An 83,735-nucleotide genomic window follows, 5' to 3' on the forward strand; every position below is an offset into this window, starting at 1 on the left:
AACTGGCGTTACCGCCGGGCAGTGCCAAGTTTAAATTCGCTGGTGGTCATGCCGGCCATAATGGTCTGCGCGATATCACCAGCAAACTGGGCAATAATCCGAATTTCTATCGTTTGCGCTTAGGCATCGGCCACCCGGGCCACAAAGATCAGGTCACTGGCTTTGTACTGGGTAAGGCATCTGCCAGCGAACAAAAACTGATCGACCAGAGCATAGAGGAAGCTGTCGCCTGCTTTGCTATACTGGCACGCGACGGTCTGGTAAAAGCCCAGAGCCGTTTACACAGCTTTCAGGCCAGCTAAGCTGGCCCCACCGCAGATTAAAGGATACATTCATGGGTTTTAAATGTGGCATCGTAGGTTTACCTAACGTTGGTAAATCAACTTTATTCAACGCCTTAACTAAGGCTGGTATCGAAGCAGCTAACTTCCCGTTCTGTACCATTGAGCCAAACACCGGCGTGGTCCCGGTACCGGATCTGCGGTTGGATAAACTGGCGCAAATCGTTAACCCACAGCGCGTGATCCCCACCACCATGGAATTCGTTGATATCGCCGGCCTGGTGAAAGGCGCGTCTAAAGGCGAAGGTTTAGGCAATAAATTTCTGGCCAATATCCGCGAAACCGATGCTATCGGCCATGTGGTACGCTGCTTTGACGATGAAAATATTATCCACGTTGCCGGCAAAATTGACCCGGCTGACGATATCGATACCATTAATATGGAACTGGTGCTGTCGGATATGGACAGTGCCGAACGAGCCATTTTACGGGTACAGAAAAAAGCCAAAGGCGGCGATAAAGACGCCAAAGCCGAACTGGCAGTGCTGGAAAAAGTAAAAGCTCACCTGGAAAACGGTTTAACGCTGCGTCAGCTGGAGCTGGATAAAGAAGAAAAGGCACTGATTGCCTATATGAACTTCTTAACCATTAAGCCAACCATGTATATCGCCAACGTACTGGAAGATGGTTTTGACAATAACCCGCATCTGGATGTAGTGCGCGGCATCGCTGCCAAAGAAGGCGCCATCGTAGTACCGGTTTGCGCCGCTATCGAATCAGAAATCGCCGAGCTGGACGATGAAGAAAAAGCCGAGTTTATGGCCGATATGGGTCTGGAAGAGCCAGGCCTGAACCGCGTGATCCGCGGTGGTTACTCACTGTTAAACCTGCATACCTACTTTACGGCCGGTGTGAAAGAAGTACGGGCCTGGACTGTTGCTGTCGGTGCCACAGCACCTCAAGCTGCAGGCGTGATTCACACTGACTTTGAAAAAGGCTTTATCCGTGCAGAAGTGGTGTCTTACGATGACTTCGTGCAGTACAACGGTGAAGCCGGTGCCAAAGAAGCTGGGAAATGGCGTCTGGAAGGTAAAGATTACATCGTTAAAGATGGCGATGTGATGCATTTCCGCTTTAACGTCTAAGCGCTTTTTCGTTACCAAAGTACAGATTAAGAGCCGGGTTTACCCGGCTTTTTGCTATCTTTTGCTAGGCTTTTCACGCTATTCCAGCCCTACTGCATAGAAATTCGGCAAACAAGCAGGCAGAACCGGAATATGCGAAAAAAACGGTTGACGCTATTTCTTCAGATCAGCATAATACGCGCCACTTGCTTAGGACAAGTTTACGTGGCTACATAGCTCAGCTGGTTAGAGCACAGCACTCATAATGCTGGGGTCGCAGGTTCGATTCCCGCTGTAGCCACCACTTTACTTTTCTCATGCATGCGGAAGTGGCGAAATTGGTAGACGCACTGGATTTAGGTTCCAGCGCCGCGAGGCGTAAGAGTTCGAGTCTCTTCTTCCGCACCATCCTAAACAAGTAGCTGTAGTTTCTGCAGGGGCGTAGCCAAGCGGTAAGGCAGCGGGTTTTGATCCCGCCATGCGTTGGTTCGAATCCAGCCGCCCCTGCCATTAACTCAGAATTCCCAGTAGGGGCGTAGCCAAGCGGTAAGGCAGCGGGTTTTGATCCCGCCATGCGTTGGTTCGAATCCAGCCGCCCCTGCCATTATTTAGAGAACCCGACCATGTGTCGGGTTTTCGCTTTTTGGTGTTTAAGCAACTCTCGTTTGGTTTCGATCTATCCTGACGCCTCACCGATATTTGTTAAGCCCTTAGCTGCGGTAGAATTTTCGTAACAGCAGCAGGGATGCTGCGGAGGCTGACAGGGCACAGGGATGATGAGATGGACACCTCAAGTGAAATCGGCGTCACAATGCGCCATTATTGATGTGTTAACCGTCAATAAGTTTACATGAGGTGTCCAACATGAAAGTTACACTAATTGGAATCGATTTAGCAAAAAGTATTTTTCAGCTCTGTGGCGTCAATCAGGCAGGTAAAGCCGTTTTTAATCGTACTATTAAACGTAAGGATTTGCTGGCATTGTTAGCTGATTACCCAGATGCAACCATTGCAATGGAAGCCTGCTCTGGTTCAAATTACTGGGGGCGCACTTTAGAAGCGCTTGGCTTTAAGGTGTTACTTATCCCGCCTATTCATGTAAAGCCTTTTGTCAAAGGCAACAAAAATGACCGTAATGATGCTTTCGCGATTACTGAAGCGGCAAGGCGCCCCAATATGCACTTCGTCAGACCCCGTAGTCTTGAGCAAACCGATATGATGATAGTGCATAAACTCCGGAAACGTCGGGTGGATGCTCGCACGGCTTTGATAAATCAACTGCGCGGCTTGTTAAATGAATATGGCATTATCTTCGCAACCGGCAGAACGTCGTTAAAAAATGCGTTGTCTGATTTATTGGAAGATGCAGAAAATGGCCTTACTAGCGCAGCACGAGCACTTATCGGTGATATCCAACAAGAATGGGCATCACTAGATGCGGTTATTGACCGGTTAGATAAACATATTAAAACTCAGGCCCAAACCAACCCCAATGCCAAGAGATTGATGACCATTCGTGGTGTAGGTGAAAAGACGGCTACGACAGCTCTCGCATTTGCGGGTGATGGTAAAGCTTACAAAAATGGTCGGCACTTTTCGGCTAATCTTGGATTAGTCCCTAAAGAGCATTCCAGCGGAGGGAAGCAAAAACTGGCAGGCATAACCAAACGTGGTAATGCCTATTTACGCAATATGCTGATTCAAGGAGCCTGGAGCGTTCTGCGTAATGCCGACAACAATAACGATAGGCTATCTAGCTGGGCGAGAAAAGTGACTGAACGTCGCGGTAAGCACAAAGCAGTTGTTGCTATAGCCAACAAGCTCGCTCGAATTATCTGGTCCGTGCTTTATCACCAGCAAGAGTATCAACCAGGCTAAAACAAACGAGTTCACACCACCAGGCAAGTAATAAAAATGAATTAACAGGTTAATCCGGCCTTTGAAAACGCTGATGATCACGCAGGAGTCTAAACTCCGTAGGGACGATAAGCAGCAGAGGCGCGGTTCTCATTTGGGCCAGAAGAGTTAAAGATATCTTCAATAAAAAGGCCGGATATACGTAGGTAGCTTAATCCGTTAATACATTAAAATTTCATGCCAAACGGTGGACTTTTTTGAGGTGTACATATATGTGATCCTTGAAGCCGGTGGAGAAAATTACTACCCAGCTGAGGGCGCTGCAATGGTCTGGACGCTTCAGAGTCGGGATATGTGCATCCGGCGGCAAGCACACCGTACAACTTTGACGGGACACGCTGTGAATACATCCCTGTACGCTTGCATTTTTCATCCCTGAAAAATACATTCCCTTACAAAGTGCACGGAATGCTTACCACCTCGTTCACTATCGTGTTACCAAGAGTTCTTTCAGACAGTATTCATTACATTCACCGAGCTTCGGTCGGAAATCGTGAATGCAGAAGCCCCTGCCGAACGAGGCGGTAAATGCATAGTACACTTTGACCGGGGACGTCTTTCGCATGGATGCGAAAGAGGAGCCCCCAGGGATGGGTTCACGGCGTGCCCCGGCAAAGTTGTACGGCGCGTTTAGCCGCCGGATGCTCCGCTCCAGACTTTGTAGCTCTGAGAGCGCAGCTATATAGATTAAGATAACTAAATGATTCAGAACACCGAATTCCCCACGGCATACTTAGTTAACAACTGCTTCGCCATCCCTGCCTTGGCCGCTAACCTAAGCCCCTGCTGTCGCAACAACGACAGCGGCGCCGACTCCCGGCTAAAGGTCTGATAAATCACATCCATCGCCCCCATCATCAGCGTATTCTGCATACGCCGCTGCCGCTGATACTGCTGTAAACTATCCGCATCCGTGAGGGACTTGCCAGCGCTTAAATTCGCCGCCAGCTGTTCAACCAATAACATCGCATCAGCAAAGCCCAAGTTCACCCCCTGCCCGGCCAGCGGATTAATGGTATGCGCCGCATCGCCGGCTAATACCACCCGGCCCTTAACGTATTGCTGTGCCTGCATCCGCGCCAGCGGAAACCAGGCTGAGCTTTTTAGCTTAATCGCACCCAGCTCTGGCGGAAACGCCGCAATAAAGGCCTGCTCTAAAGCTTTGGCGCTTAACGCCGCCAATTGCTTCACTTTGGCAGCTTCGTCATACCAGACTAAGGACGCCTGCGCGCCAGGTAAGGGTAAAAAGGCGCGCGGGCCGCTGGGATAAAACTGCTGCCAGGTAATATCCTGCTGTGGATAAGGTGTATCGACATAGGCCACCAGACAAGCTTGCTGATATTGCCAGCCGGCAGTACCGATACGAGCCAGCTGCCGCACTTTAGACTGCGCCCCATCAGCACCAATTAATAACTGGCACTGCAGCTCACGACCATCGCTCAGCGTTAGCTCCACGCCCTGCTCGTCTTGCTGTAGCGCAGTAATTTCACAGTCAGTCAGTACCGTGATTGGCTCAGCAAATTGCTGCCACAGCGCCAACTGTACCAGATTGTTTTCGACAATATGGCCAAGGTGACGCTCGCCAATCTCACTGGCAGCAAAGCGCAGCTGCGCACTGCCCTCGCCTGCCTGTAAATATTGATACGGACACAGCCGCATTTGCTGCAGGTTTTGCCAGGCGCCGAGAGCTGTCAGCCAACGTTCGGAGCGCAGATTTAACGACGACACCCGCAAATCAATCGCACTTTGCGCTTCGAACGGCGCTGGCGCCTGGCGCTCCAGCACGGTAATCGACAAGCCTAAGCGACTGAGTGCAACCGCCAGGGCGGCACCGACCATACCGCCGCCGCTGATCACCACATCGCTGGTTATTAGGTTTTGCATCTTTTTGTCCTGCTTTTACCGCACCGCGGCAAGTAATTCCGGTAAAATTTTGCTAAGGTTAACAACAATTTTGTAGCGTGCAAAACAGCCAGATCAAATAAGCCGAAAAAAGATTGACGGCTGACTGAAAATGCGGCATTTTGCGCGCCCTGTTGCCCGGCTACGCCGCGGCAGCAAAGCGATAGCCGACATGCTGGCAAAGCTGATGTCGGCTATATACGCCGGTACCCTGTAGACCGGACTTATCACTGCTGACTTGGAGAGATCTGATGCGTAATGTAACGGTTGCTGCTACCCAGATGATTGGTGGCTGGAATGTCGAAGAAAATATCGCCCGCGCGGAAAAGCTGGTGCGCCAGGCGGCGGCTCAGGGCGCACAAATCATTCTGTTACAGGAACTGTTCGAACGTAACTATTTCTGCCAAAAGCAAAAACCTGAGTATTTAGGTTTTGCCGTGCCGGTAGAAGACAACCCGGCGGTAAAACACTTTGCCAAGATTGCCAAAGAGCTGGCAGTGGTGCTGCCGATCAGCATTTATGAGCGTGCCGGCAACTGCCTGTATAACACTGTGGTGATGCTGGATGCCGATGGCAGCAATATGGGCATTTACCGCAAGAGCCATATTCCGGATGGCCCGGGTTACAGCGAAAAATACTACTTCACCCCGGGCGATACCGGTTTTAAAGTCTGGAATACCCGTTATGCCAAAGTGGGCGTCGGTATTTGCTGGGATCAGTGGTTCCCGGAGTGTGCCCGTAGCATGGCACTGCTGGGCGCTGAGCTGATTTTCTACCCCACTGCCATTGGCAGTGAGCCGCATGATGCCACTATTAATTCCCGTGACCACTGGCAGCGCACGCAGCAGGGTCATGCGGCGGCAAACTTAACGCCGGTGATCGTATCTAACCGCATTGGTACTGAAACCGAGGGCGATTTCTCCATTACCTTCTATGGCAGCTCCTTTATTGCTGACCACAGCGGTGCCAAGGTACAGGAAGCGAACGAAACAGACGAAGCCGTACTGGTCCATACCTTTGATTTAGATGAAGTGGCCGCCATTCGTCGCGCCTGGGGCGTGTTCCGTGACCGTCGCATCGATATCTACGATACGCTGCTGACCAAAGACGGCAAAATCAACCCGGAGAACAGCAAGTGAGCCAAACGCTAACCTCTACCCCGAAACAAGACGGTTTTAGCATGCCGCCCGAGTGGGCGCCGCATAAGCAAACCTGGATGATTTGGCCGGAGCGCACTGACAGCTGGCGTTTAGGTGCCAAACCGGCACAAGCGGCCTTTGTTACCGTCATTAAAGCCATTGCCGGCTTTGAACCGGTATCGGTTGGCGTATCGGCGGCACAATATGCTAATGCCTACGCCCAGCTAAGCCAGGCCAATACCAAGTTCCCAATCCGTGTTGTCGAAATTTCCAATAATGACGCCTGGTGCCGTGATACCGGCCCGACCTTTGTTACCAATGGTAAAGGAGAAGTCCGTGGCGTGGACTGGACCTTTAACGCCTGGGGTGGCCTGAATGGCGGCCTGTATTTCCCCTGGGATCGCGATGATCAGGTTGCCAGTAAAATTCTTGGCATTGAGCAGCTGCCGCGCTACCGCACCGAGGGCTTTGTGCTGGAAGGTGGCGCTATTCATGTCGATGGTGAAGGCACCCTGCTGACCACAGCCGAATGCTTGCTCAATGCCAACCGCAACCCGCATTTAAGCCGCGAACAGATTGAAGCCATGCTGCGCGAGCATCTGGCGATTGAAAAAGTGCTGTGGCTGGAAGACGGCATCTTTAATGATGAAACTGACGGTCATGTCGATAATATGGCCTGCTTTGTCAAACCCGGTGAAGTGTTGTTAGCCTGGACTGACGATAAGAACGATCCGCAGTATGCCCGCAGCAAGGCGGCGCTGGACTATTTAGAAACCAGCACCGATGCGAAAGGCCGCAAAATTAAGGTGCATAAGCTGCCGGTACCGGCGCCGATTATCGCCAAAGCCGAAGAATATGCGTCTGTCGATCAGTCAATGGCCGCCATCCCTCGCGAAGCCAATGCCCGTCTGGCCGGCTCTTACATTAATTTCTATTTATGTAATGGCGGCTTAATTCTGCCCACCTTTGATGATCCGAACGATCAGGTCGCGGCAGAGATCCTGCAGCAGCTGTTCCCGGCGCATCAGGTAGTGACGGTACCAGGCCGGGAAATCCTGCTTGGCGGCGGTAATATTCACTGTATCACCCAGCAGCAACCTGCTGGCTAATCGCGAGCGTAACGACCATGGCCAAAGCCTGCGCCTTACATATTCTGGTAAAAAGCCGCGAACAAGCGGAAAAGCTGAAAAAGCAGCTGGAGCAAGGCGCCGACTTTGGCAAACTGGCAAAACAACACTCATTGTGTCCGTCCGGTAAAAAAGGCGGTGACCTCGGTGAGTTTCGTAAAGGCCAGATGGTCAAGCCTTTTGACGATGCGGTCTTTAAAGGGCCGCTGTTAAGTGTGCAAGGGCCGGTTAAAACCCAGTTTGGCTTTCATCTAATCAAAACCCTCTATCGCAGTTAGCTCGCTATTTGCCGATTGCAATACTCTCTGCTAAGCTGAATCAGTCTGAAAAAAGTCTTTTAAAGGACTGCCAATGCAAACTGAGACCATCACCTACCTGAAAGAACATGCCAATACGCTGGAGCTACAGGAAGAGCTACTGATCACCAAAAACGGTAAGCCGGCTTTTGTGGTGCAATCCTATCAGGATTATCAATTCCAGCAGGATACCCTCGCCTTACTGAAATTATTAAAACTTTCCGAAAAGTCATTACAAGATAAGGCATTAACGCTGGAGCACGCCTTTGACTAGTGGCTACACGCTGGTCGCCTCGCCACTGTTTCGTTTATCGCGCCAAAGGTTGCAGGCATTTTTAACTGAAAAGTATTCCGCAGAACTGGCGAATCAAACGCTGGCAGGCATTAAAGAGCAAATCGCCACGACTTTACCCACACAGCCACTGATTGCGCCAATTAGCGAACGCTTGTTCAAGCTGGGCTTAACCGAGTACCGGCAATGGCAGTTGGATAAACATAATCTGCTATTTTATCGGGTAGATGCTAAGCAGCAACAGCTTGAGCTGCTACTGCTAATGGATAGCCGGCAAAATGTGCAAAAGCTTCTCTATGAATTAACCTTATTACTGTAAAGCTTGTTGTTGGCAATGGATGATCTGGTGGCAGATATTTTAAGTCTGATTGAATAAGCAGTAGCGGCCGCACCCGCTGCCGCCGCTGTTGTGAAACTGTTGTGTCGCGGTGTTGTTGTTAGGCCTTACCCAGTGCTTTAGCTCTGAGTTTGGCTTTAAGTTTGCCGGCAGATTGCTTTTTCGCCGGACCATCATGCCGAGCACCTGGCCGCTGTCCGGGTTTACGCGCCAGCTGTTCTTCTGGTGGCTGAAAACTGGGGTCGTGCTCATAACCCGGTACGATCTGGGTTGGCAGCACCTGCTGGGTTAGTTTTTCAATATCCTGCAAAGCGCCGAGTTCATCCGGCCCCACCAGCGTGACCGCTACGCCACTTAAACCAGCGCGCCCGGTGCGGCCAATCCGATGGACATAATCCTCGGCAACCTGTGGCAGATCGTAGTTCACCACATAGGGTAACTCACTGATATCCAAACCACGGGCAGCGATATCGGTCGCCACTAAAATCCGTACCTTACCCTGTTTGAATTCATCCAGTGCACGTTGCCTTGCCCCCTGCGCCTTATCGCCATGGATCGCAGCTGTGGTCAGGCCGTCTTTTTGCAGTTGTTTCGCCAGCCGGTCGGCACCGTGTTTGGTGCGGACAAAGATCAGCACCTGCGGCCAGTTTTGCATGCCAATCATATGCGAAATCAGTTCGCGCTTGCGATGACGATCGACCAGATAAACTTGTTGGGTGACGCGGTCTGCAGTTGCGTTAGCGGTGGCCACCTCTATTAATACCGGCTTATTTAACAGCTCATCGGCCAGAATTTTAATCTCTTTGGAATAGGTCGCCGAAAACAGCAGGGTCTGCCGCTGTGCCGGCAACTTGGCCATAATGCGTTTAATATCAACAATAAACCCCATATCCAGCATGCGGTCTGCTTCATCCAGCACCAGCACTTCCAGCTGACTTAAATCAATGGTCTGTTGATGTAGATGATCAATTAAACGCCCCGGCGTGGCGACCAGAATATCCAGCCCTTGCTCCGCCTCGTCATATTGCGGCCGGATTGACACCCCGCCATAAAATACGGCACACCGCACTGACAAATAGCGGCTATAGGTTTGCACACTTTCAAATACCTGTTGCGCCAGCTCGCGGGTGGGCGTTAATACCAATACTCTAACTTGGGCTGGTTGTAAGACTTTCGGCGCATTGAGCAGTTGTTGCAGTAATGGTAAGGTGAAAGCCGCCGTTTTGCCGGTACCGGTTTGGGCGCCAGCCAGCACATCTTTGCCACTCAGGATCGGCGGGATAGCTTGCTGCTGCACTGGCGTAGCAGCCTGATAGCCCTGCTCAGCTAAAACACGTAGAATAGGCTCTGCCAGAGCCAGGGTTTGAAATTGCATGCGATGTTCCGAACTAGTTTTTCGTCAAGCTGTGTCAGCCGGCTATTATAGCAGGGCGACGGCGCCGGAGATATGATGCCGTGTCCGACTGGTATCTTTATCTGATCCGTACCGCACAAGGGCAACTCTATACCGGCATTAGTACCGATCCGGTGCGGCGCCTGCGCCAACATCGGGGCGAATTAGCCGGTGGCGCTAAGTCGCTGCGCGGTAAGGGCCCGCTGACCCTGGTTTATCAACAGCCTCACCCCTGTCGCGCCAGCGCCAGTAAAGCTGAGTATCAGGTTAAGCAACTCAGTAAAGCCGCTAAGGAACAGTTAATTTCGCGCTCTGCCCCTTTAACCAACAGCGAGTAGAAGATGGAAAATTTTTACCTGGTATTGGCCTATTTGCTTATTGGCATGCTGTTACGCCGTTTACCCGCCATGCCGGACAACAGTGGTTTAGTGCTGAATATCTATGTGCTCTATGTGGCATTACCGGCGCTGATCCTGAAAAATATCAAGTTGCTGGAGTTCTCCTTTGCCCTGTTGATCCCGGCTGTCACCCCCTGGTTGCTGCTGTTGGTGGTGGTGGCCACAGTATTGCTACTCAGCCGGTTATTTGGCTGGTCCCGCGAAGTCACCGGGGCTTTGCTGGTGATCCTGCCGCTGGGCAATACCTCTTTTCTTGGCTTTCCGATGACCGAAGCGCTGTTTGGTCAAACCGCCATGCCTTATGCCGTGGTGTATGACCAGATTGGTTCCTTTATTGCGCTGGCAACCTATGTCACTATCGTGGCGGCGATCTATAGCCCAACAATGACTAAGCCAACCCCCAAGGCGATTTTGCTGAAGATTATTGGTTTTCCGTCTTTTATTGCGTTGATCGTTGGCTTGCTGATCCGGGATTTTAGTCTGCCGCCACTGGCAGTATCACTGGTGGATAATCTGGCTGCGACCCTGGTGCCGGTGGTGATGATTGCGGTTGGCTTTCAGCTCAGTTTCCGCTTTAGTAAAGCTGAAGTGTCACCTTTGATTAGCGCACTCTGCATCAAACTGGCTTTGATGCCAATCAGTGCCTGGCTAATTTGGCGAGCTTTGGGGCAGGAAGGTTTGGCGGTACAAATCAGTATCTTTCAGGCGGCGATGCCGCCAATGATTTCGGCTGGCGCTATCGCCATTATGGCAGGTCTGGCGCCACGCTTAGTCAGTGGCGTCATTGGTTTTGGTATTCTGGCTGGCTTAGTGACCCTGCCGGTGGTGTATTGGTTGCTTAGTTAGCGTACGGCCGCTAACGGCTGCTTATCAGGCGTCCAGCGGCTTTTGCTGTTCCAGCTTTTTGATATGTTCGGTCAGGCCAAGCGCCTTTTCTACATCCAACATAATGGCAATGCCGGTATCCAGCTTTTCGTCCAGGCCGCCGACGCGTACCAGTTCGCCGCTATGCGTTATCGGGCGTTTAATCGCTTTCCAGCCGGGTATCCAGTTGTACTGTGGTAATGCGGTTACCGACAATTTCATCCACAGTTAATTTTATCGCGCCGATAATCACCTCAGCTCCAGCCACAACCTCAGTGCTCAGTTTTTCCCGGCAATACTCATCCAATGTTAGCTCAGCATCCTGCCCGGTAAAATCCAGGTTATAACACCAAGCCAGATCACTAAACCGACTCGCCCCTTTTAACCTTAGCGTAGTGGGTAATTCAGGGTTAATAAAACCTGGCTCAGAAAAAATTTGCTCCAGCATCGGTTTATAATCTTTTTTCAGCACCACAAACAGATGATCACCAGCCTCTAGCACCGTTGAACCTCGCGGCGGAATAATTTGCTCCTGCCGGGTAATCATGGCAACCACCACCCCCTCAGGTAAGGCCATCCGGGACAAGCGGCGATTGATCGCTCTCGATCCTGCTGCCAGGGTGTACTCGACAATTTCGGCGTCAACATCCCCTAAGGCGGTAATTTCCAGTGTTGCCGCTGGCTTGGCTGTTACCGGTTCAATCAAATCCAACTTTTTAGCAACCCAAGCCAGAGTGGAGCCTTGTAAGGTTGCGGAAATTAACACCACAAAAAACACCGCGTTGAAAATAAGTTCCGCACCCGGCAAGCCATACATTAGTGGAAAAATCGCCAGGATAATCGGTACTGAGCCACGCAGCCCAACCCAGGACACCAGAGTCATCTGCCGTAGTGAAAAGCCAAACCATTTCAGCACCGGCAATACCGCCAATGGTCGGGCCACGAAGATTAATACAGCGGCGATCAGTAACCCTTGCCACCAAACTTCCAGCAGTGAGCTGGGGTTAATCAGTAACCCTAACATCACGAACATCATAATCTGGCTTAGCCAGGCCAAACCATCATGGAACAGAAAGGTCGTTTTCTGAAACGCAAATTTGTTATTTCCAATCATCACACCACAGATAAAGATGGCCAGGAAGCCACTGCCACCGAGATTAGCCGCCAGACCAAAGGATAGTAAACCGGCAGCCGCTACCAACACCGGATATAAGCCGGTTGCCTGCAGTTGGATCCGGTGCAGCAGTTGCAGCGTCAGATAACCAATCAATAAGCCGACTAAGGCGCCGCCACCCATCTGTAAAAAGAACAGCTGCAATACGCCAACACCGGGTTTTAAGCCATTTACCAGCACTTCCAGCAATGTGACTGTTAGGAAAATTGCCATCGGGTCGTTCGAGGCACTCTCAATTTCCAGAGTCGACTTCAAGCGTTCGTTCAGATTAATACCGGCATTACGTAACAGTGAGAATACCGCTGCGGCATCAGTTGAACCGACGATAGCGCCGATCAGCAAACCTTCCATTAAGCTGATTGACAGAATATAACTGGCCGCGACGCCGGTGAGCAGCGCTGTCACCATAACCCCCAAGGTTGCCAGAATCGACGCGGGTTTCCACACCTTTTTCACCGCACTGAGGGGAGTTTGTAAACCACCGTCGAACAGAATAAAAGCCAGTGCTATGGTACCGACCGCATGCGCGAACTGCGGGTTGTTAAAGGCTAAACGACCAAACCCTTCCTCTCCGGCTAACATCCCGACTAATAAAAACAGCACCAGCATCGGTAAACCCAACCGGGCTGACAGCTTACTGGACAGAATACCCAGTAGAATCAGCACAGAGGCAACGAGAATAAGCTGGTCAATCAAAAACATAGTCGGTCCTTTTACGGTAAAGCCTGATAAATAAGGGTTAATATGGAGCCATAACGTCCGGTTTCAAAGCTATCTCCGCTAAAACGGTAGCTGTCACCCTCGGCAACGATTGGGCTGTGCTTTTTATTGGTAAGTAGTACCACCAATAATTGCTGTTCCGGATCGATCACTGTCGCAGTGCCGGTCCAACCGGTATGACCATAGGCACTGTCACTGGCATAGGCACCAAAGTGCCAGTTTAAGTCGCCCTGCACTGCGGTGCGCCAGCCCAGTCCAAAGCGATGGTCATAGGGTGACGGCGCCACAAACTGTGCCAGGGTTGCCGGTGTAAAAAACTGCTGCCAGCCATAACCACCACCTTGTAAACTTAACGCCATCAACACGGCCAGCTCTTCAGCGGTGCTAAACAAACCGGCATGGCCTGCCACGCCCTGAAACGAATAAAAGGCTTTTTCGTCATGCACCTCGCCGACAATCACGCCGCTACGATTGGCCGGAAAACTAACCCGGCCGCCACGGCTGTTACCATCGAGCTCTGTTGCGGCAATCTGCTCGCGGCTAAAGCCATGTTGCAGCGGATTAAACAGGGTGTGGGATAACCCCAGCGGTAAATAAAACTGCTGACGCAGATACTGATCCAGTGACAGGCCACTGAGTCGCTCAATTAGCATCCCCAGCAGCATATAGTCGACATCACTGTAGACTACGGCCGTGCCACGCTCAGTCGCAAACGGGACCTGAGTCAGAATAAGCTGCTCGGTATCGGCTTTATTTAACGAATAGAACTGCGGGCCATGCCGGTTATCCGGGCGGAAAAAATGCACCTCGGGCGCATAGCCGGCAGTGTGGTACAGCAGGTCACTGACCGTGCGCTGCTCGCGGCCATCGCCCTGATACTCAGGCAGATAGTGCTGTACCGGCTTAGTCACATCCAGCTTACCCTCACTGACTAAGCGCATCAGCGCATAGTTAGTGGCATACATTTTACTGTTAGAGGCGATATCAAACAGCGTATCGGTTTGCATCAGCCGCGGCTGGCTCAGCAGGGTTCCGTCCGCCTGGTAACGCTCGGCATAGCCATAGGCACTGTGTTTAATAATGACGCCGTCTTTTACCACCACTAGCACGGCACCGGGAAAGCCTTGCCTGATCTCCTGCTCTATTAACTGGTCAACGGCACTAAAGGCGGTGGCATAAGAGGTCAGATCGCTGCGTAATGTCGGATAAGGGATGCTAATTTGTACCTGTGCATTGGCCGGCTTGATACTGACCAACTCCAGCCGGTTCTCGCCATTACGGGTTAGCTTCGAAATATCAATCCGTTGCTGTTGCGCTGTGGCTGTAAGCGTCAGCAGCTGTTGATTCAGCCTCAGTTGTAACTCCTGTGTCTGTTGCAGATCGATCAATAACTCGCCCTGACCGGCATAAGCCAGAAAACGCCGTTTATTATTTACCGCAACACGCTCACTGCGCTGCTCCGGCCAATGCAACACCAACTGGCCACGCTGCTCGGCCAGTACCAGTTGCTCAGCTGCGCTAACAGTGCGACTGGGAGCTTGCTGCGACAAACTACAAGCCACCAGACTAAGCAACAGGCAACCGCTAAATAATAAACGTCCTAACATACAGTTCCACCGCTTCTTTTTTCGGACCTCGCCCAGTGCTGCCGCCAAAAATGACACAGCCGGCGTTAAACAACCGGCTGTGTTGAAAAGACTACGTTTGGCAGCAGGCATTCGCTGCCAGGCCGGTCATTACTGCAAGGTGACTTTGGCAAACTTACGTTTACCGACCTGATAAATTTGGCTGCTGCCTTTCGCGACATCCAGTTTGCTATCTTCAATCTTTTGCTCACCGTTTAATTTCACCGCGCCTTGCTTAATCATCCGGATTGCTTCTGAAGTGCTGTCAACCAAACCCGCTTCTTTTAGTAAGTTAGCAATCGGCATTGCCTGTCCCTCACAGCTTAGCAGCACTTCCGGAATATCATCTGGTAAAGCATTTTTGCTAAAACGCTGAGTAAAATCCTGATGCGCCGCTTCAGCAGCTGTCTCATCATGGAAACGGGCAATAATCTCTTTTGCCAGTAAAATCTTCACATCGCGCGGGTTGGCACCGGCTAACACATCCTGCTTTAACTGCTGGATTTCCGCTAACGGCCGGAAGCTTAACAAATCGTAGTAGCGCCACATCAGATCGTCAGAAATCGACATGATTTTGCCAAACATCTCGCTCGGTGCATCAGTAATGCCGACATAGTTGCCCAGCGACTTGGACATCTTCTGCACGCCGTCCAGACCTTCCAGCAACGGCACCATCATCACGGTTTGCGGCCGCATACCTTCTTCTTTTTGCAGCTCACGGCCCATTAGCAGGTTAAAGCGCTGATCGGTACCGCCCATCTCGACATCGGCTTCTAATGCTACGGAGTCCCAGCCCTGTACCAGCGGATAGAGGAACTCGTGGATCGAGATCGACTGGTTGTTAGCAAAGCGCTTTTTAAAATCGTCGCGCTCCAGCATCCGCGCGACCGTCTGACGCGACGCCAGCTTAATCATGCCAGCTGCACCCAACTCGCCCATCCATTGCGAGTTAAAGGCTACCCGGGTTTTCGCCGGATCAAGAATTTTAAACACTTGTTCTTTGTAGGTTTCGGCGTTTGCCAGCACATCCTCGCGGCTTAGCGGCTTGCGGGTCACGTTTTTACCGCTTGGATCACCAATCATGCCGGTAAAGTCACCGATCAGGAAAATCACCTCATGGCCCAGCTGCTGGAAAGTCCGCAATTTATTAATCAGTACCGTATGGCCTAAATGCAAATCAGGAGCGGTGGGATCAAAGCCGGCCTTGATCTTTAGCGGCTTACCTTCTTTTAATTTGGCAATTAGCTCTTCTTCCAGCAGAATTTCTTCGCAACCGCGTTTCAGCTCTGCTAATGCCTGTGCCCAATCGGCCATTTTATACTCCTGCAATCTTGCTTTTTCGCTCATAGAACAGCCATTCTAGCTGATGTTCCGCCATGACGAAACGCAGAAAAGTCTGGTATCACCGAAAAAAAGGGTTTATGCTCGGTTTTTGTGCATTTTCAACTCGATGGTATTTCCCGATGCAACAACTGGTCTCGCAATTACCTTCCCGCCACCGTCTGTTGATTCTGTTGGTTTCCGTGCTGCTAGCCATTTTACTACTGATGCCGTCCGAACACGCCTCGGCATCGCGCAATACTGAGCGCCCGGCAGATGAGATTGCTACCGGATTAGACCTTGCCGCCATCGATAATCTTGTCAGTGACGAATTACGTGACGCTGTTGCCGCAGAACTGTCAAACACCGCAACGGATAGCGACCTAACCAATACAACAGCCGATATGCCAGAACCCACATCACAACAACCAGGCGCTGAACCGGGGTTAAACTGGGTAACCGTCTCTGTGCAATCCGGCGATATTTTATCGGGTCTGTTCCGCAAGGCCGGAGTAAGCCAGCAAACCATGCAACAGATCCTGGATCTGGGCCGGCCAACCCGCACCCTAACCCGGTTATTTCCTGGCGAGCAAATTGAGTTTGGTCTGGATCAGCAAGGCGAGCTGCAGCAATTACGCTATGCCATTAACCGCCTGGAAACCTTGGAAGTCTCACGTCAGAGCGATGGCGGTTTTAGTGCCGCTACCAGTAAAAAAACGGTTGAGTTGCAGCAACAATTCGCCGCCGGTGAAATCCGCAGTAGTTTCTGGCATGCCGGTCTGGCTGCCGGCTTAACGGAGAGCCAGATCATGCAACTGGCCGGTGTCTTTGGCTGGGATATCGATTTTGCGCTGGATTTACGCGCCGGTGATAGCTTCGCCGTATTATTTAATGCCGAATATCTGGAAGGCGAGCCATTGGGTAACGGTACTATTCTGGCGGCAGAATTTACCAATCAGGGCGAGGTATATCAAGCCATCCTGCACTCTGACGGCAACTACTATAAACCGAATGGTCAGAGCATGCGTCAGGCTTTTTTGCGCGCCCCGGTAAGTTTTCAGTACGTCAGTTCTAATTTTAATCCAAGGCGCCTGCACCCGGTATTAGGTACAGTGCGGGCCCATAATGGCACTGACTATGTGGCACCTGTTGGTACCCCTATTATGGCAGCCGGTGATGGTCGGGTAACACATTCCGCTTTTAATAATCTGAATGGTCATTATGTCTTTATTCAGCATGCGAATAATGTCACTACCAAGTACCTGCATTTATCCCGCCGCGACGTTAAAGTCGGGCAAAGGGTAAAGCAAGGCCAAACTATAGGCCGGTTGGGAGCTACGGGCCGGGTTACCGGTGCCCATTTGCATTATGAATTTATCGTGGCTGGCGTACATCGTAATCCACGTACCGTGAAACTGCCGCAGGCAACACCACTAACCGGCCAGCAAAAACAGCAGTTTAGTGTCACTGCCAGCACCCTACTCAGAGAATTACAGCAACAACAGCAGCAGTATCTGGCGGCCCGCCAAAACCCAACTGATTCTGAACAGGCGGCGCCCTGAGCTAAGTGAGTTTATTCTGAGCTAACCCCTGCAAAAACGCCCACCTAAGTGGGCGTTTTTGCTAAGCTTAGAATTTCTCTAACCAACCAGAGCCAGCAAAATCCCTGCTGCGACTGCCGAGCCTATGACCCCTGCGACATTTGGCCCCATCGCATGCATCAACAGGAAGTTATGTGGGTCAGCTTCCAGGCCCAATTTATTCGATACCCTGGCCGCCATCGGCACCGCCGACACACCGGCCGAACCGATTAGTGGGTTAATCGGTTGCTTCGAAACCTTATTCATCAGCTTAGCCATTAACACACCGGCGGCAGTACCAATGGCAAAGGCGACCATGCCCAACAGCAGAATTCCTAAGGTTTGGGTGGTGAGAAACTTATCCGCACTCAACCGCGAACCCACTGCTAAGCCGAGGAAAATAGTGACGATATTAATCAGCTCGTTCTGGGCCGTTTTACTCAGGCGGTCAACAACCCCGCACTCTTTCATCAGATTACCTAAACAGAACATTCCGATCAGTGGTGCTGCTGTTGGTAACAGTAAGATGGTTAGCAGCAGTAGCAATAACGGAAACACAATTTTCTCACGCTTACTGACCACCCTAAGCTGTGTCATCTGAATTTTGCGTTCTGCTTCGGTAGTCAGGGCCCGCATAATCGGCGGTTGGATCAAGGGCACCAAAGCCATATAGGAGTATGCCGCCACGGCTATCGCACCGAGCAGATCCGGCGCTAACCGCGATGCCAGGAAAATGGCAGTCGGACCATCAGCACCACCGATAATCGCAATGGCAGACGCCTCTTTGAGCGTAAAACTTAAGCCTGGCACCCAATTCAACGCGATAGCGCCAAATAAGGTCGCAAAGATCCCGAACTGGGCAGCCGCACCCAAGAACATGGTCCTTGGGTTGGCGATTAGCGCGCCAAAATCGGTCATCGCGCCCACGCCAAGGAAGATCAGTAATGGAAAAAGTCCGGAGGTAATCCCCATTTCATAAAACAAATACAGAATACCACCCGGCTCCCCCATCCCTGCTAGTGGGATATTAGTCAGGATGGCGCCAAAACCAATCGGCACCAGTAGCAAGGGTTCAAAACCTCTGGCAATCGCCAGATACAGCAAAACGACCCCAACCAACATCATCACGATCTGACCAGGCGTGAAGTTGACTAGACCGGTCGAGGCAATCAGCGTTTGTAATGCTTCCATTTCTAATCCTTAACGACGACCGGGTTTATTCAAAGCTGATTAACACGTCGCCATTGGCAACGGCATCGCCGGCGGCAACGTGAATTTTTGCCACAACACCATCGGCCACGGCACGCACCTCGGTTTCCATCTTCATCGCTTCCATAATGATCACCACGTCACCGCGCTTAACACTGGCACCGGCCTTAGTGACGACTTTCCAGATATTGCCGGCCAGCGGTGAATTTAACGTGGTGCTACCGGTAACAGAGGCACTGCCCGGGATATTTTCTGACACCACAGGCTTAACGCTGCTGAGCTCACCACTGGGTGCGACTTCAACTTCATAAACCTTCCCATCAACCCGTACGCTATAACTGGCAGGGCCAGCAGTGTTTATCGGCTTAGACTGACTGGATGACGTTGTTTTTACCGGTTCATCGACCAAATCTGGCGCCGGCTCGAAGGCGGCAGGGTTATTGCGGTTTTTCAGGAATTTTAAACCAACTTGCGGGAACAGCGCATAGGTCAGCACATCATCGACCAGCTCTGACGCTAAATCGATGTTTTCAGTTTTCGCCAGCTCGGATAATTCTGTAGTGAGCTTTTCAAGTTCAGGCGTCAGCACATCGGCTGGCCGACAGGTAAGCGCTTTGCCGCCGGCCAGCACTTTTTGTTGCAGCTCAGTATTAACCGGTGCAGGTGTAGCACCATACTCGCCTTTTAACACGCCTGCGGTTTCTTTGGTGATACTCTTATAGCGTTCACCGGTTAACACATTAAGTACCGCCTGAGTGCCGACAATTTGTGAAGTTGGCGTCACCAGTGGGATATAGCCCAGATCTTCACGCACACGGGGAATTTCTTTTAATACCTCGTCCAGTTTTTCCAGTGCGCCCTGCTCTTTTAGCTGGCTTTCCATATTGGTCAGCATACCACCGGGCACCTGTGCTAACAAAATACGGGCATCAATACCTTTTAACGAACCTTCAAACTTGGCGTACTTCTTCCGGACGTCGCGGAAATAGGCAGCAATTTCTGCCAGCAATTCCATATTCAGGCCGGTATCACGTTCGGTGTTTTCGGTAATAGCTACCAAGGTTTCGGTTGCACTATGGCCATAGGTCATACTCATCGAGGAAATGGCAGTATCTAACATATCGATACCGGCATCCACCGCTTTCTGATAAGTCGCAGTACTCAAACCGGTGGTGGCATGGCATTGCATCGCCAATGGGATCTTCACCGACTCCTTAATGCGGGTAACCAGCTCTTCGCAATCATAAGGCTTCAGCAAGCCGGCCATATCTTTAATACAAATTGAGTCGCAGCCCATATCTTCCAGCTGTCGTGCCATATCCACCCAGCTATCTATGGTATGTACCGGGCTAACGGTGTAAGAAATCGTGCCCTGGGCATGCGCCCCCACTTTAATCGCGGCCTGAACTGCCGTTTGCAGGTTGCGGATATCGTTCATTGCATCGAAAATCCGGAACACATCGACGCCGTTTTCATGCGCGCGCTCAACAAATCGGGTCACCACATCATCGGCGTAGTGGCGGTAACCGAGTAAATTCTGACCACGCAGCAACATTTGCTGCTTGGTATTTGGCATCGCTTTCTTTAATTCCCGGATCCGATGCCAGGGGTCTTCGCCCAGATAACGGATACAGGCGTCAAAGGTCGCACCACCCCAGGATTCGACCGACCAGTAACCTACCTGGTCTAATTTACTGGCGATCGGTAACATGTCCTCTAACCGCAGTCGGGTCGCCAGTAATGATTGATGCGCATCACGCAGCACCAGTTCGGTTAATAACAAAGGCTTAGACATGCCAGTATCCTCTTTATCGATTATTGTTTTTGGCGGTATTGATGCACAGCTGCTCCGATGGCAGCGACAACCGCAGGCGAGACAGTTTGACTGGAGGCAGTTTCCAGTTTGGTAGATTTTTCGGCTTGCTTAACCGGAAAGTAACGCTGCACGGTGTGACTCATCAGTCTTAACAGCACTACCAGCAAGAACAGGAACGTAAACACTGCGACCATGCCAATAAACATCAGCGCCGCTGCTTCTAAAAGGAGATCTGCAACCATCAGTAAACCCTGTGTTAATTGCAATTTATTATTAACAGTATGGCCCAGATTTCGGCCTGCGAACAATAAATTAGCCTTATAGCTACTATTGGTATTTCTATACGATCATGCCACAACAATCAAGAGTCAAGACGTTTATATTTCCAGACATCTAAACGCTTAATGGCTATTCAGCACCGTTATCAGGGCAAAAAAATGCCGGCTTAGCCGGCAGAAAGTCTTGTTGTAATATCGGCAAGTAACTGCTGCCAGGCGCGACTCAGGGCTGACACCATGGCCGGATAACCGTCAGCCTCTAACGCTACCTGATAGCTAAACGGCTGGTTAATTTCCGTCTGTTGTTGTGCTAATCGATAGCGGCCACTTAGGATCGCCTGACCGGAGGGATCGGCATGAAAACGGTCAATCTCAAGCCATAACTGTCGCTGCGCCTGAGCCTGCACACTGCGTAATGGCTGAGCCGGCAGCGCCTGCAGCAAATGCTGTTGTAACTGCCGTTGCAACTGCTGCTCCAGGGCATCAGCCCATAAATGCTGCCGGGTAATGACATACTCGACCTCGGACTGCTGCATCACCAGCCCTGTGCCATTCAGATAGGCGGCAACCCGGATCGGTGCGACATAGAGTGCCGGCAAGCTGGCGGTATCCGCTGTAGGTGTCGCTGGCACAGCTAACTGATAATAGTAGACTGCGGTTGGCTTGCTGCTACAGGCAACCAACGTCAGTAAACTTAAACTGATGATAAGGGCTTTCATGGCTTGGCTTTCCTTGGTTGGGGGTCGGCTTGTTCACTGGCATTAATCAGTAACGCATTGCTTTGCTGATTTAGCATTTTCAGCACCGGTTGCAGTTCGCGCAGCGTTTGCTCCAGCACCTGCAGATTGCTACCGGCCCGTTCGTACGCCACTGACCCCGGGCTCACGCCTGCCAGAGCCCGCTGCAGTTCAGTCAGGCTTTGCTGTAAATTCGTCGGTAACTGCTGTAGCTCAGGCTGAGCCAAAAAGGCCTGCAAGCTCGCCAGTAACTGTTCGCTGCTGCCAAGCAATTGCTCGGTAGCCGCCAGTGTTTGTTGACCTTGCGTTAAGAACTCTTCCAACTGCAAATTATTGATTTTATCCAGTGCCAACAACACCTTTTGCTCGATATTGCTTAAACCGCTGCGCGCCGAAGGTAAACTGGGGTACCCCGCTTGCTGACTTAATGCCAGTTGCTCCTGATACTGCTGTTGTTGTTTCAGATCGGCCAGTAATTCACTATTAATATCCAAATCGACATAGAGCGCGCCGGTAAGCAGATTGCCGGTTTTTAACATTGCATGTAAACCCCGGCTGACCGCCTGCTCTAACTCTACTCCCAACTGCTGTAAGGTCAGATTTTCATACAAGCGCCCGGCCTCGATCCGGATCAGTACCGGCACGCCTTGATTCAACGACACTTCAAAGGGTTTTTCCATCGCAAAAAAGAACGGCACGCTGGCAACCGTGCCGACCCGCACTCCCCGATATTCAACCGGGGCACCAGCTTTCAAACCACGGACCGACTCATCGAAAAACACGATATACTCAACAAACTGGTTATACATCCCTTCCTGAATACTTTGCCGATCCGGGAACAGCTGGAACTCGCTACCGTTAGCGGCCGGATTACCCGCCGGCCAACCATCCATTAAATCAAAGCTCACACCACCACTGAGTAAGGTAGCGGCGGAGCCGACATCTACCGATAACCCCTCGGCTGATAAGTCGAATGAGACGCCACTGCTAATCCAAAACCGGATGTTTTCCGTGACCAGTGCATCATAGGGCTGACGGATATATAGCTGATAGCGGGTGCGCCGCTCCGCCAATTCAAACTGACTGCTTTCAACAGTACCGACTTCATAACCGCGATACAGCACCGGATCACCTACCGCCAGCGTGCTTGGGTCACTGGTTTGCAGGGTTACCCGGATCCCAGGCGCATCGGCTGGTGCAACCGGCGGCGTATTTAACAGCGGATGCGTTAGTACCACACGGGGAGAATCGCCGGGCTGTAATTCAATATAGGCACCCGACAACAAGGTATTCAGACCAGTAACCCCACCGCGACCGATTTGCGGCTTCACTACCCAAAACTGCGAACCTTCGTTTAGCAGCGGCGTAACATTAGGTTTCATCCGCGCTTTAATCATAACTTGCTTCAAATCGGTACTGAGCTCAACAGAAACCACCTGACCAACATCGACACTGCGATTTTTAATCTGCGTTTTGCCCGCGACAATCCCCTCAGCATCTTCGGCAATCAGTAACAACATTGCCCCCTGTTGCTGCTGATGGTTATATAGCATCCACAAGCCAATCAATACCGCGGCGATGGGTACCACCCAAATCGGTGACCACTGCCGGATCGGTTTTACTTTTGCAGTATTTTGCGTTTCGGTCACACCTGCTCTCCTGTTTGCGATGGCTGGTCCCACAGCAATCGCGGATCAAAACTGATGGCTGCCAGCATGGTAATAATGACCACTGCAGCAAATACTAAGGCGCCAACGCCCGGATAAACACTCATTAACAGGCCAAAACGCACCAGTGCCGCCAGGATCGCCACGACCAGCACATCGACCATCGACCAACGGCCAACCCAATCTACCAGCAGGTAAATTTTGGTGGTCAGCTTGCTACGCACCTCTACCGGCGCCATCACCAGATAACAAAGCCAGAACATAATCAGAATTTTCGCAATAGGTACCACCACGCTCGCCAGTAGAATAACCAGCGCCACCGGATACTCACCATCCTGCCACATTAAAATAAAGCCACTGATAATAGTGGAATCCGTAACATTGCCAAAGGAGACGGTGCGCATAATCGGCAGCAAATTGGCTGGAATATACAGAATGGCCGCTGTCACTAATAACGCCAGTGTTCTTTGCAGGCTGGCTGGTATCCGCGGATAGACTTTGGTTTGACAGCGCGGGCAATGCGCCTGCGCCAGTGGTACTATCGCTGTGCAACAAGGGCAAAGTTTTAACTGTTGCGACAAACCGGTTTTACCGGCTGCAGCCGTTACCGGCACAGCAGGCGCCACGGCTAACCGCGACCACATTTCGTGGCGGTCAATCACCTGAAAGGTGCGCAGGTGCAATAAACAGAAGATGCAAAATGCCCAGAAACTTAACCCCAGTGAAATATCGGCATTAGCGACCAGTTTGACAAAGCTAATCAGCAACCCCATCAAAAAGATATCGACCATACTCCAGGGCTTGAGCATAAAGAGTACCCGCGCCACCCAGATCCGCGCCGGTAGCCGGTACAGCATACCCAGTTTCAAATAAATAACCGCCGCCATGCAGAAGGCTGGCACAGCCTGAATAAATAACCAGACCAGAATGGCCAGGCTTTGATGGTATTCGGTAAAGAGTACAGCGGAGGTGTCAAAGAAATGCATTTCACTGCGATTACCGGCCACGCCCATACTGATAAACGGGAACAGGTTGGCCAGCAGTAGCATAAAGAGCGCTGAACCGGCATAGAGTACAGGCCGCAGAATGGGCTGCACCTGGCGCACGTCCAGTTGATGGTCACAGCGTTGGCAATGTGCCTCTTCCCCCTCCTGCAGCTCAGGTAACCACTGCAATAAGTCACAATGCCGGCATAGCACCAGTTCGTGCTGTTGCTCTGTTGCCGCTAAGGTGTCGACACCGCTGATGGTCAGGCTTTGGCTGAAAGACACGGGGTTTCCGGGTTAGAAAGTCGCGCTAAGTAATGCATTTATAGCATATTTCAGCAGAGCGGAGGAATAGGTGGTGATGTTGAAGCTAATCTTAGTACTCTTACTAAATATTAAGCTCCAGTTTTGGCAGAGACAGGATTTGAGCATCCGGCGGCTAAACGCGCCGTACAACTTTGCCGGGGCACGCCGTGAACCCATCCATGGGGGCTCCTCTTTCGCATCCATGCGAAAGACGTCCCCGGACAAAGTGTACTATGCATTTACCGCCTAGTTCGACAAATGCTGCAACCGCAATCTTCAACCTAAGCGCGCTGAATATCATACATAACGTATAAAAAACTATTGGTGGCATGATCGTGAACGAGGTGGTAAGCATTCCGTGCACTTTGTAAGGGAATGTATTTTTCAGGGATGAAAAATGACACAAATTTGCCGGGAGCAAATTTGAACAGCTTTAGCTGGCCCGTAGGGCAAACTTCAGGATGAAGTTTGTAACCGTACAGGGAGGTATTCACAGCGTGTCCCGTCAAAGTTGTACGGAATGATTACCGCCGGATGCACAAATCTAGATATGTCACGGAGATCGGAGCAAATTGGTCGAACCTAACGGAGGTTCTCACCTCCCGCTGGTTTAGCATGTCGTTTAAACGCAAAAACCCGCTGAGGTTTTCACCTTAGCGGGTCATTACGAATATGGCGGACGCGGGAGGATTCGAACCTCCGACCGCTCGGTTCGTAGCCGAGTACTCTATCCAGCTGAGCTACGCGTCCATAAACTTTGCATCTTACAATAACAGCGCTTCTTCTCTCGGATGGCGGACGCGGGAGGATTCGAACCTCCGACCGCTCGGTTCGTAGCCGAGTACTCTATCCAGCTGAGCTACGCGTCCATTCCGAGAAATGGCGGAGATGGAGGGATTCGAACCCTCGATAGAGTTTCCCCTATACACCCTTAGCAGGGGTGCGCCTTCAGCCACTCGGCCACATCTCCGCGCTGTGTTGCGGCGTGTATATTAATGTCTCAGGAAAATAAGTCAAACTATTTTTAGAACCGAAAAGTCTGTTTGCCGAGCTTTTAAGCAAATCGTTGCTTATTTGACTTAAAAGCGGCAAAAGTGCTGCTTTACGGGAAAAACCGGGAGGAGGCGAAGGTTACTCACCCTCGCTGAAATTACCGCCGTTAGTATCTTTTTCGGCCTGGATCCGCATATAAATTTCTTCGCGGTGTACAGAAATGTCTTTGGGTGCGTTGACACCGATTCGTACCTGATTACCTTTAACACCCAAAACGGTTACGGTAACTTCATCACCGATCATCAGGGTTTCACCCACTCGACGCGTCAGAATAAGCATGCGATTGCTCCTTTGCCTGTCACCACAGAGCTCTGTCTCTGTGCTGTTATTAGATTAGCGCTGAATGATACTCCAGCGCCAGCGTATTTTAAACTTTTCTTCTTTACATTATACCTGCCAGGGCTTAAAGGCGCTCTGTAATGTAGGCCAATGCCGCATTCAACACGTTAGGTAGCGCAGCTACATCAGTACCGCCAGCTTGTGCCATATCTGGCCTGCCACCGCCTTTACCGCCAAGCTGGCCTGCTGCCCAGCCAACCAATTGACCGGCATGTACCTTGGCAGTTAAATCACTGCTGACGCCAGCAATTAAACTGACTTTGTCATCATTCACAGTGGCCAGTAACACCACTGAGGAACCCAATTTGTTCTTCAGCTCATCCAGCAGAGTCCGCAGTGCTTTGGGATCGGTTTGTTCCAGCTGTTGCACCAGCACCTTAACCTCACCCACTTGCTGCACATTCGCCGTTAATGAAGCTCCGGCATAGCTGGCCAACTTGGCCTTTAACTGCTCGATTTCTTTTTCCAGCTGTTTGCTGCGGTCCAGCGTTTGCTGTACCCGCTCGGCCAGACTAAAGGCATCACCTTTTAACAAGCTGGCGGCCTGGCTGATTTGCAGATCTAACTGCTGCAAGTACTGAATGGCGGCCGGGCCACTGACGGCTTCAATCCGCCGCACGCCCGAGGCGATACCGCCTTCGCTGACAATTTTAAAGAAACCAATGTCACCTGTGCGTTCGACGTGTGTACCACCACAGAGTTCAATTGAGAACTCGCCCATGCTCAGTACCCGCACTTCGTCGTCATACTTCTCGCCAAACAGCGCCATGGCGCCGGCTGCTTTCGCCGCTTCAATAGGCATTACGCGCGTCAGCAGTGGCAGGTTCAGTTGGATTTGTTCGTTAACCATTTGCTCCAATTGCTGTAGCTCAGCGGGTTTTACCGCTTCAAAATGCGAGAAGTCAAAGCGCAGCCGCTCCGGGCCAACCAGCGAGCCCTTTTGGGTAACATGCTCACCCAGTACTTTACGCAAGGCAGCATGTAATAAGTGGGTTGCCGAGTGATTTTTACGAATGGCATTGCGCCGCGCCAGATCAATAGTCGCTTCAACCTGATCACCGACCTTTAGCTCGCTACTCGCTTCAACCTTATGGGCAAAGGCTTTGGCAATCTTTTGCGTATCCAGCACCGCTGACACAGCACCGTTCTGCAGCTTAAAGCTACCGGTGTCGCCAATCTGACCACCTGATTCGGCATAGAACGGCGTGCTATCCAGGATCACCAGGCCGGTTTCTCCTGCTGCTAAATGGCTAACCTGCTGACCGTCTTTGATAATTTCCTGTACTCTGGCATTACCAAAATGCTCGGTGTAACCGGTAAAGCCGGTCTGTACCGCTGATGTCAGTTGCTGATTATAGTCCAGACCAAAGTTACTGGCTTGCTGCGCCCGCTTGCGCTGCTCTGCCATGGCGGCATCAAAACCCGCCTGGTCAATGCTCAGGCCACGCTCACGCGCCACGTCATTGGTCAGGTCTACCGGGAAGCCGTAGGTATCGTACAGTTTAAATACCAGTGTGCCGGGAACTTCTGTGCCGGCAAGACCCGACAGCTCTTCATCCAGAATTTGTAAGCCCCGCTCCAGCGTTTTGCCAAACTGTTCCTCTTCCTGTTGCAGCGCTTTTTCAATAATCGCCTGTTTCGCCCGCAGTTCAGGGTATGCATCACCCATTTCAGCAGCCAAAGCAGCGACTAACTTATAGAAAAAGGCGCCCTTGGCCCCCAGCTTATTACCGTGACGCACAGCGCGGCGGATAATCCGGCGTAGTACATAACCACGACCTTCATTCGATGGCATCACACCATCGACAATTAAAAAGGCGCAGCTGCGAATATGGTCAGCCACCACGCGCAGCGATTTGTCTGTCAGATCGGTAGCACCGGTGGCTGCAGCCGCGGCTTTAATCAGCGCAACAAAGGTATCAATCTCGTAGTTGCTGTGTACGTGCTGCAAAATGGCGGCGATCCGCTCCAGCCCCATACCGGTGTCGACACTGGGTTTTGGCAAGGGTTGCATTTCACCGCTGGCCAGGCGGTTAAACTGCATAAAGACGATATTCCAAATCTCGATAAAACGATCGCCATCTTCTTCCGCAGAGCCCGGCGGGCCACCCCAGATATGGTCGCCGTGGTCATAGAAAATTTCAGTACAAGGACCACAAGGGCCGGTATCACCCATCGCCCAGAAGTTATCTGACGCATAAGGTGCGCCCTTATTGTCGCCAATGCGGATAATCCGATCGGCAGGCACGCCGATGTCGTTTTGCCAGATCGCGAAGGCTTCATCATCGGTGGCATAAACCGTAACCAGTAACCGCTCTCTCGGTAATTTCACCACTTCGGTCAGGAATTCCCAGGCATACCGAATCGCATCCTGTTTAAAATAATCACCAAAGCTGAAGTTGCCTAACATTTCAAAAAAGGTATGGTGACGGGCGGTATAACCGACGTTCTCTAAATCATTATGCTTACCACCGGCGCGCACGCAGCGCTGTGCGGAGACAGCACGACTGTAACTGCGCTGATCCTGGCCCAGAAACACGTCTTTAAACTGCACCATGCCAGCATTAGTAAATAACAGGGTGGCATCGTTGCCAGGGATTAACGAACTGCTCGGTACCACAGCGTGGCCTTTACCGGCGAAGAAATCAAGGAAGGCTTGCCTGATAGCGGCGGATGTCATGCTCATGAAAAATCCTGTTAAGTTAATCGGTTACATTAGTATCACTAAACACGGCCCGAATTTGCTCACTGCTAAAGCCGCGACGTTGCAAATAGGCCATACGCTTCATTTTTTCCTGATAATCACCAGGCGCCTTAGCGGCAAATTTCTTTTGGTAGCTTTGCCTGGCTAACTCCCACCAATCTATTTCAAGTTGTTCCGCCATGGCCGACACCTGTTCAGCGCTAAACTGATGTTGCCGGCATTCACGCAGAATAAACTGATAACCATAGCCTTGCTGGCTGCGATGGCGCAGTATCATCTCTAAAAACCGCAGCTCGTCCAGGTATCCTTGCTCTTGACACCATGCTAAGACGGCACTTTGCTCTGCTGCACTGGCACCCTTTTGTTGCAGTTTTCGGCTCAGTTCTGCCTTGCTGTGCTCGCGTCGGCTTAGCCAGTTTACCGCCGCTTTTTTAAACTCTGTCAACGCCATCAGACTTCCAGAACACCGTCCTGTTGCGGATTTAGCTTTAACGCAAATACTTCATTAAAGGATAAAAACCAGCTAATCATCAACAGTGGGATCACCACCACCAGAGCTAACAGCATCGTAGGTATACTAAGGATGATTAGGGCCACTGACAACAGCATAAAAATCAGCAGCGCGCTGATATTACGCCAGCACGCCAGCAGGGCGGCGCCCAGAATTATCAATAAGCGCTGCTCTTTCAGGAAAAACGCTATGGCAATAGCGTAACAGATCCACAGTTTAATAAAAAACACCGTTAGCAACAGCGCCATCACTTGCAAGGATAAACTACTATCCAGTTCGCGGGTTTCTTGTAATCGAATTACCGCTTCTGCGGTTTGGGATTGGAAAATCATCACCACCAGCGTAGTGACGACAAACTCACTAATCGAAATCAGGATCAGACTGCGCCGGCAGCTCGCATCTTTAAAGGCATGAAATAACCAACTCAGGTCAATTTTTTGCTGTTGTTGTACACCCGCGATGGCATGATAAAAACCAGCAGTAAAAAATGCACTGACCAGCACACCAATAATTAGGGTTATGCTGCTTAGCGCTGCCAGATACGTCACCACATAAGTCAGTAACAGCATTTGAATAAATAGCAGTGGGTACTGTTTGAAAATATCCCAGGCCATTTTCAGCCAGTTGATAGCAGCCAGTGCCGGTACCCGGCGAATAATCAGTTTTATCTGAAACGGCTTTTCCACGCGAACTCCACTAAGGCCAACGGCTTCACGCCGGTAAAAAGGCCCCTATCATACTGCAAAGCCAGTATAAAACGGAGCCTTTCTGCGTAAAAAATGCCTGTTGCAGCGGCATTAACGCTGCTGAATTTAGCGCAGATTCGGCGCCAGCCAGCTTTCGGCCTGTTGCTCGCTCCAGCCTTTGCGCTGTGCATAGTCCGCCAGCTGATCGCGGTCGATTTTACTGACGGCAAAATATTTGCTGTCGGGATGGGCAAAGTACCAGCCACTGACCGCGGCGCCGGGCCACATGGCATAGCTTTCGGTAAGCTGCATCTGGATTTGTGCCGGCACGTCCAATAACTGAAATAAGGTGCCTTTCTCAGTATGTTCCGGACAGGCCGGATAGCCGGGCGCGGGTCGGATCCCCTGATACAGCTCGCGGATCAGTTGTTCATTATCCAGCTGTTCATTGGCAGCATAACCCCAATATTCGCGCCGTACTTTTAAATGCAGATACTCCGCCAGCGCTTCGGCCAGACGATCGGCCAGCGCCTTGACCATAATACTATTGTAATCATCATGCGCTGCCGCATACTGTGCCGCCAGCTCATCAGCACCAAAGCCTGTCGTCACCGCAAAGGCACCGACATAATCAGCAATACCAGAGCCAACAGGGGCAACAAAATCTGCCAGACTGCAGTTCGGTGCGTTATTGCGCAGTGCCAGTTGCTGTCGCAGATTATGCAGGCGGCAGCGCTCAGTGGTGCGGCTGTCATCCTGGTAGATGATAATATCATCGCCATCACTGTTGGCAGGGAAAAAACCAAAGGCTGCTTTACCACTAATCAGGTTATCTTTGATCATCTGATCCAGTAGCGCATTGGCATCCTGATACAGCTTCCGTGCTTCCAGCCCAACTTCAGCATGTTGCAAAATCGCCGGAAACTTGCCGGACAGCTGCCAGGTCAGGAAAAACGGTGTCCAGTCGATGTAGTCGCGCAGTACCTGTAAATCAACCTGCTGCCAGTAATGCACACCAGGCTGTTTCGGCGCCGGCGCGACTTTCGTTAAATCCAGCTGGAATTTATTCTGCCGTGCCTCGGCCAGACTTAGCATCCGCTCACCGGGCCGACTGCGCTGATGCTGCTCCACCGCAATACGGTATTCTTCTGCCACCCGGGCCAGATAGGCCGGTTTTTGTTCGGCACTGATCAGCGCCTGCACCACAGAGACGCTCCGCGAGGCATTGGGTACGTAGACCACGCCATGCGCATAATGCGGCGCGATCTTGACTGCGGTGTGCGCCTTGGATGTGGTCGCGCCGCCGATTAACAACGGAATGGTAAAACCGAGCCGGGTCATTTCTTTGGCAACATGCACCATTTCATCCAGCGACGGCGTAATGAGGCCAGATAAACCAATCACATCAACCTGTTGCTCTTTGGCTACGCGCAGGATCTCAGCGCAGGACACCATCACACCCAGATCGATAACCTCAAAGTTATTACACTGCAGCACCACGCCGACGATATTTTTGCCGATATCGTGCACATCGCCTTTTACCGTTGCCAGCAGGATTTTACCCTGCGCCCGGCCCCCGGCTTTTTCCTGCTCAATGTAAGGTTGCAGGTAAGCAACAGCTTTTTTCATCACCCGTGCTGACTTGACCACCTGCGGCAGAAACATCTTGCCTTCACCAAACAGATCACCGACCACGTTCATGCCATCCATTAGCGGGCCTTCAATTACATGCAGTGGCCGCTCTGCCTGCTGCCGGGCATCTTCGGTGTCCTGCTCGATAAAATCGGTAATGCCTTTTACCAGCGCATGCTCCAGCCGTTTATTTACCGGCAGGCTGCGCCAGGCATCATCGACTTTTTCTGCGACACTGCCATCACCTTTAAATTGCGCGGCAATCTCTAACAAGCGTTCGGTGGCATCCGGACGGCGATTTAGAATCACATCCTCTACCCGCTCCCTGAGCAAGGGCGGGATATCGTCATACACCGCCAGCTGACCCGCATTAACGATGCCCATATCCATACCGGCCGCAATAGCATGGTATAGAAATACTGAGTGGATGGCTTCGCGCACCGGATCGTTACCACGAAACGAGAACGACACATTGGATACACCGCCGGAAATCTTGGCATAAGGGCAAAGGCGCTTGATTTCTCGGGTCGCCTCAATAAAGTCCACCGCATAGTTGTTGTGCTCTTCAATACCGGTAGCCACCGCGAAAATATTGGGGTCAAAAATGATATCTTCCGGCGGAAAACCAATTTGCTCAGTCAGGATCTGATAAGCGCGCTGACAGATTTCAACTTTGCGGGCCTTGGTATCAGCTTGCCCCACCTCGTCAAACGCCATCACCACCACGGCCGCGCCATAGCGGCGCAACAACTTTGCCTGCTGTAAAAAGCTCGCTTCGCCTTCTTTGAGCGAAATCGAGTTCACTACCGCCTTACCCTGAATACACTTTAGCGCCGCTTCAATCACGTCCCACTTCGAGGAGTCGACCATAATCGGCACCCGGGCGATATCCGGCTCTGCTGCCAGCAGCGTTAAATAGCGCACCATGGCGGCCTTGCTGTCCAGCATCCCCTCATCCATATTGATGTCGATGATCTGGGCGCCGTTTTCAACCTGTTGCCGTGCCACATCCAGCGCCGCTTCGAAATCGCCTTTTAATATCAGTTTTTTAAATTTCGCCGAGCCGGTAACGTTAGTCCGCTCGCCGATATTGATAAATCGTGCCTGCTGTTGCATTACCACTCCACCGCAAAGGCTTCTAAGCCGGCCAGATGAAAACTATGATCGGCCGCTTTTGGTTGCCGCGGCGGCGCATCTTTTACCGCTTCGGCAATGGCTTTAATATGCTCTGGCGTAGTACCACAGCAGCCACCGACGATATTTAAAAAGCCCTGTTTGGCCCAATCAGCAATTTCTGCTGCCATCGCCTCAGCGCCTAAATCATATTCGCCAAACTCATTCGGCAAACCGGCATTGGGATGCACCGAGACATAGGCTTCGGAAATGGTGGCCAGGGTTTCGACATAAGGACGCAGCAAATCCGGCCCCAGCGCACAATTCAGGCCAAAGGTCACTGGCTTGACATGCGCCAGCGAATAATAAAACGCTTCGGTCGTTTGGCCGGACAACGTGCGGCCCGAGGCATCGGTGATGGTACCCGAGATCATCACCGGTAACTCCAGCTGCAGCTCTTCAAACACCTCCAAAACGGCAAAAGCTGCTGCCTTGGCATTCAGCGTATCGAAAATGGTTTCCAGCATAATAATATCGGCGCCACCTGCAATCAGCGCCCGGGTCGATTCCTTGTAAGCCAGCACTAACTCATCAAAGCTGACATTGCGAAATCCCGGATCGTTAACGTCTGGCGAAATCGAGGCAGTACGGTTAGTGGGTCCTAACACACCGGCGACAAAACGGGGTTTGTCGGGTTGCTGAGCTGTGACTTCGTCACAAACCCGCCGCGCCAGTGCCGCCGCCTCACGATTGATCCGCTCTGACAGGTGCGCCATCTGATAATCATGCATCGCAATGGTAGTGGCGTTAAAGGTATTGGTCTCAATAATGTCCGCCCCGGCCAACAAGTATTGCCGGTGAATATCGGCAATGAGTTCCGGTTGAGTAAGCACTAACAAATCGTTGTTACCTTTGAGATCGCACGGCCAATCGGCGAATTCCGCGCCGCGATAACCGGCTTCATCCAGGCGGTGTTGTTGGATCATGGTGCCCATAGCGCCATCCAGCACCAAAATACGTGAGGCCAGCAGCTGGCGTAGTTGCTGTGGCGTTAAACGAAGCTTTGTCATTAACTGTTGCCTATCTGATTCAGGTCAAAGGGCGTAGCCTGGTAAACGTAATAGTTTAACCAGTTACTGAATAATAAAAAGGCGTGCGCCTGCCATAATTTTAGCGGCCCCTGGGCCGGATCATTATTCCGGTAGTAGTTCTCTGGCAAACGCGGCGCCAAACCGGCCGCCAGGTCACGTTGATACTCATCATCCAGCGTGGTCAGATCATATTCCGGATGCCCGGTAACAAAGATCCGGCTACCACTGCTGTTTTGCAGCAAATAGGCACCGGTGACATCGGCTTCAGCCAGGATATGCAAATCATCATGCTGTTGGTATTTTTGTTTTGACACCTGCGCATAACGTGAATGTGGTACCAGAAATTGCTGGTCAAAGCCGCGTAGCAGCGGGCTAAACGGCTGTACTACGTCCTGCCAGTAAACTCCGGATAACTTTTCGCCGCGAATTTCCCGCTGTAAGCCGTAGTAATGATACAGCGCAGCATGGGCGGCCCAACATAAAAACAGCGTCGAGGTAACATGGGTATCCGCCCAGCGCAGGATCTCACCAAACTGCTGCCAGTAGGTGACATCTTCGTAATCGACCAGCCCCAGCGGCGCTCCGGTAATAATCAAACCATCATATTTCTGCCCCTGCACATCAGAAAAGTAACGATAGAAGCAGTTTAAATGGCTCTCCGGTGTATGTTTACTGACATGATCATCGATGCGGATCAGCTCAATATCCAGCTGCAGCGGGCTATTCGCTAATAAACGTAATAACTGAATTTCAGTCACAATTTTATTGGGCATTAAATTCAGAATCGCGATCCGCAACGGCCGGATATCCTGGGCTGCCGCCCGGCTCTCGGTCATTACAAAGACATTCTCTGCTGATAAGGCTTCTACTGCAGGTAACTGGTCAATCACTTTAATAGGCATAGCTGGCTCCGCCTGTGGCTAGCACCATGCTGAACCTGAGTCTGGTTAGTCAGCTGGCACCATTGATAACTTCTATACGTTTAGACGTCTAAATAAGACGTATTATGCCGTACTATGCCAGAAAAGCAACAGCCGTCTGTCGCAGCGGTGATGACTGCGGCCGGTAAGGGCCAGCGGCAACTGACCATTCCACTACCGAAACTTGAGGTATCAAAGTCGTGTTGTCAGAGTGTTGAGTGTTGAGTGTTGAGTGTTGAGTGTTGAGTGTTGAGTGTTGAGTGTTGAGTGTTGAGTGTTGAGTGTTGAGTGTTGAGTAGGAGATGGGAACTTATCTGTCGCGGGCGTAAAATCATTTTTGTTAATATTTGCGAATCACTTATAAAAAACTCCGGAGCTTTTCAGGTCCGGAGTTTTGTTGTTTTAAATCAGATGCTGCAGAACTTATAGCTCTTCCGGCTCTGGTATATCCATCACATCGTCAGTAGCAACGGCTTCACCTGGCTTTAATAACAGCCGCGCCCGCAGCTCTTTTTCAATTTCATCTGCTACCGCCGGGTTATCCTGCAAGAACTTCATCGCATTGGCTTTACCCTGACCAATCTTATTGCCCTGATAAGCGTACCAGGCGCCAGACTTATCGACTAAGCCTTGCTGTACGCCCAGGTCAATCAGCTCACCCAGTTTGTTGATACCGGCGCCATATTGAATAATAAATTCAGCTTGTTTGAATGGCGGAGCCACTTTGTTTTTTACTACCTTAACCCGGGTTTCGTTACCGGTAATTTCATCGCCTTCTTTTACCGAGCCAATACGACGGATATCTAAACGTACTGAGGCATAGAATTTCAGCGCATTACCACCGGTGGTGGTTTCCGGGTTACCAAACATTACACCGATCTTCATCCGGATCTGGTTGATAAAGATACACAGGGTATTGGAGCGTTTGATATTAGCAGTCAGTTTACGCAGTGCCTGTGACATTAAACGGGCCTGTAAACCCATATGGCTGTCACCCATGTCACCTTCAATTTCTGCTTTCGGCGTTAAGGCAGCGACCGAGTCCACAATCACCACGTCTACGGCGGCAGAGCGTACCAGCATGTCGCAGATTTCCAGCGCCTGCTCACCGGTATCTGGCTGAGAAACTAACAGCTTATCGACATCCACGCCTAATTTCTTCGCATACACCGGATCCAACGCATGTTCGGCATCAATAAAGGCACAGGTTTTACCGCTACGCTGTGCTTCGGCAATGACCTGCAGCGTTAAGGTGGTTTTACCGGAGGACTCAGGACCATAAATTTCCACAATCCGGCCATAAGGTAAGCCGCCAATGCCCAGTGCAATATCCAGCCCCAGTGAGCCGGTGGATACCGCTTCAATATCCAGGGCAGTGCTGTCGCCCAGCCGCATAATAGAACCCTTGCCGAACTGGCGTTCGATCTGGCTTAGTGCCGCACTTAATGCCTTTTGTTTGTTGTCGTCCATTGGTCGCTCCGGAGAAATTAGGTTAAGCCTTTAACAACTGTATGAGCATACAGTAGTCTAGTTTATTGGGGCTGTCAATAACAAGATGCATTGTCTGAGCGCATGTTCAATCGCCTGCTGGCGGATCTGCTGCCGGTCGCCAGCAAAATGCAATTGCTGAGTGCTGACAGTCCCGTCGATACTAAAACCGAAACAGACGGTACCGACCGGCTTCTTTGCCGTGCCACCGGTAGGACCGGCAATGCCGGAGATGGCAAGCGCTATGCTGGCACCCGCCGCCTGGGCCGCGCCACTGGCCATCTCGGCTACCGTTTGCTCACTGACAGCGCCATATTGTAATAGCGTTGCGCTGCGCACCCCTAACAATTGCTGCTTGGCTTTATTGCTATAGGTAACAAAGCTACGGTCAACATAGGCCGAGCTGCCGGCTACGGCGGTTAGCCAGTAGGCAACCCCACCACCGGTGCAGGATTCTGCAGTGGTGATACTGGCTTTTTTCCGTAATAATAGCTGCCCTAGTTCAGTGGCAAGCGCTAAGCTTGTTGTTTCCGCTGTCATATTTGATCCAACAGGAAGTGTTAGCACCATTATGCCGTCAGACCAGAAACCGGAGCAAGCGTTAAGCAATCATACCCCGATGATGCAGCAATATCTGGCACTGAAAAGCCAGCATCCGCAGATCTTATTGTTTTACCGGATGGGTGATTTTTACGAACTTTTTTATGAAGATGCGAAAAAAGCTGCCGCCCTGTTAGATATTTCGCTGACCAAACGCGGTCAAAGCGCCGGTGAACCAATCCCGATGGCCGGTGTGCCCTATCATGCCGTTGAGGGTTACCTGGCGCGTCTGGTGCAATTGGGTGAGTCCGTCGCCATTTGCGAACAGATTGGCGATCCGGCGACTAGTAAGGGGCCGGTAGAGCGCAAGGTGGTGCGGATTGTTACCCCGGGCACCGTGACCGACGAAGCGTTACTGAATGAGCGGCAGGATAATTTACTCTGTGCCATCAGTGAGAGTCGCAGCCACTTTGGTCTGGCGCAACTGGATCTGACCAGCGGCCGTTTTTTGCTGAATCAGGTCAGTCATGCCGATGATTTGGCCGCCTTATTGCAACGGCTAAATCCGGCCGAATTGCTCTATCCGGAAAATTTTAGTCTACCGCACCTGACCGAACGCAAAGGCGCCCGCCGCCGTCCGGTATGGGAGTTTGAACTGGCCAGTGCCGAGCGCTTACTGTGCCAGCAATTTGGTACCCGCGATCTACAAAGCTTTGGCGTGATGGAAGCGCCGGTTGCGCTGATGGCCGCCGGCTGTCTGATGCAATATGTCAAAGATACCCAGCGCGCTCAGTTACCGCATTTACGCAGTATCGCCCTGGAGCGGCCGGATGATTTTATCGTGCTGGATGCGGCCACCCGCCGCAATCTGGAATTAACCCATACCTTAAGTGGGCAAACTGAGCATACGCTGGCGGCTGTACTGGATAAAACCCAGACTGCCATGGGCTCCCGCTTACTGAAGCGCTGGATCCATGCGCCGCTGCGTAACCGCACTCAGCTTAATCAACGGCTGGATGCAGTACAGGAACTGACAGAAGATTTTCAGGCGCTGCAACCCTCACTGAAGCAAATCGGCGATATCGAACGGATCCTGGCCCGGTTGGCGCTGCGCAGCGCCCGGCCCCGCGACTTTGCCCGGCTACGTCAGGCGCTAACCGAGCTGCCAGAGCTACAGCAACAGTTACTGCATGCCAACAGTCAGGTGCTACAGCAGCATCAGCAGGCCACCCTGCCGCTGCCGGAGCTGGCTGAATTATTACAACGCGCTATCGTCGAATCACCGCCGGTGCTGATCCGTGATGGCGGCGTCATTGCCCCGGGCTATGATGCCGAGCTTGATGAATGGCGGGCGCTGGCTGAAGGTGCCACCGACTACTTACAGCAACTGGAGTTGCGTGAGCGTGAGCGTACCGGTATTAGTTCGCTAAAAGTCGGCTTTAACAAGATCCATGGTTTTTATATCGAAACCGGTCGCAGCGCTGATACCAGGGTGCCGCCGGAGTATGTGCGCCGGCAAACGCTGAAAAATAATGAACGCTATATTATTCCGGAGCTAAAAGAATACGAAGATAAGGTACTGGGTAGCCAGAGTAAGGCGCTGGCGCTGGAAAAACAGCTCTATGATGCGCTGTTTGACGCCGTGAGCCCCTATCTGGCGCAGCTGCAACAGCTGGCACAAGCCTTGTCTGAACTGGATGTGCTATGCAGCTTTGCCGAGTGTGCGGTGCTGTATCAGTATTGCCGGCCGCTGTTAACTGAGCAGATCGGTATTCAACTGACCCAGGCACGGCATCCGGTGGTGGAGCGGGTGCTAAAGGCGCCCTTTATTGCCAATCCGTTGCAATTAGACGCCTCACGGCGGATGCTGATGATCACCGGCCCCAATATGGGCGGTAAATCAACCTATATGCGGCAAACCGCCCTGATTGCTCTAATGGCCGCCATCGGCAGCTTTGTGCCGGCAGAGCAGGCGGTGATAGGCCCAATCGACCGTATTTTTACCCGCATTGGCGCCTCTGATGATCTGGCGTCCGGCCGCTCGACCTTTATGGTGGAGATGACGGAAACCGCAACCATTCTGCATCATGCCACCGCACAAAGTCTGGTATTGATGGATGAAATTGGCCGTGGCACCAGTACCTATGATGGCCTGAGTTTGGCCTGGGCCTGTGCCGACTATCTGGCCAATAAACTGCAGGCGTTAACCCTGTTTGCAACCCATTATTTTGAACTGACCAGTCTGGCGCAGCAATTACCTGCGGTCGCCAATGTGCATCTGGATGCGGTTGAACACGGTGATGGCATCGTATTTATGCATCATGTGCAGGAAGGCGCCGCCAGCAAGAGTTTTGGCCTGCAGGTCGCCCAGCTGGCCGGGGTGCCAAGACCGGTGATTCAACTGGCACGACAGAAACTGCGGCAGTTAGAACAAAACGGGCCAACGACGACGCCTGAACCTGTGACCCAACTGGAATTACTGGCGCCGGAGCATCCGCTGCTGGCTCAGCTGCGTCAACTTAATCCGGATGAACTGAGTGCCCGCCAGGCGTTGGATTATCTGTATCAACTGAAACAACAGCTGGACATTTGATGAGCAGCAGAATGCGTCTTAACGATTGGAGCCTGTCGGCCGTGGTGGCCGGTTTTGTTGCGGTGCTGGTTGGCTTTGCCAGTTCAGTGGCGATTGTGTTTCAGGCCGCCGCCGCCGCCGGTGCCGACAACGCCGTAATGGCGTCCTGGCTGTTGGCACTGGGTATTGGGATGGCGCTGACCTGTATCGGTCTGTCCTGGTATTACAAGGCCCCGGTGATTACCGCCTGGTCAACGCCGGGCGCCGCGCTGCTGGCCACCAGCCTGCAGGGCTTAACGCTGGCGGAAGCGACCGGCGTTTTTATCTTTACCGCAGGCCTTGGTTTATTAATCGGCTTAAGCGGCATGTTTGAACGTTTGACCCGGCTGATCCCACTGCCACTGGCCAGCGCCATGCTGGCCGGCATTCTGCTGCAATTTGGCTTTGCCATCTTTAGCAGTCTGCAACAGCAAATGTTGTTGGTCGGCGCCATGTGTTTAACCTACCTGCTTGCCAAAGCCCTGCTGCCACGGTACGTCATCCTGGCAGTATTAGTCTGTGGTTTACTGCTGGTTTGGCTGGGTGGTGAGCTCGACCTCTCCGCCGTCAAGCTGACACTGGCAACACCGGTGTGGGTTATGCCGGCGTTTTCGCTATCGGCGTTACTTGGCGTTGGCTTACCGCTGCTGCTGGTAACTATGGCGTCACAAAATATTCCCGGTGTCGCAGTGTTACGTGCCAGTGGTTATCAAACACCGGTCTCACCACTGATTAGCAGTACGGCGCTAAGCACGCTGCTGCTGGCGCCGCTGGGCGCGTTTTCGATTAACCTGGCGGCCATAACTGCAGCGATCTGTAGTGGTAATGAAGCGCATCCCGACAGCAGCAAACGCTATATTGCCGGCATCGCTGCCGGGATCTTTTATCTGCTGTTTGGCCTGGCCGGCGCCACTGTGGTCGCGCTGTTTGCAGCCTTCCCTACTGAGATGGTGGCCGCGCTGGCCGGGCTGGCACTGCTGGGTACCATAGCCGCTAACCTGCAAAGCTGTACTGCCGATGCTGAGTATCGGGAAGCCGCCGTAATTACGCTGCTGGTCACCGCATCCGGCGCCAGTTTGTTTGGCATTGCCTCAGCGTTCTGGGGCTTAGTGGCCGGGGCCGTCACGGTCTTAATCCAACGCCTGACACGGCGAACGGACGGTGGCTAAGGCTTGCTGTCAGAGCGGATTCCGCGCTAAGCTCCTGCTTCTCTGATCTTATCAATAACAACAAAAAGGATGCAGCATGCGCTTAGCGAAACTGGCCTCTCTGGTCTCCGCCCTCTTGCTCAGTGGTACTCTCAGTGGTACTGCCCTGGCACAAAGCAAAGTCGTGACCGAAGCGGAAGCCCGGGCTTTACATCAGCAAATTCTGACTATTGATACCCATGTCGATATCGGCCGTGGCTATGCGACGCACCTGCTCGATCCGGGTGGCTTTACCAAAGCCCAGGTCGATCTGCCCAAGATGCGTGCCGGCGGCCTTGATGCCGTGTTTCTGATCGTTTATGTGGGTCAGGGAGCCCTGACCCCGGAGGCTTATCAGCAAGCTGCCGCCACCGCCGAGAATAGCTATCAGGCCATAATGCGGATGATCCGTGCTTATCCGGAGCAGGTTGGGCTGGCGAAAACGGCAGCCGAAGTTGAAGCCCTGCATGCAGTCGGCAAACGCATTGTGCTGCTGGGGATGGAGAATGCTTATCCGCTCGGCGACAGTGTCAAAGAGGTCGCGAAATGGGCTGAGCGTGGCATTCGTTATGTGAGTTTTACCCATATCGGTCATAACCAATTTTCGGGCAGTTCAAATCCGCGTAGCGACCTAAATGACGCTGAGCAGGATCCGGGGTTATCGGCGCTGGGCCGGCAACTCGTCGCCGAACTAAACCGCTATGGCATTCTGATTGATGTGTCGCATATGGGTAAAAAGTCGATGCTCGAAGCCATTAAGCTGTCAAAGGCACCCGTTATCGCGTCGCATTCCGGCGCCATGTCGGTGCACGCTAACCTACGTAATCTTGATGACGAACAGCTTGATGCGATTAAAGCCAATGGCGGTGTTGCGCAGATGGTTGCCTTTCGCAGCTATGTAGCCGAGCTCGATCCGGGGCTCAATGCTGAAATTAGCAAATTGCGTGAAAAATACCTGCCAAACGGCTGGGCTAATGCCAACGAACAGGACCGCAATAGCTACGATACCGAACTGGCCAGCCTGCGTAAGCAGTTCCCGGATGTCACTGTCGCGCAGTTTGTCGATCATATTGACTATAGTGTGCAGCGCCTCGGCATCGAACATGTTGGCATTGCCTCGGATTTTGATGGCGGTGGCGGTGTCCAGGGCTGGGAAGATGCCAGCGAAACGCTGAATGTGACCTGGGAGCTGATGCGCCGTGGCTATACCAAAGCACAAATCGAAGCGCTCTGGGGTGGCAATGTGTTGCGGATCTTACGTCAGGCCGAGCAGGTTGCCGCAAAACGTCAATAGTAGCGCGGTCCTGCGGGATGTGTTAATAAACGGAAACGCCCCTACCAGGGGCGTTTTGTTATTCGTGGAATAAGTGCTTATTCCTGAAACAGCGTCTCGATATTTAACCCCTGGTGGGTGACGATTTCCCGCAACCGACGCAGCGCCTCAACCTGAATTTGCCGCACCCGCTCCCGGGTCAGGCCAATTTCATGCCCCACATCTTCCAAAGTCGAGGGTTCATAGCCCAGCAAGCCAAAGCGTCGTGCCAGTACTTCGCGCTGTTTTGGGTTTAACTCCTGCAACCAGATCACCAAATGCTGACGGATATCCTGGTCCTGTAATTCCAGCTCGGGCCCCAGTTCCTTTTCATCGGCCAGTACATCCAGCAACTGTTTTTCGGAGGCACCGGCAACCGGCGTATCGACTGAAGTGATTTTTTCATTTAACTTCAGCATCTTCCGTACTTCTTCTACCGGCTTATCCAGCGCTGCTGCGATTTCTTCCGGCGTCGGTTCGTGATCCAGCTTTTGTGATAATTCGCGGGCAGCGCGCAGATAAATATTGAGCTCTTTCACTACATGAATAGGTAAGCGGATGGTACGTGTTTGGTTCATTATCGCGCGTTCGATGGTCTGGCGGATCCACCAGGTGGCGTAAGTCGAAAACCGAAAACCGCGCTCGGGGTCGAATTTTTCTACCGCGCGGATTAAGCCAAGGTTGCCTTCTTCAATCAGATCCAACAAGGCTAAACCACGGTTGATATAGCGACGGGCAATTTTCACCACCAGCCGCAGGTTGCTTTCAATCATCCGCTTTCTGGCGGCCTGATCGCCCTTTAAGGCCAAGCGGGCAAAGTAGACTTCTTCTTCGGCACTTAACAGTGGCGAGAAGCCGATTTCACCGAGGTAAATTTGCGTGGCATCCAGCGTTTTCTGGCTGTCATCCCGCACGAAGATTTCATCACTTACCGTCTCATCGGCCGAGAGCTCCAGCAATTCCGGGTCCAGATCCTCATCAACCAGCAGCGCATCGTCTGCTAACTCGTCTTCTTTGAAGTCTGTCAGATCATTGTCTTTTGTCGTCATATCCATTCTCCCCGTACCTAAGGCGCTCTAACCGAGCATGGGCGCATCCCAGCCTGCTGTTACCATTATTATTATTTTAATTTTTTGTGTATTATTTAGGCAAATAACGTAACGGGTCAACTGATTTTCCACGAAAACGAATTTCAAAATGCAAACGGGTAGATGCTGCATCTGTATCGCCCATCTCGGCAATCTGTTGCCCGGCTTTCACTTCCTGGCGCTCTTTGACCAATAATCTTTTGTTGTGTGCATAAGCGCTTAAATAATCATCATTATGCTTAATAATGACCAGGTTGCCGTAGCCGCGAAGTGCACTGCCGGCATACACCACCTGGCCATCTGCCGCCGCGTTCACTCTGGTGCCATCGCGACCGCCGATCTGCACCCCTTTAATGCCATTTTCCGCAGTCGAAAAACGCGCCAGTATTTGCCCTCTCACCGGCCAGTGCCACCGCACTTTATTCATCGCCGCACTGACAGGGGCGTCAACTTGCTGGTTATTTGCTGATTGACCATAACCCTTTTGCTGATTAGCTGCAACTGATTTAGCTCGGTTCGGATTGCTGGTGCTCTGACCCGCGATCGCAGTACCTGAACGGGCTACAGGGTTACCTGCCGACGGCTGTAAACGAATAATCTGCCCCGGATAAATGGTGTATGGTGGGCGGATATTATTGCGACTGGCCAGAGCCCGATAATCCTGGCCGGCCCGAAATGCGATGGAGTACAGGGTATCGCCACCTTGTACGATATATTGATTACCGGTAAGTTCAGCTTGTCGCTGCGCAATTTGTTGTTTGCGTAATTCTAAGGTCGTAACCGGCGCTGGCGTCGACTTACCGGCACACGCTGTCAACCATAACAGCGATAGCAAAAGCAGCAGCCGGCATGCTGCTGGGCCTGCCTGCTGCCATCCAGATGCGGTTAAAGTCGAGGCAACGATCATCTACTCCTTGCGACTGATGGTCGCAGCGGCTTCCGGTGTTGCAGCGGAGCCACCCAGCAGTTTCTCAAGATTTAGTAACGCCAGCATAACGAAAATAGCGACCAGAAAACAGCCAATCGCTAGCAGTAAATCGTGTTGGCCAAACTGGGCGGCATAACTGCTCGGCGAATACATGGCACTGCCGGCTTGCCAGGGCCAGAGTCGGTAGGTTGCACCAACCACCACACCGGTTAGTAGGGCTAAGGTTGCATCATGATAATGTTTTAATAACCAATTCAAAAAACGGGAAAAGCTGAGCAAGCCAACGACACAGCCGGTCACAAACAACAACAGGATGCCAACTTGCAGTTCCCGTACCGCCAGGATAACCGGCGCATACATACCGCTAATCAGCAAAATAAAACTGCCGGAAATCCCTGGCAAAATCATGGCACAAATCGCAATAGCACCGGCAACAAAAAACATCCAGGTTGCCGGAGTAAAACTCACGGGTGCCAACATCCCGACCAGCAGTGCCAGCACAATGCCAACGCTAAATAACAGTGCGCGTAACGCAGACCAGCGCACTGCCCGCAGCAGTAAGGGCAAAGCGGCAAGAATCAAGCCATTAAAAAAGGCCCATAAGGGGACAGGACGGTGCTCGAGCAACCAGCTAATCACGGTCGCTAATGAAAAAATACTGACCAGCACCCCACCGAATAAGCAAAGTAAAAAAGTGCCATCTATGTGTCGCCAGCATGCCCGCCACTGACCACGCAGTAACAATTGTAATGCTGTCAGGTTTACCGAACTGATCGCCCCCAGTAAACGTTCATAGATACCGAGGATAAAGGCCAGAGTGCCGCCGGAAACGCCGGGCACCACATCCGCAGCCCCCATCGCCATCCCTTTAATAATCCATTGTAAATACTGCATGTTAGCCCTAACCTAGTTTTATGCTAATTCGCCTGGTACTAAAGGTACAAAGCGCACTGTTTCAATATCCTGGCTTTGAAACTCATCACCATGCCGCTGGTAGACTCGCAACACTTGCTGCTCACTACCGACCGGAATCACCAAACGGCCGCCGTCGGTCAGCTGTTGTAGCAAAGCCTGCGGTACTTCCACCGGTGCCGCGGTAACGATAATACTGTCAAACGGTCCCTTGCTTGGCCAACCTTGCCAGCCATCGCCATGTTTCATCGACACATTATGCAAATCAAGTTGCTGTAAACGCCGCTTAGCCTGAAACTGCAGCGCTTTAATACGCTCTACCGAGCAGACATGAGTGAATAATCTGGCCAGAATGGCAGTTTGATAACCAGAGCCGGTACCAATTTCCAGCACCTTGCCAGAACTGCCGCCTTGCAACAACAACTCCGTCATCCGGGCAACTATATAAGGCTGCGAAATCGTTTGCCCCTGGCCGATAGGCAAAGCGGTATTCTCATAGGCTTTATGCGCCAGCACCGGCTCAACAAATAAATGCCGCGGCGTTTGCGCCAGAGCAGCCAGTACACTGGCATCGCTGATGCCTTCCAGTTGCAGCTTTTGCGCCAGTACCTGAGCGCTACGCATCGTTACCACCGCCATCTTACAGTCTGATCCCATTAAGCCAATTGGCCAGAGTTTCCATGCTCTTATACGCCGACATATCAACATGCAGTGGCGTAATAGAGGCATAACCATTGGCAATGGCATAAAAATCCGTACCCTCACCGGCATCCAGCTCCGGGCCCAGGGACCCGTACCAGTATATCTTCCGTCCCCAGGGATCAGTAGTGCTGGTCATGGTCTCAGCTTTATGACGTCGTCCCAGCCGGGTCACCTGAATACCTTTCAGTTCACTTAACGGAATAGCCGGCACATTAATATTTAAGATCTGATCTGCAGGTAGTGGATGCGACTTTAGTTTTTGAATCACCTGCACAGTAACATGAGCGGCGGTAGCGAAATGCTGTTCATCGCGTCCGGCCAGTGACACCGCAATCGCAGGTAAGCCCAGGTGCCGCCCCTCGGTCGCTGCAGCCACCGTACCGGAGTAGAGCACATCATCGCCGAGATTAGCGCCATGGTTAATACCCGCTACCACTAAATCCGGCGTAAAATCCAGCAGCTGACTGATCGCCAGATGCACGCAATCCGTTGGCGTGCCATTGACTGCGATAAAACCGTTTTCCAACAGCTGGGTTCGCAGTGGATTAAGTAACGTCAGTGAGTTGGAAGCACCACTGCAATTACGATCCGGCCCCACTGTGGTCACCTCTGCAATCGCCATCAAGGCTTGCTGCAACACCTGGATCCCCTTGGCATTAACGCCATCATCATTACTTAACAAAATTCGCATCTAACACTCCATTTGCGCGATATCGCGTGCAGCATCCCGATAATTCACCAGCTCCCGCAAAACACTGGTCGCAAAGCAACCCGCTGGCAGTGCAAAACTCAGCTGCACGGTATCACCGTCAGTTGCAACGGTCAGTTGTTCTGGCAGCAGTCGCATGCTGCGGCGCCCGGCTTGCACTCTGAGCAGCTGCAACGCCTGTTGCCAGCTCTGCCACGGCTGCAGCACCCGCTGTTCAAAAGCAGCGGCCTCGGCTTGCACCATCTCCTTGCCTAAGCCTACCAAAGGCGCCGTTAAATGGATATCCCGCCCGGCGAGACGTTGTTGTAGTTCAGGCGTCACCGTATCCAGCGTAAAGATCGAACCGGAACCATTCAACTGCACGACATCACCGCTTAGCAGCTGATCAAATAACTGCTCGCTGATCCGGGCCGCTATCACCTGATTAAACAAAAAAGACCGGCTGGCAGATAACGCCAGACCACGAATCTGTCGATCCGGGATACTTTCACCGCCAAATAAGCGCTCGGCTAATACCAGATTACCGCCGTTGATACCAAAGCGTTGCTCACCATAATAATTCGGTACCCCCTGCGCCAGCAAAGGCACCCTGTCCAGTAAAGCCGAAAGCTCAGTCACCCGGCGTAGTCTGAGCGTAAAATGATTCCGCTTTAAGGCCCCTAACCGTAACTTACGGTAATGCCGCACCACCTGTAAAATCTGCGCCCCTTCCAACTGCCAACTTTGCCAGTCCAGGGCTTGTTTAATCGGCCATTTAAAGCAAAACCATTGCCGGGTGACGGCATGCCGATCTTTTAAGCCGGCATAGCTGATATCCCGCACTCTTAACCCCGTTAAACGCGCGAGCTCGCGGGCGATAAACTGGGTATTCTGTCCGGTCTTCTCGATTTGCAGTAACAGGTGTTCACCGCTGCCACTGGGTTCGAAATTCAGCTGTTCATCAACCTGAAAATCAGCCGCTTGCACCCGGATCTCGGCCGTGGCTAGTGGTTTACCATACAGGTAAGCCAGCTCAGGAACCGTTACTCCCGACACAGCAACACCACGGCTTCAGCAGCGATACCTTCTTTGCGACCGACAAAGCCCAGTTTTTCCGTGGTGGTCGCCTTGACGTTAACCTGGCTCACCTCACATTGTAAGTCGGCAGCAATCAGTTGTCGCATTGCCAGAATATGCGGTGCCAGCTTCGGCGCCTGCGCCATCACGGTCAAATCCAGGTTACCGATGCGATAACCGCGCTGCTGTACCTCAGTAAAGACCCGTCGCAATAGAATTCGGCTATCGATACCTTTAAAGGCGGCATCGGTGTCTGGAAAATGATGGCCAATATCACCCAGCGCCAATGCACCGAGTAAGGCATCAGCCAGGGCATGTAATACCACATCACCATCCGAATGCGCGACTAAGCCCTGTGGGTAATCGATTTTTACACCACCCAGGGTCACCGGGCCATCCCCACCAAACGCATGCACATCAAAACCATGGCCAATTCGGATAGTCATTAACGATTTTGCTCCAGATAAAAAGCGGCCAGTTGCAAATCAGCTGGCCGGGTAATTTTCAAATTGTCACTGTGGCCTTCAACCAATAACACCGACTGCTGTGCCCACTCCATCGCCGAGGCTTCATCGGTTACGGCGACACCTGCCGCCAGCGCACCGCCAATCGCAGCAGTTAACAGCGCGGTTGGGAAAAACTGCGGTGTTAGTGCGTGCCAGAGATCCGTGCGATCGACAGTATGTTGTACCTGTTGCTGCCCCCGCTTCATCGTGTCCCGTACTGGTGTTGCCAGTATTCCGCCATGGCCGGCAGCCAGGCAGCGCTCAATTAGCAGTTGGATATCGGCCCGGCGTACCAACGGACGTGCGGCGTCATGCACCAGCACCCAGGGATAACGTACAGCATCGATATGTTGCAGCGCATTAAGTACTGAATGCACCCGCTCAGCCCCGCCTTCTACCCGGATAATCCGCGGGTCGGTTAAACCTGTTGCAGCGAAATAAGGATCGTCGGCACTCAGTGCCAGATAAAGTTGGCCAACACTTTCCAGACTTAATAGCGGCTGGACGCTATGTTCCAGTACTGTTTTACCATGTAAGCGTAAGTATTGTTTGGGTTTGTCAGCCTGCATCCGCTGGCCGACACCTGCGGCGGGGATCACTGCTGCTATCGCCGGGAAAGCCTGTACTGCCATTAAGGGTCCTGTGGAATTATCCGGAAAAACACTTCATCTTCGGCGATCAGACCAAGTTCATTGCGCGCCCGTTCTTCAATCGCTTCCAATCCTTGTCGTAAGTCATTGACGTCAGCCAGTAACATCCGGTTGCGCTTAATCAATTCCTGATTACTGGCCTGCTGGGTGGCGATTTCATCCTGCTGTCGCAAATAATCGGTAATACTCAGCTGGCCGAACCAGAGCCGGTATTGTAGTGCTGCCAGCAGCAACAATAGAAACAGAATAAGTATTCTCATGCGTCAGTTCTTTGCTTGGTCTGTGGCTATTATGCCGCCTGTCAGGGCGACTGCAAAGCCTTATATCTTGTTACTGTGTGGTCGGGCGAAGTTACGCCAGTTCAGGCGGCTGGCTAATAATAACTCGCGCAGCGTCAGCAATCGCGGCTCGGTTTTGCGGCGATTCAGCCACTGGTGGCCACAACAGGCGGCGGTCATCATGGTTTTATCCGGCTTGAGTAAAAAACAGTGGCTATTTTCCGCTTGCAGCGGCATACCACTGTAACTAAACCAACCTGACTGATTACAATGCAACCGCTGTTGTTCCGGATCGACTTCATCAACGCTATCCAGCCTAATCTGTTCCAGCGTTTTATCTTCGACATACACCGGCACAATTAAGCCGGGCTTGGCGGCTTTATGGTAGAAACGGACTATCGGCTCAGCTTGCTGTTTATTCGCCGGACATTGACTTAACTGCCGGCCATACCAGGAGGCATTCTGACTATCCAGCTGTAGCTCGTGTTGGTATCGTACTATACTGCTGGCAGCCCGCCTGATATAGAAGGGTAAACTGGCCAGGCGCTTTGGTAAGCTGGCAAGCTCCGCCGGCGCAATTTGTGACAGCCGCAGCAATTCGCGCTCATATAAAGCGTTACAGAGTTCAGTATAAGTCTGGTTATCCGGACTTACTTGCCAAAAATGTGGCTGGGCATCGGGTGTCATGGTCATAGCTGCGATGTTAGCCAATCGCTCAATTTTTGTAAAAGCCTAAATCGGTAAAATATCGCCGCTAAGTACGGGTTTTTGCTGAGCGCCTTGCATTAACCGAAACGGCTGCTGACCATTATCCAATAGCGCGCTGGTCAGCTGCGCTTGTCCGGGCAGATAAAATGGCCGGCTAAAATTGACATCAACCTGATATGCCTCGATTGTTGGCGCTAAGCGGGCCAGAATCAGCGCTTTCAGGTGCATGCCATGGGATAGTGCCGCTGGCAGTCCGAAACAGCGCGCACTTAGTGCACTTAGATGGATCGGATTTAAATCTCCCGACAGCCAGCCATAACGCCGGCTCAACGCTGGTGTCAGCCTCAGTTGCGCCAGCTCTGGTAAACTCAAAATTGGCTCTGCCGGCAATGCTGTCGGAATTGCCGCCGTGGTCGTGATAGGCGAAGTACGATATAAATACTCGGCCTGCTGTTGCCAGCAAAGTTCATTCTGCAGATAGGCAAGGGTATTAACGGTCAGGAGCACCCCTCTGGCATGGACCTGCGGCGTGTCAAGGGTCGCTTGCAGCTGCCACTTTGCCGTTGTTGGCAAAGGGCGCCATTGCCGGATCTGATTACGGATGTGTAATAATCCCATCGCCGGCAGAGGAAGTGCCGGATCAGTGAGTAACGACAGCTGTAGCGGAAAGCTCAGTATACTTAACCAGCACGGTGGTAACTGGTTTGCCGGCGCCAGCTGGCAAAGCTGACGGTAACGCAACAGCCGCTGTGGATTGCTTGCCAGCTCTGCCTGGCGCTGCAAGGGTGCCAATAGCAGCGCCTGCTCCGGACGCCCCGCCGGCCGCAACAAGGCCCGGCGATAACTTTGCCATAATGAAAGATTCTCAGACACGATACTGGACGACTCCCACAGAAAAGGCTAGTTTAACGGCCTGAACCCTTTTTGCCAAAAGCTGCATGAATCGACGTCAATTTCTTACCGCGGCTGCCTGGACCCCGATCGTGGTGGTACTTGGCGCCAAACTTACCGCGACCATCCGGCCCTATCCGTTACAGCACTTACTGACACAATTACGGGCGCTGAAGCATGACGCCTTGCGAAGTTCGGGCAGTTGGACTGTCAGCGAGATTTTGCAGCACTGCGCGCAAAGTATCCGCTATTCGATCAGCGGTTACCCGCAAGCCTATTCCGCGTTATTCCAAAATACTGCCGGCAAACTGGCACTCAATTTATTTGCTGCGACCGGCAGTATGCATCACCCACTGGATCAACCCATACCTGGCGCGCCGGCGTTAATCCCGGAACTACCGAATGATGTGGCACTGCATGAGCTGACTTTTGAGCTGCAACAATTTATCAACTGGCAAGGCCCGCTAGCACCGCATTTTGCCTATGGTAGCCTGACTAAGGCACAATATTACAGTGTGCACTATTTGCACTTGCAAAGTCATTTGGCGGAGATTAGTTAAACTTTCACCCGGCTCTGACTTTTGCTAAACTGGCATCTGCCTGGGGACGACCCCAGTGCATTCTCTCATCCGGGGACGGCCCCATAACAAGAGGTTAGTGTTATGGCATGGCTTATTTTATTGCTCGCCGGCTTATTGGAAATCGTCTGGGCTGTAGGCCTGAAATATACGGCTGGTTTTACTAAACCCTGGCCCAGCATTATTACGCTAAGCGCTATGATCGCCAGTTTTGTATTACTGGGGCACGCCTTGCGTACCCTGCCACTCGGAGTAGCCTACTCAGTCTGGGTTGGTATCGGGGTTGTCGGTACGGTAGTCTTTGGTGCCTGGCTGTTTGACGAAAGCTTAAGTTTGTTGAAAATTGTCAGTATTCTGCTGATCTTGCTGGGGATTGTCGGGCTAAAGTTGACTAGCTGAATCACCAGCTGTGGTCGCGCAGTTCAAACTCTGCTTCAGCTGCCCCCTTAGCCAAAGGGTCACATTTGATCTGCGCCCGGAAGCCATACAAACTGTTCTCAGCCGGTTCCGAATGACCGGCTTTGTTCAGCAGTAAACTGACACTATGCTGACGATAGCGTCGCTGCGCGTTGTCCGGGCTGTATTGCTGACGTAAGCTATCAATTTGTTGCTCAGCCTGGCTTAAGCATTCCTCCGGTGAACCACCACCTTGATAGCGCCGTTGTAACACCAGCCAGTTTAATTCACCGCTAGCGTTAAACTGAACCTGTAACAGTTCCTGCAGCTCCGCACCTACCGCAGTGGCCGTGCATTGCTGTTTATCACATTGCACTCCCGCACGCAGAAATTGTGAATTCCTTTCTGTATTGTAACGCTGCTGCAGTAGATTGCGGACCAGCTGCTGCGTCATACCCAGTTGCAATCCCTCGATCTTAATCAGCGTTAGATCAACTTCGGCAATCATTCGCTGCTGCGAGTGGCCGATAACGGGCAGCAGCATCAATAGACAGAGCGAAATACCAAATACGAGTTTCATGGTGTGGCCTTAGGCAACAAGCAGAGATTTAGATTATAACAACTCCCTGCCGGCGTCTTGCTGCACTGGATCAAAAAGGGCCACCAATGTGGCCCTGTCACCGTCAATTACTGACCTTTAATTTCGCTGCGGCCTTTATATGGTGCTTTGGCACCCAGTTCCTGCTCAATCCGCAGTAACTGGTTGTACTTAGCAACCCGATCCGAGCGGCACAGTGAACCGGTTTTAATTTGACCGGCGGCGGTACCCACTGCTAAGTCAGCGATAAAGGCATCTTCGGTTTCACCGCTACGGTGTGAAATCACTGCGGTAAAGCCGGCATCTTTTGCCATCTTAATGGCTGCCAGTGTCTCGGTCAGCGAGCCGATTTGGTTAAACTTGATCAGAATGGAGTTACCAATACCCTGCTCAATACCGCGGGTCAGGATCTTGGTGTTGGTGACAAACAAGTCATCGCCGACCAGCTGTACCTTGCTACCAATCTTGTTAGTCAGATCTTTCCAGCCATCCCAGTCTGACTCATCCAGACCATCTTCAATTGAGACGATCGGGAAGCGCTGTGTCAAACCAGCCAGGAAGTCGTTAAAACCATAGGAATCAAAACTCTTCCCTTCGCCGCCCAGCACGTACTTACCGTCTTTATAGAATTCAGAGGCCGCGCAGTCCAGCGCCAGCGTCACGTCTTTATCCATTTCGTAGCCTGCGGCTTTAACCGCTTCCACGATCACGGTCAGGGCTTCTTCGTTAGATTTCAGATCCGGGGCAAAACCACCTTCATCACCCACTGCGGTGTTCAGGCCACGTTTTTGCAGTTCTTTTTTCAGGCTGTGGAAGATTTCCGCGCCCATCCGCAAGGCTTCAGCGAAAGTTTTGGCACCAACCGGCTGCACCATAAATTCCTGAATATCGACGTTGTTATCGGCGTGCTCACCACCATTAATTATATTCATCATCGGCACTGGCATGCTGTATACGCCAGGAGTACCGTTCAGATCGGCAATGTGCTGGTACAATGGGATCTTTTTATCCGCTGCCGCAGCGCGGGCAACCGCAAGTGATACCGCCAGTATAGCGTTAGCACCCAGCTTAGATTTGCTCTCGGTACCATCCAGCTCAATCATCAGCTGATCAATAGCCGCTTGCTGATAAGCATCTTTGCCGATTAGCGCGCTCTGGATTGGACCATTGATATTGGCTACTGCCTTGGTAACACCCTTGCCTAAATAACGGCTTTTATCGCCATCACGCAGCTCCAGCGCTTCACGTGAGCCGGTCGAGGCACCTGAAGGTGCGCAGCCGCGGCCCATAGCACCACTGGCCAGATACACGTCGGCCTCAACGGTTGGATTGCCGCGTGAATCCATAATCTCGCGGGCGATAATTTTGACAATTTCTGACATAGTCTTAAGTCCCCTGTTAAAAACTAAAAAGCCGTGCCTTACCGCACGGCTTCAGATCCGTTATACGCGTTGCTGTTTCTGATACTGATGCGCCGCAGCGACAAAGCTCTGAAACAGCGGGTGGCCGTCCCGTGGTGTCGAGTTAAATTCCGGGTGGAATTGCCCGGCGACAAACCAGGGGTGGGTAGGAATTTCGATCATCTCAACCAGCTGGTTATCCGCTGATAAGCCCGAAACCACCAGCCCGGCTTCTTCTAATTTTGGTCGTAAATGGTTATTCACTTCGTAGCGGTGGCGGTGCCGCTCCTGGATCACAGCTTTACCGTAGATCTCACGCGCCTTGGTCTTGTCTTTCAGATTACAGTTCTGACTGCCCAGACGCATAGTCCCACCCAGATCAGATTCATCTGTGCGCACTTCCACTGAACCATCGGCATCACGCCACTCCGTGATCAAACCGACCACCGGATAAGGCGTAGCTTTGTTAAATTCGGTCGAGTGTGCACCCGGCATACCGGCAACATTGCGCGCATATTCAATCAGCGCGACCTGCATGCCCAGACAAATCCCCAGGTAAGGTACCTTTTGTTCGCGGGCATACTTCGCTGCTAAAATCTTACCTTCAACACCACGCTCACCAAAGCCGCCCGGCACCAAAATACCGTCTAAGCCAGCCAATACAGCGGTGCCTTTGCTTTCTACATCCTGCGAGTCGATATATTTAATATTCACCGTTAAACGGTTTTTCAAACCAGCGTGACCCAGGGCTTCATTTACTGACTTATAAGCATCCGGCAACTCGACGTATTTACCGACCATACCAATGGTCACTTCGCCGGTTGGATTCGACTCCTGATACAATACCTGCTCCCACTCGGCCAAATCAGCCTGTGGTGCGTCGATATGGAAGCGACGACAGACCAGATCGTCCAGGCTCTGTGACTTTAATAACGCCGGGATCTGATAAATGCTGGAGACGTCTTTTAATGAAATAACGGCTTTTTCTTCAACATTGGTAAAGAGCGCAATTTTCGCCTTCTCATTGTTGGGAATCGCACGGTCAGAGCGACAGACCAGAATATCCGGCTGGATCCCAATTGATCGCAGCTCTTTTACCGAGTGTTGGGTTGGCTTGGTTTTGATCTCACCTGCCGTGCCCAGATAAGGCACCAGCGTCAGATGCATATAGAGCGTGCGCTCACGACCGACTTCGGTGCCAAGTTGCCGGATGGCTTCCAGGAAAGGTAAGGATTCAATATCGCCGACCGTGCCACCAATTTCGACAATGGCGATATCAAAGCCTTCTGCACCCTGTACCACACGGTGTTTAATTTCGTTGGTGATATGTGGTATGACCTGAATGGTCGCCCCCAGATAGTCACCACGACGCTCACGGCGCAGCACATCAGCGTAGATCCGGCCTTGAGTAAAGTTGTTCAGTTTACTCATTTTGGTACGGATAAAGCGCTCGTAGTGGCCTAAATCCAGATCGGTTTCGGCGCCATCTTCAGTCACAAATACTTCGCCGTGCTGAATAGGACTCATGGTGCCCGGGTCAACGTTAATATAAGGGTCCAGCTTCAGGATGGTGACCTTCAGGCCGCGGGCCTCTAAGATTGCCGCCAGCGACGCTGCTGCTATGCCTTTACCCAAAGATGAGACTACCCCACCCGTCACGAAGATATATCTTGTCGCCATAAGACCCCAGACACACAGTAAGAAAGATTAGACCAAATCACCATGCCAAAAGCGATAATGCCAATACTGGCAACAGTACAGCTAAGGTAAAGAGAGTTTGGTATCAGGACGGGAGGAAAGTATAGCAAAGGGCAAGGCAGCGCTCAATCAAAAGCGCTGTAGTTTGCGGTTTATTCTAAGCCGGCTGCCAATACCAGTATTAGCGGGGATCTTGTTTGACCTGTTGCCATAGCGCGTCCATCTCTGCCAGATCACTGTCGGCCGGCGTTTTCCCCACGGCTGCCAGCGCCTGTTCTACCGCGCGAAAGCGCCGTTCAAATTTGCTATTGGCCGCACGCAATACCGCTTCCGGATCCAGCTTGTGTTTGCGCACCACATTGACCAGCGCAAACATGAGATCACCCAACTCTTCTGCCAGTTCGGGGCTGTCACTGGCAGTTTGCTCCACTTCGAGGATCTCCTCTTTAACTTTATCCCAGCAGCCCTGCACGTCCGGCCAGTCAAAACCAACATTGGCGCAACGTTTTTGTAGCTTATTGGCCCGGCTTAATGCCGGCAAACTCTGCGGAATATTATCCAGCACACTGTGCTGGCCCTGCTGCTGGCGCTCGGCACTTTTCAGCGCTTCCCAGTTCTGCAGTACCTGCTCAGCGCTATTGGCATTCACAGCGCCTGCAGCATCAGCAAATACATGCGGATGCCGCCGCTCCAGCTTAGTGCTGATACTGTCGACTACATCATTAAACTGAAAATGGCCATCTTCTTTGGCCAGCTGGGCATAAAACACCACCTGAAACAGCAAATCACCGAGTTCATCTTTTAGCTCAGTAAAGCTTTGCCGGTTAATGGCATCGGCGACTTCGTAGGCCTCTTCCAGAGTGTAGGGCACAATGCTGGCGTAGTTTTGCTTTAGATCCCACGGACAGCCCCGTTCAGGGTCGCGCAGGGTGCTCATAATATCCAGTAAGCGTTGTATCGGTGCTGCCACAAAAATTCCTAATGATGAAAGCGTTTGGCTTCAATAACATCGTCAATCTGACTGATTTTACTCAGCAGTTTGTTCAGCGAGTCCAGATTATACAGCTCCATCGTCATATTGATGACCGCCGTTTGCTCTTTAATATCCGAACTGCTGCTCATCTTAGTGACGTTAGCTTTTTCATTCGCCAGGATGCTGGTGATGTCTCGCAACAAGCCATTACGGTCATGCGCGACGATACGGATATCCACCTCATAGCCGGAGGCATACTTATCGCCCCAGGTGGCTTCGACCACCCGCTCAGGCTGGGCGTCCTGCAGCAGTTTAAACTGTTCACAGTCATCGCGGTGAATGGCGATACCGCGGCCCTGAGTGATATAGCCGATAATGGCATCGCCCGGCAGCGGATGACAGCAACCGGCCATATGGCTCAGTAAGTTACCGACGCCTTGCACTATCACATCACTCTTGGCTTTGTTTTGTGACAGTGGCTTGGTTTTCAAGCGTGGGTCAATTTCCGGCAACTCATGCTTGGGTTGCTGGCTTTGAATAAAGTGCACCACCTGGGTGACCTTAATCTCTCCGCCACCAATGCCGACCAGTAACTCGTCCATGCTATTCACATTAAAGCGAGCAATAACTTTCGTCGGATGCTCCAGCACCAGATTAAGTCGCGATAATTCAGCATCCAACAACTCGCGGCCGGCTGCCAGATTTTTATCACGATCCTGTAACCGGAACCAGTATTGTACCTTCGAGCGGGCGCGGCTCGATTTCAGATAACCCAAATTCGGGTTTAGCCAGTCACGACTCGGGTTAGGTTCGCGGCCAGTTAAAATTTCAACCTGATCGCCGGTTTTTAGCTGATAAGTAAAGGGTACAATGCGGCCGGAGATTTTGGCGCCAATACAGCGATGCCCGACGTTAGAATGGATATAGTAAGCAAAATCCAGCGGCGTTGATCCCATTGGCAAATCAACAATGTCACCCTTGGGGGTAAACACATAGACCCGATCTTCAATCACCTGATTACGTAGTTCTTCTACCAGATCCGTGCCTTCTGCCAGATCTTCCTGCCATTGCAGCAACTTACGTAACCAACCTATTTTTTCATCGTTAGCGGCAGTACGACCAGCCGTAGCGCCCTCTTTGTAACGCCAGTGTGCTGCCACTCCCAGCTCAGCATCTTCGTGCATCTGCCGGGTGCGGATCTGAATTTCAATCGGCCGGCCCTGTGGTCCCAATACCACGGTGTGGATCGACTGATAACCATTTTGTTTTGGTGTGGCGATGTAGTCGTCAAATTCTTTTGGCAGATGGCGCCAGCTAGTATGCACTAACCCGAGTGCAGCATAACAATCCTGAACCCGTTCGGTAACAATCCGCACGGCCCGGATATCGTACAGCTGATCAAAAGACAGCTGCTTCTTCTGCATCTTTTTCCAGATACTGAAAATATGCTTTGGCCGGCCATACACTTCGGCTTGTAAATTGGCATCCTGCATTTTTTGCCGTACGCTGGCAACGAACTCCTGCATATACTGCTCGCGATCCAGGCGCCGCTCTTCCAGCAGGCTGGCGATTTGCTTATAGGTTTGCGGATGCAGATAACGGAACGCCAGATCTTCCAACTCCCACTTTAACTGACCAATTCCCAGCCGGTTGGCCAGCGGCGCGAAGATGGCATTGGTCTCTTTCGCCGCCAATACCCGGGTTTCTTCATCCGCATTTTTGACATCACGTAAATAACAGATTTGCGCAGCCAGTTTAATCACCACGGCCCGCACGTCTTCGACCATCGCCAACAACATCCGGCGTAGCGTATCCGCTTGCTGACCATCGTTATTCTGACGCACACTCAACGGAATGGTGCGGATCGCAGCCATCTGCTGCACGGACGTTAACAAACCTGATACTGCAGGGTTAACCTGATCTTCAATCGTCGGTAAGCTCAGTAAATTGGCTTCAAAAACCGGAAATAATAAGGCCGCAACCAGAGAGTCCTGATCCATACGCAACTCTGCCAGGATCTCAACCATATCCCAACCGGTACGCACTTGCGGATTATCATCATCCAGCTGTAATTGTTTCAACCAGGTCGCAGTGTCGAGCAGCGATTCAATCTTTTTTTCCGTCAAGCCCAGCGAGCACAACCATTCAAAGGTTTCGCCACCGTGATAACCATGACTGTGTGACTGACGTACCCTGACCATGTTTTTTCCTCTGCTAGTGCCCCGGCGAGTCTCAGGCTATTGACGACTGAACAACGCCATAAGTTCCAAATGCGCGGTATGCGGAAACATATCTACCCCAGCCAGTTTTTGCAACTGATAGCCGGCTGCCAGCAGCACCTTCGCATCGCGGGCGAAGGTAGCCGGGTTACAGGAGACGTACAATATCTGTGCCGGTTTCAGTACCAACAGCTGTTTTACTGCCCCCTCAGCACCGGCTCGGGCCGGATCTAACAGCACTTTTTGATAGATTGGCTGGTTCCAGGCGGTTTTGCCCCAGGGACGATGTAAATCAGCTTGCCAGAAATGCACATTTTGCAGCTGATTTAATTGCGCATTCTCAGTAGCCTGTTGCACCATTTTGGACAAGCCTTCCACGCCATGCACTAATTTAGCACTTTTCGCCAGCGCCAGACTAAAGTTACCCATGCCGGCATACAGATCGAGAATCGTATCTTCGGCGGTCGGAGCCAGCCAGGCGACAGCCTGACTGACCAGTAACTGATTGACGTCAGTGTTAACCTGAATAAAATCATCGGCGGCAAACTCTAAGCTAATTCCCTGCTCTGCCAGGGTATAGCGCAGTGGCTGGTCGGCATGTTGCCAGCTGGTAAATTTTCCAGGCTCAGCTTCACCATACCAGCTGGCATCTGGCCAAACGCTGACAAAGGCTTGTTGCTCAGCTGCCGTCAAGGCGGCGACATGGCGGATCACCACAACTGGCTGCTCGTCGGCCAGAATCACTTCAGCGTGCGTCACCGACTCGGGTCGACTTAACCTTGGCACAACCTGTTTTAAGGTGGCAAAAATAGGCTGTAGCGGCGCTGCCAACACATCACAATGTGTTACCTCAGCCAGTTGCTTACTGCCTGCCTGGCGAAAACCCACGGTAAGCTGACGTTGCTTTTTGTCATACCACAGCCCGATGCGCGCTTTGCGCCGGTAGTGTCGGTCAGCGGCACTTAGCATTGGCTGCCAGGGTAAAGTCTGCAAGCCTAACTGATGACAAAGTAGTGCCTGTACTCCTTGCTGCTTATATAAGCGCTGTTGCTCCGCACTCAGGTATTGCAGCTGGCAACCACCACAGCGCGTGAAACTCGGACAAAAAGGTTCAACCCGCTCCGCGCTCTGTTGTAGCACTTTAATGGTACGGGCTTTTAAATAATCGGCTTTATCTTCAGTAACACTGGCCAGCACCTGCTCACCCGGCAGAGCACCACTGACAAAAGCAATTTTTTGCTGATAACGGCTGATGCCGTTAGCTTCATAGTCCAGGTTGTCAATTTGCAACTTAATTTGCTGGCCAAGGCGGCTTGGTTTCGCTTTGGCTTTATACAGGCTTACCATCTTATGGGGTCTTATAGGTTTTTCGCGTTCGATATGTCATTATGACACGGCGGAGCTGAATTGTAATAAATGCGAACTGCCAATGCCGAAAATAGGTTTACGCCTCTGGTTAATTTTATCTGTCGTGCTGCCAACATTACTGGTTGGCAGTGTGTTGGGTTTCTATTTTAATTACCAACAACAGCAGGAAATGCAGCGTCATTTACGTGAGCATGCGGCCAATATCGCCCTACCGCTGGCGATCAGCAGCCAACAGTTACTGCCACAACAGCAAAGCCGGGGCGTACAATTACTGCTGGAACACGCTCACCGTCTGAATTCACCTCAGGTTATCAGTATTTCACTGTTTAACGCTGATGGTCAGCTACTCTATACCAGTAACAGTCAACAAGACTTGAGCAACGAGTCCATACATCAACAGCGTCCGGATAATGTCCAGATCACCTATCACAACCTGCCGGATAAACTGCTGGTTTATCAGCCGCTGTTAAAGACCAATCCGTTATTAGACGAAGAGCCGGGCTATTTGTTACTGGCGATGCAACAAGCGCCGGTAGCGCTGCAACAGCAGATCAATATGCTGCATACCACGCTATTGGTTGGCGGCATTGTGCTATTGGCTATCGTATTAGCGTTACTGATGGTGCAAAAACAGCTCGGTGCCCAACGTCGCTTAAAGCGTCAGCTCCAACAATTACTGGATGGCGAATACCGGTTGCGGCATTACCCGTTGGGGATTTTAGAGCTGGAACAATTGCAGCACAGCATGTTGTTATTAGCAAAGCGCCTGAGTACCCTTGAACAGGAGATGCAACAAAATATTGAGCAGGTGACCAGCGATTTACAGCAGAGTATGGAGCAGCTGGAAATCCAGAATATTCAACTGGAATTTGCCAAGCGCAAGGCGCTGGATGATAACCGCCAAAAGTCAGATTTTCTGGCCAAAATGAGTCATGAATTGCGTACGCCACTGAATGCGGTAATCGGCTTTACCCGCCAGCTGTTAAAAACGCCGCTGACGCCCAATCAGGGCGACTACCTGCATACGATTCAAAAATCGGCTAACAGCCTGTTGAATCTGGTCAATGATGTACTAGATTTTTCAAGGCTGGAAGAGGGACGAATGGCGATTAACCCGGAGCCGGTGTCGCTACGAGATCTGTTTAATGATGCAGTCGAGCTGTTAGCGGCTAACGCTTTTGATAAACAACTGGAGTTGGTGTTGCTGTTTGAGCCCGGTTGCCCGGATGATGTGGTGGTTGACCCGGCCCGCCTGACTCAGGTGCTAATGAATATTGCGGGTAACGCCATCAAATTTACCGAGCACGGCAGTGTGGTGATCCGCGTCAGTGCCACCGCCCTGTCGGAAGAGCAGTTCAATTTACATATTTCGGTCAAAGACACCGGTCGGGGTATCAGTGAAGATAAGCAGAGTCGTTTGTTTGACGGTGTGACTATTACTGAACAACATGATCAACAAAGTGGTTCCGGCCTCGGGTTGTTAATCAGTAAACGGCTGGTGCAAGCGATGCAGGGCAATATCGGCTTCGACAGTAAACTGGGTGAAGGCTCTACTTTCTGGTTCACCCTGAAATGTCTGAAGCACCCTATTACCGTGGCCGAGGCGCTGCCGCTGGCTCAGCTGGAAAATAAAACCGTGCTGTACTTTGAACCGCAGCAATATTCGCGTGAAGCCACCTTGCAATTACTGAACAGCTGGGGCATGCAGGTTACGGCTTGTGCGACCAAAGGGCAGTTACAGCAAGCGGTGAGTCGTGAACAACACTATGATATCGGCCTGATTGGCCGGGCTGTTGCCATCAATCAGGTAAATGAAATTATTGCTCTGGTGCAGCAGTTACGGCAGCCTTGCCAGTATGTTTACCTGCTGGTCAATACCTTGTCACCAAATCTGCGCGAGGTATTGCTGAGCTCAGGCGCAACAGCCTGTTTACCCAAACCGGCACATTTGCGTAAACTGGCGCTGGCTTTAGCTCAACCTTATAGCTTGCCAACGCCATCTGGTCCGGCAAAAGAACTGATGCTACGTGGCGCCCTGCGGGTGCTGACGGTAGATGACAACGAAGCCAATTTGAAGTTAATTAATACCTTACTGCGCGAACGGGTGCAGGAACTCGACTCGGCACGTGATGGCGCTGAAGCCTGGCAAAAAACCACCCAGCACGTCTACGACATTATCTTTATGGATATTAATATGCCGGTGATGGACGGGATTACCGCCTGCCAGCGCATCCGCCAAAGTTCGTTAAACGAACACACACCAATTATCGCGGTAACGGCCCATGCGATGGATGGTGAGCGCGCTCGCTTACTCAGTCTGGGTTTTAATGAATTCTTAACCAAGCCACTTGATGAACAAATGCTGCACTTTACGCTCCAGGAGTTCTGTCAGCTGACCCGCAACCAGGCTCCAGCGTTAAAGATTGCCCCCCAAGCCGTGCCACTTATCGATTGGGAAGCAGCCTTGATGCGTGCAGCAGGCAAAGCCGATTTGGCACAGGAGATGCTTCAGCTGTTAGTACAATCTCTGCCGCAAGCCGAACAGCAGATTGAACAGGCGCTTACCGATAATGACCAGCAGCTATTGTTGCACGCGCTGCATAAACTACATGGCGCCTGTTGTTATACCGGTGTGCCGCGCCTGAAAAATCTATTGGAAGCGTTGGAAACACAGCTGAAAAAAGGTGTGGCTATCAAGTCGTTAGCACCGGAATTATCAGAGCTGGAGGATGTACTAGGCCTGCTAAAAGCCGCCAATATTACATCGCCCCCCGCTCAGGCCTCCAGTACCACTGTTGCACAGGCATAGGCCTGCTCATCACTGATACTCAGCCAGAGTGCAGTGACCCCCAGCTCTGCTGCCAATTCGGCAGCGCGGCCACTGAGAAAGAGCTCTGGCTTACCCTGGGCGTCATTGCGCACTTCAAAGTGCTGGAACGAGATACCACGACCAATGCCAGTACCCAGCGCTTTTGCCGCCGCTTCTTTTGCCGCAAAGCGTTTGGCAAAATAGCGTTCTGGCTGATTTAACTCAGCAAAGCATTGCTGTTCAAAGGGCGTAAGTACCCGTTCGATCAACCGTGGGCTTTTTTGCAGACTACTGGCAATCCGCTCAATTGCTACGATATCCGTTCCCAGGCCGCGGATCGGCATTAGCGGCGCGCCTCAACCATCAGCCGCTTCATTTCAGATACGGCTGGCCCTAAGCCACTAAATAGTGCCCGGGCAATAATTGCATGGCCGATATTCAGCTCGTACATTTGTGGAATAGCGGCGATCGGCTGCACATTGTGGTAGTGCAGGCCATGGCCGGCATTAACGGTAATGCCGAGTGAGCTGGCATAGGCGGCAGCCTCTGCAATCCGCTTTAATTCAGCTTGCTGTACCGCACCACTGGTTTCGGCATAGTGACCGGTATGTATTTCAATAAAGGGTGCCCCGACTTCTGCCGCCGCATCAATTTGTTTTTTATCCGCGTCGATAAATAATGACACCAGAATGTTGTCAGCTTGTAATTGCTGCACGGCAGCACGGATTTTACTGAGCTGACCAGCCACTTCCAACCCGCCTTCTGTCGTTAACTCTTCCCGCTTCTCCGGTACCAGACAGCTAAAATGGGGTTTTAATTTGCCGGCAATACCGAGCATTTCTTCGGTCACCGCCATCTCAAAATTCAGCCGGGTACCGATAGTTTCGCGCAAGATAAACACATCGCGGTCAATAATATGCCGCCGATCTTCCCGTAAATGCACCGTGATACCATCAGCACCGGCCTGCTCAGCCATTAAAGCGGCATGTACCGGCTCGGGATAAGCCGTACCACGGGCGTTACGCACCGTCGCGATATGGTCGATATTTACGCCAAGATAAATTGCAGTCATTCTTCACTCCGAGAAGTAGCCACGGGCGTCTTGAACTGTTGAAACAACGCCCGGCTGGTTAAAGGTTTGTCGCCAAGCAGCGGCGCTAATAGCTGCCGGCTTAACTGCTTAGCGACTTTCAAAGTTATTGCTTGTTGCCAGTCTGCAGCGGCAATCGCTAATAAAGCGCTACCCGGCCAACCCTGTTCGCTGGCGACCAAGCCTTGCTCTGACACCAAGCGATAATAAGCGCTGGCGGTTAAGGGTGCCGCGTGCGCATCCAGCGCCAGCTCGGGCAGTTGCCCTAATTCGGCCAGCAGTGCAAATTCAAATTGCCGCAACACCACTTCCAGGCTGTTATCGGCGTTATTCCGCGCCAGCTGCTGCAAGGTACGCTGATAGAGCTGAAACAGATTGTCTGAGCCCAGATCTGCGGGCCACAGCCGGCACAGTAGCTCATTCAGGTAGAGGGCGCTAAACAGGACCCGGCCATTGAAGGGGTAAGCACTGGCCTGTTCCTCCAGTTGCGACACTGTTTTCAGGTTGCTTCGACCGCTCAGGCTGATTAAATAGGCTTGGAAAGGTTGTAACGCCCGATGTTGTTTACCGCTACGCCGCCGGACAACGGCACTGACCCGCCCCAACTCCGGCAACAATAATTGCAGCAATAACTTATTTTCCTGATAAGGACGGCTGTGCAAGATATAAGCAGGCACCAGGCTAGCGTCCATAATTGCATTAATCTTCGCCGTAACCCAGACTACGCAGGGCGCGCTCATCGTCTGCCCAGCCGGTTTTCACTTTAACCCAAATTTGCAGAAATACCGGAGCCTCTAACATCGCGGCCATATCCAGTCTGGCTTCAGTGGCAATTTGCTTTAAGCGCTCGCCTTTATTGCCAATCACCATCCGCTTTTGACTCTCCCGCTCGACCAACACCAAGGCGGCGATATGAAAATGCTTTTCTTCCCACTTAAAGCGTTCAATTTCTACCGTCACCGAGTACGGTAGTTCATCACCGAGAAAGCGCATCAGTTTTTCGCGGACGATTTCGGCCGCCATAAAGCGTTGTGAACGGTCCGTGACGTAATCGTCCGGAAATAAAAACTCGCAGGGTGGCAGGTGTTGCTGCACGACTTTGCGCAGCGCCGCAACGTTATCGCCGCTTTCAGCGGACAACGGCACCACATCCAGAAAATCCAGTTGACTGCCCAGCCACTGCAAGTGCGGTAGTAACTCGGCTTTATCTTTATACAGGTCAACTTTATTCACTACCAGGATCACTGGCTTCTTGGACGCAATCAGCTTGTTTAACACCATCTGATCATCTTCATGCCAGCGGGTCCCTTCTACCACGAACAATACAAACTCGACGTCCAGGATCGAGGTTGCCGCCGCCTTGTTCATCAAACGGTTGATTGCGCGTTTTTCATCGATATGCAAGCCCGGCGTATCAACGAATACCGCCTGGTACTGTGCTTCGGTATCAATACCCACAATGCGGTGGCGGGTGGTTTGTGGTTTCTTTGAGGTGATACTAACCTTTTGCCCCACCAGCTTATTCAGCAGCGTCGATTTACCGACATTCGGGCGGCCAACAATGGCCACCAGGCCAGCAAAAGTAGAAGGACTAACGGTCATGTTTTAACTGTTCCAAAGCCAGCGCAGCAGCATCCTGCTCCGCTTTGCGCCGGGATGACCCGGTCGCGGTAATAGGAGCCTTCCCCGGCACAGTACAGCGCACGGTAAAGGTTTGTTGATGCGCTTCACCCGCGGTGGCAATCACATCGTAAGCGGGTAACGGCAGGCGCAACCCTTGCAGATATTCCTGCAACTGGGTTTTTGAGTCTTTTTGCTGGCCCGGCGCTATCTCTTGCAGCCGCGGTCCAAACCATTCCAGGATCCGACTCTTGCAAGCGTCCATGCCACTATCCAGATAGATGGCACCTAAAATGGCTTCCAGGGCATCAGCCAGAATCGACTCGCGACGATAGCCACCACTTTTTAACTCACCTGGCCCTAAACGCAAAAAGTCTGACAGACCTAGCTCCTGCGCAATCGAAGCCAAAGTGACACCTTTTACCAAGGCAGAACGCATCCGGGTCAGATCCCCTTCCCGGGTTTGCGGAAAACGGGCAAACAAAGCTTCTGCAATAATCAAACCGAGCAGCGCATCGCCCAGAAACTCTAAACGTTCATTGTGCTGGCCTTTGCAACTGCGATGCGTCAGCGCCTGTTCCAGTAAACTGATGTGCTGGAACTGATAGCCAAGTTTTTTCATCAGTGGGCTTAACGTTTTTTGCATCATCAGGCTTACCGGATCGGCCCCAGACGTTCAAAGCGCACACCGACCGGAACCCAGCCTGGCACCCAACTATTCGGATCTTCAGTAAACTCAAAACTCATCCAGATAAAGACGGCCTTACCCACCAGATTATCTGCGGGTACAAAGCCCCAGAACCGGCTATCAATGCTGTTATCGCGGTTATCACCGAGGACAAAGTAATGACCTTCCGGCACAATAAATTCTTCAATGTCAGTGCCGCGCTGGCGGAAGTAATTGCGGAAGTCTTCCGGTTTCATCGGAGTCGTCAGAACCTGATGGCTAATTTCCCCCAGCTGTTCCTGATAACGGCGCTGCGGCATCGGGCCTAAAAAGAACTCACCTTCGTCCTGAAACGTCATCGGCACGGCAACCAGTTCACCGCAGCCTGGCTGTACTGGTTCAGCACAACCCTGAGCGATAAAGAGCTGTTTATTCTGGTACACAATCCGATCACCCGGCAAACCGACGACACGTTTAATATAGTCAATTTTTGGATTCAGTGGATACTTGAACACCGCAACATCGCCCCGCTCTGGCGTGGCATTGTGATACAGCGTTTTACGCCAGACCGGGTCTTTAACGTCATAAGCGTACTTTTCTACCAGAATAAAGTCGCCCACTAACAACGTTGGCATCATCGAACCGGATGGAATTTGAAATGGCTCATACAAAAAAGATCGCAGCAGGGTAATGGCTGCCACTAGCGGAAACAGCGACTTGGCCGTTTCAATAATTGCCGGCTCTTTCAGCAATTCTTGTTCCGCTTCCGGTGGCAGGTTGCCTTTGGCAGCTTGCCGCGCCTGCTCTAATAACTGTTTACGCCGTGGTGCCAGATAATATTTATCCAGCAACCACAACAAACCAAAACTTAGCGTAAGCAGTACTAATAAAATTGCAAAATAGCCAGCCATTAAAGGTCCTTGTTATTTTCCGACTTTAAGAATCGCCAGGAAGGCCTCTTGCGGTACTTCAACGTTACCAACCTGCTTCATGCGTTTCTTACCTTCTTTCTGCTTTTGCAGCAGCTTTTTCTTCCGGCTGACGTCACCGCCATAACACTTCGCCAATACGTTTTTCCGTAACTGCTTCACCGTGGTGCGGGCGATAACGTGGTTACCAATAGCGGCCTGAATCGCAATATCGAACATCTGGCGCGGGATCAGCTCTTTCAGTTTTTCAGCCAGCTCGCGGCCACGGCCCTGCGCGAAGTCAATATGGCTGATAATCGCCAGCGCATCGACCCGCTCGCCGTTAATCAGGATATCTACCCGCTGCATGTTCGAGGTTTGGAAGCGTTTAAAACTGTAATCCAATGAGGCATAACCACGGCTGGTTGATTTCAGACGGTCAAAGAAGTCCATCACCACTTCCGCCATTGGCAGTTCATACACCACTGCCACCTGGCGGCCGTGATAACTCATATTGACCTGGGTACCGCGTTTTTCGATACAAAGCGTAATAACGTTACCAAGATATTCCTGCGGTACCAGAATATGCGCTTCCACGATAGGTTCGCGAATTTCATCGATGTCATTTACCGCTGGCAAGGCGCTGGGGTTATCCACCATCACCACTTCACCGTTCTTTTTCACCACTTCGTAGACTACCGTCGGCGCAGTGGTAATCAAATCCAGATCGTATTCGCGCTCCAGCCGTTCCTGAATGATTTCCATATGCAGCATGCCGAGGAAACCAATACGGAAACCAAAACCCAAAGCACCAGAGTTTTCCGGTTCATAGAATAACGATGAGTCATTCAGGCTTAGCTTAGCCAGTGCATCCCGAAAATCTTCGTAATCATCACTGGAAACCGGAAAGACGCCGGCGTATACCTGCGGTTTAATCCGTTTAAAACCCGGCAGTGGTTTGTCGGCGCTATTTTTGGCCAGCGTCAGGGTGTCACCAACCGGCGCACCTTTAATTTCTTTGATACCGGCAATCACGAAGCCTACTTCACCGGTTTTCAGCTCACCAGTATTAGTGGCTTTCGGGCTGAACACACCCACCTTGTCTACCTCATAGGTTTGACCGGTCGACATCACTTTGATTTTATCTTTAGCTTTGATACTGCCGTGCTTGACCCGCACCAGAGATACCACACCCTGATAGGAGTCAAACCAGGAGTCAATAATCAAAGCTTGAGTCGGCGCTTCAGGCTCGCCCTCTGGTGGTGGGATCTTCTTAACGATCGTTTCCAGCACATCCTTGATCCCCAGACCGGTTTTCGCAGAGCACTGCACTGCTCCTACCGCTTCGATACCGATAATATCTTCAATTTCTTCTGATACCCGATCCGGATCCGCTTGCGGTAAATCGATTTTGTTTAATACCGGCAACACTTCAAGATTCATCTCCAGCGCGGTATAGCAATTGGCTACGGTTTGCGCTTCTACGCCCTGCCCCGCATCGACTACCAGCAACGCACCTTCACAAGCAGCCAGCGAGCGGCTGACTTCATAGGTAAAGTCAACGTGGCCCGGTGTATCGATAAAATTCAGCTGGTAGGTGTTACCGTCATCAGCCTGATAATGCAGGGTAACGCTTTGCGCTTTAATGGTAATACCGCGCTCGCGCTCCAGATCCATCGAATCCAGCACCTGCTGTTGCATCTCGCGATCACTAAGACCACCACAGTATTGAATTAACCGATCTGACAGAGTCGATTTACCATGGTCGATATGGGCGATAATAGAAAAGTTTCTGATATGGTCGAGTTTAGGCATCTTATCCGCAAAAAAACTGAGTGCACGGCCACCGGCTCCGGGCCTCTTGGGCCTGTCGACAATTGGAGACAATGCGGGTTAGTACTGAAATTAGCGCGAATTGTACTCTATCCGGCTGCCGCTTGCTATGTTTGTTGCTGCAAGCGCTGGATAGTTGTTAGTCACTGCGTACCGATAGCTGCGGCAATACCTGCAGGATTTGCACCGACTCCAGGTGCTGTAACCGTTGGTCGTAGTGTTTGGCCAGGCGAAAACCGCTGTACAGCGCTATTACGGCAGCCAACAGCAACCAGACTTCAGCGAGTTGCCACAGCGTATGTAACAGCGTGACACTAGCGATCATTAATAGTAGTGGTAACAAATAGACCAGCAGTGCCGCCGTCACTAATCCCTGTTCTGCTACGCCAATCCTAACCTGCTCACCGGGCAATAACGGCAAGGCACTTTTCACGAAAAAACGACGCTGGCGCGGCGTCAGGGTCTTGGCAACAATACCTGTTCCACAATCGCCGCTAACCTGACAGCTATTACAACTACCAGCCGGTGTCGTGGTCAACCAAACGCCATCGCTCTCGGTCGCTATCACTGTCGCAATTTCTTCAACCATAATCGACCTACTGTTGGCTGACCGAGGCAGCCAGACGCTGAGCGGTTTCTACCTTTACCGGACCGATGACGGTGACATCCTGAGCCGGGCCGGATTGCACATAAATCGTCAGGGCACCATCACGGTAAGCTTGCTCTGGCAGGCGATGTCCGGGTTGCACAAAGACTGAAATATGATGTAATCCATCGCTCAGTAACCAATAGCTCTGGATCTCCGGCTGCAACTGCGGGATTTGTACCGGATCAGCTACTACCTGATAACCCTCAGGCAGCCAGTTTAACCGGTGCAGGGTATTGACTGCCGGTGGGTATTGCGTTGTCGAAGAATCAGGCAATTCAATCTGTAAAAGCTGCAGTAAAGTGTCAGGCATATCAGCCGTCATCCGCAGATGCGTGACCTGCCAGATTTCCAGCGCCAGATTTTGCGTACCATTTTGTTCAGCGATAGTGTCGATGCGCAGTGGAAAACCGGTTTCAGCATCGACCCACAACCAGTAGTGATAACGTTCTGCGGAGGTTGCCGACAAGCGCAATAGCTGGGCGCTGCGCCCATCGACCATCGACGCACTGCCCAGCACCGCATTGTAGAGTTGCCGCAAGCGAGACGGCGGCTGATACAACAATGCAGGGAGTTCTTTTATATTCTGGCTATGAGTAACCAATGAGGGACGTTCGCTAAGCAGATAATATACCTGCTCATTGCGGCGTAGGATGTCTACCCCTTCGGCAAACATCGGAATCAAGTGCTCAATTTCAGCATCCTGCTCCCGCCCGTGCAACCAGCGGTATGACTCGACCTGGTTGCCTTTGAGGATGACAAAAGACGTATCGAAGTTACGTTGACGGACGCTCTGCTGCACCCGCTCTAACAATGCCCAGCCTGCTTCATCGGCCCGAAGTGGCAGGGCAATTAACAACAAGGCGCTACAACAAAGGCCGACCAGCAGTTTCATCATCAGGGCTCGCGTTTTTCCTGTTCTGGTTCAGTGGTCTGCTCTACTAAGCGTACTTGTTGACGATGTGCCTGTAACAAGGCTTGTAAACGACGTTGCTGTTCCAGCATGGCTTGTTGTTCCTGCTCGGCAAACCGGCTCTCAACTGACGTCTGGCTTAAGCTAACCGGCGTCGCAAAACCCGCTACCGGCCGGGTTTGCAGCACGGGCGATGGCAGGTTAAATTCCTGCTCCAACGGCTGTTGATACTGCTGCACGCCAAAGACTGCAACCAGCGCCACACCTGCGGCGATGGCGCCTTGTGCTGCTGGTTTTAACCACTGCGCATTAGCCGCCTGTTGCCAGCTTTGTTTAATACGACTGAGTAAGCCGGCCTGCGATTGGAGCTGATAAGTCGTCTCCTGTTCTAACTGCGCGGCAAATTGCGCAGTAAAATCAACAGGCAACACACTGTCTGCTTCGTTGCGCATCACAGCGCCGATCAACTGATAGCGTTCCAGGGTTTTCTGCTGTTCAGGCTGCTGCAGCAGTGTATCGAGCTGCGCGGCCGTTAACGGCTGATTATCTGCGGCTTGTGACAGCCACTCCTGCTTTTCTGACAACATAAAGGTTCCTGTCAACTTACGTGCTTGGCTTCGCCTAACCCACCAAGGGTTTGAGCTGGGCGTCTATCGCTTCTCGAGCCCGGAAAATCCGACTGCGTACTGTACCAATCGGACAATCCATCACTTCTGCGATCTCTTCGTAGCTTAACCCTTCAAGTTCACGCAGCGTAATAGCAGTGCGTAACTCGTCCGGTAATTTTTCAATAGTCCCGAACACCACATGGCGGATTTCTTCCGACAACAACAACCGCTCCGGAGAATCCTGCTCTTTCAGGGCATCGCTACCCTCAAAATATTCTGCCTCTTCGGCATCCACATCACTGGCCGGCGGCTTACGATTATTTGCCACCAGATAGTTTTTGGCGCTATTTACCGCAATACGATACAACCAGGTATAAAATGCACTCTCACCTCGAAAGCCCGGAATAGCACGATAGGCTTTAATAAAGGCTTCCTGTGCGACATCAGCAACATCTCCGTGATTAGAGACATAACGCGAAATTAAGTTCGCAATCCGGTGCTGATATTTTTTAACCAGCACGTTAAAAGCGGCTTTATCCCCTTGTTGTACACGCTGGACAATCTGCCAATCTAATTCTTGCTCGCTCATTCTTTGAGCCTGCCCCTATAATGCATTAGGTATTGTTCACGAGTGGCGCCAGTCAAGCGTACTGATTATGACTGCAAGCTGAATAAATAGTTCTGCTTAATATGACAAAAAGGCTAGAATAACCTGATCCCAAGCCGCTGACTGCGGGTAGAACCGGCTGTTTCTGCACATTTTTCAAAGCCATCAATAAAGAGTTAAGTGTATCGTATGACACAGGCAAATGAACATCTTTGTGACGTTTTAATTATTGGTAGCGGCGCTGCAGGGTTATCGCTGGCCATTCAATTAGCAGAGCACTGTAAAGTGCTGGTATTGAGTAAAGGCCCACTGCGCGAGGGTTCAACGCTGTATGCCCAGGGTGGTATTGCCGCGGTGTTTGATGAAAACGACAGTATTGCCTCCCATGTCAATGATACGCTGATTGCCGGTGCCGGCCTGTGCGAGCAACAAGCCGTGGAATTTACCGCCGCCCATGCTAAAGCGGCGATGGAATGGTTAATTGCTCAGGGGGTGCCGTTCGACCAATATCAGGACAGTGATGGTAGTATGAAATACCATCTGACGCGCGAGGGCGGTCATAGCCACCGCCGCATTCTGCATGCTGCTGATGCCACCGGGCGAGCCGTGCAGATTACTCTGGTTGAACAGGTCAAACAGCATCCTAATATTACCTTACTGGAAAATTTTAACGCTATCGATTTGGTTACCGGTAAAAAACTGGGCTTGGATCCAAACCGCTGCTACGGCGCTTATGTCTGGAATAAAACGGCGGCCCGGGTGGAAACGGTACGGGCCCAGGCGGTTGCATTAGCGACCGGCGGTGCCAGCAAGGTTTATCTTTATACCAGCAATCCCGACGTTGCCAGTGGTGATGGTATTGCGATGGCCTGGCGTGCCGGTTGTCGTGTTGCCAATATGGAATTTAACCAGTTCCATCCGACCAGTCTGTACCATCCGGCAGCACCGAATTTTCTGATTACCGAAGCGATGCGCGGCGAAGGTGCCTATTTAAAACGTCCGGATGGCAGCCGCTTTATGCCGGATTTTGATCCACGCGCAGAATTGGCACCGCGTGATATTGTGGCCAGAGCTATTGATTTTGAGATGAAGCGCCTCGGTGCCAAATCTGTTTGGCTGGATATTAGTCACCAGCCAAAAGATTTTATTATCGAACACTTTCCAACGATTTATGCCAAGTGTCTTAGTGTCGGCATCGATATTACCAAAGAGCCAATCCCGGTGGTGCCGGCCGCGCATTATACCTGCGGCGGAGTGATGACCGATCTGCACGGCCAGACCGATTTAACTGCTTTGTATGCGATTGGCGAAGTGGCTTATACCGGTTTGCATGGTGCCAACCGCATGGCCTCTAACTCTCTTTTAGAGTGTATCGTCTTTGCGCAAGCCGCCGCCCGGCATATTCTGGCACAGCTCCCTTTCGCCAATACGCCACCACCGATCCCGGCCTGGGATGAGAGCCGGGTCAGTAATTCAGACGAAGAGGTCGTGATTACCCACAACTGGCATGAACTCAGACTCTTTATGTGGGATTATGTTGGCATAGTCCGCACCAACAAACGGCTGGAGCGGGCGCTGCATCGGGTTGAGTTGTTACAACAGGAAATCCAGGACTACTACAGTCATTTCAGAGTCAGCCATAACTTACTGGAATTGCGTAATCTGGTACAGGTTGCAGAACTGATTATCCGCTGTGCCATGCAGCGCAAAGAAAGCCGTGGCTTACATTATAATTTGGACTATCCCGAGCAACTGAGCGACAGCCGCCCCAGTATCCTAACGCCAGTCAGAGCGGGCTGAAGTGGGTTGCTGCCATTGCAACATTCTGATCTGCCGGGCCAGGGCCCGGTAATCTGCGTCACTAACTTGGTCGGCAAACAGCCAGCGCCGCCAACTCTTGCCCTCTTGATCACGCCAGCTAAGCTGCAGTGCATAGCGACTGAGTAAGCAATCGGGCTGCAATTGCCCAGCCGGTAAATTGCCGGCAAACCAACGTAACTCGCCCTTGGTGTTGAGCTGTAGCATAGTGGCAGTCAGGGGTTGCTGTGCCAGTTGCCATAGCAAATAAAACCAGGCAGTTAAAACCAGCCAGGCTGGCAGATAGCGCTCTGCCGTTAAGGGGAGCAGCAAAAATAATAAAGCCAACAGCGCCGCGGCTAATAGCAGAGCCCTGCAGCGCCACTTGGAAGGCTTTAATGCCAGACTAGACCCGGACACGATTAACAATTAGCTCAATTAACGCCTGAATGGCGCTATCCGTCGAACGGGCATGTCCCATAAACCAGGCGAACAAATCCGGGTCATCACAGGCCAGTAAGCGTTCAAAATCTCGCTTTTGCTGCTCGTTCAGCGCGTCATAGCCTTCCTCAACAAAGGGCGCTAATAATACGTCCAGCTCCAGCATGCCACGGCGGCAGGCCCAGCGTAATTTTGGTTTACTCATTAATGGGGACATCAGGACTCCTCGCAATTTCGCCTTTTCGGCGGTATCTTAACAAAATTCCGGATCCAGGGTTGAGCTTTTGTGCCTCGCCCCAATCTACCTTTTATTATCAGCTGAAGCGTTACATATTATGCAGACATCCTGGCTTAGTGCAGACCAATACGCGTCATTATCAACTGAAGTTCAACCGGCTTTTCTCAGTCCACTGCCCGGCTTTCAGGTACTGAAGATCAGCGGCCCTGATAACCGTAAATATTTGCAGGGACAAACCACCTGTGATTTAAACCAACTGACCGCAGATAATTTTTTACGCGGCGCTCATTGCGACGCCAAAGGTAAGATGTGGTCGGTCTTTCATTTATTCTCGCAAGGTGAGGATCTGCTCGTCGTCGCCTTTCGGGATGAACTGCAAGCCTCTTTAGTACAGTGGAAAAAATTTGGCGTCTTTTCTAAAGTCAGCTTTGACCAAACGGAGCAACCCCATGCCGTGTTCGGTTTAGCTGGCCCTGAGAGCCAGAGTTTAATCCGCCAGCTCGGTTTTACGGTGCCGCAAGCCGCCGGCCAGTTGGTGCGAAACGGCGAACAAAGCTTGCTTTGCCTGGCGGCAGACCACTATTTGCTGGTGCTGCCACAAACGGAATTGGCTAGCCTGCAGCAGGCTCAGCTACCGCTGGCCGCGCCAACACTCTGGCTGGAGCAGCATATCCGCCATGGTCTGGCCTATCTGGAGCAACCCCTGATTGGCGAACTAGTACCGCAAATGCTTAACTTACAGGCGGTAGAGGGTATTAGCTTTACCAAAGGCTGTTATATTGGTCAGGAGACCGTGGCGCGGTTAAAATATCGCGGTGGTAATAAAAGAGCGGCCTATATTCTCAGTGCCGAAACCGATGAAACGCCGGTTGCCGGTGCCAGCATCGAATTAAAACTGGAAGATAACTGGCGCCGGATTGGCCAGGTGATTAATGCGGTAAATATTAATCAGCAGCTGTGGCTGTTGGCCTTATTGCCGAATGACATAACACCGGCAGACTCGTTAAGGTTAGCTGGCGAGCAGCCGCTGCTGCTGAGTCAGCATGCCTTACCCTATTCTCTCAATTAAGAGGTTTGCATGACCATTTCTCAAGACAAAGTTGTCGCCATTCATTATACCGTTACCGACACTGCTGGTAATCAGCTTGATTCTTCTGCCGGCGGCGAACCGCTGGTATTTATGTTTGGTCAGGGCGCGCTGATCCCGGGTTTGGAACAAGCGTTGGCCGGCAAGGCCGCCGGCGACAAATTTAGCAGCACTATTGCAGCCGCAGACGCCTATGGCGAACGCCACGACCAATTGGTACAAGCCGTGCCGCGTTCTATGTTTGAAGGAATGGACGTTGCCGTCGGTATGCGCTTTCGTGCCTCAGGCCCGGATGGCCGCGAACAGCCGGTCATCATTATTGATGTGTCAGAGGAAGAAGTCGTCGTTGATGGCAACCACCCGCTGGCTGGCTTTGAGCTGAAATTTGATGTGGAAGTGATCGCAGTACGGGATGCCACTGCCGAAGAGTTGGCGCACGGCCATGCTCATGGTATTGACGGTCACGCCGGACATTAAGCTTTTCTGATATGTGAAATAAATCAAGGCGCCAGCAGTAATCTGCTTTGGCGCCTGCTGTTCGCGACTGACAAAGTGCTTGACAGTACCGCTAAAGCCCCCTATTTTTGCTGCTGGTCAACAACTGGTTACAGAGTAAACAATTCGCGCTGATGAAAGATCGCATAATAATTTCCGTCTCAAGCGTACATGGTACCCGACACTTCAATATCAGTAATATCGTGAAACGCAATGCCGTAATTGGCTTGTGGGTCGTACTGTTTTCGGTGTTAATTACCGCCGCGCTGATAAATTATTTGCTGCATACCGTCGACTCGGCCAAAGCTGAGCAGCAATTGTTAGCCGAACAAACCAGCGTCTTACAACAACAGTTAGCGCAATTAACTGACACCCGCGATACGCTGGAACAGGAACTCACCTTAAAGCAGGATGAGATGGCGCTGGTCAGTCAACGACTGGAAGAAATCGAACTTAGCCTGGGCTTGGAGCATAGTCAGCAGCAGGGCTTAGAAAGTCGTCTTGACATTGCTACCGTGACCTCGAGTGCCCGGATGGCAATGTTGCAGCTGGTGCCAAATGGTTCGCCGCTGGAGTTTGATAAAAGATCATCACGTTATGGCGTGCGTACCCATCCGATTCTGGGTAAACGTAAACACCATAATGGCATCGATCTGACGGCGCCCCGTGGTACGCCGATTTATGCGCCGGCCGATGGCGTGGTAGAGCTAGTCCGCAAAAGTAATAGTGGTTACGGCAATCTGCTAAAAATTCGTCATGCTTTTGGTTTTGCGACCTTATACGCCCACTTACACGACTTTAAAGTGACCAGTGGTACTTTCGTACATAAAGGACAACTGATTGCTACCTCAGGCAATACCGGCAGTTCTACCGCACCACATCTGCACTATGAGATCCATTTTTTGGATCGCTCACTCAATCCACAGCACTTTGTCGACTGGGATTCCGGTAACTTTGATCTGATCTTCGAAAAAGAGCGCAATGTGCGCTGGGACTCGCTGGTCTCGATGCTGCAAACCAAAGCCAGCACCCAGTTACAACTGGCGACCTTTAAAGAGCAGCCTGTTACTCAGGTGGCAGAATAAGCCGCCGCGGGCGCTGTCATTTCCGGCGCTGCAGCGGGAAAATTTCCAACGCCATTTGTGCTCTGTAATTTATGCACTGTAATTTGTGTTATAGTGCGCCGCTGTACGCAGACACCGGGTCAGCGTAACCTTAGCTGAGTAATACCTGTGACTGAGTGCCGCCCCTTTTCTGACTTCGCCTTATCCCCAGCCTTATTAAAAACCCTGCAAGAGCTTAACTTTGCTCAGGCCACAGCGGTACAAAGCGCCAGCTTACCGGCTATCCTGGCGGGTAAAGATGTTTTTGCTCAGGCGGCGACCGGCTCAGGTAAAACGGCAGCCTTTGCGCTGGGTTTACTCAGTAAACTGAATGTCGGCCGGTTTCGCATTCAAAGTCTGGTGCTGTGTCCAACCCGCGAGCTGGCCGAACAGGTGGCCAGCGAAATCCGTCTGCTGGCGCGTGGTATTCACAATATTAAGGTGCTGACACTGTGTGGCGGCGTGCCAGCCAAAGGCCAGATCCTGTCATTGGAACATGGAGCCCATATTATCGTCGGTACGCCGGGACGGGTGCTTGATCATTTGCAGCAACAGCGGCTGGACCTTGCTGAAGTTTCACAACTGGTACTAGATGAAGCGGATCGCATGCTGGAAATGGGCTTTGCCACTGAACTTGAGCAAATTCTGGCGGCACTGCCGCAAACCAAACAACAGCTGCTGTTCAGTGCGACCTTTGCGCCGGAGGTAAAAAAACTGGCGCAGGCGCAGCTAGATCAGCCCGAGGTGATCATTATCGATAGCCCGGCGCTGGCAGCACGCATTGCACAACAATTTTATCTGCTGGAGCAACATAGCCGCAGTGAAGCGGTTAAACGCTTATTACTGGCGCTGCAGCCCGATAGCTGCGTGATCTTTGCCAATACCCGCAAAGAAGTACAGCAGCTGTATAGTGAATTACAGCAACAGGGCTTTAGTGTCGCCGCCCTGCATGGCGATCTGGAGCAACGCGAGCGCGAACAGCAACTGCTGCAATTTGCCAATGGCAGTTTGCAGCTGTTAGTGGCGACCGATGTCGCCGCCCGCGGTCTGGATATCGAAAAGCTGGATCTGGTGATCAATTATCAGCTGGCGCATGATGTCGAAACCCATACTCATCGTATCGGCCGTACCGGTCGTGCCGGTAGCGAAGGTTTAGCCTGCTCGCTGTATACCGTCGACGACAGCCACAAATTGGCCACGCTGGAGCAAGCCTTTGCCATTGAAATTGAACCGCTGCCGTTACCTGCCACCAATAGCAATCAGCCGCGGCAGCCGGCCATGGTGACACTGGAAATTGATGGCGGTAAAAAACAAAAATTACGCCCGGCGGATATTGTCGGTGCCCTGACCCGCGATAACAAACTGGCGTTTGCCGAAATTGGTAAAATTCAGCTGCAGGATTTCCGGGCCTATGTCGCGGTCAGCCGCAATGCCTATAAAGCCGCGTTACAACAGCTTAATCACAGCAAGATGAAAGGCCGCAGCTTTCGCGCCTGGTTACTGACTGTAGTCTAATCAAAACGCTTTTGCTGGCGTAACGCCTTGGTTTGCCCTTGCTGCTTTTTGCTTTGCAGCCGCTTTTGCTGGCTGCTGTAGCTGGGCTTAGTCGCCAGCCGTTTTTTCGGCGTTTTAGTAACACTTTGCAACAGCGCCAGCAGCTGTGCCAGCGCCAGTTCGCGGTTTTGCTCCTGACTGCGGCTCTGCTGACATTTAATGGTAATCTTACCGCTTTGGCTGATGCGATGATCGGCAAGCTTTAACAAGCGCTGCTGCAGCCAATCTGGCAAACCAGACTGGCGAATATCCAGCTGCAACAGCACCGCCGTCGACACCTTATTGACATGCTGACCACCCGGGCCGGAAGCGCGGACAAACTGCCAATTCAGCAGTTCTTCGTCAAGATAAATATCAGCCGTGATCGGTAGCACCGCTGCTTAACGCTCCCAGTAGGCTTCTTCCAGGCTGTCTTCGCGCTCTGGCAGGCCTTTAGACAGCCTGGGGGCATTTTGTACCAGGATCTCATAACTGACCCGGTTGGCATATTTACACAGCTGGGCAAATGACGAATAGGCCAGATAAGGCAACTCATGCTTGCTCGACAGCGGCTGTACCTGTTTATGATAGCTGTTCGCTGCCATATCGTGCAGGATGGCTGACAAGGCGCCATCTCCGGCACCATTGGTATTCTTAATCCGCTCCGGCCCGCCCAGGTAAGGGTCAATATGCGAATAGACTTTCAGCGGCTGCTGGCAATGCCGGCGCAGCATTGGCCGGCTAAATTCAAAGCGGTTAAAATCGGCCAGGCTGGCAGACTTAATCGGATTTGAACTCTCGCGTTTAGTGCGCTCGTCAGTATAGCCACACAGATACAAGCCCTCTGCCCCGGCGGTGATCAACACCATATCGGTAATTTCCAGTGCTGCCTCAGCTGCCAGCAGCGGATCGCGAAACCCGGTCAGGGCTTCGGCTTCCTGCTCGTTCATCGCCAGCACATTAACGTAGTCATGAATGGTCTGCAGGATCTGGGCGCGATTTTCTTCTACCAGATGGCGGGTACCCAGGCTCATCACCACCGGCACCTGATGGGCTTTGGCATCGGCCAGCGCCTTTAACATCGCCTGCTGGATCGGTTGCCCTGTTGCCCGAAGCGGATAAGCACTGACCACAAAGGCCGCCGCACCGGCAATAATGGGGGTTGGAATATAGTCCGGCGCCAGCTGATCCATATCACTGGGGTCAATCACGAAGGTGCGCTCGCCATCCGGCGTGATCATGGTAATACCACGCCCGATATCGCCCGCCACCCCTTGCAGATGATTCATATCGACTTTCGAGCTGGTATGACAAACATAATGATAAGCAGGCGAACCCAGCGCAATATTGGCCGACATCACGCCCAGCAATACCGATTTATCATCCGCCAGCACCGAGTAATTATGGATCGTATTGCCGATGGTGCCGCCGGCAAAATGATCGGAGATGGCGTTATTGACCACCAGCTCATGATAAATCCGGTTCGCTTTGTCATGTTCAACCAGGTTCGATAAACCTTTAGGGATATCATATTTGGCCAGAAACTCATCGCTAACGCTGGCAACCACATCAACAATGGTTTGATCTAAACCGACAATATAGGTATCCAACGCCGGACGCACATCCAGACTGGGTAATTGCGGTTTGGGCTGAGAGACCGGAAAGTAATGCTTGATTTTACGCAGACCGGGAAATTTCATTAGCTGACGCTCGGTGACAAACAAAGCGCTATTTTAGCGAAAAAAACGCCGCAACGCGCGGCGAATTTTCGCTTAGTGGCAACATAATCGCGACTTAGTCTCGAATAGTCGCAAACAGTTGCGAATAGTTGCGAATAATTGCGAATAGTGACGCAAAGTAGCGCTATCAGCCGTTATTGCGGCAGATCACGCAAAAACACCGGCTTATCAGGGCGGGAATGTTCAGCACTGTAGTAATAGCCGGCCAGATTAAAGCCCTGGATACCCTCCAGAGCCGTTAGCCGCTGCTGAATCACATAACGGGCCATTAAACCGCGGGCTTTCTTGGCGTAAAAGCTGATGATCTTGTACTGTCCATTTTTCAGATCTTTAAACTCCGGGCTAATCACCCGCGCCTGCAGGGCTTTGGTATCGACCGCCTTAAAATATTCCTGCGACGCCAGATTTAACACCGTGTCGGTATTCTGCACGGCCAGCTCGCTATTCAGATGGGCGGTTAAGCGGCTTTTCCAGAACGCATATAAATCTTTACCGGCCGGATTCGCCAGGCTGGTACCCATTTCCAGCCGGTAGGCCTGCATCAGATCCAGTGGTCTGAGCACGCCATAGAGGCCGCTTAAAATCCGCAGTTGCTGCTGCGCAAAGCTCAGATCGGCCACAGTTAAGCTCGCTGCGTCCAGTCCCTGATACACATCGCCGTTAAACATAAAAAGCGCGGCTTTAGCATTATCAGGGGTAAAAGGCGGTTGCCACTGGGCAAAACGAGCGGCATTTAAGCCGGCCAGCTTGTCACTGATATGCATCAGCGAGCTTAAATCAGCCGGCGTCAGGGTTTTACAAATCGCGGCCAGCGCTGTGGCCTCGGCTAACAGCGCTGGCTGAGTCACCGCTAAGGGTGTGGCAGACGGAGTCAGGTCGAGATCTTTAGCCGGTGATACCAGCAACAACATAAGCGGGGCTCCTTTTCTTTAAAAACAGAGGTCAGAAAATCAGATATGCCAAAATCAAACGTTAACAGGCGCTGGCATTGGCGATCGGCAAGCCATCAGATAAAACCGCGATTCAGCCGGCCCAACAACTGACTAACCTTAATACTGGCGCGGCAGCCCTTGCAGATCACGCAGGGCGCCATTATGCTTGTTCCAGGCGCGAATGCAAAGGATCCTGCCGCGAACTGCCGCCTGAGCGCGGCCGCTTGTCATCTTTTGTTCAGCCGCTCGACCTATACTGCAGGTCGACCGGCTAACACTCCGCTTATCGGCTGAACTTAGTACGATATTTGTTGTTTTATTACTACACTTTTAGCCGTTTAGCCGTATAATCAGACTCAATTAACCAACAAAATGGTAAGTGAATAACATGAAAGATTTATTAACTCAGTTAAAAGCGGTCACCACCGTGGTGGTTGACAGTGGCGACCTGAATGCCATCGAGCAATTCCGGCCAGTGGATGCCACCACTAACCCGTCTTTGTTGTTAAATGCCAGCCAGTTAGATTTTGCTAAACCGATGCTGACTGCGGCTATCGCTTACGCCAAAACACAAAGCCAAGACCCGGCGCAGCAACTGGCCTTAGCCAGTGATAAATTCGCCGTTGATGTCGGTACCGCCATCAGCAAGCTGGTGCCGGGCCGGGTGTCAACTGAAGTCGATGCCCGTTTATCCTTTGATACCGCTGCGACCATTGCCAAGGCACGCCAGTTAGTGGCCCTGTATCAACAAAATGGCATTGGCACCGACCGGATCCTGATCAAAATCGCCTCGACCTGGGAAGGCATTCAGGCCGCCAAAGTACTGGAGCAGGAGGGTATTCAGTGTAACCTGACCTTACTGTTCCATCTGGCACAGGCGCGGGCTTGTGCCGAGGCCGGCGTCTATCTGATTTCGCCCTTTGTTGGCCGGATCCTGGACTGGTACAAAGCCAATACCAAGCAAGACTACACCGCCGAGACCGATCCGGGCGTGTTGTCGGTGCGCGAAATCTATCAGTTTTTTAAACAGCATGGCTACAGTACTATTGTGATGGGCGCCAGTTTCCGCAATATTGGCGAAGTATTAGCACTGGCCGGTTGCGATCGCCTGACGATCAGCCCGGCACTGCTGGATGAACTGAGCCAGCAACAGGGCGAGCTGGCAGTGAAACTGCAAGATCAAGGCGTCACTGCGGCCAAACCGGCGGCGTTAACCGAACAACAGTTCCGCTGGGCGCTGAATGAAGATGCAATGGCGACCGAAAAACTGGCAGACGGGATCCGTAAATTTGCCGTTGACCAGCGCAAGCTGGAAAGCCTGATCCAAAGCCAGCTGTAACGGGAGCACCGCATGACTGCCAGTTTAACTGCCTTATTAAAGCCATTGGCCGAGCGGCAACAGCCGCTGCGTCAGTTATTTGCTGCTGAGCCAAATCGCGCGGCGCGTTTTAGTGCCAAAGCCTGTGGCATCACGCTGGATTTCTCCAAAAACCTGTTGGATGACAGCAGCTGGCAAACCCTGCAGCAACTGGCCGCCCAAAGCAGCATCCGCCAGCTGTGTCAGCAAATGCAAGCCGGTGCCGCTATCAATAATACCGAGCAGCGTGCGGTCTGGCATACGCGGCTGCGGCAGCAAGATTTGCAAGACCTGCGGCTAAATGGCGAGGATATCGGTGCGGCGATTAGCGCCTGTCGCGCACAAATGGCGACACTAATCGACCAGCTCCACCAAGGGACTTACCTTGGTTATAGCGGCAAGCCAATTACCGATCTGATTTGGGTCGGCATTGGTGGCTCGCTGCTGGGCCCGCAAATGGCGGTGGAAGCCCTGACGCCCTATCATTGTAGTCCGGTGCGACTGCACTTTGCCGGCAATATCGATGGCGCTATTGTCAGCGATCTGACCAAACAACTGCAGCCTGAGACGACACTGGTGGTGGTTGCCTCTAAATCCTTTGGCACCGAAGAAACCAAACAAAATGCGTTAGCGCTGCGCGCCTGGTTTAGTGCTCAGGGCGCAGACAAAGCCGCTATCGCGCGACACTTCTGGGCCACCTCTGCCAATGTGCAGGCGGCCGCCGAATTTGGCATTGTGCCACAGCATATCCTGCCGATGTGGGACTGGGTGGGTGGCCGTTACTCGCTCTGGTCAGCGATTGGCTTACCGGTTGCGCTGATGATTGGTAATGACGGTTTTAATCAGCTGTTAGCCGGTGCCGCCGCCATGGACCAACATTTCTTTAACGCGCCCTTTAGTGAAAACCTGCCAGTGATCCTGGCATTACTGGGCATCTGGTATATCAACGGTTTCGGCTGTCAGGCGCAGGCGCTGCTGCCTTATAGCCATTATCTGCGTTTACTGCCGTCTTATGTGCAACAACTGGATATGGAAAGTAATGGCAAGGCGGTCGATCGCCGCGGCCAGCCATTGAGCGATGTCACCGCCCCGGTGATCTGGGGTGATGCCGGCACCAATGGCCAGCATGCTTATCATCAGTTATTGCATCAAAGCCAGCTGAAAATCCCAGCCGACTTCCTGCTACCGCTAAAGGTCGCGCATCCACTACAGGACCATCACCAGCGGCTGGCCGCACATTGCTTTGCGCAAACCCAGGCACTGATGCAGGGTAAGACCGAGCAGGAAGCCTATCAGGAATGTCTGGCGCAGGGCATGACGGCGCAGGCGGCAGCAGAATTGGCCCCACATAAGGCGTCACCTGGTAATAAACCCAGTAATACTTTATTACTGGATGAGTTATCACCCTATCATCTGGGAGCCCTGATCGCACTCTATGAACATAAGGTGTTCTGTCAGGGAGCGATCTGGCAACTGAATAGCTTTGACCAATGGGGTGTTGAGCTGGGTAAGCAGCTTTCTACACCTATTTATCAAGCACTTAAGGCGAAAGGTGACGCTCAGTTCGACAGTTCCACTACGCAGTTGATTGCCCTGTTCCGCCAACAAAACCGCTAAATCCTGTTTAGCATCAGCAAGGCTGCCCGCGGGCAGCCTTTATTTTTTGCGCCGTCATCGTACTGTCACTTTTTAGTTTTATTTTTACACAAAGTGTGGTAGAAACTTGTTGAAAATAACAACAAGAAACAACAATCAGATGAGGCCGTAATTATGGAAAGCTTCGAAGACTTACTGAACATGTTGGAACGTCCGGCGGCGAAAACCCGCACCGTTAAGCGCAAATGGCGGGAAATTGAGGAATTGAAAGAACGCCAAAGACTGAAAAAAGAGCTTTGTGACATTGATTGGACCATTGAACCGGAACTGATTGATATCGAATTATAAACAAAAGGGCCTGCAGTTAACTGCAGGCCCTTTTC

The 83,735-nt window shown here is 51.9% G+C and carries 79 protein-coding genes and 7 tRNA genes (1 of these 86 cut by a window edge); 29 read left to right on the forward strand and 57 right to left on the reverse strand.

What is annotated here, in order from left to right; all coding sequences use genetic code 11:
* The 7 genes from pth to AGRI_RS07285 form a co-directional block, all read left to right on the forward strand.
* Positions 1 to 302 carry the 3' portion of an aminoacyl-tRNA hydrolase gene (pth, locus tag AGRI_RS07255; protein WP_008984324.1) on the forward strand. Its footprint begins 301 nt before the window's first position, so only the last 302 of its 603 coding nucleotides appear in the window; its start codon lies beyond the left edge, outside the window; its stop codon occupies positions 300 to 302.
* Between the two features lie 32 nt (positions 303 to 334).
* Positions 335 to 1,426: a redox-regulated ATPase YchF gene (gene ychF / locus AGRI_RS07260; RefSeq protein ID WP_008607321.1), complete on the forward strand. Its 1,092-nt coding sequence runs from the start codon at positions 335 to 337 to the stop codon at positions 1,424 to 1,426.
* Positions 1,427 to 1,632: 206 nt separating this feature from the next.
* Positions 1,633 to 1,709: transfer RNA gene (locus AGRI_RS07265), tRNA-Met, on the forward strand.
* Between the two features lie 19 nt (positions 1,710 to 1,728).
* Positions 1,729 to 1,813: transfer RNA gene (locus AGRI_RS07270), tRNA-Leu, on the forward strand.
* A 27-nt stretch (positions 1,814 to 1,840) separates the two neighbouring features.
* Positions 1,841 to 1,915: transfer RNA gene (locus AGRI_RS07275), tRNA-Gln, on the forward strand.
* A gap of 19 nt (positions 1,916 to 1,934) precedes the next feature.
* Positions 1,935 to 2,009, forward strand: a tRNA-Gln gene (locus AGRI_RS07280).
* Positions 2,010 to 2,269: 260 nt separating this feature from the next.
* Positions 2,270 to 3,283, forward strand: a complete 1,014-nt coding sequence (locus AGRI_RS07285; protein ID WP_008984200.1) for an IS110 family RNA-guided transposase — start codon at positions 2,270 to 2,272, stop codon at positions 3,281 to 3,283.
* 744 nt (positions 3,284 to 4,027) lie between these two features.
* Here AGRI_RS07285 and AGRI_RS07290 read toward each other — a convergent pair.
* Complete coding sequence (locus tag AGRI_RS07290; protein WP_008984325.1) at positions 4,028 to 5,206, reverse strand: FAD-dependent oxidoreductase; 1,179 nt, start codon at positions 5,204 to 5,206, stop codon at positions 4,028 to 4,030.
* A gap of 269 nt (positions 5,207 to 5,475) precedes the next feature.
* Here AGRI_RS07290 and aguB point away from each other — a divergent pair, with 269 nt between their 5' ends.
* The 5 genes from aguB (at position 5,476) to AGRI_RS07315 (ending at position 8,397) form a co-directional block, all read left to right on the forward strand.
* On the forward strand, positions 5,476 to 6,363 hold the full coding sequence (aguB, locus tag AGRI_RS07295; protein WP_008984326.1) for an N-carbamoylputrescine amidase: 888 nt from the start codon (positions 5,476 to 5,478) through the stop codon (positions 6,361 to 6,363).
* Complete coding sequence (gene aguA / locus AGRI_RS07300) at positions 6,360 to 7,472, forward strand: agmatine deiminase (protein ID WP_008984327.1); 1,113 nt, start codon at positions 6,360 to 6,362, stop codon at positions 7,470 to 7,472. Before aguB ends, aguA begins: the two co-directional genes overlap by 4 nt.
* Positions 7,473 to 7,489: 17 nt before the next feature.
* Positions 7,490 to 7,768, forward strand: coding sequence for a peptidylprolyl isomerase PpiC (ppiC, locus tag AGRI_RS07305; RefSeq protein WP_008607313.1), 279 nt, complete (start codon positions 7,490 to 7,492; stop codon positions 7,766 to 7,768).
* 73 nt (positions 7,769 to 7,841) lie between these two features.
* Positions 7,842 to 8,060 carry a type II toxin-antitoxin system prevent-host-death family antitoxin gene (locus AGRI_RS07310; protein ID WP_008984328.1) on the forward strand — a complete coding sequence of 73 codons (219 nt, stop codon included), beginning with the start codon at positions 7,842 to 7,844 and terminating at the stop codon, positions 8,058 to 8,060.
* Positions 8,053 to 8,397, forward strand: a complete 345-nt coding sequence (locus AGRI_RS07315) for a hypothetical protein (RefSeq protein ID WP_008984329.1) — start codon at positions 8,053 to 8,055, stop codon at positions 8,395 to 8,397. Before AGRI_RS07310 ends, AGRI_RS07315 begins: the two co-directional genes overlap by 8 nt.
* A 118-nt stretch (positions 8,398 to 8,515) precedes the next feature.
* Here the strand turns inward: AGRI_RS07315 and AGRI_RS07320 are convergent, their stop codons facing one another.
* Positions 8,516 to 9,790, reverse strand: a complete 1,275-nt coding sequence (locus AGRI_RS07320) for a DEAD/DEAH box helicase (protein WP_008984330.1) — start codon at positions 9,788 to 9,790, stop codon at positions 8,516 to 8,518.
* A gap of 80 nt (positions 9,791 to 9,870) precedes the next feature.
* Between AGRI_RS07320 and AGRI_RS07325 the strand changes: the two genes are divergently transcribed.
* A complete protein-coding gene (locus AGRI_RS07325; RefSeq protein ID WP_008984331.1) occupies positions 9,871 to 10,146 on the forward strand; it encodes a GIY-YIG nuclease family protein in 276 nt (91 codons plus the stop codon).
* A gap of 3 nt (positions 10,147 to 10,149) precedes the next feature.
* Positions 10,150 to 11,052 carry an AEC family transporter gene (locus tag AGRI_RS07330; protein ID WP_008607307.1) on the forward strand — a complete coding sequence of 301 codons (903 nt, stop codon included), beginning with the start codon at positions 10,150 to 10,152 and terminating at the stop codon, positions 11,050 to 11,052.
* A gap of 24 nt (positions 11,053 to 11,076) precedes the next feature.
* Here the strand turns inward: AGRI_RS07330 and AGRI_RS07335 are convergent, their stop codons facing one another.
* From AGRI_RS07335 to tyrS, 4 genes are all read right to left on the reverse strand, one after another.
* Positions 11,077 to 11,292 (reverse strand): hypothetical protein, encoded by a 216-nt coding sequence (locus AGRI_RS07335; RefSeq protein WP_008984332.1) that lies wholly within the window; start codon positions 11,290 to 11,292, stop codon positions 11,077 to 11,079.
* A complete protein-coding gene (locus AGRI_RS07340; RefSeq protein WP_008984333.1) occupies positions 11,231 to 12,946 on the reverse strand; it encodes a potassium/proton antiporter in 1,716 nt (571 codons plus the stop codon). Before AGRI_RS07340 ends, AGRI_RS07335 begins: the two co-directional genes overlap by 62 nt.
* A gap of 11 nt (positions 12,947 to 12,957) precedes the next feature.
* Positions 12,958 to 14,571 (reverse strand): penicillin binding protein PBP4B, encoded by a 1,614-nt coding sequence (pbp4b, locus tag AGRI_RS07345; protein ID WP_008984334.1) that lies wholly within the window; start codon positions 14,569 to 14,571, stop codon positions 12,958 to 12,960.
* A gap of 129 nt (positions 14,572 to 14,700) precedes the next feature.
* Positions 14,701 to 15,903: a tyrosine--tRNA ligase gene (tyrS, locus tag AGRI_RS07350; protein WP_008984335.1), complete on the reverse strand. Its 1,203-nt coding sequence runs from the start codon at positions 15,901 to 15,903 to the stop codon at positions 14,701 to 14,703.
* Positions 15,904 to 16,052: 149 nt separating this feature from the next.
* Here tyrS and AGRI_RS07355 point away from each other — a divergent pair, with 149 nt between their 5' ends.
* A complete protein-coding gene (locus AGRI_RS07355) occupies positions 16,053 to 17,471 on the forward strand; it encodes a peptidoglycan DD-metalloendopeptidase family protein (RefSeq protein ID WP_008984336.1) in 1,419 nt (472 codons plus the stop codon).
* Positions 17,472 to 17,549: 78 nt separating this feature from the next.
* Here AGRI_RS07355 and AGRI_RS07360 read toward each other — a convergent pair whose 3' ends face one another.
* The 18 genes from AGRI_RS07360 to AGRI_RS07450 all read right to left on the reverse strand — a co-directional run bounded on the left by AGRI_RS07360 (position 17,550) and on the right by AGRI_RS07450 (position 36,565).
* Complete coding sequence (locus tag AGRI_RS07360) at positions 17,550 to 18,680, reverse strand: sodium ion-translocating decarboxylase subunit beta (RefSeq protein ID WP_008984337.1); 1,131 nt, start codon at positions 18,678 to 18,680, stop codon at positions 17,550 to 17,552.
* A 25-nt stretch (positions 18,681 to 18,705) separates the two neighbouring features.
* Positions 18,706 to 20,493, reverse strand: a complete 1,788-nt coding sequence (oadA, locus tag AGRI_RS07365) for a sodium-extruding oxaloacetate decarboxylase subunit alpha (protein WP_008984338.1) — start codon at positions 20,491 to 20,493, stop codon at positions 18,706 to 18,708.
* A gap of 20 nt (positions 20,494 to 20,513) precedes the next feature.
* A complete protein-coding gene (locus AGRI_RS07370) occupies positions 20,514 to 20,756 on the reverse strand; it encodes an oxaloacetate decarboxylase subunit gamma (protein ID WP_040291652.1) in 243 nt (80 codons plus the stop codon).
* A 203-nt stretch (positions 20,757 to 20,959) separates the two neighbouring features.
* Entirely contained in the window at positions 20,960 to 21,511 is a 552-nt protein-coding gene (locus AGRI_RS07375; protein WP_008984340.1) for a PqiC family protein, read from the reverse strand.
* Entirely contained in the window at positions 21,508 to 23,178 is a 1,671-nt protein-coding gene (pqiB, locus tag AGRI_RS07380; protein WP_008984341.1) for an intermembrane transport protein PqiB, read from the reverse strand. Before pqiB ends, AGRI_RS07375 begins: the two co-directional genes overlap by 4 nt.
* Positions 23,175 to 24,467 (reverse strand): PqiA/YebS family transporter subunit, encoded by a 1,293-nt coding sequence (locus AGRI_RS07385; RefSeq protein ID WP_008984342.1) that lies wholly within the window; start codon positions 24,465 to 24,467, stop codon positions 23,175 to 23,177. Before AGRI_RS07385 ends, pqiB begins: the two co-directional genes overlap by 4 nt.
* 694 nt (positions 24,468 to 25,161) lie before the next feature.
* Positions 25,162 to 25,238, reverse strand: a tRNA-Arg gene (locus AGRI_RS07395).
* A 42-nt stretch (positions 25,239 to 25,280) separates the two neighbouring features.
* Positions 25,281 to 25,357: transfer RNA gene (locus tag AGRI_RS07400), tRNA-Arg, on the reverse strand.
* A gap of 11 nt (positions 25,358 to 25,368) precedes the next feature.
* Positions 25,369 to 25,458, reverse strand: a tRNA-Ser gene (locus AGRI_RS07405).
* A 161-nt stretch (positions 25,459 to 25,619) separates the two neighbouring features.
* Positions 25,620 to 25,820: a carbon storage regulator CsrA gene (gene csrA / locus AGRI_RS07410; RefSeq protein ID WP_008607295.1), complete on the reverse strand. Its 201-nt coding sequence runs from the start codon at positions 25,818 to 25,820 to the stop codon at positions 25,620 to 25,622.
* 124 nt (positions 25,821 to 25,944) lie between these two features.
* Positions 25,945 to 28,566 (reverse strand): alanine--tRNA ligase, encoded by a 2,622-nt coding sequence (gene alaS, locus AGRI_RS07415; RefSeq protein WP_008984344.1) that lies wholly within the window; start codon positions 28,564 to 28,566, stop codon positions 25,945 to 25,947.
* 16 nt (positions 28,567 to 28,582) lie between these two features.
* Entirely contained in the window at positions 28,583 to 29,035 is a 453-nt protein-coding gene (locus AGRI_RS07420; RefSeq protein ID WP_008984345.1) for a regulatory protein RecX, read from the reverse strand.
* Positions 29,035 to 29,781: a hypothetical protein gene (locus AGRI_RS07425; protein ID WP_008984346.1), complete on the reverse strand. Its 747-nt coding sequence runs from the start codon at positions 29,779 to 29,781 to the stop codon at positions 29,035 to 29,037. The genes AGRI_RS07420 and AGRI_RS07425 overlap by 1 nt, the downstream gene beginning before the upstream one ends.
* A 126-nt stretch (positions 29,782 to 29,907) precedes the next feature.
* Positions 29,908 to 32,529 carry a methionine synthase gene (gene metH / locus AGRI_RS07430; protein ID WP_008984347.1) on the reverse strand — a complete coding sequence of 874 codons (2,622 nt, stop codon included), beginning with the start codon at positions 32,527 to 32,529 and terminating at the stop codon, positions 29,908 to 29,910.
* Complete coding sequence (locus tag AGRI_RS16580; RefSeq protein ID WP_008984348.1) at positions 32,529 to 33,596, reverse strand: homocysteine S-methyltransferase family protein; 1,068 nt, start codon at positions 33,594 to 33,596, stop codon at positions 32,529 to 32,531. The genes metH and AGRI_RS16580 overlap by 1 nt, the downstream gene beginning before the upstream one ends.
* The gene (locus tag AGRI_RS07440; RefSeq protein ID WP_008984349.1) at positions 33,596 to 34,519 is read right to left on the reverse strand and encodes a homoserine O-succinyltransferase; all 924 of its coding nucleotides are present in this window, start codon (positions 34,517 to 34,519) and stop codon (positions 33,596 to 33,598) included. Before AGRI_RS07440 ends, AGRI_RS16580 begins: the two co-directional genes overlap by 1 nt.
* 441 nt (positions 34,520 to 34,960) lie before the next feature.
* Complete coding sequence (gene recA, locus AGRI_RS07445; RefSeq protein WP_008984350.1) at positions 34,961 to 36,007, reverse strand: recombinase RecA; 1,047 nt, start codon at positions 36,005 to 36,007, stop codon at positions 34,961 to 34,963.
* A gap of 57 nt (positions 36,008 to 36,064) precedes the next feature.
* Positions 36,065 to 36,565 (reverse strand): CinA family protein, encoded by a 501-nt coding sequence (locus AGRI_RS07450; protein WP_008984351.1) that lies wholly within the window; start codon positions 36,563 to 36,565, stop codon positions 36,065 to 36,067.
* 31 nt (positions 36,566 to 36,596) lie between these two features.
* On the opposite strand from AGRI_RS07450, the gene mutS reads away from it, so the two are divergent.
* The 3 genes from mutS (at position 36,597) to AGRI_RS07465 (ending at position 41,657) form a co-directional block, all read left to right on the forward strand.
* On the forward strand, positions 36,597 to 39,158 hold the full coding sequence (gene mutS, locus AGRI_RS07455; protein ID WP_008984352.1) for a DNA mismatch repair protein MutS: 2,562 nt from the start codon (positions 36,597 to 36,599) through the stop codon (positions 39,156 to 39,158).
* Positions 39,158 to 40,345 carry a benzoate/H(+) symporter BenE family transporter gene (locus AGRI_RS07460; RefSeq protein ID WP_040291633.1) on the forward strand — a complete coding sequence of 396 codons (1,188 nt, stop codon included), beginning with the start codon at positions 39,158 to 39,160 and terminating at the stop codon, positions 40,343 to 40,345. Before mutS ends, AGRI_RS07460 begins: the two co-directional genes overlap by 1 nt.
* Positions 40,346 to 40,421: 76 nt before the next feature.
* Entirely contained in the window at positions 40,422 to 41,657 is a 1,236-nt protein-coding gene (locus AGRI_RS07465; RefSeq protein WP_008984354.1) for a dipeptidase, read from the forward strand.
* 77 nt (positions 41,658 to 41,734) lie between these two features.
* On the opposite strand, the gene rpoS is transcribed toward AGRI_RS07465, so the two are convergent.
* The 11 genes from rpoS to AGRI_RS07520 all read right to left on the reverse strand — a co-directional run bounded on the left by rpoS (position 41,735) and on the right by AGRI_RS07520 (position 50,085).
* Positions 41,735 to 42,724, reverse strand: coding sequence for an RNA polymerase sigma factor RpoS (gene rpoS, locus AGRI_RS07470; RefSeq protein ID WP_008984355.1), 990 nt, complete (start codon positions 42,722 to 42,724; stop codon positions 41,735 to 41,737).
* Positions 42,725 to 42,815: 91 nt separating this feature from the next.
* Complete coding sequence (locus AGRI_RS07475; RefSeq protein ID WP_008984356.1) at positions 42,816 to 43,670, reverse strand: peptidoglycan DD-metalloendopeptidase family protein; 855 nt, start codon at positions 43,668 to 43,670, stop codon at positions 42,816 to 42,818.
* A complete protein-coding gene (locus AGRI_RS07480) occupies positions 43,671 to 44,585 on the reverse strand; it encodes a DUF368 domain-containing protein (protein WP_008984357.1) in 915 nt (304 codons plus the stop codon).
* An 18-nt stretch (positions 44,586 to 44,603) separates the two neighbouring features.
* A complete protein-coding gene (locus AGRI_RS07485) occupies positions 44,604 to 45,242 on the reverse strand; it encodes a protein-L-isoaspartate(D-aspartate) O-methyltransferase (protein ID WP_008607271.1) in 639 nt (212 codons plus the stop codon).
* Between the two features lies 1 nt (position 45,243).
* Positions 45,244 to 45,996, reverse strand: a complete 753-nt coding sequence (gene surE, locus AGRI_RS07490) for a 5'/3'-nucleotidase SurE (protein WP_008984358.1) — start codon at positions 45,994 to 45,996, stop codon at positions 45,244 to 45,246.
* The gene (gene truD, locus AGRI_RS07495) at positions 45,997 to 47,049 is read right to left on the reverse strand and encodes a tRNA pseudouridine(13) synthase TruD (RefSeq protein WP_008984359.1); all 1,053 of its coding nucleotides are present in this window, start codon (positions 47,047 to 47,049) and stop codon (positions 45,997 to 45,999) included.
* Positions 47,037 to 47,516 (reverse strand): 2-C-methyl-D-erythritol 2,4-cyclodiphosphate synthase, encoded by a 480-nt coding sequence (gene ispF, locus AGRI_RS07500; protein WP_008984360.1) that lies wholly within the window; start codon positions 47,514 to 47,516, stop codon positions 47,037 to 47,039. The genes truD and ispF overlap by 13 nt, the downstream gene beginning before the upstream one ends.
* On the reverse strand, positions 47,516 to 48,208 hold the full coding sequence (gene ispD / locus AGRI_RS07505) for a 2-C-methyl-D-erythritol 4-phosphate cytidylyltransferase (RefSeq protein WP_008984361.1): 693 nt from the start codon (positions 48,206 to 48,208) through the stop codon (positions 47,516 to 47,518). The genes ispF and ispD overlap by 1 nt, the downstream gene beginning before the upstream one ends.
* Positions 48,208 to 48,486 carry a cell division protein FtsB gene (gene ftsB / locus AGRI_RS07510; RefSeq protein ID WP_008984362.1) on the reverse strand — a complete coding sequence of 93 codons (279 nt, stop codon included), beginning with the start codon at positions 48,484 to 48,486 and terminating at the stop codon, positions 48,208 to 48,210. Before ftsB ends, ispD begins: the two co-directional genes overlap by 1 nt.
* 60 nt (positions 48,487 to 48,546) lie before the next feature.
* The gene (locus AGRI_RS07515; RefSeq protein WP_156808367.1) at positions 48,547 to 49,197 is read right to left on the reverse strand and encodes a hypothetical protein; all 651 of its coding nucleotides are present in this window, start codon (positions 49,195 to 49,197) and stop codon (positions 48,547 to 48,549) included.
* Positions 49,198 to 49,236: 39 nt separating this feature from the next.
* A complete protein-coding gene (locus tag AGRI_RS07520) occupies positions 49,237 to 50,085 on the reverse strand; it encodes a MaoC/PaaZ C-terminal domain-containing protein (protein WP_008984364.1) in 849 nt (282 codons plus the stop codon).
* Positions 50,086 to 50,150: 65 nt separating this feature from the next.
* Here AGRI_RS07520 and AGRI_RS07525 point away from each other — a divergent pair, with 65 nt between their 5' ends.
* Both AGRI_RS07525 and sugE read left to right on the forward strand, forming a co-directional pair.
* Entirely contained in the window at positions 50,151 to 50,663 is a 513-nt protein-coding gene (locus AGRI_RS07525; protein ID WP_008984365.1) for a DUF1569 domain-containing protein, read from the forward strand.
* A 102-nt stretch (positions 50,664 to 50,765) separates the two neighbouring features.
* On the forward strand, positions 50,766 to 51,080 hold the full coding sequence (sugE, locus tag AGRI_RS07530; protein WP_008984366.1) for a quaternary ammonium compound efflux SMR transporter SugE: 315 nt from the start codon (positions 50,766 to 50,768) through the stop codon (positions 51,078 to 51,080).
* A gap of 1 nt (position 51,081) precedes the next feature.
* Here the strand turns inward: sugE and AGRI_RS07535 are convergent, their stop codons facing one another.
* The 6 genes from AGRI_RS07535 to rlmD all read right to left on the reverse strand — a co-directional run bounded on the left by AGRI_RS07535 (position 51,082) and on the right by rlmD (position 59,312).
* Positions 51,082 to 51,657, reverse strand: coding sequence for a hypothetical protein (locus AGRI_RS07535; RefSeq protein ID WP_008984367.1), 576 nt, complete (start codon positions 51,655 to 51,657; stop codon positions 51,082 to 51,084).
* Between the two features lie 107 nt (positions 51,658 to 51,764).
* The gene (eno, locus tag AGRI_RS07540) at positions 51,765 to 53,057 is read right to left on the reverse strand and encodes a phosphopyruvate hydratase (protein WP_008984368.1); all 1,293 of its coding nucleotides are present in this window, start codon (positions 53,055 to 53,057) and stop codon (positions 51,765 to 51,767) included.
* A gap of 60 nt (positions 53,058 to 53,117) precedes the next feature.
* Complete coding sequence (locus tag AGRI_RS07545; protein ID WP_008984369.1) at positions 53,118 to 54,755, reverse strand: CTP synthase; 1,638 nt, start codon at positions 54,753 to 54,755, stop codon at positions 53,118 to 53,120.
* Between the two features lie 199 nt (positions 54,756 to 54,954).
* Positions 54,955 to 55,743 carry a nucleoside triphosphate pyrophosphohydrolase gene (mazG, locus tag AGRI_RS07550; protein ID WP_008984370.1) on the reverse strand — a complete coding sequence of 263 codons (789 nt, stop codon included), beginning with the start codon at positions 55,741 to 55,743 and terminating at the stop codon, positions 54,955 to 54,957.
* 8 nt (positions 55,744 to 55,751) lie between these two features.
* Positions 55,752 to 57,947 (reverse strand): GTP diphosphokinase, encoded by a 2,196-nt coding sequence (gene relA / locus AGRI_RS07555; RefSeq protein WP_008951305.1) that lies wholly within the window; start codon positions 57,945 to 57,947, stop codon positions 55,752 to 55,754.
* Positions 57,948 to 57,983: 36 nt separating this feature from the next.
* A complete protein-coding gene (gene rlmD / locus AGRI_RS07560) occupies positions 57,984 to 59,312 on the reverse strand; it encodes a 23S rRNA (uracil(1939)-C(5))-methyltransferase RlmD (RefSeq protein WP_008984371.1) in 1,329 nt (442 codons plus the stop codon).
* An 82-nt stretch (positions 59,313 to 59,394) separates the two neighbouring features.
* On the opposite strand from rlmD, the gene AGRI_RS07565 reads away from it, so the two are divergent.
* Positions 59,395 to 62,142 carry a response regulator gene (locus tag AGRI_RS07565; protein WP_008984372.1) on the forward strand — a complete coding sequence of 916 codons (2,748 nt, stop codon included), beginning with the start codon at positions 59,395 to 59,397 and terminating at the stop codon, positions 62,140 to 62,142.
* Here AGRI_RS07565 and acpS read toward each other — a convergent pair.
* The 11 genes from acpS to rpoE all read right to left on the reverse strand — a co-directional run bounded on the left by acpS (position 62,109) and on the right by rpoE (position 71,016).
* Positions 62,109 to 62,486, reverse strand: coding sequence for a holo-ACP synthase (gene acpS / locus AGRI_RS07570; protein WP_008984373.1), 378 nt, complete (start codon positions 62,484 to 62,486; stop codon positions 62,109 to 62,111). The two genes, AGRI_RS07565 and acpS, sit on opposite strands and share 34 nt — an antisense overlap.
* Positions 62,486 to 63,214 (reverse strand): pyridoxine 5'-phosphate synthase, encoded by a 729-nt coding sequence (gene pdxJ, locus AGRI_RS07575; RefSeq protein ID WP_008984374.1) that lies wholly within the window; start codon positions 63,212 to 63,214, stop codon positions 62,486 to 62,488. Before pdxJ ends, acpS begins: the two co-directional genes overlap by 1 nt.
* Positions 63,211 to 63,972, reverse strand: coding sequence for a DNA repair protein RecO (recO, locus tag AGRI_RS07580; RefSeq protein ID WP_231728948.1), 762 nt, complete (start codon positions 63,970 to 63,972; stop codon positions 63,211 to 63,213). Before recO ends, pdxJ begins: the two co-directional genes overlap by 4 nt.
* Positions 63,932 to 64,834 carry a GTPase Era gene (era, locus tag AGRI_RS07585; protein ID WP_008984376.1) on the reverse strand — a complete coding sequence of 301 codons (903 nt, stop codon included), beginning with the start codon at positions 64,832 to 64,834 and terminating at the stop codon, positions 63,932 to 63,934. The genes recO and era overlap by 41 nt, the downstream gene beginning before the upstream one ends.
* Positions 64,824 to 65,498 (reverse strand): ribonuclease III, encoded by a 675-nt coding sequence (gene rnc, locus AGRI_RS07590; protein WP_169313477.1) that lies wholly within the window; start codon positions 65,496 to 65,498, stop codon positions 64,824 to 64,826. Before rnc ends, era begins: the two co-directional genes overlap by 11 nt.
* Positions 65,499 to 65,506: 8 nt before the next feature.
* Positions 65,507 to 66,430, reverse strand: coding sequence for a signal peptidase I (lepB, locus tag AGRI_RS07595; RefSeq protein WP_008984378.1), 924 nt, complete (start codon positions 66,428 to 66,430; stop codon positions 65,507 to 65,509).
* Between the two features lie 12 nt (positions 66,431 to 66,442).
* A complete protein-coding gene (gene lepA / locus AGRI_RS07600) occupies positions 66,443 to 68,242 on the reverse strand; it encodes a translation elongation factor 4 (protein ID WP_008984379.1) in 1,800 nt (599 codons plus the stop codon).
* A 157-nt stretch (positions 68,243 to 68,399) separates the two neighbouring features.
* Positions 68,400 to 68,849, reverse strand: coding sequence for a SoxR reducing system RseC family protein (locus AGRI_RS07605; RefSeq protein ID WP_008984380.1), 450 nt, complete (start codon positions 68,847 to 68,849; stop codon positions 68,400 to 68,402).
* Between the two features lie 7 nt (positions 68,850 to 68,856).
* The gene (locus AGRI_RS07610; protein WP_008984381.1) at positions 68,857 to 69,804 is read right to left on the reverse strand and encodes a MucB/RseB C-terminal domain-containing protein; all 948 of its coding nucleotides are present in this window, start codon (positions 69,802 to 69,804) and stop codon (positions 68,857 to 68,859) included.
* Entirely contained in the window at positions 69,804 to 70,406 is a 603-nt protein-coding gene (locus AGRI_RS07615; protein ID WP_008984382.1) for a sigma-E factor negative regulatory protein, read from the reverse strand. The genes AGRI_RS07610 and AGRI_RS07615 overlap by 1 nt, the downstream gene beginning before the upstream one ends.
* A 34-nt stretch (positions 70,407 to 70,440) precedes the next feature.
* Positions 70,441 to 71,016 (reverse strand): RNA polymerase sigma factor RpoE, encoded by a 576-nt coding sequence (gene rpoE / locus AGRI_RS07620; protein WP_008984383.1) that lies wholly within the window; start codon positions 71,014 to 71,016, stop codon positions 70,441 to 70,443.
* A gap of 207 nt (positions 71,017 to 71,223) precedes the next feature.
* Between rpoE and nadB the strand changes: the two genes are divergently transcribed.
* On the forward strand, positions 71,224 to 72,834 hold the full coding sequence (nadB, locus tag AGRI_RS07625) for an L-aspartate oxidase (RefSeq protein WP_008984384.1): 1,611 nt from the start codon (positions 71,224 to 71,226) through the stop codon (positions 72,832 to 72,834).
* Here nadB and AGRI_RS07630 read toward each other — a convergent pair.
* A complete protein-coding gene (locus AGRI_RS07630) occupies positions 72,811 to 73,251 on the reverse strand; it encodes a protein YgfX (protein ID WP_008984385.1) in 441 nt (146 codons plus the stop codon). The two genes, nadB and AGRI_RS07630, sit on opposite strands and share 24 nt — an antisense overlap.
* A complete protein-coding gene (locus AGRI_RS07635) occupies positions 73,238 to 73,489 on the reverse strand; it encodes an FAD assembly factor SdhE (protein WP_040291641.1) in 252 nt (83 codons plus the stop codon). The genes AGRI_RS07630 and AGRI_RS07635 overlap by 14 nt, the downstream gene beginning before the upstream one ends.
* 118 nt (positions 73,490 to 73,607) lie before the next feature.
* Here AGRI_RS07635 and ygfZ point away from each other — a divergent pair, with 118 nt between their 5' ends.
* From ygfZ to dbpA, 4 genes are all read left to right on the forward strand, one after another.
* Entirely contained in the window at positions 73,608 to 74,579 is a 972-nt protein-coding gene (gene ygfZ, locus AGRI_RS07640; RefSeq protein ID WP_008984387.1) for a tRNA-modifying protein YgfZ, read from the forward strand.
* A gap of 9 nt (positions 74,580 to 74,588) precedes the next feature.
* A complete protein-coding gene (locus AGRI_RS07645; protein ID WP_008984388.1) occupies positions 74,589 to 75,074 on the forward strand; it encodes an FKBP-type peptidyl-prolyl cis-trans isomerase in 486 nt (161 codons plus the stop codon).
* A gap of 152 nt (positions 75,075 to 75,226) precedes the next feature.
* Positions 75,227 to 76,177 carry a M23 family metallopeptidase gene (locus AGRI_RS07650; RefSeq protein ID WP_040291655.1) on the forward strand — a complete coding sequence of 317 codons (951 nt, stop codon included), beginning with the start codon at positions 75,227 to 75,229 and terminating at the stop codon, positions 76,175 to 76,177.
* 147 nt (positions 76,178 to 76,324) lie between these two features.
* Positions 76,325 to 77,710 carry an ATP-dependent RNA helicase DbpA gene (gene dbpA, locus AGRI_RS07655; protein ID WP_008984390.1) on the forward strand — a complete coding sequence of 462 codons (1,386 nt, stop codon included), beginning with the start codon at positions 76,325 to 76,327 and terminating at the stop codon, positions 77,708 to 77,710.
* Here dbpA and arfB read toward each other — a convergent pair.
* From arfB to yaaA, 3 genes are all read right to left on the reverse strand, one after another.
* On the reverse strand, positions 77,707 to 78,123 hold the full coding sequence (gene arfB / locus AGRI_RS07660) for an alternative ribosome rescue aminoacyl-tRNA hydrolase ArfB (RefSeq protein ID WP_008984391.1): 417 nt from the start codon (positions 78,121 to 78,123) through the stop codon (positions 77,707 to 77,709). The two genes, dbpA and arfB, sit on opposite strands and share 4 nt — an antisense overlap.
* A 6-nt stretch (positions 78,124 to 78,129) precedes the next feature.
* The gene (locus AGRI_RS07665) at positions 78,130 to 79,428 is read right to left on the reverse strand and encodes an inosine/guanosine kinase (protein WP_008951287.1); all 1,299 of its coding nucleotides are present in this window, start codon (positions 79,426 to 79,428) and stop codon (positions 78,130 to 78,132) included.
* A gap of 173 nt (positions 79,429 to 79,601) precedes the next feature.
* On the reverse strand, positions 79,602 to 80,378 hold the full coding sequence (gene yaaA, locus AGRI_RS07670) for a peroxide stress protein YaaA (RefSeq protein ID WP_008984392.1): 777 nt from the start codon (positions 80,376 to 80,378) through the stop codon (positions 79,602 to 79,604).
* Between the two features lie 409 nt (positions 80,379 to 80,787).
* On the opposite strand from yaaA, the gene tal reads away from it, so the two are divergent.
* From tal to AGRI_RS16370, 3 genes are all read left to right on the forward strand, one after another.
* Positions 80,788 to 81,738, forward strand: a complete 951-nt coding sequence (gene tal, locus AGRI_RS07675; protein ID WP_008984393.1) for a transaldolase — start codon at positions 80,788 to 80,790, stop codon at positions 81,736 to 81,738.
* Between the two features lie 12 nt (positions 81,739 to 81,750).
* Complete coding sequence (gene pgi / locus AGRI_RS07680; protein WP_008984394.1) at positions 81,751 to 83,373, forward strand: glucose-6-phosphate isomerase; 1,623 nt, start codon at positions 81,751 to 81,753, stop codon at positions 83,371 to 83,373.
* A 153-nt stretch (positions 83,374 to 83,526) separates the two neighbouring features.
* Positions 83,527 to 83,700 carry a DUF3545 family protein gene (locus AGRI_RS16370; RefSeq protein ID WP_008607219.1) on the forward strand — a complete coding sequence of 58 codons (174 nt, stop codon included), beginning with the start codon at positions 83,527 to 83,529 and terminating at the stop codon, positions 83,698 to 83,700.
* Positions 83,701 to 83,735: the final 35 nt, after the last annotated feature.

This window comes from Alishewanella agri BL06 (genome assembly GCF_000272005.1).
Taxonomy (GTDB): Bacteria; Pseudomonadota; Gammaproteobacteria; order Enterobacterales; family Alteromonadaceae; genus Alishewanella; species Alishewanella agri.

Excerpts from the sequence above, each read along its gene's own strand:
- AGRI_RS07545 (WP_008984369.1), bottom strand. The coding sequence starts at position 54,755 with ATGGCGACAAGATATATCTTCGTGACGGGTGGGGTAGTCTCATCTTTG.
- recO (WP_231728948.1), bottom strand. The coding sequence starts at position 63,972 with ATGAGCGCGCCCTGCGTAGTCTGGGTTACGGCGAAGATTAATGCAATT.
- rpoE (WP_008984383.1), bottom strand. The coding sequence starts at position 71,016 with ATGAGCGAGCAAGAATTAGATTGGCAGATTGTCCAGCGTGTACAACAA.
- AGRI_RS07450 (WP_008984351.1), bottom strand. The coding sequence starts at position 36,565 with ATGACAGCGGAAACAACAAGCTTAGCGCTTGCCACTGAACTAGGGCAG.
- AGRI_RS16370 (WP_008607219.1), top strand. The coding sequence starts at position 83,527 with ATGGAAAGCTTCGAAGACTTACTGAACATGTTGGAACGTCCGGCGGCG.
- AGRI_RS07650 (WP_040291655.1), top strand. The coding sequence starts at position 75,227 with ATGAAAGATCGCATAATAATTTCCGTCTCAAGCGTACATGGTACCCGA.
- AGRI_RS07440 (WP_008984349.1), bottom strand. The coding sequence starts at position 34,519 with ATGCCTATTAAAGTGATTGACCAGTTACCTGCAGTAGAAGCCTTATCA.
- AGRI_RS07310 (WP_008984328.1), top strand. The coding sequence starts at position 7,842 with ATGCAAACTGAGACCATCACCTACCTGAAAGAACATGCCAATACGCTG.
- AGRI_RS07360 (WP_008984337.1), bottom strand. The coding sequence starts at position 18,680 with ATGGAAGCATTACAAACGCTGATTGCCTCGACCGGTCTAGTCAACTTC.
- AGRI_RS07285 (WP_008984200.1), top strand. The coding sequence starts at position 2,270 with ATGAAAGTTACACTAATTGGAATCGATTTAGCAAAAAGTATTTTTCAG.
- metH (WP_008984347.1), bottom strand. The coding sequence starts at position 32,529 with ATGCAACAGCAGGCACGATTTATCAATATCGGCGAGCGGACTAACGTT.
- rlmD (WP_008984371.1), bottom strand. The coding sequence starts at position 59,312 with ATGGTAAGCCTGTATAAAGCCAAAGCGAAACCAAGCCGCCTTGGCCAG.
- alaS (WP_008984344.1), bottom strand. The coding sequence starts at position 28,566 with ATGAGCATGACATCCGCCGCTATCAGGCAAGCCTTCCTTGATTTCTTC.
- tal (WP_008984393.1), top strand. The coding sequence starts at position 80,788 with ATGAAAGATTTATTAACTCAGTTAAAAGCGGTCACCACCGTGGTGGTT.
- ygfZ (WP_008984387.1), top strand. The coding sequence starts at position 73,608 with ATGCAGACATCCTGGCTTAGTGCAGACCAATACGCGTCATTATCAACT.
- acpS (WP_008984373.1), bottom strand. The coding sequence starts at position 62,486 with ATGCCGATCCGCGGCCTGGGAACGGATATCGTAGCAATTGAGCGGATT.
- AGRI_RS07465 (WP_008984354.1), top strand. The coding sequence starts at position 40,422 with ATGCGCTTAGCGAAACTGGCCTCTCTGGTCTCCGCCCTCTTGCTCAGT.
- sugE (WP_008984366.1), top strand. The coding sequence starts at position 50,766 with ATGGCATGGCTTATTTTATTGCTCGCCGGCTTATTGGAAATCGTCTGG.
- AGRI_RS07290 (WP_008984325.1), bottom strand. The coding sequence starts at position 5,206 with ATGCAAAACCTAATAACCAGCGATGTGGTGATCAGCGGCGGCGGTATG.
- AGRI_RS07375 (WP_008984340.1), bottom strand. The coding sequence starts at position 21,511 with ATGAAAGCCCTTATCATCAGTTTAAGTTTACTGACGTTGGTTGCCTGT.
- relA (WP_008951305.1), bottom strand. The coding sequence starts at position 57,947 with ATGGTCAGGGTACGTCAGTCACACAGTCATGGTTATCACGGTGGCGAA.
- oadA (WP_008984338.1), bottom strand. The coding sequence starts at position 20,493 with ATGTCTAAGCCTTTGTTATTAACCGAACTGGTGCTGCGTGATGCGCAT.
- aguB (WP_008984326.1), top strand. The coding sequence starts at position 5,476 with ATGCGTAATGTAACGGTTGCTGCTACCCAGATGATTGGTGGCTGGAAT.
- pgi (WP_008984394.1), top strand. The coding sequence starts at position 81,751 with ATGACTGCCAGTTTAACTGCCTTATTAAAGCCATTGGCCGAGCGGCAA.
- AGRI_RS07370 (WP_040291652.1), bottom strand. The coding sequence starts at position 20,756 with ATGGTTGCAGATCTCCTTTTAGAAGCAGCGGCGCTGATGTTTATTGGC.
- mutS (WP_008984352.1), top strand. The coding sequence starts at position 36,597 with ATGCCGTCAGACCAGAAACCGGAGCAAGCGTTAAGCAATCATACCCCG.
- AGRI_RS07615 (WP_008984382.1), bottom strand. The coding sequence starts at position 70,406 with ATGTTGTCAGAAAAGCAGGAGTGGCTGTCACAAGCCGCAGATAATCAG.
- AGRI_RS07460 (WP_040291633.1), top strand. The coding sequence starts at position 39,158 with ATGAGCAGCAGAATGCGTCTTAACGATTGGAGCCTGTCGGCCGTGGTG.
- ftsB (WP_008984362.1), bottom strand. The coding sequence starts at position 48,486 with ATGAGAATACTTATTCTGTTTCTATTGTTGCTGCTGGCAGCACTACAA.
- AGRI_RS07605 (WP_008984380.1), bottom strand. The coding sequence starts at position 68,849 with ATGGTTGAAGAAATTGCGACAGTGATAGCGACCGAGAGCGATGGCGTT.
- tyrS (WP_008984335.1), bottom strand. The coding sequence starts at position 15,903 with ATGGCCGATTGGGCACAGGCATTAGCAGAGCTGAAACGCGGTTGCGAA.
- AGRI_RS07320 (WP_008984330.1), bottom strand. The coding sequence starts at position 9,790 with ATGCAATTTCAAACCCTGGCTCTGGCAGAGCCTATTCTACGTGTTTTA.
- AGRI_RS07635 (WP_040291641.1), bottom strand. The coding sequence starts at position 73,489 with ATGTCCCCATTAATGAGTAAACCAAAATTACGCTGGGCCTGCCGCCGT.
- AGRI_RS07665 (WP_008951287.1), bottom strand. The coding sequence starts at position 79,428 with ATGAAATTTCCCGGTCTGCGTAAAATCAAGCATTACTTTCCGGTCTCT.
- nadB (WP_008984384.1), top strand. The coding sequence starts at position 71,224 with ATGACACAGGCAAATGAACATCTTTGTGACGTTTTAATTATTGGTAGC.
- AGRI_RS16580 (WP_008984348.1), bottom strand. The coding sequence starts at position 33,596 with ATGACAAAGCTTCGTTTAACGCCACAGCAACTACGCCAGCTGCTGGCC.
- yaaA (WP_008984392.1), bottom strand. The coding sequence starts at position 80,378 with ATGTTGTTGCTGGTATCACCGGCTAAAGATCTCGACCTGACTCCGTCT.
- AGRI_RS07535 (WP_008984367.1), bottom strand. The coding sequence starts at position 51,657 with ATGAAACTCGTATTTGGTATTTCGCTCTGTCTATTGATGCTGCTGCCC.
- ppiC (WP_008607313.1), top strand. The coding sequence starts at position 7,490 with ATGGCCAAAGCCTGCGCCTTACATATTCTGGTAAAAAGCCGCGAACAA.
- ispF (WP_008984360.1), bottom strand. The coding sequence starts at position 47,516 with ATGACTATCCGAATTGGCCATGGTTTTGATGTGCATGCGTTTGGTGGG.
- AGRI_RS07610 (WP_008984381.1), bottom strand. The coding sequence starts at position 69,804 with ATGATGAAACTGCTGGTCGGCCTTTGTTGTAGCGCCTTGTTGTTAATT.
- recA (WP_008984350.1), bottom strand. The coding sequence starts at position 36,007 with ATGGACGACAACAAACAAAAGGCATTAAGTGCGGCACTAAGCCAGATC.
- eno (WP_008984368.1), bottom strand. The coding sequence starts at position 53,057 with ATGTCAGAAATTGTCAAAATTATCGCCCGCGAGATTATGGATTCACGC.
- csrA (WP_008607295.1), bottom strand. The coding sequence starts at position 25,820 with ATGCTTATTCTGACGCGTCGAGTGGGTGAAACCCTGATGATCGGTGAT.
- AGRI_RS07340 (WP_008984333.1), bottom strand. The coding sequence starts at position 12,946 with ATGTTTTTGATTGACCAGCTTATTCTCGTTGCCTCTGTGCTGATTCTA.
- rpoS (WP_008984355.1), bottom strand. The coding sequence starts at position 42,724 with ATGACGACAAAAGACAATGATCTGACAGACTTCAAAGAAGACGAGTTA.
- pdxJ (WP_008984374.1), bottom strand. The coding sequence starts at position 63,214 with ATGACTGCAATTTATCTTGGCGTAAATATCGACCATATCGCGACGGTG.
- AGRI_RS07420 (WP_008984345.1), bottom strand. The coding sequence starts at position 29,035 with ATGGCGTTGACAGAGTTTAAAAAAGCGGCGGTAAACTGGCTAAGCCGA.
- AGRI_RS07485 (WP_008607271.1), bottom strand. The coding sequence starts at position 45,242 with ATGGCGGTGGTAACGATGCGTAGCGCTCAGGTACTGGCGCAAAAGCTG.
- era (WP_008984376.1), bottom strand. The coding sequence starts at position 64,834 with ATGACCGTTAGTCCTTCTACTTTTGCTGGCCTGGTGGCCATTGTTGGC.
- lepA (WP_008984379.1), bottom strand. The coding sequence starts at position 68,242 with ATGCCTAAACTCGACCATATCAGAAACTTTTCTATTATCGCCCATATC.
- AGRI_RS07355 (WP_008984336.1), top strand. The coding sequence starts at position 16,053 with ATGCAACAACTGGTCTCGCAATTACCTTCCCGCCACCGTCTGTTGATT.
- ychF (WP_008607321.1), top strand. The coding sequence starts at position 335 with ATGGGTTTTAAATGTGGCATCGTAGGTTTACCTAACGTTGGTAAATCA.
- AGRI_RS07475 (WP_008984356.1), bottom strand. The coding sequence starts at position 43,670 with ATGATCGTTGCCTCGACTTTAACCGCATCTGGATGGCAGCAGGCAGGC.
- rnc (WP_169313477.1), bottom strand. The coding sequence starts at position 65,498 with ATGCAAAAAACGTTAAGCCCACTGATGAAAAAACTTGGCTATCAGTTC.
- AGRI_RS07515 (WP_156808367.1), bottom strand. The coding sequence starts at position 49,197 with ATGACCATGACACCCGATGCCCAGCCACATTTTTGGCAAGTAAGTCCG.
- AGRI_RS07525 (WP_008984365.1), top strand. The coding sequence starts at position 50,151 with ATGAATCGACGTCAATTTCTTACCGCGGCTGCCTGGACCCCGATCGTG.
- AGRI_RS07335 (WP_008984332.1), bottom strand. The coding sequence starts at position 11,292 with ATGAAATTGTCGGTAACCGCATTACCACAGTACAACTGGATACCCGGC.
- AGRI_RS07480 (WP_008984357.1), bottom strand. The coding sequence starts at position 44,585 with ATGCAGTATTTACAATGGATTATTAAAGGGATGGCGATGGGGGCTGCG.
- lepB (WP_008984378.1), bottom strand. The coding sequence starts at position 66,430 with ATGGCTGGCTATTTTGCAATTTTATTAGTACTGCTTACGCTAAGTTTT.
- pbp4b (WP_008984334.1), bottom strand. The coding sequence starts at position 14,571 with ATGTTAGGACGTTTATTATTTAGCGGTTGCCTGTTGCTTAGTCTGGTG.
- AGRI_RS07565 (WP_008984372.1), top strand. The coding sequence starts at position 59,395 with ATGCCGAAAATAGGTTTACGCCTCTGGTTAATTTTATCTGTCGTGCTG.
- AGRI_RS07645 (WP_008984388.1), top strand. The coding sequence starts at position 74,589 with ATGACCATTTCTCAAGACAAAGTTGTCGCCATTCATTATACCGTTACC.
- AGRI_RS07330 (WP_008607307.1), top strand. The coding sequence starts at position 10,150 with ATGGAAAATTTTTACCTGGTATTGGCCTATTTGCTTATTGGCATGCTG.
- ispD (WP_008984361.1), bottom strand. The coding sequence starts at position 48,208 with ATGGCAGTACAGGCTTTCCCGGCGATAGCAGCAGTGATCCCCGCCGCA.
- surE (WP_008984358.1), bottom strand. The coding sequence starts at position 45,996 with ATGCGAATTTTGTTAAGTAATGATGATGGCGTTAATGCCAAGGGGATC.